Genomic DNA, 112237 nt, shown 5'->3' with positions numbered 1-112237 from the left:
GGCCTTGGCGCGCAACCGCATCCAGCCCAGGCCCTTCTCCGCGGTCTCCACCAGATACAGCCGCCGCTCGGTGCCGTCGCGGCGCGGCACGGTCAGCGAGAAGCCGCCGACCTCACCGACCGCCTCGGTGACACCCTCGAACAGATCCGGCCGGTTGTCGGCCAGCCACTGCGAGCCCCACTTGCCGCCGTTCTCCTCGTCGGCGAGGAAGGCGAACACCAGATCGCGCGGCGGCACCGTGCCCTCGATCTTGAACTGGCGGGCGACCGCCAGCATCATGCCGACCATATCCTTCATGTCGATCGCGCCGCGGCCCCACACATAGCCGTCGCGGATCGCACCCGAGAACGGATGCACACTCCAGTCCGCGGCTTCGGCCGGCACCACGTCCAGATGCCCGTGGATCATCAGCGCACCGCGGCTGGGGTCGGCTCCGGGCAAGCGCGCGAAGACATTTCCGCGCCCCGGCGCACCCGACTCCACGTACTCGGTGGTGTACCCGGCCTGCTGCAACTGATCGGCCACCCATTGCGCACACTCGCGCTCGCCCTTGGTGGTTTCGAGCACCCCGGTGTTGGAGGTGTCGAAACGGATCAGCGTGCTGACCAACTCGACCACTTCGGCTTCCGCCCGGGAGCGGGACTCGCGCTGTACACCTGTCACGCCCCTTTCCTACCACGCGCCACGCAGGGGCGAATGCCGCCCGACCCGGCCGTGCCCGCGAATCGGCGCACCGACCTGGGCCGGGGCACGCTCACGTCGCAGCGGCGCTCGCGATGCCCGCTCCGCGGACACCGATCGCCTTGCGATCTCGCTGATCGAATTATCCGGGTGGGCGTCGCCGGAATCGCGGCGGTGACCGTGCGGCGCCTGCGCGAATCGGGCGCGCGGATTCCGGCAGCGACGCTTACCATTCCGGCATGCGCCGTCGTAGGTGGCTTCGGGCCGCGGTGTGCTCGATCGTGTTGATCGCCTGTGGCTGCGTCGGCGCGGTGGAACGCGACGCCTTCGAGCAGCAGATCCGGGCTCGCGGCGGCGGCTTCGTGGACGGGCTGCCCGCCGCGGCGTTCGAGGCGTTGCGAAACCGGCTGGGCACCGGCGACATTCAGGCCGGTGTGGTGATGTTCGTCGCTCCCGAGTCGACGCAGTTCCGGCTCGTCCTGGCCGATCAGCCCGAACAGGTGACCCGATTCCTGGCCGACCACGACGATCTGAGCACCCGCGAACCGGCCGTCCACCTGCGCGTCCGAACCGCGCGGCGCCCACGTGAACTCGACGACTACTCCTATCGCCTCGGCGCCGTGAGCGCACCGCGGCCGGTGCGCGTCTCGGCCTTCGACGACCTGGACGGCGAATGCTTCACCCTCGGCGAAGTACCCGGCCTCACCCGGCTCGAGTCGATCGTCGATACCGCCCTCGCCCGCAGCGCCCTCGCCGACGGTGTCGTTCCGGTGATCGTCGTGAGCCGATTCGGACGCGACATCCGCATCGTCGCCGACGTGACGTCCGCGCGGACGGACATGATCGCCGAATTCGATTCCGCCGGTACGTTTCTCCGCATCCGGCAGGTGTGAACAGTGCCCAGACCGCTCATTTCCGCACTCGGCACCGGCGTCGCCGCCGGAAGTATCGTCAGCTTCGTCCTGCCGCTGGCGATCTGGCCCGGGGAAGCCCGGCTCACCGCGCCGCTGTTCTGCCGGGCCCCCTACCTGGATCCGATCGTGGTGTCGGACACCTTCCACGATTCGGAGGGCACGTCGGTGAACTACACCCTCTACTGCGTGAGCGAGCGCGGCGCCCTGACCGACGAAGGGTTCGTGTTGCCGTTCCTGACGCTGTTCGCGGCGCATATCGTCCTGGTCACCGCCGTGGTCCTCGTGGCGACGCTGTGGGCGCGCAAGCCGTCGGTCGCCGCGGCGGAGACCGGCGCCGTGGAACTGTGACGTCCGAGTAGCGCACGCGGGAGCGCTAGCCGCTCGTGGCGACGGCGTTCAGTTCGGGCGGCTGTGCGGCCGGCGTCACCGTCGCGTTCTCCTGCCAGCCGGGCGGGCCGAAGACGTAACCCAGTCGCCCGCGCCAGGTGTGGGCGGCGCGCACGTCGCGCAGCAGAGCCGCGAATTCGTGATAGTTGACCTTCAACGGATTTCCGGTGCCGATGTCGTGGGTGAGCCCGTAGCGGATGGGTTCGGATTCGGCGGCGAAACTGCCGAACACGCGATCCCAGACGATGAACACGCCGCCGTAGTTGGTGTCGAGGTAGGGCTGGTTGGAGCCGTGGTGCACGCGGTGATGGGCAGGGGTGTTGAACACGAATTCGACCGGGCGCCACAGGGTTCGGACGCGCTGGGTGTGAATCGGGAACTGATACAGCAGGCCGAGGGTGTTCAGCAGGAAGATCATCCACGCGGGGAAGCCCAGCAGCGCGGCCGGCACCCACGCCAGGCTCCGCGCCATCGACGCGATCGGGTTGAGCCACGGCAACCGGATCGCGGTCGTCAGATTGAAGTGAGTGCTCGAGTGGTGCACCGAATGCGCCGTCCACAGCAACCGGATGCGGTGGTCGGCCCGGTGGGCCCAGTAATAGCAGAAATCGGTGACCACCAGTCCCAGCAGCCAGACCCACCAGTCGCGCGGCGACAGGTGCAGCGGTGTCCACGAGGCGGCCAGCACGATGGTGGAGAACGGCAGCACGTACTGGAGCAGGGGCTTGGTGAGCTGCCCGATCGCATAGGTGGCCCAGTTGGTGGCCGCCTCGCGCCCGTACCGGCCGCTGGGTGCGCGGTCGGGATCGCGGCGCGCGTCCCACCACTCCACGCCCATCATCGCGATGAAGGCCGGCACCGCGTACAGCGCCAGGTCCGCATTGTTCATCCGAACTCCTGTCCCGATCCGATCCGCCCGCGGGCACCGAGGCGTCCTCGCGAGCGGCGTGCCACAGCGACGGTAATGCCGCCGACCAGCCCGAACATCGGGCCCGAGAGGGACCTCCGATCCCCCGCCCGAGGGACTCGCCGTCACCGTCCGCGCCGGTATCGTCGCGGTGTGTTGTGGGAGCGAGCGGTGTCGCCGAGCCCGTGGGCGCTGCTGCGGCGTACTCCACGGCAGCCGGGGGGCAAGAGCGCGGCGGGGCCGCCGGGCGGTGAACTGCGGGCGGTTCGCCGGTCGCTGACCAGGCAATCGGTGGCGGTCGCGGTGGTCGCGGCGCTGGTGGACGCGGTCGTGTTCGCGCTCTCCGGCATCTTCTCGGTGGCGCCCGGGCCGGCGAGCGCGGTCCTGGTGGCGATCGTGGCGGCCGATCTGGCTTTCGCCGCGCCACCGGCAACGGCCGCGGTCGTCGCCGTGGTCCAGGTCGCGATCAGGCTGGCGGTCACGGTGCTGCTGCATCGGCACGGGCTGCCCGTCCGGGTGGCAGACGTCGGTTTCCTCGTCGCCGGCTATCGGGCGGGTGCTTGGTTGTCGGGCCGGGCGTCGCTGGTCACGGTGCCCGTGCTGGTGCTGGGTGCGTGCGGTGCGCCGCTGATCGCGGGCGGCGCGCCGGCGGCGGACTGGCGCCTGCTGCTCACCTCGGCGATCTCCGGCGGCGTGGTGCCATGGCTGGTCGGCCGTTACACCGCGGGTCGCGGCGCCTACATCGCAGAACTGGAGCAGCGCGAACGGCTCGCCCGCCAGCAGCAACGGACCGCGCTGGAACGAGCACTGACCGACGAACGTGAGGCGATCGCCCGCGACCTCCACGACGTCATCTCCCATCACGTCAGCGCGATCGGTATCCATGCGGGCGCCGCGCGTTTGGCCCTGCACGGAAGTGGCGCCGCCACCGTCGCGGCGACACGCTCCCTGTCGGCCGTGGAATCGGAGAGCCGCGCGGCGATGGTGGATCTGCGCCGTCAGCTCGATCTGCTGCACGGCCGCGAGGACGCCGCTCGCCAGCCCGGTATGGCCGATATCGACGATCTGGTCGACCGCGTGCGCGTCGCCGGCCTCGATCTGACCGTCACCACCAGCGGCGCCGAACTACCCCGCTCGCTCGACATCACCGTCTACCGGATCGTGCAGGAACTGCTCACCAACGCCCTGCGCCACGGCGCCGGCAGTGCGCGGCTGACGGTCCGCAACGACGGCACCGGGGTCGAGATCGAACAGTCCAATCCACTTGCCGACGAAGAGGATTCGAACGTCCCCGCACCTTGCGTACCGCCGATCCGGGCCACGGGTCCGCTCGATTCGGCAGCGACTCCGCACGGACCCGATGCGGTCCCCGCCGGCGAGCGCGTGTCCGTCCGCGCCACCACGCCGGCCACGGTCAGGTTCCGGTCCGGCCGGCGAGCTCCGTTGCGAGAACGCGGCCCCGCCGCCCGCCCGGGCGGTGCCGCGCCGGAGGCGGCCACGGGCGTGCATCGGGGACTCGATGGCATCCGCCGGCGCGCGGAACTCTTCGACGGCAGCGTGGACCACGGCGTCGCCGACGGCCGCTGGCGCGTCCTCGTCCGGCTCCCGGGTGGGCGGTCGTGATCGGCCCGGTCCGGGTCCTGATCGCCGACGACCACGCGATGTTCCGATCCGGACTGCGAGCCGTCCTCGATGCGGTACCGGACCTCGAATGCGTCGGCGAGGCGGGCGACGGCCGCACCGCCGTCGCCGAGACCGCGCGGCTACGGCCCGACGTGGCGATCCTCGACATCCGGATGCCGAAACTCGACGGTCTGGCGGCCACCGAGGCCATCGTGGCCGCCGGCGGCACCCGCGTGCTGGTGCTGACCACCTACGACAGCGAGGCGAGCCTGGCGCGCGCCCTGCAGGCCGGTGCCAGCGGATTCCTGCTCAAGACGCTGCCGCCGGAGGAGTTGATCGCGGCGATCCGGGTGGCGGTGCGCGGTGACGCGATCATCGACCCATCGATGACGCGCCGCCTGGCCGCCCGGCTCGCCGACACCTTGGCCCCGGCGCCGCCGCCCGATCATGCCCTGACCGCCCGGGAACAGCAGGTTCTCCTCCTGCTCGCCGATGCCCGCAGCAACAGCGAAATCGCCGCCGCTCTGGGTGTCGGCGAGGAGACCGTGAAAACCCACGTATCCCGGATTCTGTCGAAACTGCAAGTGCGCGACCGCATTCAGGCTGTCGTGTACGCGTACCGGCACGGCCTGGTGCGATCGCCGGGCCGCTAGCCGTCCGCCGAGCACCTCGGCGACGTGGGCGAATCGTGGCAAATTTCCCGCATCTCGGGTATCCGAACCCCCGCCACCACCGCCGAACCGGGATTATCCTCGCGGTGTGTCGACCCATCACCGGGCTGCCGGTGATGTTCAATCGGTGCCGTTGAGGTTCCAGCGAACGAGTGAAAGGTTAGAGACATGGCACTTCCCACCATGACCGCCGAGCAACGCTCCGAAGCGCTGGCCAAGGCGGCCGCGGTCCGTAAGGCGCGGTCGGAACTGATCGAGCAGATTCGCAAGGGCTCGGTCTCGTTGGCCCAGGTGCTCGAGCGTGCCGACAAGGAGGACTTGGTCAAGAAGACGAAGGTTGCCGCGGTCATCAAGGCTCTGCCCGGTATCGGGCCGGTCAAGGCGGCAAAGCTGATGGACGAAGCCGATATTCCGGTCGACCGCCGTATCGGCGGCCTGGGGTCCCGTCAGCGTGCCGCACTGCTCGAGGCGTTGACGAACTAGCCCTCCCGAAGGCGGCGCTCAGCAGTCACCCGCGAGTCCGGGACCTGCACGGACACCCGTGATTTGGACCTCGCGGAGAGATCCGTTAACCTTGCTGAGCACCACCGGTCCGGGTGGCGGAATGGCAGACGCGCTAGCTTGAGGTGCTAGTGCCCTATTAACGGGCGTGGGGGTTCAAGTCCCCCTCCGGACACTGTGTATAACTCGGAGTTACAGATAACCCCCGGCTTCGGCCGGGGGTTATCTGTTTCCCGTGATTCTATCGAGTCGGACCGACTTCGTGGGGAGGATCCGCTCATCTCGTCGCGGCGTTGTTCCGGATCGCAACTGGCCGGATCACACCGTGCTCCTGGTGTGAGGTGTCGTAGGCTCGAGCCGACGATCACCATGAGGAGCTGACTGTGACGGTATCCAATCCCGACGCGCATACGCGAATCACCGCCGAAGAGTTTCTGGCCACCGAGCCCGATGCATTCAGCGGCACATTCGGCGACGTCGAGATCGTGGACGGTGCCGTGGTGCGACTGATGGCCCAGAGCGAGGCGCACAGCCGAGTCGTGCGTCGGCTCGCCACAGCCTTGGACGACGCGCGCGATCCCGCGGGTCCGTGCTTGCGAGTCGGGTCCGATGTCGCTGTCCGGTTCGCCGACACGGACGATCGCCGAACCGACCACCGGCTCAACGTCCGCTACCCCGATATCTTCGTTCGCGATTGCGAACCGTATGACATCAACACCGTCCGCGACCACATCGCCCTCATCGTCGAAGTCGTCTCGAAAAGCACGGTAGACACAGACACCAGTGAGAAACACACGCTCTACGCACGCACCGGAATACCCGCCTACCTGATCGTTCACTTCGACAAGAGCTGGGAAACAATCGACCGCATCGAGGAGTACCGCCTCGACTGGTCCGGATTGCGATACATGCCCCACAAGGTCCACCGCACCGCCTTGGTCCTGGACTCACCGGTCACACTCGCCATCACCTTCGACGCACTCCACCGTCCCTGACCACCATGGTCTCGCCCGGCGCCGTCGGGGTCGCGTGCTCTTAACGCATCGGCTCGGCGCCGTCGGAGTGTTCGTCCACATCGGGCAGGTCCGCGACCGCCTCCGTCACGGTCGGATACAGCCCGACCGGTGTCGCCTGCGCTTGCGCGGTGCCGAGCGCGTCACCGAACTGGCCGATCGAGCGGGCGATCCGGAAGTCGATATGGCGCCGGCCCAGATCGTCGCGCAGGTCCGCCAGCATCGCCGCGGCCGTGACGTCGATGCTCGGTGAGGTCTCGGCATCGAGCACGACCAGCCGGGTCCGGTCGGTGCACAACTGCTCGATACGTCCGCGCACATAGTCGGCGTTGGCGAAGAACAGACCCGACTCGACCCGCACCACTACGAGGTCGGGCCGCTGGGTCAACTCCGGATGCCGGTCCGCGTCCAGCCACAGCGTGCCCGACCGCACCACGGGCGCCACATGCGGGCGGGACGTGCGATACACCAGCAGCAGCATGGAGATGCCGATGCCGATCAGCAGGCCGGGCAGCGTATCGAACAGCAGGACGCCGACCATCGCCGCGACGGCGGCGGCGAAGTCGGCGCGGGCGGCCTTGCCGTAGATTCCGCCGAGTCGCTGCGTCCACACCTGATACAGCCGCCGCAGCGCCGCGAAGTCGACCAGCTCGATCACCGCGGCGATCACCACACCCGCCAGCGTCGCCTCGGGCAGGTTCTCGAACAGACCGGTGAGGAACAGCAGGGTCAGCACGGTCAGCGCCGCCACCACCAGCCCACTGCCCTGTGATCTGGCACCTGCCGAGCCGTTGACGGCGGTCTTGGACAGGCTGCCGTTCACGACCATGCCCGACGACAGCCCGGCGCCCAGATTCGCCGCACCCAGTCCGAGCAGTTCGCGGTTGGCGTCGATCTGGTAACCCGCTTTGGCCGCATAGGTTTTCGCCGCGCCCAGGCCCTCGGCGAAGCCGATCAGCAGCACCCCGACCGCGGGGCCCAGCAGATCGATGTAGTTGCCGACATCGAGCCCGTCCGGAAGCCCCAGCGCCGGCAGGCCCGAATCGATGTGACCGACGATGGCGACGCCCCGCTCGTCCAGATCGAACACGGCCACCGCGCCGATTCCGACCAGCACGGCGAGCAGCGAACCGGGTACCAGCGGCAGCCAGCGCTTCACCACCAGCACGATCGCCAGGCTCACGGCACCGACCACCACGGTCCGCCACTGCGCATCGCCGAGATGGCGCAGCACACCCCAGGCTTGTTCGAAGAAATTGCCCTCGTGTTTGTGGATGCCGAGCAGTTTCGGCACCTGGCCGATGATGATGGTCAACGCCAGCCCGATGATGAACCCCTTCAGCACCGGTTCGGAAATGAACGCCGCGACGAAGCCGAGCCGGATCGCGCCCGCGATCAGGCCCACGATTCCGGTCGCGATGGCGAGCCCCGCCGACAACGCGATGTAGCGGCCGCCGTCGGCGCCCGCCATCGGCGTCACGATCGCCGCCGACAACGCCGCGGTCGCCGACATGGGCCCCACCACCAGATGCCGGGAACTGCCCGCCAGCGCGTACAACACGAGCGACGGCACGGCGGCGTAGAGACCCACCACCGGAGGCACACCCGCGATCGATGCGTAGGCCAGTGCTTCCGGCACCAGAACCGCCCACACGGTGAGGCCGGCGACGACGTCGGCACGCAACCATTGCGGGCGATATCCCGCCAAGGACTCGAATATCACCCAGCGTGCCGCCACCTGTCCTCCACCCGTCCGCAGGACCGGTCTTCCGATCACACACCGTCGTTGCCGCTCGGCAGCGACGCTAACGACGGTGGCGGCGGGCGCGCGTCACACGTTGCGGGTGAATTCGCGGTCGGTGCTCACACCTTCCGGCCGACCGCGCCGTACAGCGACACCTTCTTGTCGTGGTCGGCGGGATGTTCGATGCCCTTCTGCCGCCACCGGTGAATCACCTCGACACCCGGTTCGACGAGTTCGAGGCCGTCGAAGAAGCGGGCGACCTCCTCGCGGCTGCGCGGGCGCACCGGAATGCCCTGATCCGAATACACCCGCAGCAGCCGGCCCATCCCGTCGGGATCGTTGGCGCCGCTGTCGAAATCCGTCGTGACATGGCTCATCGCGAGATACGAGCCGGGAGCCAGCGCGTCCATCAGCGTGTTCACCATGGCGTAGACGTCGCCGGGGACGAAATGGACCACCGCCATCAGCGAAATCGCCACCGGTTGCGACAGATCCAGAGTGTCGCGCAGTTCGCGGGAGCCGAGGATCGCCTCGGGATTCGCGGCGTCGGCCTGCACATAGGTGGTGCGGCCTTCGGGCGCGCTCACCAGCAGGGCCCGCGCGTGCGCGAGCACGATCGGATCGTTGTCGACGTACACCACCCGCGATTCACACGCCTGTTCCTGCGCGACCTGGTGCAGATTGGGTTCGGTCGGGATGCCGGTGCCGATGTCGAGGAACTGGCGCACGCCCTGCTCGGCGAGATAACGCGTCGCGGTGCGCATGAATTCGCGGTTGGTGCGTGCGGTCAGGCGGACCGCCGGGAAGTTCGCGAGAGCGGTCTCGGCGGCGCGGCGGTCGGCCTCGTAGTGGTCCTTGCCGCCGAGAAAGTAGTCGTACATACGGGCGGGGTGTGCCACATCGGTGCGGAGGTCGACCGGATGATCGGACACGGGAAGGCTCCTCGCGGGTTGGGAACGTATCGCCGATGTATAGCGCATACGGGCCAATTCGGCAGCGGGACCGCGTAATTCGTGCGCGATCAGGCCGGGGCGGAGTCGTCGGGCGGAAGCCGGGGCGACCGCGTGTCCGGCCCGGCGTCGTGCGCCGGGCCGATGCGCGGATCGGCGAAGATCTCGGCGGTATCCGAGACCGCCGCCGCCCGCGTCGCGGCCGCATCGCTCACTCGCAGCGCGTACAGGTGCTGGTCCGGGTCCACTGCGACGAGGCCGTAGTCGAGGTCGACCTCGGCCTCCGTGAGATGCAGTTCGCGCAGCGCCGCCGCCAATGTGGGGTCGGTGGCGAGCCGGACGGTGAGCAGCGGCATGGTTCCACGCTACGCGCGGATCTCGGTGTTCTTCAGCTCCGCCAGCAGGGCGGCGGCGTCGACCACACCGAATCCGTAGTCGTAGTCGAATCCGCCGGGCTGCGCGGTCGCGGTGCGCCGCAACAGATCTCGCAGCTGCGCCGGGGCCAGTTTGCTCGCCGGGTAGACGGTCCGGATCGCCGCGACCAGTCCGGCGGCGACCGGGCAGGCGGCCGACGTGCCGGTGTCGGGTTCCTTCGCGCCGAACACCGTGGACCCGAGGAAGTGGGTGTAGCTGCAGATGTCGGGTTTGCGATCGGACAGCCGGCCCGGCCCCTGCGAGGAGTAGCCGACGCGTTGCCCCTTGGTGTCCGCGCCGCCGATGCTCAGCACGCTCGGATGTGAGTTCGCGCCGCCGATCGGCCGATCCCGGTACGCGCACCGCGAATCGGGGCAGTCGCGGCCGCAGTTGCCGGCGGCGAACAGGATGTCGGCGCCGGCCGATTCGAGCGAGCCGACGATCACGTTGAACGGATGGGACGGATTGTCGGAGTAGTTGCCGGGCTGCCCCACCGGGAAGTCCCAGTCCGGTGAGAACGCGCCCCAGCTGTTGCTGATCACCAGCGTGCGGGTGGCCTCCGGCTGATCGGTGAGCACGGTGCGCAGATGGGCGTAGGCGGCCAGCGCGTCCGAGAGCAGCCCGTCCATGGTGGAGCCGCCGCGAGTCTTGCTCTGCAGCACCGGTATATCGAGCAGGGTGGCGTTCGGCGCGCCGATCAGGGTGTCGAACGCGCACATCGATCCGTGGTCGACCGGGAACTGTCCGGCCGTGCCGCTCACCCCCGGCGGATTCCAGCTGCGCGCGGTATCGACGGTCACCGGCCCGCCGCGCGCCTGCTGGACCCGGGCGGCGTTGATCCCGGTGTCGACGATCGCCACCGCGACGGATTTTCCGTCCATTCCCGCGGCGGCCAGATCGCCGGTGTGCAAGAGGGTTTGGACGTCGTGCCAGGTGCCGACCGCCGGATCGCCGCCGCAGGTGAGGTTCGTCTCGATCCGCGGGTCGGCGAAAACGCCTGCCACGCCGCGGGTTCCGGTCAGTCGCGCCACCGTCGCGTCGAGGTCGGCGTCGGGGATCTGTCCGCGCACCACCACCGAACCCGCGCCCGCCTGTTCGGCGGCCACCGTATCCGGGACGGACAGCGGGGCGAAGTCGTGGTCGAGGTCGAACCCGGGCAAATCCCCGGCGACATCGGCGGGGGTCACCGCGACGGCCGGATCGGCAACTGCGGCAATCAGATCGGCGGAGGGACGGAGTTGGATGAGTGCGCGCATACCTGCCATCCTGCCGCCAATTGCCGCGGATTTCCCGCCTATCGCCGGAACGGACTGTGCACCGGGTCAGCGCGCGGCCGACACCACGTCCACGAGTGCTCGCACGGCACGAGCACAGTCGTCGCGGGTGTAGCCGAGCAGACGCACCTCGCCGGCATCCGGTTCGTAGGCCAGAGTGTTGCCGCGGCCCTGGATGATCGAGGCGTCCGGCTGCAATCGATGCTGCTCGTCGCGCTCGGCGATGATTCGACCGCCGCCGGCGGCATCGACGAGCATCTGGAAGAACTCACGATAGGACAGGTTCTGATCGCCGACGAGATAGGCCGCACCCGGCTCACCGCGCACCAGCGCGCCCCGAATCGCTTGTGCGAGTGAGGCGGCGGACATGTAGTTGGTGCCGCCGGGCGGTGCGAAGTCGGGGATGTCGGGTTCGTTCCCGGTCGCCCAGGACACCATTCGCCGATACCGGCGAGCCGACGGTCCGGGCACGGCACCGATGATCGACGGCGGATTGAGGGTGCACGCGGCGAACGAGTCGTCGGCGAGCGCGCGAACGCCTTCATCGGCGGCTTTGCGGGCCGCGATGTACGGATTGTGCTCGGCGAGGTCGGGGCGCAGCTGGTGGTAGTAGCTGCCGACCTGCACGAAGCGCGGCACGCCGGCCCGCTTGGCCAGTGCCGCGAAACGGGGTACGCCGACGCTCTGGGCGGTCTCCCAGAACTGCCGGGTGTCGTCTTCGGAAGTCTTGTGCCGCACGTCCTGCCCCGCGGCGAACACGATGCCGTCGAAGTGTTCCAGTTGTGCCGGGGTGAAGGTGGGCACCGTGTAATCGCCCAGCAGCAGCGGAAATTCGGCGACCGGTGATTCGGCCGATATCGGGCCGCGACCCGCGACGGTGACGTCGTCACCGTGTTCGCGCAGGTGCAGCGCGGCATGCACGCCGATCATGCCGGTCCCGCCGACGATCAGGATCTTCATGGACAGACATCTCTCGCTCGGGGACAGGGACGATCGTTTCCGGTCGCTCGTCAGCGTGGCCGGGGAACCCGCTTGTCGATGAACAAACCCTCCACCGAGACGCAGAGCGTGCCGTCGGCGGTGTGGATCGCGCCGGCCGAATTGATCTTGCGGCCGTCCTCCGACACCATCCGGCCGCTGACCGTGAGCGGCGCGAACAGAGGAGTCGGTCGGTGATACCGCACATTCAGTTGCGCCGTCGCGCCGCTGCGTCCCGACCAGGCGTTCGCCACCCCGAGCGTGTGGTCGAGCAACAGTGCCGCCACTCCCCCGTGCACATGTCCCGGCGGTCCCTGATACGGAAGCGTCAGGGTCACGACACCCTCCACCGATCCGTCTGCGCGGCCGATGAGCGCGAGAGGCGGTGCGATCGCATTCTCCGGTCCGGTGACCGGGTCGTGGCGGGTCACACCCTCACCGCGCCACATATCGATCAGCCGTTCCGCGACCACCGGGGCGTGCTGCTCGAGGTGGTCGGCGATGCTGTCGAGTTCCTCGGCGACCCGGTCGAGATTCGCATTCGCCCGATCGGTGCGCAGCAGCGCGTCGATCACCCGCCGCGCCGCGGCTGTCGCGCGGTCGACCGGGACGTCCTGCTGCTTTGACGTGAGGACGATGTCGGCAGGCGAATCGCGCACTGTGGGAACGCTTTCCGGTTCCGGTTCGGCCGACGTCATCGAATCCATCGTGGTTCTCCTCTGCCGTTCGCGGGTGTCGCGATACGTCGTTCGCACGTTAGCGGTGTCGACCGATCGGATGACCGGCGAGGTCCCACCCACCGGAAAGCTCTGGTCCCGCGCCGGGTCGAGCGGCGAGGATGGGAGCGTGGAATCCCCGGACCGACTTGCCGTCACCGCACTCGCGGCGGGATATGCGCGCGCCGTCGACCGCCGCGACAGTGCGGCGCTCACCGCGCTGTTCGCTCCCGACGCGGTCCTCGTGTTGCCCCCTGTGCTGAACGGGACGGAGCAGGCCGTCGAGCTGGTGGGCAGGCAGAGCGTGGTTTCGTCGGTGGTGAACTCGGTGTCTCGTTTCGTGCTGACCCGGCACGTCGTGGAACAGCTCGTGCTCGAGCCGATTTCGGGCGACCGCATGCGGGGTGAGGTTTATGGCACGGCACACCACATCTCGCGGCGGGCAGACGGCTACCGGGACCGGCGGGTCGCCATCCGTTATCAGGACACCTTCGCCCGCTCGGGGGAAAACTGGTTGTTCTCGCGGCGGGAACTGGTGGTCGACTTCATCGAGGATGTCGCGGTTCGCGTGCCGGAGGCGTCCGGCGCCGAGAACGCGGGTCCGGCCTAACCGCGGCCCGCGTTGCGAGCGGTCCCGCGGTGGGCGGGCACCGTGGTGGGGTCTTCGGGCCAGGCGTGTTTGGGGTAGCGGCCGCGTAGCTCCGCGCGGACGCGAGGCCAGCCGGTGCGCCAGAACGAGGCGAGATCCGCGGTCACCGCGACCGGACGCTGAGCGGGTGAGAGCAGATGCAGCACGATCGGGACGCGACCGTCGGCCAGGCGCGGTGCGTCCGTCCAGCCGAAGATCTCCTGCACCTTGATCGCCAGTACCGGCGGATCGGCGGAGTAGTCGATGGGGGGGTGGCTGCCGGACGGGACCGGCACACGTTCCGGTGCCAGTTCGTCCATGCGCGCCGCATCCGGCCAGGGCAGCAGGCGACGCATGGCTTGCGCGGTGTCGATGCGTTCGAGGTCGGTGCGGCGGCGCGCACCGGCGAGTTCGGGGCCGAGCCAGGTGTCGGCGCCGGCGAGCAGTGCCTCGTCGTCGACCGCCGGCCACGGGTCGCCGAGGGTGCGGTGCAGGAAGTCGAGGCGCTGACGCAGGGCGGTGGCCTCCGCGGGCCAGGACAGCAGGCCGAGTCCGGACGAGGTCAGCCCGCGGCGCACGGCGGCGGCGAGCAAACTCGGGTCCGGGTCGCGAAGTGCCTTCTCCGACAAGGTGATCGCACCCAGCCGTTCGATGCGCCGCGCCACCACATCGCCGTCGGCCCACTCGACCTCGTCGACGGTCGTCAGCAGATCCGCCGCGGCGCGGCGAGCGAGGCGTTCGTCCGCGACCGCGGCCAGCCGGATGTAGCCCTCGGAACGACCGGGGTCGCGAGTGGCGACGCCGACCGCCAGCCATTCCGGATCGCCGGTCCCGGAGCCGGGCGGCAGCGTGACCGCGGTACCGCCGGCCATGAGATAGCTCGCCGAGCCCGCGGCGCGCCGCCGCGCGAGTCGCTCCGGATATGCCAGCGCCACCACATAAGCGGGATCGTCGGTGCCCTCCGGCCCGTCGACCGTTCGGGCCAGCCGCTCGGCCTCGCGTCGCCAGCGCGCCGGCTGCTCGCGGCGGAGCCGACGCAGGCCGGCCGTGAGATCGACGCCCGAGACCAGGGTGTCGTCGTCGAGGACGGCGACGACTTCCGCCGCCGTTCGTGCTCCCACTTCGGCCGCTCCGTCGAGCAACGCGCGTGCCAGTCGCGGGTGCAGCCCGATGCGGGCCATCCGTCGCCCGCGCTCGGTCACCGCGCCGTCGGCGTTCACGGCTCCCAACGCCTGCAGCACATTCCGGCCCGCGGTCAGCCCACCGGCCGGCGGTGGATCCCACCAACTGAGCCCCTGCCCGTCCGCCGTGCCCCAGCAGGCCAGTTCCAAGGCCAGCCGGGTCAGATCCGCGGTGCGGATCTCCGGCTCGGGATAGGCGGGCAGGGTGGCGTGCTCGTGCTCCGGCCAGCATCGCCACACCCGGCCCGGTGCCTCGCGCCCGGCCCGCCCGGCCCGTTGGTCGGCGACGGCCGCCGAGACACGGACCGTGGCCAACCCGGACAGTCCGCGTGCCCGATCGATGCGTGGCACTCGTGCCAGGCCCGAATCGACCACGGCACGCACGCCGGGCACCGTCAGGCTCGACTCCGCCACCGCCGTGGCGAGCACCACGCGCCGCCGCGGTCCGGCACGCAACGCCGTGTCCTGGCTCGCCGCGCTCAGTCTGCCGTGCAGCGCGACGATATCCACGTCGTCCTGGTCGTTCAGAAGTGCTGCGACTCTTCGAATTTCGGCCGCACCGGGCAGGAATACCAGGATGTCGCCCGCGGTTTCGGCCAGCGCGGTTCGGGTGGCGCGTGCGACCTGCGCGTCGATGCGCTCCCGGGGCAAGGGCGAGAGGTATGTCGTGTCCACGGGAAAGGTCTGCGCTTCGACCCGCACCACCGGCGCCGCGTCTTCGGTACTCAGCAGGGCCGAAAGCCGTTCGGCGGCAACCGTGGCCGAGGTGGCGAGGACACGCAGGTCGGGCCGCAATCCGGCCCGGGCGTCCAGCAGCAGCGCCAACAGCAGATCCGCGTCGAGATGGCGTTCGTGACATTCGTCGAGCACGACCACGTCCACCCCCGCCAACTCCGGATCGTCCTGCAGGCGGCGCACCAGCAAGCCGGAGGTCACGACCTCGACGCGGGTCCGCCGTCCGACTCGTCGATCGCCACGGACCGAGTAACCCACGGTTTCGCCCACCTGCTCGCCGAGCAGCGCGGCCATCCGCGCGGCCGCGGCCCGGGCTGCCAGCCGCCGTGGCTCGGCTACCAGCACCCGACCAGGGTTGTTCTGCGCCAGCGCCAACGGCACCAGCGTCGTCTTCCCGGTGCCCGGCGGCGCGACCAGGACCGCGGTCTGCCGGTCGGCCAACGTCGCGACCAGATGGCCGAGGACGGCCCGGACCGGCAGATCGGGAAGTTCGAGTCCGGTCACCGCAGCCCCAGCGTGCGCATCGCGGTGTCTCGCGCGGCGCCGCGGTCGGTCTTGCCGCCCGGGCCGAGCCGGAGCCGAGCCACCGCCACGACATATTCGGGCGTGTATTCCTTGGTGACCCCGCGAGATTCGAGCCGGGCCGACAGGTCCGCCGCGTCCAGGGTCGCGCCGTCGGCGAGAACGACCACGGCACAGACGCGTTCGCCGTAGACGTCGTCGGGAACACCGACGACGGCGACGTCGGTGACCGACTCGTGCTCGCGCACGAGTTCCTCGATTTCGGTGATCGATACGTTCTTGCCGCCCCGGATGACGAAATCCGATGTCCGCCCGACCACCCGGACCCGGTCGGTCTCGTCGATCTCCACGATGTCGCCGAGCAGTGTCCACCCGTCGGGCGTGTACAACTCGGCATCGGCGGCCGGATCGTCCCAGTAGCCCGCCGAGACCAGCGGCCCGCGCACCGCAGGCCGGCCTCGCCGCACCTCACCGTCCACATCGGCGCCGACCTCGTCGAGCACGCGGACGTTCATCATGGGGAGTGTGCGGCCGCAGGTGCGCAGCCTGGTGTCGGTATCGTCGTCGAGGGTGGTCCGGCTCACCGCGCCGCTCTCGTTGGAGCCGTAGAACTGCAGGACCTTGGCGCCGGTTCGTTCCTCGAACGCGCGGGCATCGCGATACGGCACGGGCTCCCCGCCGGTGTACAGCACCCGCAGGCTGGACATGTCATGGCGTTCGAGCGTTCCGGAACGCAACAGCATCTTGAATTGTGTACTGACACAGCACAATACGGTGACGTGCTCACGCTCGATGAGCATCGCGGTCTCCTCGGCGTCGAAGCGGGCGGTGACGACGACCGGGATGCCCAGCAGTGCGGGCAGGAAATGCGCCGACCAGAGGCCGAATCCGTACGGCGCCGGAACCACCGAGCAGATGACGTCCCGGGGACCGATCCGGGCACCCAGCATCGCTTCGCGTGCGAAGGCCGTCCATCGTCGTTCGGTGTGCGCGACGATCTTCGGTGTCCCGGTCGTTCCCGAGGTCGAGTTGAGAACGGAAACCTGCGACGGCGTGAAAGGCATACCGGCAGAAAGGTTCTCGTGCATCTGCTGTGCGCCGATGCGATGATGTTCGAGGGCGCCCGACTGCTCGTCGACCACCAGGACGTCACCCGGCATCACACCCTCGGCCTCCAGTTCCCGGACCAGCGTCTGCCAGGTTCTGCCGCGAATCTCGGGCACGGTGATCAGTGTCGACGCGTCGGTCCGGCGCATCACGTGCGCGATCTCGCGCACGCCCGACCGCACTCCGACAGCCGCGGCGATACGGCCCGCGCGCGAGCATCCGCACAGCGCCGCGTGGCCGGCGGCGGTATCCGGCAACAGCAGCGCGATCCGCGAACGCGGGCCGCCGGGAGTAGTACGCACCTCGTCGCGGATCGTGTCCGCCGACCGGTCGTATTCGCTCCAGCTGGTCGACCCGCCCACGGTGACGAAAGCCGCGTGATCCGGGATGTGCTGCGCCCAGAGGCGAACGATGTCGCCGATCGAGTGATCCGCGTAGGACTCCGGAGCGGTCGCGAAGCTGCCCGGGACGATCGAATCCGCCGCGCGATTCCCCATGACCACCTCACTCACCTACCGCCACCGATGCCGCGTCCCCAACCGTAACCGCCGCGCCCCGGCGCGCCGCGCAGCGGTCAGAAGATCGCGACCGGGGCGACCGGACTCCCGGTGGCGCCGACGAACGGTTCCGGCATCGCCGACAGCAGGAATTCGTAGCGGCCGTCCTCGGCGCACACCCGCGACAGGTCCTCGAGGTTCCAGTTCTGCCCCTGCAGCATGCCCATTTCGACCAGGTGCAGGGCATGTACCGCCAGCCACGGCCCGTCCGCCTCGGGCGGGCAGATCTCGAAGGTGAGCGTATCGGTGGCGACGGCGGCGACGTCGCGGGCGTGGAACCATTCCGGGCAACGCACCGACAACCCCGGCGACGGCGTCGCGTAGCCCTCGCGGTCACCGGCGAGGTAGAGCCGCATCTGTCCGGTGCGCACGAGCACCACATCTCCGGGCCGTACCTGCACCCGCGCCAGCGCGGCGGCGGCGTCGAGATCCTCCGGTGAGACGGCGTGATCGGCGGCCAGTCGATCGACTCCGCGGGCGTGCGCGACGTCGAGCAGCACTCCGCGCGATACCAGGTGGGGCACCTTCTCGATACCGCTGAACCGCGCACCGCGGTGGGCGGTGATCGAGTCGGCGGGACGGCCGTTGTAGAGGCGCCCGGCATAGGAGACATGTCCCAGGCCGTCCCAGTGCGTGCCCGCCTGCAACCCCATGGTGATCGAATCATCGCTGGTCGCAATCGTGCCGGGGCCGAACATCTCCCAGTTCAGGGCGACCATGGTGTGCAGCGGATTCACGCGCCCGGGCACGAGCCCGGTCTGCACGCCGCGCTGATGCAGCGGCAGCGCCAGCCCGACCCGCCGGCCCGTGCGCACGGTCGCCGCGGCGGCCCGTACCACCTCGTCGGTGACGAAGTTCAGGGTGCCGATTTCGTCGTCGGCGCCCCAGCGCCCCCAGTTGTTCACGCGCGCCGCGATCTCACGGAAGACAGACATGTCCGGCATGTGCGCACGGTACCGGCGGTTCCGTGGGGTGCCAATCCTCAACTCCCACTGAGCGAAACGACGACCAGGATCGCACCGCGGTCACTCGGCGGGCGGCCACACCGGAGTCGTGCGCCATGGACGCGCCTGCTCGAGTTGCGCCGCGACCTGCAGCAACAGATCTTCGCGACCGAACGCGGCGACCAGCTGGACACCGACCGGCATTCCGGCGCTGTCGATGCCCAGCGGAAGCGAGATCGCCGGTTGCCCGGTCACGTTGAACGGGCTCGTCATACCGCTGAACGACATCGCGTGCTCCCACAACGACGCCGGGTCGGTGGTGTCGAGCAGGCCCAGCGGCGCGACGACCGTCCCCAGCGTCGGTGTGAGCAGCAGATCGTGGTCCGCGAAGTAGCCGCCCAGCATGGTCGCGGCCGTTTCGAGGTCGCGCAGCGCACGGACATAATCCGCCGCGCTGTCCTGATTCGCGGCGTCATAGATCATCCGGGTCATCGGTTCGAGGTCGTCGTCGCGCAGGTCGCGGCCGAGCGCCGCCAGGCGCGCCTTCACCTCCACCGCGACCGGCACCGCCATCAGATACTGCAGCCCGCTCATGATTTCCTCGAAGGGAAAGTCCGGCGCCTCGTCCACGACGTCGTGGCCGAGGTCCGCGAGGACGCCGGCGATATCGCGTGTCGCCGCAACACAATCGGGATGTACCGCAGCGCCCGAAGGCAGCGTCGTCGCGATCCCGATGCGCAGGTGACCCGGATCGATACGCAGGGCGTCGACATAGCGCATCGACGGCGCGGCGATCACGTACGGATCGCCGGGGACGGCGCCGGCGCCGATATCCAGCAATATCGCCGTATCGCGCACACTGCGGGTGAGGGCGTGGTTGACGGTCATCGGCACGGCCAGCAAATTCCGTGCCGGATATGCCGGCACCCGGCCGCGGCTGGGTTTGAGGCCCACCAGACCGCACGACGAGGCGGGGATGCGGATGGATCCACCGCCGTCGCTGGCCTGACCGGCGGGCACGATTCCCGCGGCCACCGCCGCCGCCGAACCACCCGAGGAACCGCCGGCGGAATGGTCGAGGCGATGCGGATTGCGCGTCGGCCCGAACAGCACCGGTTCCGTGCTCGCGTTCAACCCGAACTCCGGCGCGTTGGTTTTGCCGATGATCACCATGCCGGCGCGCCGATACCGTTGCACCAGTTCGGAATCCGCGGTGGCGACGGCATCGGCGAACAGGCGGGAACCGTTGGTCGTCGGCAGCCCCGCGACATCCATGTGCAGATCCTTGATCACGAACGGAATCCCGCGCAGCGGCCCATCGGGTAACCCCGCGGCCACCTCCCGGCGCGCCTGGTCACCGCGTTCGCTCACCACCGCGTTGATCGCCGGATTGCGCTCCGCGAGCCGGCTCAGACTGACGTCGAGGACCTCCTCGGCCGACACGTCGCCGGCCTCGATCGCCGCGGCCAGTCCCGTCATGTCGGTGTTGTCGAACAGATCCCGCATCGAAGCCCCTATCAGTCGTGCCGTCACGAGAATCGCGAGATTCGTCCTACCAACCGACGGGTGCGGGGCGGACCGGCATTCCGCCTACCGGGATGTGCCGCGCCGGGTCGACAGGTGCCGACGGTTCCACCGGCGCGGCGCGGCGGGCTATGGTGTGAGGCGATGTCTACCGGGACGGCTTCGCGCCACACACGGATGGGTTACCCGGTGCTCTTCTGAGCGCCGTGCGGGCCGGTACGGGCTCGCGTATCGACCGGGCTCGCCGTGGTGTCGCCCGGGCTCCGCCTTCGTCGTATCGATCACGAAAACTCGACTACGACAGAAGGATTCGACAATGACTGCAACGCACGGTATATCGGTCGACGTGCGGACACCCGACGGTGTCGCCGACGCCTACCTCACCTCCCCTGCCGACGGCGCCGCCCATCCCGGAGTACTGGTGATCCAGGACGGGTTCGGGCTGCGGCCCAGCCTGCGGGCGCTGGCCGACCGGATCGCCGCCGGCGGCTACACCGTCCTGCTTCCCAACGCCTACTACCGCCACGGGCGCGCACCCGTCATCGAGTTGCCGGACTTCATCGACCCGGCGCAGCGACCCGAGATCTTCCAGCAGGTCTTCCCCATGATCCGTGACCTGACACCGGAGCTCTGGCGCTCCGATGCCGGCGCCTACCTCGACTGGCTCGCGGTCTCGCCGCAGGTCACCGCGGGCAAGGCTGGAGTCACCGGCTATTGCATGGGTGCCCGCCTGGCCGTGCTGACCGCCGCCATGTTCCCCGATCGGATCGCGGCGGCGGCCGGATTCCACGGCGGACCGCTCGTCACCGACACCGCCGACAGCCCGCACCGCAGCATCGGAAACATCACGGGCGAACTGTATTTCGCCCACGCCGGCGAGGACGACCACATGACCGCCGAACATATCGGCGCGTTCGACAAGGCGCTCGCCGACGCCGGCATTCGCCACCGCACCGAGGTCTACGCGGGCGCCCACCACGGGTTCACCCAGGCCGACACCTCCGTCTACGACCCCGAAGCCGCCGAACGGCACTACCGCGAACTCCTGGCCCTGTTCGACCGCACCCTGAGTCGGTAGGTCGGGGCGGCGGGCACGGCCCCATGACCGGGCACGACGCCGGATCGATGGGGCCGAGCGCCCGGGCTCGGCCGCGCGGCGGAGACGCCGACTACCCCGAGCCCGGCTGTCGCCTCCGTACACCCATCTGGCGGCTACTTGGGTGCGACCAGCTCCAAGGCGATATTGTCCGGATCCCGGAACTCCAGTATGTAACTGACACCGATGTCCTTGATGTCCTCATGCGCGACCCCGCACCCGTCCAGATGCGCTGCGGCGGCTTCCAATTCGTCGAGTGAGGCAACAGGGAAAGCGAGGTGGTCGAGACCGACGCGATTCTCGTCGAACCGGTCGTTGCCCACGGGCCGCAGGCCGAGCAACCCGTGTTCCAACCGGTAGATCACCCCGCCGTAGAGAAAACCGAGGCGCTCGCGCGTCTCCTGATCCGCATCGGCCGGAACCTCCAGCGCCACAGGCCAGCCGAAAACCTTGTCGTAGAAGTCTCGCGAGCGGCCGATATCGCACACCGTGAGACGGACGTGAGCAATGGATCCCGTAGCAATCGCCATGTCGAACATGCTTGCACGCCGTTTCCGTTTCCATACCCGCAGGTTCCCGGCAAACGACCGGCCTGCGACGCCTTGGCCCTCGACGTCACGGATCGACAACTGGCACTGCAGCACTAATCCGGGGGCAGATTCCTCGCTCGCGGCAGATCCTCGCCAAAGTGATCTCGGACCTGCACCCGTGCCCGGCATGCAACCGAAGGTTGAACAGCAGTGGAGGAACATTCTCCGGCCTCCGGGCGTCCACGTCCACCACATACGGGCACACCGTCGATCGGGCGTTGTCCGCCGCCGTGACCTGCTCCGGGCAATCGGTGCCGGAGCCGACGGGGCCACCCCACCGCCGCGCGAACGCCTCCACCGCCACGAACTCGCCTTCATCCCGAAGGGCCCGGCCCGCAACGAGTTCCGCCTCGAACCGCGCCGGGTCGAGCCGTGCCACGGCCGAAACCATCGCCCTGGCACTCCGTGCGATGCTCCGCTTGTCGCCGACCACCGTCCACGCACACAACCGCGGTGCATGAACAACCCACCGCGGGCCACAGCAATGCACCCTGATCAGAAAGTGCCGCACCGCTCCTCCTGAGGCGAACCCATCAGTCGAACCCATTGGTAAGCAACCCGGAGCCGGGACGAGACACCTGCTCCGGGCGGCTGAAGACGACGGTAGGAACGGCAAGCGCTCCGATCCAGGGCCATGCACGAGTATGCTCGAAATGCATCGAAACTGGTCAATGCCTTCATTTTTCGGCCACGATGATCCCTGACGGAGCATGAATCCGCATAATTCGATCGGAGGCTCAGACATGCGGTTGACATTTCTCGGCAAGGGCGGCTCGGAGGGTGGCGGCTGCCCGGCCCTGTTCGCGACCGACAGAGGAAGCTACGTCGTACAGGGCTGGAAGACGGGCATACCCGGAATGGTCGAAATACCGCATCTACTCGCCGGCTTCGCCGAGCCCGATACATACATCGGCGCCAAGCTCCACGACACAGGCAGGGGAACATTCACCCTGAGCGGTGAGGCGGTGACCGATGCCGAAGCCCTCGCTCAGATGGACATCCGCACCGACGAAACCTGCATCGAAGTACCGAAGCCAGGAAGGACGTTCTACGGCAATGGAATTAGTGCAGGGTGAGGCGTTCGACGACCTCTTCCGCCGGGCGCAGCGTGAAGCGTTCCACCTCGAGGTTCGCGACAATTACTATCCGGACGACTACCCCCCTTTGCGCCGGTTCCTCACCGGAGCCACTGATGATTTTCAGTGGTTCGAGCCGTGGCTCGATCATGTTCGGAACACCAAACGCAGAGGTGTAGCGGTCAACCGGGCGCGTGTGGTGACCGTTCCGCACAGCGACTACACCAGATACGCCAAATACGTTGCGCGCCTGAATGTCGAGGCGGGCGAGGATATCCGCTACCTGAGCAGGCACCGGATCGACCCGGAACTGCTGACGACGGACGATTGGTGGATGTTCGATGATTCGGTCGTGGCCTTCACGATCTTCGAACCGGGTATCGACGGCCGGTGGCTCGGCGGCGCCGTGACTACCGATCCGCAACTGGTCGCCTACATCCGGTCGGTCAAGGAACGTGTCTGGTCACTGGCAGTGCCGCTGGCGGATTACGACGAGTCGTGACCGATTCACTGGACCAGGCCAGCGAAGCTCTCGGGGCACGGCTCCGGGAGCTTCGCTCGGATGCGGGCCTTACCGGTACGGAACTGGCACGCCTCGCGGGCTGGCATCAAACCAAGGTCTCCAAGATCGAGTACGGCAAGACGAAACCGACCGAGACGGACATCCGTACCTGGTGCGTTCTCACCGCCTCGCAGGATCAGATACCGGAACTGACAGCCACACTTCGGAATCTCGAAGCCGCGTGGCTCGAATGGCGGCGTGTGCTCGGCACAGGAACGAAACTGCGTCAGCAAGCTTCGATCAAGTGGGAAGCGGAGACCGCCGTCTTGCGGGTCTACCACCCGTTTCTCGTCCCGGGCCTGCTCCAAACCGCCGAATACGCCGAGAACGTGCTGCGCAGCGTCGTCGAGTTCCAGCGAGTGCCGAACGATATCGAAGCGGGCGTTTCGAAACGTATGGAACGACAGCAGATTCTGTACCGGCGAAACCATCGGTTCCATTTCGTCATCGCGGAACAAGCACTGCGAACCACGGTCGGCGACAATCGGATCATGGTCGGTCAGCTGGACCGCCTGCTGGCCGTGATAGGTATGCCCCGCGTACTCGTCGGCATCGTTCCGGCGGAGGCATCATATGCCGTATCCATGACGAATTTCGCCCTGTTCGACGACAAACGCGTGATGGTGGAAACCGTCACAGCCGAATTGACCATCACGCAACCGAGGGAAATCGCCCAGTACGGCCGCGCGTTCGACATTCTCGCGGGTCAGTCCGTAACCAGCAGTGCGGCACGGGCACTCATTCGCAAAGCACTGGAGTCGCGGCGCACATAGAGAAGGGGGCGGACTATCCGTCGTTCGCTTCGAGTTCGGTTGCCAGCGTCTGTTGGGTGGCCGCCCACGACGCCAGGAGCGCCAGATTGTCAGCGGTCGGCGTGCCCGCGGGTGCGGTGTAGACGGTGAGATGCAGGCCGGGTTCGGCGGGCAGTTCCAGGGACTCGACGTCCAAGTCGAGCCGGCCCACGATCGGATGGCGCACCCGCTTGCGTCCGGACCGGTGCAGCCGAACGTCGCGAGATGCCCACCGCTGCCGGAATATCTCACTGCACGTCGACAGTTCACCGACCAGAGCGATCAGCTCCTCGTCGTGCGGATTGCGGCCGGCTTCCATGCGTAGCTTCGCGGCCACGTCACCGGCGATTCGGTCGTAGTCGACAAAGAAATCTCTGGCCGCCTCGGCAGCCAGATAGACGAACCGCGCTGTGTTCGCTGGCCGTCGCGTGTCGGCCAGTACCGGTGAAAACAGCGCGCGGGCAAGTTGATTCATGGCGAGCACGTCATAACGTCCGTTACAGATCCAGGCCGGCGCCTCGGAGATGGCGTCGAGCATCTGCTGCAGCGTCGAGCGCACCGTCACGGCAGACCTGCGCCGCCGTGGCCCGCTGGGTGCCCCGGAAGATCGGCGCGCGAGGTGGAACAGGTGGTCGCGCTCGGCCTCGTCGAGTTGCAACGCAGAGGCCAACGCGTCCAGCACGCCATCGGAGACACCGGCGAGGCTGCCGCGCTCCATACGCACGTAGTACTCGACCGATACCCCCGCCAGTAGCGCTACCTCCTCGCGACGCAGACCTTCGACCCGACGATTGCCACCGTAAGCGGGCAGGCCCGCCTGCTCGGGTGTGATGCGGGCGCGACGCGAGCTGAGAAACTCCCGGATATCGGTGCGCAGATCCATCGTGGCCATCCCCTCACCGTAAGTCCGACCCGTAATCCGAGGGAGGCACTGCGGGTCCCCCGATGACCGCGCCGGCACAGCGTCGCCTAGGTACGCGATGCGGTCGTCGCAGTGTCGCCGTCTACCGGGAGGATGGTGCCCGTGAGGTAGGACCGAGCCCTGCTAGCGAGGAACACGGCAGAGGGAGCACCGAGAACGCCACATGCGCAGAGTGCCGGTCCATCAGACAAGGGTGGTTCTCTCCGTACCTGCATCACGAGGGGCTCCCTGCCGGACACAAGGCCTGCTTAACCTGTGGTCGGTTCCCGGCTGAACGCAGGGAAAGCAAAGGGCCGGAAGGTCTTTCCCGAAGGAGCATCTCCAGTGCACAAGCGCAGACTCGGACAGCAACTCGAAGTTTCGGCCCTGGGGCTCGGCTGCATGGGCATGAGCTTCTTCTACGGTGCGACCCCGGACCCAGCCGAGATGACGCGGCTGCTGCGGGCGGCAGTAGACCGCGGCGTGACTTTCTTCGACACCGCCGAAGTCTATGGCCCTTTCACCAATGAAGAGCTGGTCGGTCAGGCGCTGGCGCCGGTGCGCGACCAGGTGGTGATCGCCACCAAGTTCGGTATCAAGCATGGAGAGAACGGACCGACCCCGGCGTCGGGGGTCGATAGCCGACCCGAGCAGATCCGCCGAGTGACCGAGGCCTCACTTCGGCGTTTGCGAACAGATTATATCGACCTCTTCTACCAGCACCGCGTCGATCCCGACGTGCCCATCGAAGAGGTAGCGGGGACGGTCAAGGAGCTGATTTCCGAAGGTAAGGTCAAGCACTTCGGTTTGTCGGAGGCCGGCGCGACGACGATCAGCCGCGCCCACAGCGTGCAGCCTGTGACGGCGCTGCAGAGTGAATACTCGCTCTGGACGCGAGACCTCGAAGCCGAGGTCATTCCGACCTTGGAGAATCTGGGCATCGGCCTCGTGCCCTACAGCCCGCTGGGCAAGGGCTATCTGACCGGCGCCATCGACTCCACGACAACGCTGGCCGACGACGACCTCCGCCGCATGCTACCGCGCTTCACTCCTCGAGCACGCCAGGCCAATCAAGCACTGATCGACTTGCTGCAGCAGATAGCCGAGGACAAGGAAGCCACACCGGCCCAGATCGCTCTCGCCTGGGTGCTGACGCAGAAACCGTGGTTCGTGCCGATCCCCGGCACAACCAAACCGCATCGCCTGGAAGAGAACCTGGGAGCGCTCGACGTCGAATTGACGATCGACGATGTGGCACGCATCGAAGCGGCCGCGGCGCAAGTCGAGGGTGGGCGCGTCCCCGAACAGTTCACGTCGATGCTCGGCCGCTAACCCGCTCGAATTCCGCACCGGCCTCCGGAACCGACACCGTCGACGCGCCTATTCGTGCGATGCGCCCGGTGCGGCATGGTCGGGCGGAGATTCCGGTGTGCCGTGGACGATGTCGTGGAAGGCGTGTCGGAGCATGGCCGTGATCCGTTCGGGTTCGGCGTCGCGTAGTCCGTCGAGTTGGAGCAGGTGGCGCCCGATGACGGCGCCGATGGTGATTGCGCCGATGAGCCCCGCGCGCAGGTCGGCGTCGGTGGTGGCCATGTGGTCTGCGGCCTGTCGCTGCCGGGTCGTCATGGCCGTTCGGATGTCGTCGGCCGCTCCAGGGTGGGTGAACATGGATCGGATCGCTGCCAGCGCGTCTATCGGCTGCTCGGCGAGCTTGTGTTCCAGAGCGGCCAGTAATTGTTCAGCCGCCTGCTCGGGCGTGCCCGTCACCTCGGCGTCCGGTTCGATCCCCGCGACCCGCGCGAACAAGTCGGCCTTCGAACCGAAATAGCGCATGACGAGTCCGGGATCGGTGGCCGCTTCGGCTGCGATCGCGCGGATAGTGGTCGCTTCGTATCCGGCCTCGGCGAACAGGTTGCGCGCCGCCTGCAGGATGCGTGCTTCGGTATCGCGGCGCTGCTGAGCACGAGTGACTGGTCGGGAACTCACCTGATCAGTCTATGGCGTTGACCGAACGAGGACCGGCTGCTATCTTCGGTCAACATTGTTGACTGAAGATAGGTGATTCCTCATGTGGCTTACAGTCCTCCTTGCGTCGGCGGCCGGGATGATGGGCGCGAACGCCGTACCGCATTTCGTCAAAGGCATGGCCGGTGAACAATTCCCGAACGTGTGGGGCAACTCCGCGTTGCGCAACGCCGTGGCCGGAACCCTCGGTCTCACGTTGGCGGCCACGATCGGATACTGGGCCGATCTCGGCGCACACACCATTGCGGGCATCGCCGGCGCATCGGTCGGCGCGCTGGCCATGGCGGTGTTCCACGGACTCCGCGGGGCCTATCGCCTGAACACCGCCCTCGGTCTCCCCAATCCCGTGTAGAGCAGGAATTCGTTGCAGCGCAGTATCGTTCGTTGATTGCGGGAGCTGTCGAGGCGAGTCGCAGGGTATACCGACGATACGGCTGCGGGCCGGCATCGGCCCATCGACCTCAGATATCGGGGTACTGCGTATGGAGGTCACCGTCGAACAGTCGCCAGTAGAAGGCGTTCATCTTCGCGGCGGCGGGGGCGTGCCGAGCCAAGATCGCGGCGACCGGCGGTGGCACGTCATCCGGGATGTGCCCAGCGGCGCACTGGAGTACGTACTTGTTGCGAGCGACCGGACCGCACGTGGGCGGTGTCGGCACCCCGCAGACATCGGTCACCAGCCAGTTGACCAGTCGCATGGCGGCATAGGCGGCATCGTGAGTGGTGTGCTGTTCGGCGAAGTCGCGCTCGGCGGGTGACAGATCGAATTTCGGCGATGTTCCCAGCCCGAAGTCGGTCAGGTAGATCCGCTCCGTGTCGGTGCGCATGTTGCCGAAGTGTCCGTCCATGTGCAGCAGCTCCCGATCCCGCAACAGCGTCACGATCTCCGAGAGTTGCCGCTCGACGGTGGCAGCCTTACCCGCCGGGTCCGCTCGCAGCCAGTCGGCTAAGGGGTGGTGGATGTATTCGCAGAACAGCACCAGGCTGCACGGTGCGGCGGCCAGCGCTTCGAGGCGAGCTCGCACCGCTGGGCTGCCACCCTGGGCGGTGACCACGGTGTCGATGTCGGCGTGTTCGGCGGCGACCGGCGACCGGCCGGGGAGCACACGCCAGTGGTAGAGGATCGGAAACGATGGTGTCTCTCCGGCCAGAACGGCGTCGGTCACGATGACGTTGGCGGACAGTTCTCGCCATGCGTTGAAACTCGGGCCGCCGGTGCCGTACTGGCAATACATCGGCAGGTCGAACAGATTCGCTGTGGAGCCCGGATCGGCAAGCTCCCTTTCGGTCAGCGGGATCCGTTTGGTGAACACCGGCACGCTGTCGACGTCGACGAGCGCCGCACCACCACCCACGCCCACGCCGATGACACGGCCGGCGCCTACCAACTCCGCCAGCTCTGTATCGCTGCAAGACGTCAGGAACGCCGAGATCCTTTGGTGGCGTGCAATTCTGGCGGCCGTCATCGCACGATTGTCCCACCGCTCAGGCTCCGGGCGGCATTCGATGTCGCCGCCGGTCAGGCCGTGGCTTCGGTGGTTCGACCGTGCAGCAAGGCCAGCAGTTGCTCGGTGTGGCCTGGTAGCTCCACGTCGGCCAGGCCGATGATCAGATCCCGTAGGGGCAGTGGCTGATCGACCAGCACGGCGTCGTTGGAGAGCAGGCGGGTGGGAACCAGGGTGTCGAGTTCGGTGTCGCTGAGGGCGGGGCCGGAGAGGCTGCAGAGGACCCCGGCTTGGCGGTGCAGGCGGTCGCGCAGGCCGGTGCTGCCGCCGGCCAACTCGATGACACGGTCGATGGTCCAGATGTCGAGGGCGATGCGATTGTCGTAGGTGGTGTGCTCGCCCGCGGCGACGGCTGACGCGGCGGCGATGGTGGCGGCGGTGATCAGGCAGACGTGTCCGAGTATCTGATCAGCGTTCCATTCGCCTGGTGCGAGGGCGATCGTCTGATTCGAATCGGCCACGGCGTCAGCGGCTTCCAGAAGCGTGCGGTACGCGTCGCCCAGGGCGGTGGTGTCAAGCATCGTGTAATTATGCAGGTATATGCCTGCATAATTCAACCGGGAATATGCAGGCCCACGCGGAGTTCAGCCGGCCGGTTCCGACTCGTGCAGTGTCACGGTGCGGTCGGCGGTCTTCAACGTCAATGTCGCGCCGTCGAGACTCCATGCCGGGCTTGCCTGCAGGAGCGAGGTCGCCCATTCGTCGGCGCCGGCGCGGTCGCCCACGCAGGCCATGCGGGTGCTCGCGAGGGGGCCGGTGTGGAGGGTGTTACCGGTCAGGTCGGCGGAGCCCATGAGGGTGTTGCAGCCGGCGGTGGCGCTGAGGCGGCCCTCGGTGAAGGTCAGGCGCAGGGGGCCGTCGCCAGGGATTCGCGGGCCCTGGACATCGGTGGAGACGTAGGTGTGGCCGACGGGGGTGGCGGGCGTGGAATCCGTTGGGGTGGAATCGTTTCCGGAGGAGCAGGCGACGCCGGCCGCCAGCACGGCTAGCGCGGGAACTATGCGCAGGAAATTCGCCGACATGATCCGATGGTAGCGGCCGGGCGGGCCGGATCAGCTGCTCGCGTTACCGGCCTGCCATACATTCCACGGGACCTCCCAGTCGCCGTAGGTGTCCCATACGGGCAGCGGCTGGCCGCCCGAGTTGGTGATCTCCACGACGTCGCCGACGCCGAAGTGGTCGAAGAACCACTGGGCGTTGTCGGGTGAGAGGTTCACGCAGCCGTGCGACACGTTGCTGGCCCCCTGCTGTCCGACCGACCAGGGCGCCGAGTGGACGAATTCGCCGTCGTTGGAGATGCGTTCGTCCAGGTCCACCTTCTCGCGGTAGTACCCGGGCTGGCCGGCGCAGACCCCGTAACTGCAGGAGTCCATGATGATCGACGGCGATTTCTCCGAAATGACGTGCGGCCCTTCGTGGGACGGGAATCCGGGCGAGCCGAGACTCATCGGCATCTGGTTCACCTGCGCGCCGTTGTGCAGGATCGTCAGCTGTTCGGTGTTGCCGTCGGCCTGGGCGATCCAGGCGTCGTGGACCGTGTAGTCGGCGCTGTTGTTCTCCGCGCCGAATACCCCGTCGCCGAGGTCGAGACCGAAGACGTCGGCTTCGATGTGGATCTTGGTGCCCGGTTGCCAATACTGCGCGGCGCGGTAGTGCACATCCTTGTCGTCGACCCAGTACCAGGCGCCCGGCTGCGGCGGGGTGACGGTGACCTTCAGATGCTTCTGCACCTCCGCCTTGTTCGCCACCGGCTGGGTGAACTGGAAAACCATCGGCTGCCCGACCCCGATTCCGGTCTGAGCGACCAGATCGGGGGCCGGTACGACATTCGCGTAGGCCTTGTGGCCGGCGTCGATCGTGGTGACGGTGACCGTCTTGTCGGTCGCGACCTGAGCGAGGTTCACCGCTTGGGCGTCGACGCGGTAGGTGGTCCCGTAGTTCAGCGGGTCCTTCGAGGTCCAGCTGTGATGGTCGGCGCCGAAATCGCCGGCGACCGCTTTGCCGTCGCCGTCGGTGACGGTGACCTTGGTGAGCATGCCGTCGGCGGAGTTCACCACGAGGGGCGTCGCCGGATTGAGTGGTCCGTGATCGGCGGCGGGCACATCGATCGCCGCGGGCGCGGTGATATCGGGCCCCTTGGATGCCGGCGCCGAGGAGTTGCCGCCACCCGAGCCGCCACAGCCGCCGAGGAGCACAACGATCGCCGTCAATACCGCCGACACCACCAGTAGAGATCGACGCCTGCGCACGTCCTCACCGCCTCTGTCTCGCACCCTCGCATGCACAGCGCCCATCCGGGACACAGCACCCTCCAGTCCACACCATGAATCCGGTGTCGCACCGCAGCAGAGAGTACGTGTCGTCGCCGCTCGGCGCGCGCCCGGCACAGCCGGACCAGGCGTTTTGCCGTTTTCGCGGTATTCGGCGGGGTGTGGCGCCGGCTCACCCGCCGCGGGTGAGTGCAGCGCCGGCGTGAGGGCTCATAGTGAAGCGATCTTCGATGTCCGTCGAGGAAGGTGACCGATGCCCAGGCGAGATGGCTCCCGGTGGCGGACCGCCGCGGCCGCGATCGGCGACTACATCCGGCACGCGCCCGGCACCTACATCTGGCTGGCCATCCTGCTCGTGTCCACCCTCGTGGTCCGGCACCTGTCCCCCGATCAGGCCGAGATCCTGCTGGGCAACCGCTCGACCAATCTGCACCACCTGCGCGAGGACCCGGTGCACGTGCTGATCTCCAGCGCCTTCTGGCTCGCCGGTGGCGGCTGGTTCGGCTACGCGGTCAGCTACAGCATCTTCCACGCCCAGGCCGAACGCTGGCTGGGGACGCTGCGTTGGCTGGCGGTGGTCGTCATCGCGCACGTCGGCGCGACCTACCTCAGCGAAGGTGTGCTGTATTGGGCTATTCATCACGGTTACGCGCCCGAATCCGCGGTGAACACCCTCGACTACGGCGTGAGCTACGCCTTGGCGGGTGTGATCGCCGTGCTGGTGTATCGGATCGCGACGCCGTGGCGGTATCTGTATCTGCTCGGGGTGGTCGTCTTCTACGCGATTCCGGTGTTCGCGAACCGAACCTTCACCGACATCGGGCATTTCAGTGCGATGGTGCTCGGTCTGGCCTGCTATCCGCTGACCCTCGGGCGGCCGGGTGTGTGGGATCCGGAGGTGGCGGTTCGTGGGCTCGCCGGGTCGGTGCGACACCGGTAATCACACCGCCGGAAGGGCGTCGCGGCAAGGATTGGATTCAGTGCGATCCAGAGTGCTGACCCCGCACCGGAATTCCCCTAGCGTGACGTTTCGCCCATCCAGAGCGATCGAGAGACCCGGCTCCACGACGTCGCAGCAACCCCCCGACTGGGTGTGGGTGCTACCGCCGGGACCGATGGAGGAACTAATGGTACGCAGCGTTTTTCACGTCGGCCAGGACGATCCGATGGCCGCGCCGCTGCTGGCGGAGTTGGCCATCGAATACAGCAGCCGCTACGGCGGGAGCGTCGGTGAGGTGCACGCCGATCTGGTGAACTACCCCGCCGCCGATTTCGCGGCCCCGCACGGCGATCTGCTGGTGGTGGTCGAGGACGGCGAACCCGTCGCCGGCGGGGCGTTCCGCCGCTACGACGAGCGGACCGCCGAATTCAAACGAATCTGGACCGCACGCGAGCACCGCCGCCGCGGCCTGGCGACCTTCGTACTCGCCGAACTCGAGGCCGAAGCGCTACGCCGCGGCTATCGGCGGATATTCCTGACCACCGGTCCGCGGCAACCCGAAGCGGTCGCCCTGTATCTGTCGGCGGGCTACACCCCGCTCGAACGCACTCCGTCCGGGCAGCCCGGTCTGCTCGCGCATCCGTTCGAGAAGTATCCGACGCGTGTGGCAAAAACGCAGCGGCGCAATCGTTTCGGGCGCGAGCGCGACGGTGTGTACACGCCGGTGCGGTCCGGATTCCGCTATCCGCCGGTGCGCGGCGAGGCCGGTGCCGTCCACGTATGAAATTCTTGTTGTTGACGCTGATCACCCACCAGCCCGACCCGGTGACCGGCGTACTCGAATCTCCCGCGCGCCGTCTGGGCCGCGTAGTGGACAGTGCCCGGCTCGCCGAGACGCTCGGCTACGACGGGTTCGCGGTCGGCGAACGCCACGAGGACCCGTTCCTGTCGTCCGCGCCGCCGGTGGTGCTGAGCCACATCGCGGCGCTGACCTCCCGGATCGCGTTGTTCACCGGCGTCACCACGCTGAGCCTGCTCGATCCGGTGCGCGCCGCCGAAGACTATGCGACGCTGGACAATCTGTCCGGTGGCCGTCTCGAGCTCATCGTCGGCAAGGGTAACGGCGCGGCGCAGGCGAAACTGTTCCACGTCACCACCGCCGACCAATGGGACCGCAACCGCGAGGGCTACGAACTGTTCCGGCAGCTGTGGCGCAGCGACGACGTCACCTGGACGGGCCGGTTCCGGCCGTCGCTGTCCGGTGCCAAGACCCTGCCCCGGCCCTTGCAGCCGGAACTGCGGATCTGGCACGGCAGCGCCACCAGCCGGGAATCGGTGGAAGTGGCCGCGCGCCATGGCGATCCACTGTTCTCCGCGAATGTGACGTACCCGATCGAACCGTACGCCGAACTGGTCGACCATTACCGGGAACGCTGGGCGGCTCACGGCCACGACCCCGCCGACGCGCTGGTCGGCGCCGGGACGGCCGGGTTCTACGTCGCCCGCGATTCCCGCACCGCGCTCGACACCTATCGCCCGATCTTCGAAGCACGCCGCGCCGTCGCCCGGAAATTCGGTGCGCCGGAGGTCTTCACGTCGGTGGAGGACTTCATCGAGCGCAGTTCGGCCGTCGTCGGCAGCCCACAGCAGGTGCTCGACAAGTTGGGGCGTTATCACGCGCGGCTGGGCCACGAGGTGATCCATCTCGGCGCCGACGGCGACGGGCTCACCGACAAGCAGCACCGCGAAAGTCTCGAACTGTTCCAGGCCGAGGTGGCGCCCCCATTGCGCCAGGCCATTCCCAGCCGTCCGCTCGGCGGCGACCGCTATCGTATCGATCCACCCGGAGTCACCGAATGAAACGAATCCTCTCGCCGGCGCTCGCGCTCACCGCGACGCTGGCGATCGCCGCCTGCGCGAACACCTCCGGTGGTGGCGGCGACGCCGGTCCCCCGCAGCCGGGCGGCACCCTGCGCTACGGCCTGTCGCAGGCGCCGACCTGCTCGGATCCGGCCCAGGCCGGTACCAACCAAACCCTGTACGTGGCACGCCAGATCGTGGATTCGCTCACCGACCAGGATCCCGCGAGCGGGGAGATCAAGCCGTGGCTGGCCACCTCCTGGCAGGTGAGCCCGGACGCGAAGACCTTCACCTTCCATCTGCGGCCCGATGTGACGTTCAGTGACGGCACCCCGCTGACGGCCACGTCGGTGCAGAAGAACTTCGACGCCATCGTGCACACGCTCACCGCGGCGAAAGCGCCGCTGGGAGCGAGCTATCTGGCCGGCTACGCGGGCACCACGGCGGTCGATCCGCTCACCGCCGAGGTTCGATTCGACGCGCCGAACGCCCAGTTCCTGCAGGCCTCCTCGACACCGCAGCTGGGGATTCTCGCGGACGCGACCACCGCGAAACCGGCCGAACAGCGCTGCCTCGGCGACAATATCGGCAGCGGTCCGTTCGTCTACGCCGGCTATCGCCAGGACGCGTCGGCCACGCTGGTGAAGCGCCCCGGATATCGGTGGGGTTCGGCGGTATTCGCGCATTCCGGCGAGGCGTATCTGGATCGCATCGAATTCACGGTCGTCCCCGAGGCCGGGGTGCGCACCGGTAGCCTGTCGTCGAATCAGCTCGACGCCGTCAGTGACGCGCTGCCCCAGGACGTTCCGCAACTCGAGGCCGCCGGCGCCAAGGTGCAGTTCGACTCGAACCCCGGCGTTCCCTTCGGGCTGCAACCGAATGTGAGCCGCGCGCCGCTGTCGGATTCCGCCGTGCGCCAAGCCCTGTTGCACGGAATCGACCGCAAGCAGCTGGTGGATACGGTGCTGGGGCCGCAGTTCCTGCCCGCCACCGGGCCGCTGGCGTCGAAAACACCTGGCTACGTCGATCTTTCGAAGTCGATAGCCTACGACCCCGACCAGGCGCGCCGCATTCTGGATCAGGCCGGGTGGGTCCCCGGCGGCGACGGGATCCGGGTGAAGGACGGGCGGCGACTGTCGTTCGGTGTCCTGTTCGGTGCGCAGTTCGCCGCGAATCAGGCGACCTTGGAATTGGTGCAGCAGCAATTGCGCAAGATCGGAGTGGACATCCGGCTGGAGTTGACGCCCGTCGCCGACTACACCGCGCGGCAGAACTCCGGAGATTTCGACGCCACCTACTTCAACACCACCCGCGCCGACGGCGACATCCTGCGCACCACGTTCGGCCGCGGGCAGCGAAACCTCAACCAGCGCGGTCCGATTCCGGCGCTGGACCAGGCGCTCGCCGACCAGCTCTCGACCACCGACCCGGCGGCACGGGCGGGGATCATCGGGCAGGCGCAGCGATCGGTGATCGAGAACGGACTGTGGTTGCCGACGATCGAACTGTCGCAGGCGATCGGGGTGTCCGGCGCGGTGCACGATCTGAAGTTCGAGGCCTCGGCGCGCCTGCAGTTCTACGACACCTGGTTGAGCAAGCGATGACTCCGATGACCCGGTATGTGATCGTGCGGGTGCTGCAGGCGATCGGGGTGCTGTGGGCGGCGTTCACCATCTCCTTCGCCGTGTTGTTCCTGCTGCCGTCGGATCCGGTGCAGATGGCCGTCGACGCGGATCCGGGCGTGCCTCCGGATCCGGCCGCCATCGCGGAACTGAGGGCCAGATACGGGCTGGATCGCTCGGTGCCGGAACAGTATTGGACCGCGCTCACCCACGCCGTCCGCGGTGACCTCGGACGCTCGCTGAACACCGGGCAGTCCGTCACCGGCGCGCTGGCGCAGTCGATTCCCTCGACGCTGGCGCTGGCCGGTCTCGCGCTGCTGCTGGCGATCGTCTTCGGCACCGCGCTGGCCGTGGCCGCGTCCTACACCCGGCGCCCGTGGTTGCGGAATCTGCTGACGGCGTTGCCGCCGATCGGTGCCGCGATGCCCACGTTCTGGGTGGGATTGCTTCTGCTGCAACTGTTCTCGTTCCGGCTGCGCCTCGTGCCCGCATTCGGCGGGACCGGCTTCAGCGGCACGATCCTGCCCGCGATCACGCTGGCCGTGCCGGTCGGCGCGGTGATCGCGCAGGTGTTCTACAGCGGTCTGGCCACCACGTGGCGGCAGCCGTTCGTCGATGTGGCCTTCGCCAAGGGCGCCTCGCGGCTGTGGGTGCAGTGGCGGCATGTGCTGCGCGCGGCGGCCGGGCCGGCGCTCACCGTCGCGGGACTGTGGGTCGGCACGGTGCTGGCGGGTTCCGTGGTGGTCGAAACCGTGTTCTCGCGCGGCGGCCTGGGCCGGCTCACCCAGAACGCGGTGCTGCATCAAGACATTCCGGTGGTGCAGGGCATCGTATTGATCGCCGCGCTGGCCTTCGTGGTGGTGAACCTGGCGGTGGATCTGATCTATCCGCTCCTCGATCCCCGCGTCGCCGTCGCCCGAGAGAAGGTGGGCGCTCATGTCTGACACTCTGCTCATCGCCGAACCCACGGCCGCACGGATCACCGAGGTGCGGCGGGCGCTGGCGCCGAAACGTCTGCGTGCCTCCGCCGGACTGGCGGTGTCGGTTCTCGTGCTGATCGTGGTGCTCGGCTGGGCGGTCGCGCCCTCGCTTCTCGCCGGCGACGATCCACGCGCGGGAGTGCCGGAGGAGAAATTCCGCGGCCCCAGCTTGCAGCACTGGTTCGGCACCGACAACCTCGGCCGCGACCTGTACACCAGGGTGGCGCACGGGGCGGCGCTGACACTGTCGGCGACCGTCTGTGCCGTGCTGCTGGGACTGGTGATCGGTTCGGCGATCGGTCTCGTCTCGGGCACCTTGGGCGGGACCGTCGATGCCGTCGTCATGCGCGGAGTCGATGTGCTGCTGGCGATTCCGGAGCTGTTGTCGGCACTGGTCCTGATCACCGTGCTCGGTCTGGGCACCCGGAATGTGGCCATCGCGGTGGGAGTGGCGCTGATCGCCCGGTTCGCGCGGGTGATGCGCGCGGAAGTGCTGCGGGTGCGTCGCGCGCCCTACGTGGAGGCGGCGTTCGCGTCCGGAGTGCGCTGGCACACCGTGCTGCTGCGCCATATCCTGCGCACCGCGTACGCGCCGGTCGCCGCGCTGGCCGCGGTCGAATTCGGCGTTGCCGTGCTGGCGATTTCGTCGCTCAGCTTTCTCGGCTACGGTGCCGCGCCACCCACCCCGGAATGGGGTTCGCTGATCTCCGAGGGCCGCAACTACCTCGTGCTCGCCTGGTGGATGACCACGCTGCCCGGCCTGGTGATCGTCGCGGTGGTGCTCGCCGCCCAGCGCATCGGCCGCGCGATCGGGACCCCGGAGGAGCGATGAGATATACCGGAAGTTCGACCATGAGCGACGAGACCTTGTTGCGGGTCGACGACCTGCACGTCCGCTACAGCGGCACGTCGGCGGACGCGGTGTCCGGTGCGACGCTGGAGATCGCGCGCGGGGAGACCGTCGCGCTGGTCGGCGAATCGGGTTCGGGAAAATCCACACTCGCGCATGCCGTCATCGGCCTGCTGCCCCAGTCGGCGGAGGTGTCCGGCGGCGGAATCGTTTTCGACGGGCACCGGCTCGACACCGCGTCCGAACGCACCCTGCGCGGCCTGCGGGGTGCGCGCATCGGACTCGTCCCGCAGGACCCCGGAACGTCGCTGAACCCGGTGCAGCGCATCGGCGATCAGGTGGCGGAGGTGTTGCGCATCCATCGGCGGGCCGACCGTCGCACGGCGCGACTGGAGGCGGTGCGGTTGCTCACCGAGTCGGGCCTGGACCGGCCGGACGTGCGGGCACGGCAGTATCCGCAGGATCTGTCCGGCGGGCAGCGTCAGCGGGTGCTGATCGCGATCGCGCTGGCCTGCGAACCGGAACTGGTGATCGCCGACGAGCCGACCAGCGCCCTGGACGTCACCGTGCAGCGCCGCATCCTCGACCACCTCGCCGATCGCACCGCACAACTCGGCACCGCGGTGCTGCTGATCACCCACGACCTGGCGGTGGCCGCCGACCGGGCCGATCGGATCGTGGTGATGCGGCACGGCCGGATCGTCGAAACCGGAACCACCGCGGCCGTTCTGACCGATCCGCAGCACGAATACACCGCCGAGCTGCTCGCCGCCGCGCCGAGCGCCGAGACACCGGTGCGCCGGGCGCGCCCGCGTGCCGAACAACCGCTGCTGGTGGCGACCGGTCTGCGCAAGAGTTTCCGGATCGCGCGGGGTGTGCGCACGGATGCGGTCGACGACGTGTCATTGGATCTCGATCGCGGCGAAACACTCGCGCTGGTCGGCGAATCCGGCTCCGGCAAGACCACCACCGCTCGAATCCTCGCGAGGCTGTCGGCACCCGATGCGGGCAGCATCCGCTTCGACGGGCGCGATGTCTCCGGGTTGCGTGGCGCCGGACTGCGGGAGTTTCGCCGCCGCGTCCAGGTGGTGTACCAGAACCCGTACACGTCGCTGAATCCCACCCTCAGCGTCGCGAAGATCGTCGGAGAACCGTTGCAGGCCTTCGGGATCGGCGATCGCGGTGAACGCCGCGCCCGGGTCGCCGAACTGCTCGAGCAGGTCGCGCTTCCCGGCGAGGTCGCGGACCGGCGCCCGGAGCGGCTGTCGGGTGGGCAGCGGCAGCGTGTCGCGATCGCGCGGGCGCTGGCGCTGCGCCCGGACGTGCTGGTGCTGGACGAGCCGGTGTCGGCACTCGACGTCGGGGTGCAGGCGCAGATCCTGGCGCTGCTGGAGCGACTGCAGTCCGAGCTGGAGCTGAGCTATCTGTTCATCTCCCACGATCTGGCCGTGGTGCGCCGCATCAGTGACCGCGTCGCGGTGATGCGGCAGGGTCGGATCGTCGAAACAGCGACCACCGCAGAGCTTTTCGACAATCCCAGGCACGAATACACGCGCGAGTTGCTCGCCGCGGTGCCGGGCGGGTTCGCGCGGCCGGTGATCGAAAGGTCCGCCTGAGGTCGCGGACTATTGGTCGGAATCGGCCGGGTCGGGGTCACCCGCGCCGGCCTGCCGGTCCCGCCACACCCAGAACACCGTGGAGGCGACCAGTGCCCACCCGGCGAGCACCAGATACGGGAAGACGTGCTGGTGGCCCGAGAAATACACCGCGGTGTGCTGGGCGTTGACCGAGGCGCCCGGCGGTAGCCAGCGGCCGATCGCGCCGAGGACCGACGGCAGCAGCGGCCACGACACCGCGCCGCCGGAGGACGGATTGCCCAGCAGCACCATCACACCCCAGGTCGGGATCATCGCCCAGCGTCCGAACAGCGCGCTGAACATCGAGAAGATCATGCCCGAGGTGAACATCGTGAACGCCAGAATTCCCCACGACTGCACGAACGGCAGCGTCAGCGCGCCCAGCCACCAATCCACCACGGCGGCGATCGCGAACCCGCCCAGCAGGGCGTAGGCGACGGTGAACGCGATCCGCTGCACCGCGCTCAACGCACCGGCGTGTACACCGAGCTGGATGGCGCCGACGAAGCCGATGATCACCGCCGCCAGCGTGATGTAGAAGATCGCCAATCCGCGCGGATCGCCGGGCTGCAGCGGATTGATATCGGTCACCGCGATCGGTATCCGGGTCTGACGGCTCGCCTCGGCGGCCGCGGTGACCACCACCTGGGCCACCGACGACCCGGACGCACCGGAAATATCGACCGGGATCCGCTCCGCGCTGCGCACATCGAGGATGGCGAACACCCGCTGCGATTCGACGGCCTCGCGCGCCGCTGCCGGAGTGTCGTAGTGCAGCGGATGCAGGGAGCCGTTCAGAGCCTGATCCATGGTGTCGAGGAAGCGCCGGCCGGGCGCCGGCACCGCGGTGCCCGCATCGACGACCGCGACGGGGATCCGGTGCGGTGTCGGATTGGCGAGGATATAGGTGTAGGAGCCGGCGAACAGTCCGGCCGCGATCGCCAGAATGAACACCAGCACCGTCGCCGGCAGATACGGCGAGTGCCGGAATCGGTGCAGGCGGCCGCGCCATCCGGTCGGGGCCACCGGCACTGCGGCCGGGGTGTTCCGCTCGCTGTCGGACATGCCGCCACCTTAGGAGCCCGCGGCTCCGGATTTCCGGAAGTGGGCACGAACGGCGGGCCCGACAGCATCGAGTCGTCCTCGCCCTCTCGGCTCCCCGCTGATGCCGTCCGCCGCAAGAATAGAATTCACCGCGATCGAGAGTGCTGACGCCGCAGGCGATTTCTCATAGTTTGAGCTTCTGCCCATCCGGCGATCGCGGGACATCTCCGCTTCCCGCGAACCGCGATTCGGCGGTGTCTCTCCTGTCGATCGAAAGGACGCCTTCGCATGTCGTCGTTCCCGCCTCTGCTCGGGGTGGAATTGTCCGGCACGGGTATCCACCCGGCGTCGTGGCGGCGGGCCGACTCCCGCGCCGAGGAGCTGTTCACGCCCGGCTACTGGCTCGACGCGATCACCGCCGCCGACCGGGCCGGACTCGACTTCGTCTTCCTCCCGGACTCCTTCGGTGTGGACGCGCATGGTTACGGCCCGCTCGACGCGATCGCGCTCGCCGCCCGCGCCGCCGCCGCGACCCGCGGCATCGGGCTGATCCCGCAGGCGACGGTCACCCACACCGAACCGTTCCACGTGTCCAAGGCGATCGCCGCCCTCGACTACGCCACCTACGGCCGGGCCGGTTGGGAGGTCGCGGTCTCCGCGGAGCCCGAGCAGACGGCACTGTTCGGCCGCAAACAGCCGCAGGACGACGCCTCGCTGTGGCGCGAGGCCGACGAGGCGATCGAGGTGGTGACCCGGCTGTGGGACAGCTGGGAGGACGACGCCGAGATCCGCGATCTCGCGACCGGCCGCTTCATCGACCGCGACCGATTGCACTACATCGATTTCGAGGGCGAGAACTTCTCGGTCAAGGGTCCTTCGATCACGCCTCGGCCGCCGCAGGGGCAGCCGCCGATCGCGGTGCGCGCCGAGTCGGCCGCGAGCACCCGACTCGCGGTCCATCGCGCGGATCTGATCCGGGTCGGCGCCGCCGACCTCGACGAAGCGGCCGCCGTACGCACCCGGCTGCGCTCCGCGGTCGCCGCGGCCGGGCGGTCCCCCGACGAGGTGCGGATCCTGCTCGACGTCGAGGTGCATCTGGCCGCGACCGAGGACCGGGCGCACGCCGAACTCGACCAGTTGGACGCCTGGGGTCCGGCGGCCCCGCCCGCGACCGTGCGCCACCTCGGCACCGCCGACGGACTGCGCGCGCTGCTCGACCGGACCCAGCGCGAGTGCGCCGCCGACGGTCTGGTGTTGCGGCCACTGGCGGTGCCCGCGTTCACCGCGGCGTTCGACCGCCCGGCACGCAGCCTGCGCGGCCGCATCGGCTTGACGCGCCCCGCCAACCGCTACGCACTCGCCCGAGGATGAGGATGCCGAAACAACAGGTACGCAAGCAGATTCATCTGGCCGCGCACTTCCCGGGGGTGAACAACACCACGGTGTGGAGCGTGCCGGAATCGGGCAGCCAGATCGAGTTCGACTCCTTCGTCCACCTGGCGCGCACCGCCGAGCGCGGATTGTTCGACTTCTTCTTCCTCGCCGAGGGGCTGCGCCTGCGCGAACACCGCGGCCGGATCTTCGACCTCGACGTGGTCGGTCGTCCCGACACCTTCACCGTGCTCGACGCGCTCGCCGGGGTCACGACCCATCTCGGCCTGGCCGGCACGATCAACACCACATTCAACGAACCCTTCGAACTCGCACGGCAATTCGCCAGCCTGGACCACCTGTCGGGTGGGCGGGCCGCCTGGAACGCCGTCACCTCGTCCGACGCGTTCACCGGTGAGAATTTCCGGCGTGGTGGCTATCTCGACCACTCGCAGCGCTACGTGCGCGCGGCGGAAGTGGTCGACGCGACCCGCGCGATCTGGGACAGTCGCGCCGGCGGGGCGCCGGTCGTCGACCGCGAACGCGGGATATTCGGCGGCCCGGCGCCCCGATTCAGGTATCGCGGAACGCAATTCGATATCGAGGGCGTCTACGGATTGCCGGCGAGCCCGCAGGGATATCCGGTGCAGATCCAGGCCGGTGATTCCGAGGAGGGCCGGGAATTCGCCGCCGCGAAAGCCGATGCGATCTTCAGCCGCCACGGCGAACTCGAGGCCGGGCGCCAGTTCTACACCGACATCAAAACCCGGCTCGCGAAGTACGGCCGCCGGCGCGACGATCTGAAGATCCTGCCCGCCGCGACATTCGTGCTCGGTGACAGCGACGCCGACGCGCAGGAGCGGGCGCGGGAAATCCGGCTGCAGCAGGTCGGACCGCAGACCGCGATCGCCTTCCTCGAACAGGTCTGGGGCCGTGACCTTTCCGGCTACGACCCCGACGGCCCGCTACCGGAGATCGATCCGGTCGACAACGCGAACATCACCCGTGGACGCGTCCGGCACGCCAAGGACCCGCGCGCGATCGCCGAGGCCTGGCGCGCCAAGGCGGAGGCCGAGAAGCTGAGCATCCGGGAACTGATCATCGAGGTGACCGCGCGCCAGCAGTTCGTCGGCACGCCCGCTCAGGTCGCCGCGGAGATCGATCGGTACGTCCAGTCCGACGCCGCCGACGGGTTCGTGCTCGTCCCCCATCTCACGCCCGCCGGACTCGACGAATTCGTGGACAAGGTCGTTCCCGAGCTCCAGGACCTGGGCAGTTTCCGAACCGAATACACCGGTGTGACCCTGCGCGAACATCTGGGGGTGCGCCATCCGCATCGCGGCAGCGAAGGAGTGCGAGCGTCATGACCGTGCCGTTGTCGATTCTGGATCTCTCCCCCATCAGTGCCGGGTCCACACCGCGGCAGGCGCTGCGCAACACCGTCGATTTGGCCCGCCACGCCGAGTCGTGGGGTTACCGCCGATTCTGGGTCGCCGAACACCATTTCGTCGCGGTGGCCTCCTCCGCACCGACCACGCTCATCGCCCTGATCGCGGCCGCCACCGACACCATCCGGGTCGGCTCGGCCGCCGTGCAGGTCGGCCACCACACCTCCGCGGCGGTGGTCGAGGCGTTCGGCACCATCGACGCGCTGTATCCGGGACGGCTGGATCTGGGCCTGGGGCGCTCGGCGCATCGGATCGCCGAGGTGCGCTCGGCGGGGGTGAAACCGGTGCCCGCGCCCGACCGTCCGACCCGGGTACGCGACGGTGTGGTGATCCCGCCGCCGTTCAGTTCCGGACGGCTGCTCGATACCGCCCGGCTGGCGGCGAGTTTCGAGGCGCTGCAACTGCCCGGGACCCAGCCGCTGGACTACGGCCGTCAGGTCCGCGAGATCCGCGACCTGCTGACCGGGAACTACCGCAGCTCGGAAGGTATTGCCCTGCATGCTGTTCCGGGCGAGGGTGCCGAGGTTCAACTGTGGCTGTTCGGTAGTTCCGGCGGTGAGAGCGCTCAGCTCGCGGGCCGGCTCGGACTGCCGTTCGCGGCCAACTATCACGTCTCCCCCGGCACGATCGTGGAGACGGTGGAGGCGTACCGCGCCGCCTTCCGGCCGTCGGCGGTTCTCGACCGGCCGTATCTGGTGGTGTCGGCGGATGTGGTCGTAGCCGACGACGACGCGACCGCCGCCCACCTGGCCTCGACCTACGGCCATTGGGTCTACAGCATCCGCAGCGGCGCCGGCGCCGCCGAATACCTCGACCCCGACACCGCGCCCGCGCTGACCGAACAGCAGCAGCGCCTGGTGCACGATCGCGTCACCACCCAGTTCGTCGGCGCCCCGGGTTCGGTGGCCGAACGGCTCTCCGCGCTGCAGCAATTGACCGGCGCCGACGAACTCGTCGTCACCAGCGTCACCCACCGGCACGAGGACCGGCTGCGCTCACACGAACTGCTCGCCGCCGAATGGGGATTACCGCAGGTCCGCGCCGCCTAGGATCTACTCGTGGCGAGAACCTGACGCCGCGAACAGACCCAACGCGGCGACGAACATCAGACCCACCGCTGCTTCGGCGCCCGCGATGAAGACCGTTCCCCAAAGCATGATGAACGGCCCGTATGTCGCCACTCGGGGCCAGTAGCCGCAGGGACCCACATCCTCCGGTATGGATGCGCATTCGGGGTGGCCGATGGGAAAGGGATGCCACGGCGTCAGACTCTACTGCGCGACCGATGAGTTTCGGCCGTGGAAGGGGTCTCCTCAGCAAACGCAAACGCGGAGGAGTCGCCGTGCCGCTTCATGGTCAACGCTCGCCCGAACACCTCGTCACCGTCGGGGGCGCCGACCTGTGTGTGACCACCTTCGGAGACCGGCGACAGCCTCCGGTGGTGCTGCCGTCCACGTCGGGACTCTTCTGGGAAGACGAGTTCTGTGATCGGTTGGCCGGGGCCGGCCGGTTCGTGCTTCGCTACGACATTCGCGACACCGGCCGGTCGACTGCCTATCCGACCGGCTCGCCGGGATACAACCTCCGGGACCTGGTCTCCGACATCGTCGGACTGATGGACGTCTTCGGACTGCCGCGCGCCCACCTGGTGGGCTTCTCGGTGGCCGGATGGATCTGTCAGCTCGCCGCGCTCGATCACGGCGACCGTGTGTCGGCCCTGACTCTGATCAACACCCGGCCGACCGCGCCCGGCCCGGCGGATCCGGATCTGCCGGAACACTCCGATCGGATCATGGGCTTCTTCGCCGCGACACCCGCTCCGGACTGGTCCGACCGAGCCGCGGTGATCGACTATCGCGTCGAACAAGCCCGGACACTCTCCGGCGCACACGGATTCGACGAACAGCGGGCACGGCGCCAGGCGAAGCGCACGGTCGAACGCACCACCGATATGGGCTCCAGCGTGCTCAATCTGGCGTTCGTCGAGGCGGGCGGGCGCTGGCGGGAGCGTCTGGTCGAGATCACCGTGCCGACCCTCGTGGTGCACGGCACCGACGACCCGTTCTTCCCGTACGGGAACGGGCAGGCCATGGCTCGTGCGATCCCGGGCGCCGAACTGCTCCCGCTGCCGGGCATCGGGCATGAACTTCCGGCCTCGACCTGGGACCCGCTGCTGGCCGGCATGCTGGCACTCCAGCACGCATGAAATGTACTCGTGAGTCCGCGCCCGCATCGAGCGGCTGTTGCCGGCGGCAGGCGCTTCCTGGTTGCCATGGTCGTGCTGACGCGGTGGCCGCGGCGGATCGCCGCTGAGCCCATGCCACACGCGACGGCCTAGAGGCCGGAGGTGCCCTGCCTGCCCGCTGCCTACTCCCCACAGCCGCCCGACGGGCCGATCCCGGCCGCGGGCACCGATGGTATTCCGCGCGGCTCGCCGGCGATCGCCCGCCGAATGCTCCGGTAACGAATGTCGCCCCGCCATGGATATCCGACGGTGCGGCGCCTGCACGGTCGAATCGGTAGGTCGACCACCGGCAGGCGCGATATCGATCCGAATCCGTTGTGGCACTTCGTCTTGTCGCCACGCCGGTTCGACCCGATATGGCAAACCGAATGCCCGGATTGCCGCCTCCACGTTAAACTGCTTGCGAGATAGGCGGTTTCGATGCATGTAACTGAGTTCTTCATGCCGTTCGATTCGGAGGGGGCCAATCCCGCCGAATCGGAGGCCGAGCAGGTCATGTGGGCCTGGCTCGAACGTTGTGATCTGGTTCCCTCGGAGCCGACTCGCCGGCGCATGCGCCGGACCCGGCCGGCTCGTATGTACGCGCTGTGGTGCCCGTACGCCGGGGTGGACGCGCTGGGATTGCTGAGCCGTTTCACCGCGTGGGCTTTCATCGTCGACGATCAGTTCGACATCGAAATTCCCGACCCGGCACGGACCTTGGCGACCATCACCGAACTGGAGGAGGTGTTCGAAGACGGTGCGCAACCGCGCGGGGTGCTCGCGGTGGCCTTCGCCGAACTCTGGCGCGAACTGCGCGCCGGACGTTCCAGCCAGTGGCGCCATGCCGTGCGCACCGAACTCTCGGCGTGGCTGTGGACCTACTACACCGAGAGCATCGGGCGTCTCACCGATCGCTATCCCGATCTGGACGACTATCGGGCCCACCGGCGCGATTCCGTGGCCCTGTACGTATTTCTCGATATCAGCGAGATCGCGGAGGGTGTCGACCTGTGCGCGGCTGCGCGCGCCCTGCCGGCGTTGCGTGCGATACGGGAGGCGTCGGTCGAACATATGGGACTGTTCAACGACATCCTGTCCATCGACTCCGACGAGGCCTCGGAGTACCTGTACAACTCGGTGCTGCTGGCCGAACGGCAGCAGGGCCTCGACCGGAAACAGGCGGTGGAGGTGGTCGACCGGATGCTCACCGGATGTGTGCGCCGGATGCTGACGGGCATCGATGCGCTGCCCGCCGAACTCGACGCGGCGGGGCTGTCCGGCCGCGAGCGCGCCGATATCCTCAGTACCGCAACCTGTTACACCCGTTACGTGCGAGCCAACTTCGACTACCACTATCAGGCCGCGCGCTACACCAGTGCGCCGCGCGAGGCACTCGAGCACGGCGCACCCCTGACCTGACGGCGAACCCGCGGGCGTTGCGCAAACGCAACCCGGGCCACCGCCCGGCCCGCGGATTCCGGTGCGACGATGAATACTTCACGCACCGCCGACCGCGACGCGGAGCGGGCGCGGCGGCTGTGCCCTAGCGAGCGGGGCCGGTAATGCGATCATCCAAACCCACCACCTACCCTCCGGAACAACGTCTTCCCGCAGCGGACCGCAAGGACTGCGCGCTCCCTCGCGAACCCGGGCGCCGCCCACGCACCACCAGCGATGCCACACCCGGTACGCGCACTGCGGGAGCCTTGCTCACTGATGCCCACGCGGCGATCGCACCGGTCCTGCGGGCCGCTGTCGCGACACTCGGTCATCCCCTGGACCGGATGGCCGGTTACCACTTCGGCTGGTGCGACGCCGAGGGCAATCCGCGCACCGGCGCGCACGGCAAGGGTCTGCGCCCGGCATTGACCCTGGCCGCCGCGGCCGCCTGCGGCGCACCGGCCGCCGATGCCGTCCACGCCGGTGCCGCGGTCGAACTGCTGCACAACTTCTCCCTCGTGCACGACGACGTGATGGACGCCGACCCGTTGCGCCACGGCCGGCCCACGGTCTGGCGGCTGTGGGGCACGACCAATGCCACGCTGCTCGGAGACGCGTTGCAGGCGTTGGCGTTCGCCGTGCTCTCCGACGGCGGAGTGCCGGAGGAGACCGGCGCCGCCGCGGTGATCCGGCTGGCCCGCACCGCCGCGACGCTGTGCCACGGCCAATATCAGGACTGTGATTTCGAGACCCGGCCGGATGTGAGCATCGCGGACTATCTGTCCATGGCGGCGGGCAAAACCGCTGTGCTGCTGGGCTGTTCGTGCGCGCTGGGCGCGTTGTGCGCGGGTGCGGATTCGCGGACGGTGGCCGCGTTCAACACCTTCGGCCGCAATCTGGGGCTCGCGTTCCAACTGGTCGACGACGCCATCGACATCTGGGGCGATCCGGCGGTGACCGGTAAACCCGCGCTCAGCGACCTGGCCGCACGGAAGCGGTCGTTTCCGGTGGTGTGCGCATTGGCCTCCGATACCGACGCGGGCCGCGAATTGGCCCGGCTGTACCGCGAGCCACGGCCGATGACGACGGCCGATGTAGCGCGCGCGGCGGAGCTGGTCGCTGCCGCCGGTGGCCGTGAACTCACCCGCGATTACGCCGACCGGGCGTTGCGTTCCGCACTGGCCGGGCTGCCGTCAGGTGTCGCCCGGGGTGATCTCGAAACCCTGGCACACGTGGTGGTCCGGCGAAACAGGTGAGCCGGTCCGTGATCACCGGCAAGCGATCACGGACCGGCCCTCGATTTCCGGCGGTTCCTCGGCAGCGGCGCCCTAGGGGCGCGAGTTCTTGCGGCGGCTCCGTATCACCACCAGCGCGCCGAGAAGCAGTCCGAGCAGGACGACACCGGCGATGATGGCGACGAGGACCGTCGGCGAAACCCCGTCGCCGGATTCCGGGGCGGCCGATACCGGCGACCGGCCGTCGCTGTTCGCCGAGGACGACGCGTCCGGTGACTGCGTCGCGTGCTCACCGAATATGCCCTTCGCCGTGGCGGATTCGTAATGCGGTCCGGGTTCGGGGGCCCCGCCGACCGTCACATCCAGGCGAATCGGGACCGGCGCACCGAGCCCTTCGACATTCGAGGCGCTGACGGAGACGGCGATGTAGTACCAACCCGCCAGGCTCTGTTCGGTGCCCTTACCGGCCCCGGCCGTGCGATTGCTGTAGCGCACCGGCAGCGTGGCCAGCGGATCGCCGGCCGGCATCGTCGCGGATTCTCCGTTGTAGCCGGCGAAGTCGTGATCGATCTCGGTGCGAATCGGCGAGTACAGCGTGGTCGTGACCCGTGACAGCCCGTCGAGTCCGTGCTTGTCGGAATCCAGGAAGTTCACCCGGTAAGCGAGACCCTGCCCCCATCCGAGCGGCACCCGATAGAACACCGACTCGCCACGCTGCAGGGTGTCGGAATAGCCGCCGGAACCTTCCAATGTGGTTGCGGCATTGAATGATCCACCTCCCGTCACCGCGACGGTACTGCCGGCCGGTGGCGTGAATGCCGTCGGTGTGGTCGACGCGGGCGGGCCGGGGTCGCCGGCCGCGGGCTCGATTCCGAACAGCAACTCCATCGGCATCTGCTGCGGCATGTTGTCGGCGACGCCGTGCCATTCGGGTGCGAAGTAGTAGCGACCGCCGCCGCGGCACGCGTTCGCGGCGCTGTCGGACCCGGAATCGGTCTTCGTCGCGCCGTCCCACGCCTTGGTGACGGTCAGGGCCACACCGTCACTGGTGTTCACGACCTGCTCGAACCCGAAGACGTTGCAGTCCTTGCCGTCCTCGCCGTAGACCCGCAGGTACAACACGCTGTTGTCGTTGCCGGACTGTTTCTGCCGCACATGCGGGAAGGCAACCGTCGCACTGAAGTACGCCATCGCCCCCTGCGGCACGTCCAGGGCGTAGTACTTCGTCTCGTGCTGGGCGATCGTGTCCAGATATTGACCCGGCGCCGCGATCGGCGCGTCTCGATAGGCCGCGGCGCCGGAAATCGGTGCGCCGATCGGCGTATAGGTGCGCAACGCCGCCTGGCTCACCCTGGGCAGAACGCGTTCGAGCGAGGTGCCGTCGGCGGCGTCGGTGTACGTGCCGCCGGTCTGCTGCGCGATGCACGTGAGCTGTTTGCGCGCGGGCCCGTCGACACCGAATCCGATGGCGTGCACCACGATCCTGGCGCCCTGGCGCTCGAGTTCCCGGGCGACCTCACAGGGATCCGGTGGCGCGCAGGTGTCTTCGCCGTCGGAGACGAGGACGATCGAGCGCGGGCCCTCCTTCGGAAGCGCCTCGGCCGCGGCCCGCAGCGCGGCGCCGATCGGCGTGTATCCGCTGGCCTCGATACCGTCGACGGCGGTGTTCACGGCGGCTCTGTCGATGATGTCGGCGCCGCGTAGCGTGCGCACATCCGCGCATCCGGCGGCCTTCTCCGCGTCCGAGGATCCGGTTCCGGTCCCGTACACCGTCAGTCCCACTCTCGACCGCGGCGGGGCCGCGGCGACGAAACTGTGTACAGCGGCCTTGGCCGCATCCAGTTTCGTGCCGCCGCCGGGATCCGGGGCCCGCATGGATCCCGAAGCGTCCAGCACCAGCATGGTGGGCGCGTACTCGGGTTGCTGCTGCGCGTGCACCGGCACCGCGGTGAGCACAACCGCCGCCGCTGCCGCCCCGAGCGTCAGCAGCTTCCTCAATCTCGACATACTCTCCACTCCGATGACTTCCAAGATCAACAGACCCTAATACGACAAATCCGGCTGCCTGCTACCGAATCGGCCGCGTCGGCTATAACTGCTGCATGGGAAAGTTCGGCGAGGATGGTCGCAGTACGGACACGGCGCCGTCGATGGCCAGAACTTCCCTGCTGCGGGAATTGCCCACCACCGAACGCGGGCTGCGCACTCGCTCGGCGCTGATCGCCGCCGCCCGCCGGGTCTTCGAGACCAGTGGCTATCTCGACACCCGGCTGGTCGACATCACGACCGCGGCCCATTGCTCCTCCGGCACGTTCTATACCTATTTCTCCAGCAAGGAGGAGATCTTCGCTGCGGTCCTGGAGATCGCCCAGGAGGACATGTTGCATCCGGGGATGCCGCATGTGCCCGAGGCCGACGATCCGGCCGCGGTCGTCGCCGCGAGCAACCGGGCCTATTTCGAGGCCTATCAGCGCAATGCCAAACTCATGGGCCTGCTGGAACAGGTCGCCAATATCGACCCCGAATTCCGGGTGCTGCGCCAGCGCCGCGCCGAGGCGTTCATCGACCGCAACGCGCGCAGTATCGAATCGCTGCAACGCCGGGGACTGGCCGATCCGGAGCTGGATCCCCTCCTCGCCTCGCGTGCCCTCTCCGGGATGGTGAGCCGTCTGGCCTTCGGGCATTTCGTGGGCGGCGACGACACCGACCGTCCGGTGGACCTGGACGAGCTGACCTACACCGCGACCCGGTTGTGGGTCAACGCGCTGCGCATCCCGGCCAAGTCCTGACTCGCCGTTTCGCCCTTCGGCACGGCGCAGACCTGCTACAACAGCGGAGTGCGGCGTCCGCGCGCACCCGCAATTGAACTTGACGTCGACCTCAACTACGGTGAGGTGACATCACGGACAGGGACAGGGGTACGGCAGTGCAGGTTGCGCAGAAGGTGGCCATCGTGACCGGCGGCGGAGGCGGTATCGGTGGTGCGCTCGCCGCCCGCCTCGCCGCCGCGGGAGCGCGAGTGGTCGTCGCCGATCTCGACGAGGCCGCCGCGAAGAGCGTCGCCGACGCGGTGGCGGCCGAGCATCCCGGCGCCTGCGTGAGCGCGGGTGCCGATGTCAGCGATCCGGAGGCGATCGCGAGCCTGATCGCGCTGGCGGAGAAGACGTTCGGCCCGGTCGACCTGTATTTCGCGAACGCCGGCATCGCCGGTGCGGTCGGGCTCGAGGTCGCCGAGGCCGACTGGGACCGCTCCTTCGACGTCAACGTGCGCGCGCACATCCGCGCCGCCACTCAACTCGTGCCCCAGTGGCTCGAGCGCGGCGAGGGATATTTCGTCAGCACCGCCTCGGCGGCCGGACTGCTCACCCAGATCGGGTCGGCTACCTACTCGGTGACCAAGCACGCCGCCGTCGGTTTCGCCGAATGGTTGTCGGTCACCTACGGCGACAAGGGAATTCGAGTCAGCTGCCTGTGCCCCATGGGGGTCGACACGCCCCTGCTGTACGCCGGGCGCGACTCCGGCGACCGGCTCGGCGCGGCCTCGACCCGGGCGGTGACCACCGCGGGCGAGGTCCTCGAACCCACACAGGTCGCCGACGCGGTGCTGGCCGCGATCGACACCGAGCAGTTCCTGGTCCTGCCGCATCCGAGCGTGCTCGAGATGTACCGGCGCAAGGGATCCGACTACGACCGCTGGCTGGCCGGCATGCGCCGCTACCAGCACAGTCTGCTCGACGAGAACTGAAGCTGCCCACCAGATTTCACAACGATCAGGAGATCACATGTCGATGTTCGACATCTCCGAGCGGGCCGAGAAGTATCGCGCCCAGCTGCTGGAGTTCATGGATTCGCACGTCTACCCCGCCGAGGCCGTCTACGACGAGCAGATGCGCGCCGCCGGTGATCCGCACTTCCAGCCGCCGATCCTCGAAGAACTGAAGGCCGAGGCGCAGCGGCGCGGTCTGTGGAATCTGTTCCACCCCTACGCGGAATGGGGTCCGGGCCTGACCAACCTCGAGTACGCACCGCTGGCCGAGATCATGGGCCGCAGCCACCTGGCGCCGGAGGCGTGCAACTGCAATGCGCCGGATACCGGAAATATGGAGGTCTTCACGCTCTTCGGCACCGACGAGCACAAGGAGAAGTACCTGAAGCCGTTGCTGGCCGGCACGATCCGCTCGGCGTTCGCGATGACCGAACCCGCGGTCGCCAGCTCCGACGCCACCAATGTGGAACTGTCGATGGTGCGCGACGGCGACGAGTACGTCCTCAACGGCCGCAAGTGGTTCGCCTCCAACGCGCTGCATCCGAACTGCACCGTGCTGATCGTGATGGGCAAGACCGATCCCGAGGCCGCGCCGCACCGGCAGCAGTCGATGATGGTGGTCCCCATCGACGCCCCGGGTGTGACCGTGCTGCGCGGCCTGCCGGTCTTCGGCTATCAGGACCGCGAGGGTCATGCCGAAATCGATTTCGAGAATGTCCGGGTACCGCGGAAAGACGTGCTGAAGGGCGAGGGCGAGGGCTTCGCGATCAGCCAGGCCCGGCTCGGACCCGGCCGCATCCACCACTGCATGCGGGCCATCGGGATGGCCGAGCGCGCACTGGAACTGATGTGCCGGCGCGCGAGTACCCGCATCACCTTCGGCAAGCCGATCGCCGCCAACGCCAATATCCAGGACTGGATCGCCGAGGCGCGCATCGATATCGAGATGATCCGGCTGCTGACCCTGAAGGCGGCGTATCTGATGGACACCGTCGGCAACAAGGAGGCGCGCACCGAGATCGCCGCGATCAAGGTGGCCGCGCCCAATATCGCGCTGAAGATCGTCGACCGGGCCATCCAGGTCCACGGCGGCGCCGGTGTCACCGACGACTTCCCGCTCGCCATGGCCTGGGCGCATCTGCGCACGCTGCGGCTGGCCGACGGGCCCGACGAGGTGCACAAGCGCACGCTGGCCCGGCAGGAACTGCGCAAGTATCGAGATGTGAAGGCGGACAACTGATATGGCGAATGCGGATCTGACCGGCCGCACCGCGATCGTCACCGGCGCCTCGCGCGGTATCGGCCTCGCGACCGCGCAGGCTCTCGCCGCGGCGGGGGCCAACGTGGTCTTGACCTCGCGGGATCAGGAATCGGCCGACGCCGCGGCCGCACAGGTACAGGGCAGCGCGCTCGGTATCGCCGCGCACGCCGTCGACGAGGGCGCCGCGCGCGCCTGCATCGACCGCACCCTCGAGCGGTTCGGCAGCGTCGATATCCTGGTCAACAACGCCGGCACCAATCCGGCGTTCGGCCCGGTGATCGATCAGGACCACGGCCGGTTCGCCAAGATCTTCGACGTCAACCTGTGGGCCCCGATCCTGTGGACCTCGCTGGCGACCAAGGCGTGGATGGGTGAACACGGCGGCGCGGTCGTGAACACCGCCTCGATCGGTGGTATGGGTTTCGAGGCGAATCTCGGCCTCTACAACGCCTCCAAGGCGGCGCTCATCCACCTCACCAAACAGATGGCGCTGGAGCTGTCCCCGCGGGTTCGGGTCAACGCCGTCGCGCCCGGCGTGGTGCGGACCAAGCTCGCCGAGGCGCTGTGGCGGGAACACGAGAATCTGGTGGCGGAGGCGACCGCCCTGGACCGCATCGGCGAACCCGACGATATCGGGTCGGCCATCGCATTCCTGGTATCCGACGCGGCGCACTGGATCACCGGCGAGGTGATGGTCATCGACGGCGGGCAGCGACTCGGCCACCCGGCGGCATTCCGGACGGCACCATGACGCCGGAGCAGCCCCGTGGAATCGACACCGCGGCGATCACCCGGTGGATCGACGGGCTGGGAGTCGGGCTGACCGGCGCCCCGACCTTCACCCGGATCGGTCTCGGCCAGTCCAATCTCACCTATCTGGTGCGCGACGACGCCGGGCACCGCTGGGTGCTGCGGCGTCCGCCGCTCGGCCGGCTGCTGGCCTCCGCCCATGATGTGGTGCGCGAGTCGCGGATCATGTCCGCGCTGGCCGGTACCGATGTCCCGGTGCCCGAAATCGTCTCTGTCACCACCGATTCCGAGGTCTGTGACGCACCGGTGGTGCTGATGGAATACGTCGACGGACAGGTCGTGGACACCATGGAGGTCGCGGAGTCGCTGACCCCGCGGCGACGCCTGTCCATCGCCGAATCCCTGACCCACACCCTGGCGCGCATCCACGCGGTCGATCTCGAGGCGGTGGGGCTGGCGGATCTGGCCAGTCACAAACCGTATGCGCAGCGGCAGCTGAATCGGTGGTCGCGACAGTGGGAGCAGTCGCGCACCCGCGAGGTGCCCGAACTCGACGACCTCACCCGCCGGCTCGCCGAATCGGTTCCGCCGCAACGGGAAACCACGCTGGTGCACGGTGATTTCCACCTGCGCAACGTGATCACCTCGCGAGACAGCGGCGCGGTGGTGGCCGCACTGGACTGGGAACTGTCCACCCTCGGCGATCCGCTCGCGGATATGGGGAGTCTGCTCGCCTATTGGGTCGAGCCCGGCGAGGACATCGGCGGCGACTTCCCGGCCTCGGCACTGCCGGGTTTCCCGAATCGAGCCGAGATGGCGCGCGCCTACCTCGACGAGACCGGACGCGACCGCGACGCTCTCACGTTCTGGCATGTGCTCGGATTGTGGAAACTCGCGATCATCGCCGAGGGTGTCATGCGGCGCGCTGCCGATACGCCGGGCAACAAGGCCGCCGCGGGCACACCGACCGTCGAACGCATCGACGCGATCATCGCCCACGCCCGCGAGATCGCCGCCGAGGCCGGCCTCTGACGGGCGTCGATCAGTACGCGACGGCGGCCGCGATCACCTCGGTGACCGGCCGCCGTGGCGTATGCGGCAGCGGTGCGGCGCCGGAGGACAGCCAGCCCAGCCGCACCATCGTCTGCGGATACGCGCATTCGGCGAGCACGTGGCGGCGTATCTCGGCGCGCAGATCCGGCATGGCCAGCGGTTCGGACTGCAGACTCGACGACAGGCCCAGCGTGGTCGCCGACAACAGCAACGCGCTCACGGCCTCCCCCGCGCGCAGCCGCGCGAGGCGGTCGTCGCCGGTCGTGCACACCACCAGCCATTCGGCGGCCTCGGGCTCGGTGGCCGGATCTGCCAGCTCCGGCGACTCGAACCGGCGTTTGGCGATCTCGTCGTCGGAACGTGGTGCGGGGGTGTTCGCGGCCGGGACACCGTCGGTCGTTCCGTGCCGCCCGCTCCAGACCGCCAGCTCGTGCAGATAGGCGGGGTCGGCGGCGTGCCGCACGGACGCGACCCGGGCGGCGTCGGCCAATTCCGGGCGCAACTCCGGCGGTACCTGCCGCGCGGCGGCGCCGTAGGCGCGGGCATCGGCGGACACCTCGCGCACGAGAGCCTGCGGCACCGGGCGGCCGCTGTAGCGGCGGCGATCGGACTGCCGGTGGGCGATCGCCGCGGCCAGGTCGATATCGCGCGCCGACGGGGTCCGCGGGCTCATGGTGATCGCCGCGAGGTGGTCGGGATCGGTGTCGTCGGGAAGGTAGGTGACCTGCGCGGACCAGCCGAGCATCGCCAGCGCCACCCGCATGTGGTGCAGCGCCGTGCCGCAGCTCAGCAGCAGTGCGCGCTGGGCCGGATCGGTCACGGTCAGCTGCCGGGACTCGTCGGCGTACAGGTGGATGGTCTCCTCGCGCAGCGACCACCGCCACGGCTGGGTGTTGTGCACCGAGGGTGCACGCACGGCCATCTCCACAGCGTCGGCGAAGACCGCGGTGAACGGATCGGCGAATGTCATGATGCCGGTTCTGCCTTTCGAGCGTCGCACGGACATGCCGGGACGGTGACCGGCGGATATCGGCCGCCATATCGAGTCCCTGTATCGATCAACCGCCGGCACGGCCGGTTGGTTTCGTAATAGTTCACAAAATCGCGGGGCGTGCACTTGTGACCTTGTGCTCACGATTCCGCGGCGCCGGAATTCAGCTCCCGATAGCGCAGCGCCCACCACACCTGCTGCGCCACGTGCGGATCCTTCAGCGAGGCCCCGGTCAACTCCTCGAATCGGGACAACCGATAGCGAACCGTGTTGTGGTGCAGATACAGCCGATGCCCGGTTTCGCTCGCATTGAGGCCCGCCGCGAGATACGCGTCGACGGTGTCGAGTATCGAGCCGGCTTCGGCGTCGTCGAGCGGAGTGATGTAGCGAAGCAGCAGGGCGCTGCCCACATCGCTGTCGCCGACCACGGCCGGTAGGACGCCCAGCTCGGTGAGGGTGTGGCGGCCCGCTCGGCCGAACAGCCGCGCGGTTTCGGCGACCCGGCCGGCGATACGCAGGGAATGGGGAACCCCTTCGAGCGGACAGGCGGGGCCGACGCCGAGGAATACTCCGGCCGAGGGCCCCGAATCGTCGTGCGGGTCGCAGATGCCGACCACATCGCGGTCCAGGATCGCCACCACGCCGCGCGGCGGACGGAACCCCGGCCGCTGCCGCAACTCCCATTCGGTGTGCTCCGGTTCATCGGTGATCGCGCGGAAGGCCGCGTACGCGCCGTCGAGGCGCAGCCCGATGTATTGCGCGCGGCGGCGCAGTTCCCCGGCGGGCAGGGCGCCCTCGGCCAGTGCGCGCACCATATCGTCGCGCCGGGTGTCGAGACGGCGGGTGATCTGTGCCTCGGCCTCGCGATGGCCGGAGCTGTAGGCGACCGTGGCCGCGTCCGAGGCGCGCAACAGAGCTGCCAGCACCGACATCAGTGCCGCGCCCGGCCGGGTCGCCCAGTGTTCGGAGGTGCCGATACGTTCGATCACCTCCCCCACCACGATCTGCCATCCGCGCAGCATCGCATCGAGCGGCACACCCAGTTCGGCACGCAGTGCGCCGTACTCACGGAAGTCGGCCAATTCTTGTTCGTCGAGTGGCCGATCGGCTGAAGTGGCGCTGATCAGACGATCCACCGCGTCCGCGATCGAGGGCACCAGGGTCGATGCGGCAATCCCCCGGTACGCCGGAATCTCGCGCTGGAGCCGGGCGCAGACGTGTTCGGCGAAGGCGCCGGGATCGCCGATCACGGAGAGCCGCAATCGCGGGCGCGTCGCACCGTCGTCATCGCTCACATCGGTCGACGATACGGGTAGCGGAGGCGGATACGGTGGTGGTCGCGGTCCGGCCGCCGAGTCGGAAGGCCACCATCGGCGCAGTTCCGAGGCCTTCTCGTCGACGCCCCGAGTGATGACGAGCCGGTCCGGCACGTGCGGGCGCAGTCGGTCGAATCGATGGCGAAGGCGGTGGCGATCGGCGGTCGGGAATATCGCAGTATCCGGCCGGCAATCGGACCCTTCGCCGTCGCCGCCCGAAACCAGCCCCGACAGCGTGCTCTTCTCGGCGAATGGCAGGCAAACCCGTTGCGCGGGAGCATGTTTCGGCGCTCACGAATCGGAAACCGAACACCGGAGCGGTATCTGGGTAAGAATGGGAGCGGCCGAGATCCGGCCACAGGGGACATGTCGGCCCGGCCGGGCCGACGGATTGTGGGGAAAGATCATGAGAGCCAAGAAATTCGCCGCCACCGCGCTTCTGGCCGTCGGCGCCACCACCGCGGCCGCGGGCGTCGTGCAGGCCGCACCGGCCACGGCCTCCGAGATCGCGGTGCGCGGTGTCGAACAGGGCGTCGGCTTCGTCACCGCGCCGACCGCCGATCACACCGGTCTGACCACCACCGTGGAGGCCGGATCCTTCACCGTCACCGGTGATTCGGTCACGCTCACCGATGCCGCCGGTCGTGCCGTCGCCTCGGTTCCGCTCGGCCTGCGCACGGCCTCGGGAACCGTCGGCCTCACCCCGCGCATCGAGAACGCCGGCCGCACGCTGACGCTGACACCGCAGTCGGCGACCGAGCGCACCGCGCAGGCCATCGACGAAGCCTCCGACACCCTCGCCCGCAAGCAGTACAACGCGGGTGTCGGTGCGCTGGTCGGCGCCGGAATCGGTGCGGTCCTGGGCTTCTTCCTCGGTGGCGTCGGCGCCCTGATCACCATCCCGATCGGCGCCGGGATCGGAGCCCTGATCGGCTACTCCACCCCGTAGCCGGTACCTCGCGCGGCCGTGCGGCCCATCGCCCGGCGAACCCGCACGGCCCGCGGTGGGCCGCATGAACTCGATGTGCGGCCGCACTGGGAAAAGTCATCATCGTCGCGTTCGTCGCACCCGGACACCCGCCGCCGTTCACGAATGCTGTTGGGAGCCACCACATTCGCGCATCTGCTCGCCGTGCCGGGCAGTAGCCTCGTCGCATGGTGAGACCATCGGCCCTGTCGCGGCGCCGGGCGCTGACGCTCGCGGCCGCCGGCGCGGGTGCGTTCGCCGCGGCCCGATCGCCACTGGCTCGCGCCGACGGGCCCGACAACGCACGCTACGGCGGATATTCCGCGCAGGACCGCGCCGCGCCGTATGCCCATTTCATGACCGAACACACCGCCCCGCCGCAGTCGGCGGTCGCGGCGGCGTACGCGGGGCCGCCCACCCCGGCCGATCGCATTCCTCCCTTTTCCGCCCTCCCCGCGGAGCTGGGGCCGTCCGGCTACGCGCCGATCGAAACCGGCTACGGGCAGACCGATTCCGGAATCGTCTGGGTCGCGGTGCGGACCGAGATGGCGCGGGTGACGGCCGCCATGTGGGACTGGTGGTTCGGGTGGCATCTGGTCGAATCGGCCCGGTACAAGCTGTGGCATCCGGACGCACACCGGTACGCGGAGGTGGCGGCCGATCGGACCGATGGGGCGATGCCGGACCGGCAGCGGTATATCGGCAACATCTCCTACGTCGACGAATACATCGGCCCGAAGTTGCAGCAACTCGCCATCGCCTTCCACGATCCGGTCGTCTACGGATTCACCGTGCCCGACGCTCACACCGTGGTGTTCGGGCGGGTCGGCAGCAGCATCGCGCCGGTCGATCTGGGCTGGCTGGCCCACCAGGTCCGCCCCATTCCCGGTGGATGCGAGATGCGCAGTCGCTTCTACCTGCGCATCTACGGAGTCCACACCTTGGATCCGGTGCACGCCGCGCGTGCGGTGCAGCGCGGTGCCGCCGCCGACGTCGGCGACCTCCTCCCCGGACTCGACCTCGCGCGGGATCTGCTGTTGCACTGCGGGCAGGAGATGAACCACCTCGCGCGCTTCCTGCCCGAGCTGTACCACGAATTCGCCTGACCGGTTTCGGCCGTCACAATGGTGAGGTGCCCGATTCGACGACCTCGCCCGCCGTCGCCGCGCTGATCCGCTGGCAGGACAGCGGTGGCGTCTGGCGAGTGCTGGGCCGGCGCGGCGCCCACGTGACCATCGGACTGTTCGAATGCACCGGCGGCGACGAGATCGACCGCATCGTCTCCGCGGATCCCGCCTTGCGGGCGTTCGTGGGGCAGCGGGCGGGCAGCGAGGACTGAAACCGACAGTTCGCCACCATTTTCCGGTCGCAGGGACTACGGTGTGCGCGGCAACGCATCGATTCCCTTACAGCTACGGCGAAAGGCGGCGCGATGGCCGATACCGGTGAGGCGAATCGTCCCCTGGCCGAGCGATATCCGGGCACCGAGCCGGTCGGCTGGCGCGGTGTCACGGTCCACCCGATGTACTCGCAGCGCCTGGGTGGCGAAACGACGGTGGTGCGGTTGGTGCTGCACGCCGCGGCATCGCCGCCGGGACTGCTCGGACTGGGCATCGGGGTATCGGTGATCGACGGATACGTGACATTGCGCGGGCAGCGGTTGCCGGGCGTCGACGTATGGAGCGATGCCCTCGCCGAGGGAGCCGATCTCCACCTGTCGGGAACCGGACCGGCCGCCGCGTACACCCTCACCCCGGTCTGGATGACGGCCGCGGGCGCGGTCGAATCCTGGACGGGCAACTACGGACTCGTCATCGAACGCGGCGCGGCCGGTTCGATGCTGCTGCGCTGCAGCACAGGAGTCGGGGAACCCGATTTCGATGAATTGGTGGTCGCGATGACCGTCACCGTCGACGCCGGCGGCGAGCAGGACCGCATCCGCTCCACCCTCTACCACCTCGGAGTGGAGGCGCACACTCGCGGCGACCTCGACCAGGCCCGGCGGATGTGGCGGCAGGCGGCCGATCTCGGACATACCGCGGCGGCCTATGATCTGGGCGTACTCGGTTATCGGACACGCGAATTCGACGAGGCGCAACGCTGGTGGCGCCTGGCGGCCGAACAGGGCGATGCACGCGCGATGGCCGGTCTCGCGGAAGTGCTGGAGCGCCGGGGTGATCCGGATGCGGCCCGGCGATGGCGTGCGCAGGCTCAGGAGCATTGAGCCGTCGAACGCCGCGCCGCCGCCGACACCTGGTCGGTACCCCGCACGCTCGCCGGGCGGCTGGGCGGTTCAGAGAAGGCCCAAGAGCTGTCCCAGGTTTCCTCCGAGCACCAAGTCACGCACCGCACCGGGAGGGGTGACCCGTTCCACGGTCGTGCGGGCGAGCACCGGATCGCCGTAGGGAGCATCCGAGCCGAACAACGTTCGCTCCGGAATTTCGCGGATGGCCAGCCGCACCGCGAAAATGATGTTGGCTGTGGACAATTCCACATACATACTCGGTGTGTCCTTCACCATTTCGATCGCCGCCATCCAGTTCGTCCCGCCGAGTTGGCTGACCACCAGCGGAACCGCCGGGTATCGCGCCGCGAGACGGGACAACGTGCGCAGGTCTTCGCCAGTGGTGGGGGCAGATCCGTGGACCACGACCGGCAGCCCGCCGTGGTCGTGCGCCGCGGCGAGCACGGGCTCGATCCGGGCTGCCTCACCCGCGGGAGGTGTAAGTTCCCCGATGCCGCGCAGTCCGCGTCCCACCACCTCCCGGTCGATCAGAACCGCGATGTCGTCCTCGGGCAGGTCCACCGGTATGGAGCCGAACCCGATGAACCGGCTCGGGTGCGCGGCCAGGGCCTCGTGAAGCTCTGCCCAGGCGGTGCGATAGCTGTCGAGGCTGTTCTCGCCGCCTGCCAGAGCGCTGTCGAGGACGCCCATCTCACGACGTAGTGACACAAGATCGACGGCCCGCTCCGGATGCGGTCTGGTCCCGAAGAGCACGGCGCGATCCACTCCCGCATCGTCCAGAGCGGCGAGGTGGCTTTCGACCGGGTCGTGGACATGACTGTGGGCATCGATGATCAAGGGTTCCTCCAGGAGTGAGCGGGGCCGCTGGAATGCGGCAGGGCAGGCCCACTGTTGCTCCTTGACACTGTTGGAAGGTCAAGCGCGAGAGGAAAGACGGTGCTCATCGGAGAACTGGCCAAGCGGACCGGAACCAGCGAACGGCTCCTGCGCTATTACGAACGGGCGGGGCTGCTCCGGTCCGAGCGCCGGTCCAACGGGTACCGGACCTATGACGAGACCGCCACCACGACGGTCCTGCGGATTCGGGCTCTGCTCGCGGCCGGCCTCCCGACCCGCATCATCCGCCACATCCTTCCCTGCACCGACGCTGCGGCCGCGGTACTGCCCTGCCCCGGCGTCTTGGACGCGCTCCGCGCCCAGCTGCGCGTCCTCGACCAGCGATCGGCCGAGATCAACACAGCCAGAGACGTTCTGCGGCAGACCATCACCACCGCAGAAACCGCCGCCGCACGTGCGGCGCTACCCCGAACCTTTCAGGCGGCTGTGCCGCCGAGCTGAATTCCGAGCAGCTCACCGGCCCCCACGACCAGTGCCGCGAGGGTGAGCAGGCCGAACACGAGGACCCACAGCCGCGCCGGAATGCGCGTGAGCCAGGCCAGCTGGTCGGCATCGGACCCGTCGCCGCGCACCGACACCTGCCACAGTTCGATCACGGCGCGTACCCCGCCGAACAGCAGGAACCACGTCACCACATAGCCGAAGACGCCCTGCCACACCGCCGTTCCGTACCAGGACACGGCGAAGGCGGCCCCGCCCGCGCAGATCACGGCGAGGAAGCCGAACAGGTTGCGGATCACCACGATCAGCACCACCAGTGCCGCGATGAGTATCCACAGCATCAACGTCTGGCGTCCGGTGCCGAGCAGGATCGCGAACCCGAGCCCGACCGCCGAGGGAGCCGGATAACCCGCCAGGGTGGTCAGCACCATCCCGAAACCGCGTGGCTTGCCGCGGGATACGGTCACGCCCGAGGTGTCCGAATGCAGGCGGATACCGCTCAGGGTGCGGCCCGTGCAGATCGCGACCACCGCGTGGCCGATCTCGTGGGCGATCGTCACACATGTCCGCAGCACGCGCCACACCGGCCGGTAGAGCACCACCGCCACCGCCACGGCAGCCGTCGCCAGCACCACCCACACCGGCGGTTGCGGAGATATCGTCGTCAATCTATCGGTTACCGACGACACCGCATCGGCCGTTCGAGACAGCTGCACCGCCGTAGGGTAGCGGTCCGCCCGATTCGGCCGGATACGACGGGGTATTCGGCCGGTGAACGCTTAGGCTTGCGGTCGAATTGCCGGGATCGGCCCGGCACGCGGCCTCGACGAGGAGAACAGATGACATCCAGGGCCCATCGCAGCATCGCCGCGCTGTTCGGCACCATCGCAGCGGCCACGGTGACCGCGGGCCTGCTGAGTGGATGCTCGGACGTGCAGCGCGCGATCAACAAGGGTGGCGACACCCCGTGCAGCGAGTATGTCAAACAGGACGCCGACACCAAGCGGGTCACGATCACCAAATTCGTGAAACAGCAGACGAACAACGATCACGAACCCGCCGGCACCCAGGTCGACGCCACCATGGCGGCGGTCGATTTCCTGTGCGCCAACCAGCGCAACGCCGATACTCCGATCAAGAACGCGAATCTGACCGGAATCTTCTTCAATCAGTGAGCGCGCGGGTCGGTCACCGTTGCCCGGTGACCGACCCGTCCGGCTCAGCGTCCGGGCAGGAAGCGGAAGCTGCGTGCCAGCGCCATCAGCAACGCCTGCCACTTCGACTGCGGAATGCCCAGCGGCGCATCCAGATTCATTCCGCGGGTGACGACCACCGTCTGCGGTTCGGTGAACTTCAGCAGTCCGTCGGGACCGTGGCGGCGACCGACCCCGGAGATCCCCATACCGCCCATCGGGGCGCCGGTGCTCCCCCACGCCGGTGCGTAACCCTCGTCGACACAGACGGTTCCGGTCCGCAGCCGGGCCGCGATGGCCTGCCCCTCGGACGCGCTGCTCGCCCACACGCCGGCGTTGAGCCCGTATTCGGTGTCGTTGGCGCGGGCGATCGCCTCCTCGACGTCGGCGACCGGATAGATCGACACCAGCGGGCCGAAGGTTTCGTTGCGGCCGCATTCCATCTCGTCGGTGACCTTGCTCAGCACGGTCGGCTCGAAGAACAGTGGCCCCAGATCGGGCCGGGCGTTGCCACCGGCGAGAATTTCGGCGCCCTTGGACGTGGCGTCGGCGACGTGCTTGGTGACCGTCTCGAGCTGCGCCGGTGAGATCAGGCTGCCGATGTCGGTCGAGAAGTCGTAGGCCGCACCGAGTTTCGCGGCACCGACCGCCTTCACGAACTTCTCGCTGAACTCCGCCGCGATCGACTGCTCGACGTAGATCCGCTCGATCGAGATACACAGCTGGCCGGCGTTGGAGAAGCAGGCGCGCACGGCGGCCTTGGCGACCTTGTCCAGATTCGCGCCGCGAGTCACGATCATCGGATTCTTGCCGCCGAGTTCGGCCGAGAATCCGATCAGCCGCTTACCGCACTGCTGGGCCAGCTCGCGCCCGGTGGCCGAGGAGCCGGTGAACATCAGGTAGTCGCACTGGTCGACGATCGCGGTGCCGACCACGCCGCCCGGTCCCGGGATCACCTGCAGTACATCGCGGGGCAGACCCGCGCGCAGCAGCAATTCCACGCTCGCCAGCGACGAGAACGGGGTCTGGCTGTCGGGTTTGACGACGACCGCATTGCCGGCCAGCAGCGCCGGGATCGCATCGCCGATCGACAGCACCATCGGATAGTTCCACGGCGCGATGACGCCGACCACGCCCTTGGGCTGGGTGCGCACCTGCGCGCGATTCAGCACCGGGAACGCGCCGGGTACCGAATGCGGTGCCAGCAGCTTCGGCGCCACGCGCGAGAAGTAGCGGGCCGCGAACATCATGCCCAGGATCTCTTCCTGCGCCGCCCACCGGGCCTTGCCGGTTTCCGCCTGGATGACGTCCATCAGGTAATCGCGCTCGCTGATGATCAGTTCGCGGAAGCGTTCCAGCACCGCCGCCCGCTCCTTCGGCGTGCGTTTCGCCCACTCTGCCTGGGCGGCGCGGGCGCGGATGAACGCGGCGCTCACATCGTCGGCGGTTCCCACCGGCACCTCGCCCAGCGGCCGCCCGGTGAACGTCTCGGCGATGGTCTTGTTCGCGCGCTCACGGGAACCGTCGACGGACGCGAACGCCCGCAGACGCTCGAACACCGCAGCTTCCGGCACGGGCATCGTCGCCTCCTACTTGTGAGTAATGTAACCGTCCGATACACATAATCTACCGCGCGCCGCGCGGGCATATCTCCGCCCTGGGACGGATATTGTGCGACGCCCTCGAGCCCGACGGCTCACAGGGTCAGCAAGCGCCGCACCGGGGCGGGTCCGCCGGGCAGGTGCTTCCTCGCCGCTCGAGGCCAGGATCATCGCGCAGCCATCATCACCAGGTCGCGGTATGGCAGCGTGACAACCGGCAATGTATCGATACTCAACTCGAGCTCGACCTGCTCGAGGTGCGTGGCTGCCTCGTGCGGGTCGCTCGCGCAGACTTCGGTTTCGACGAATTCGCCGGCACCGGCGACACTGTCGAGAGCGACCACTGTGTCCTCGCGATCGGGATGGCGGAATACGCACCGGTTCTTCTCCACGACCGCGAGTTCTCGCATCCCGACAGCCTCGAGCAGCGCGCGTGCCGCGTCGCTGTCCGCGACTCCCGCGAGAGCGACATTGATTTCCCGTTTGGCGATGATGTGGTTCGCGCCGTGAGTGCCGGAATTCGACGGCGGTTTGTAGGTGATCTCGCAGAAGTCGCCACGGCGGCGTACTCGAAGGCATTCGACGGTCTGCATGTAATCCACATCGGGCCTGCTGTAGTAGACGTCGGTCTCGGTGACTCGGGCGTTCTCGCAGTAACCCAGCGCGATGAGCCGGTCGCGCAGGGCGGGAGCGTCGGTGAGGACGCGTTTGCGCTCGACCTCGATCAAATGCATTGGGGTTCAGCCTTTCCAATGGATGGCAGTATGCAGCCGGGCGACGTTGGGCTTGGAGCACAGCTGTTGCAGCGTGGCCAGCGCTCGTTGCATGGTGTGGTCGTGGGTCGGGATGTTTTGAAACAAGATCAGCTGTTTCGCGTCGACCAGAGGGTTCGCAAGCCGCTTGGCGAGAAAACGATTGTAGTAGAGGCGATCTCGCGTGATCACGTCCTCGACGGAGACCGGCATCAACACCGTGTCTTGATCCGGCCGACCTTCCAGCGAGTTCACGGCGAACGCGGTGAGTAGGTCGTCTGCGGTCAGGTACGCGTAGGTCTCGTGGCCTTCGCGTGCCAGCCATGCACGCCATGTCGGTTCACACCGGGAGTCGGCGAGTTCGGCACCAGAGAGGAATGCCATGAGAGCAGCGTCGGTGACCGCATCGAAGATGTCGCCGTCGATCACGTAATGGTCGCTGTACCGCTCACTGACCGCGAGCAGCGCGTCCGGATGCGGTGAGACCATTTCCGAGTCCGTGAGGGTGTAGTGAACGCGCTTGTGACCGGAACGGAAATCAACCCAGTCCACCGACAACTCGCCGTCCAGTATCGGCGTGAACCCGAGTATCCCGGACCTCCAGACATGGTCGCGCAGGGTGATGTAGTGGCGCTGCACCTCCCGGAACACCCCAACCGGTGCCTCGATGACGGCGCAGACGTGGGTGTCGAGTTCTGCGACGGGCACTATCCGCGAGTTCTGTCGCGCGACGACCTCGTCGTCGTGGTGATGGTAGGGATGCGCACCTTCGACGAGGTAATGAGGTACGAACATCCGCAGGAACTGCAGCCAGGATTGCGAGCTGTAGCAATGCACGACACGTTCGTGCAGAGTCGGCGCGTCGACGGCATAAACGTCGCGGTAGACGAAGAATCCGTGATGCCGGATCACGGTCGGCAGCACCCGCATCATCGTGTGAAGCCCCGTGTACGCACCCCCATAGGAGTACACCTCGTGCATGAGCGCCGAGGCGCTGATCACATCTACAGGGTCGGCGATCAGTGTAGAAAGGTCCTTCGCCCAGCCTTGGACAAGATGACAGGTGCCCACAGCCGCGAATGCTTCCATGGCTTCTCCCAGCGAATGTGATGTCACCCCAGGGGCCTCGATCAACGTGAGCCGTGCCCGACTGTCGGCGGTGAGTCTCGAGGCAAGGTATCGCACGGCTGCGCCCCCACCAGGTCCGATTTCGACCAGGTCAGGTTCGGCCGTCTGCAGACGTGTGATGGCATGGTGGACGAGTGCGCCTTTCTCGTCGCCGTGATCGTTCGCGGCGATGTCGAGGTAACCAGCATCCGATTTCTGTTGATGGGCAAACATATTCACTGTAGGCATCGGTTCTTCCTGAACGGAGAATTGTGCAGGGGAATCTCTCGGCGGAGCTACGGCTCCTGCGGCCTGGATTCGTGGCGGTCGCGTTCGCTCCATTCATCGAGCCCTTGCGCGACGCGGATCAGCAGCGCTGCGGACGCCAGCGTGGTTGGGTAGCGCAGGAACCCGGATTCACCGGGCTCGCGCCGTGGAAGCTGCTCGGTCATCGCGACGGCCCCTCGGCTTCCAACCGTGCCAACCTGTCAGCGGTTTCGGAGCCGGCACCAGGGGCACGACGCTGCGGCATGTCGATCACGGAGGACGAGTCCGAACGATTGCGGTATTCGCCGAGACACGTTGGGGTGCAGAAGACACGACCGTCCGCGCGAAGGGGTTCGCCGGGGATCTCGAGGGCGCACCAGTCGCACCACTCGTCGTCGGTTGTGGCGTTCACGCCGTCACCTCCGATGCCCACGACAGGGCTGCCAGGTACTGGGGGCATCGCGCCCCGTGATCGGCATGAACTGTCAGAACGCGACGAGCCTCTTCCAGACTGTTGATCGGAGCAAGGCAGTCTTCGCAGAACCGGTGGATGATGTCCGACTGCGGGAGCTGATGCGCGACACTCGGGCTCACCGGATGCCTCCGATGAGGGGCACACGCGGATGAATGCGACCCGCGTCGACCAGGACCATCCAGGCCGCGTCTTTGCGCGCACAATCACCACGGCGGCACTCGCGATGGAGTTGCATCTCCAGGTGCGCTTGGGCCTCGGTGAACAGCATCAGCGGTGCGTGGTGTGGACACTCCGGATCCTGCGGGTTGTCGCAGGCAAATGTGGTGGGACGCGGTCGTGCCGGCATGAGGTAGGCAGCGGCGGCCAGCCCTACCCGTACGGCGGCGAGACCGCCGATCAAGAGCGATGTCGTCAGCACCGGAACCTTCGGTTTGTGTGTCGGCCGGATGGACTCTCCCGATGCCTGGCCCGCCGACCAATTCGAAGTTATGGACTCGATCGGTGCCGGAAACCCCTGTGGGGCTGAGGCATTGGGCATCGGAAGCTGGAACCAAGCGTGGCTCGGGGAATTCCGCGACAGAAGGTGCACGCGGTACATGGCGGTATACGCTGGGTTCACGGTGGTATACGCACCCAGCGCCGAGGGGCCAGGATTGGGTATGCATGTCACGTGGACAGGTGCCGACGCAACCGCGTTGCGGAAAGCCCTGGGACTCCCCCAGAAGCGATTCGCCGACCGGCTCGGGATTCATGTGCAGACAGTGAAAAAATGGGCCAGCCGAGGGACAACAATCCGACTGGACGAGTTTTACGCGGGTCTGATGACGACACTGCTCGACGGCGCTACCCAGGAACAACGCGGGCACTTCTATGCGAGACGCCAACAGGTCGCAACGCCTGAACCTGGCGTTGCCGAAAAGAGTCTGGATGTCCCCGAGTGGGATCCGACATCGTGGAGTACCGATTGCGCCACCGTGACGGCAGAACTGACCAGGAGAGATTTGATGTTGGACCGACGCCAGGCAACCCGCGCCCTGATCGGCGTGGTGGTCGGTGCGAAGCTGATCGAACCGCTGGAACAGTGGCTACAGCGCGTAAGCGACGAGCCGGTGGCCGCTATCGGCCGCGGCAATATCGGCCGTCAAGAGGTCGAGCAGCTGGAGAACGCGGCGCAGATGTTTCGCGAGTGGGACGACCAATTCGGCGGCGGGTTGCGCCGCAAGGCCGTGATCGGTCAATTGAGCGAGGTCAATGAACTGCTGCAAGACAGCCATCCAACAGAGATCCGGCGCCGACTGCGGCGTGTATTGGCCTTGCTTGCCGAAACGGCAGCGACGATGTCCTGGGATTCAGGGCTGCAGACGGCGGCCCAGGAGTACTACATGCTGGCCGTGGGGGCGGCGAAAGCTGCGGGCGATCCAGCTCTGTGCGCGAACGCGATGGCAGGCATGGCCAGACAGCTTCTGTCTCTGGACCATTACGGCACAGTGTCCAGGCGCAGGAACCTCGTACATCAGCGCGCGATGGATGCGCTGGAGATAATCCGGCTGGCGCAGGACGAATTCGGTGATGTGGTGACGCCAAGGGTGCAGGCGATGCTTTACGCCCGCGAGGCGTGGGCGTACGGGAAACTCGAACGACCGTCGGCGTTCCGCCGGACATGCGATAAGGCCTACCGGGCATTTGCCCGCGCCGACACCGCCAGTGATCCGTACTGGATTCGGTACTTCGATGCGGCCGAGCTTTCTGGGACGTTGGGCGGAAGGCTGCTCGAGATGGCTCGCCACGACTCGTGTTTCGCTGCGGAGGCCGCGTGTGAAATCGAGCGTGCGATCGAGTTGAGGGTGCCAGGACGGTTGCGCAGCTCGGCTCTGGACAAACTGGGGATCGTGGAGGCGCGCCTACTCCAGGGCGAGTTGGACGAGGCGGCACGGCTCGGGCACGAGGCTTTGAACATGGTTGAGCAGACCGCGTCCGATCGCGTTCGAAAGAAGCTGTGGAACGTGTACGGCCGCACCGACCAACTCGCAGGGGTGCGGTGCGTCGCCGAGCTGAGGGATCGAGTGCGTCCACTGATCATCGACACGGTGTAGAAATCTTGCATGGTTCGAATCGGTGTCACCGGACATATGGACATCACTGACGACACACGGCGTCTGGTGTACGGGGAGATCACCAGCCTGCTGGCTCGCTACGATGACGTGACGGGCATCAGTTGTATTGCGAGGGGCGCTGATTCCGTATTTGCCGAGGCGGTTTTGGACGCGGGCGGCCAGCTCGAGGTGGTGATACCGTCGCGAAACTATCGCGAGAAGAAGGTCAAACCCGACCATGCGCCGGTGTTCGATGAGCTGTCCAAGCGCGCCGAAGTGGTGAGCGTGATGCCGTTCGATGACACAGGACCGGAAGCGTATGAGGCCGCCAATGAGGCCGTGGTGGGGACATGCGATCGTCTCGTGGCGGTGTGGGACGGTCAGCCTGGCGAGCGCAGCGGAACTGGTTCTGTGGTGAAGTTCGCGCGGGAGAGAGGTGTGCCGGTGGACGTGGTGTGGCCCGAAGGCGCACGGCGCGTACGCCGGTAGCCGAGCCGGGCGGCCCGGCCGCCGATGCGCTGAGCCTGCTAGCCAGCTGGACGGCCACCCATCTGGGTGCCGCGCCGAGTTCTTCGCTGCCCTCCGACCCGCGCTGACGTCCTTCCGGTCGTTCGCCTGCTGCGGTCGCGTTCCGATGCGATCATGGAGCCGTTCGGGGCGGCGGCAGATCGGCGACGACCGGAGGCGGTTCATGGCGACTCGGCGGGCGGCACGAGAGGCGGCTGCGCCGCTGAGTGCCTGGGGTTTCGTCGTCCGGTTCGGCATCGTCAGCTTGCTGGCCGATTTCGTGTACGAAGGGGCGCGGTCGATCACCGGACCGCTCCTCGGGTCGCTGGGGGCTTCCGGGTTCGTCGTGGGCGTGGTGACCGGGGTGGGTGAGGCGGCGGCGCTGGTGCTGCGTCTGGTGTCCGGCCCGCTCGCCGACCGGACCAGGCGGTTCTGGGCGTGGACCATCTCGGGGTATGTGCTCACCGTGGTCAGCGTCCCGCTGCTGGGTGTGGCGGGGGTGTTGTGGGTGGCGGCCGCCTTGGTGATCGCCGAACGTGTCGGCAAGGCGGTGCGCAGCCCGGCCAAGGACACGTTGCTCTCGCATGCGACGGCGGTCACCGGGCGCGGTCGGGGCTTCGCCGTCCACGAGGCACTCGATCAGGTCGGCGCGGTCGCCGGGCCGCTGACCGTCGCGGCGGTTCTCGCCGCGACCGGCGACGATTTCACTCCCGCCCTCACGATGCTCGCGATACCGGGTGCGGCGACGCTGCTGTTGTTGTGGCGCATCCGCATTCGCGTCCCCGATCCGGTGCGATACGAACCGGCCGCGGCGCCTCGGCCCGGAATCGCGAGAGTTCCCCTGCCCCGCAGGTTCTGGCTGTATTGCCTGTTCACCGCGGTCTCGATGGTCGGCGCGACCACCTACGGCGTGCTGTCGCTGCACATGGTGGCGGCCGGGGTGTTCACGATGGCGACGGTGCCGGTGGTCTATGCCGCGGCCATGGCCGCCGACGCCTTGGCCGCGCTCGCATCCGGGTGGCTGTACGACCGCGTAGGCGCGAAAACGCTCCTCGTTCTACCGGTTTCGACGGCACTGGTGCCGGTCTTCGGTTTCGCCGGTGGCATGGGCGCGGTACTGGCGGGGGCGCTGCTGTGGGGCGCGACGGTCGGTGTGCAGGAATCCACGCTGCGTGCCGTGGTGGCCGACCTGGTGCCGGGCGATCGCCGCGCCACCGCCTACGGCATCTACGCCGCCGTTCTCGGCACCGCGACCGCCGCCGGCGGAGCGATCACCGGATTTCTGTCCGACACATCGTATTCGGCACTGGTCGCCACGGTGGTAGCGGTCGAATGTGCCGCCGTGGTCGTCCTGTTCGTCCTCGCCGCGCGCGGGCGCACACCGGCCGGCCGGTGACCGAACGCGCTGCCTCACAGCGATATTCGAGCCCGGCTATACCTAACACTGTTCAAACGTGTGACTTGCCACAATCGTTCGGTGACCGTCACCTTCACCACATCCATAATTCACGTCCTGACCTGCAAACTCATATCGGGCAATGAAAGTCAATACGGGTCTCGCTCAGTGGTATCAGACCTGAAGTTTGAAACATCGCCCGTTATGTTGTGCCGATGTTGAGAGCGAGGCTCGGTATCCGGACCCGCATCCTGGCCATCGCAGTGATTCCAAGTCTGACGTTGCTCGGAATCGGTGTGGGCACAGCGGGTTATCTGGTACGGGAGGGGCAACACGCCAAGGACTGGGCATCGATCCTGGGCAACGCCAATGTGCACACTCGCGAGATGATCGCCGCGGTGGAACAGGAGCGGATGCTGTCGCTGTGGCATCTGGCCGGTGAGCACGGCAACCCGGCCGCTCTCGGCGCGGCCCGCACGCGAGTGGACAATGCCCTGCAGGCCCTGGCCGCCACCGAGAACAAACTGATGACCAGCGGTTCGAATCCGATGGGTGACGACACCGGCGGATTCGAAACCCTCAAGAAGCAACTTCCGGCCATCCGCGGCGGCATCGATGCGGGCGCGCTGCCGATTCCCGAAACCTACGCCATCTACAACCGCATTCTGGATGCGGTCGTCGTCGGCACCAATCTCACCATTCCGACCGCGCCCGACGCGGCGGTCGCCCAGCAGCTGGCCGGCGGTCTGCGCACTCTGCACGCGATGGAGGGCATGTCGCGCAGCGCCGCCCTGACCGCCGCCGAACTCAACGGCCAGATCCTCGCCGGGCAGATGCGCGACGACTACCGCAACCTGGTCGGCTACTACCGCACCGAACTCCCCCAGCTCGCCGCCGATCTCACCGGTCCCCCGGCGGACAAGATCAAGACCGTTCTCGCCTCCCCGGCCTGGCAGCAGCTGGCCGCGATGGAGGACTACCTCATCCATCCACCCGCGCCGGGCAAGAACGGCGAATTGCCGCCGCCCCCCATGAGTTTCACCGACTGGCGCACCTCGGCCGAACAGCTCGGCGACCAGTTGCTCGCCGCCTGGCAGTACCAGAACGACCACGCCAACCAGACCGCCGTCGACGACGGCGACCGCACCGCGACCAATTCGCTGTGGGCCGGCGCCGGCGTGCTGGCGATCGCGATCATCGCCTTCCTGCTGTCGCTGTGGCTGGCCAACCGGTTGATCGGGCGGCTCAAGCGGCTGCGCACCGAAACCCTCGCACTGGCCGAGGTCCGCCTGCCCGAGACGATGCGCCGCCTGAGCGAGGGCGAGAACATCGACGCCGAGACCGAGGCGGCCCGGCTGGACTTCGGTCACGACGAGATCGGTTCGGTGGCCAACGCGTTCAACCGCGCTCACACCGCGGCCGTCTCCGCCGCGGTCACCGAGGCACGCACCCGCGAGGGCGTGCGCGCGGTATTCCTCAACATCGCGCACCGCAGCCAGATCGTGGTGCACCGCCAGCTCGAGATTCTCGACGAAGCCGAACAGCGCCAGGAGGATCCGGCCCTGCTCGAGACCTTCTTCCGGCTCGACCACCTGGCCACCCGCGAACGCCGCAACGCCGAGAACCTGATCATCCTCGGCGGCGGCGAACCGGGCCGGCAGTGGCGGCGCCCGGTGCCGTTGGTCGAGCTGGTGCGCAGCGCGATCGGTGAAACCCTCGACTACGCGCGGGTTCGCGCGCATCGCATGCCGCAGGTGTTCATCGTCGGCAACGTCGTCGCCGACCTCATCCACCTGCTCGCCGAACTGGTCGACAACGCCACCTCCTTCTCTCCGCCGCAGTCGCGGGTCGAGGTGACCAGCAACGTGGTCGGCAAGGGTGTGGCGATCGAGATCAGCGATCAGGGCATGGGCATGCCCGCCGACGAACTCGAACGCGCCAACGAGATGCTGCGCAACCCACCGGATTTCGGTGTCGCCACCCTGTCGGCCAATTCGCGTCTGGGCCTGTTCGTGGTCGCCCAGCTGGGCGCCCGCCACGGCATCTCGGTGCGGCTGTCGGAATCCGACTACGGCGGCATCCGCGCCATCGTGCTGGTGCCGACCGCCGTCGTCGCCGCCGATGCGCCGCTGGCCGACCACCTGCCCGAACGGTTCGGCGGCCGCCGCCCCGAACCCGCGATGACCGGTGAGATGCCGGCCATCCCGGCGGCCGAGACGACCTCGGCGGCAACGTCGCTGGCGACCCTGACCTCGCCGCAACCGCAGGCTTGGTCAAATTACCCGCGCACCGACAGCGTGCCGCGCACCGACGAGCGGAGCTGGGCCGACTCCCCGGCCCGGCGCGAAGCGCCGCCGCGCCACGAGCTGCCCGCGACACCCACCGACCAACCGGCGCGTCGCAGCCCGCAGCGTCCGTCCTACACTGGCAGCGATGCTCGCCCACCGTTGCCCCGCCGTCGCCGACAGGCCAGTCTGGCACCGGAATTGGCGCACGACCCCCAACCCGACGCTGCGTCCCCGCAGCGGCCGCGCTCGGCGGAACAGGCACGAGACCTGATGTCCGCCATCGAGAACGGAACCAGGCAGGGGCGGCGATCGCAGCCCGGCCACACCCCGGACGAACAGGAAGGCGAAGGTGACTTCTTCCAACGCAGGTGATCTGAACTGGCTGCTCGACGATCTGGTCGATCGCCTGGCCGGGGTGCGCTACGCGGTGGTGCATTCCACCGACGGGCTGCTGCTGGGCCGCTCCACATCGATGAGCCGCGAGGACGCCGAACACTTCGGCGCCATGTCGGCCACCCTCTACGGGCTGGCGCGCAGCGCCGGGAACCGATTCGACGGTGGTGGCGTGCGCCAGGCGGTCATCGAACTCGACCGTGCGGTATTGTTCGTCACCGCGGCCGGTGACAACGCATGTATCGCATTGCAGGCCAACGAGAACGCGAATCTGGGTATGGTGGCCTACGAAATGAACCTGACCGTGCAGCGAGTCGGCGGTTACCTGTCCACCGATCCGCGTAACGGTCTGGCCGAGCACGTGGAGCATAGATTGTCATGACGCGCTTCGGTCAACCGTGGTTCGACGATGCGGCCGGTCCCCTGGTCCGTCCGTACGCCGTAACTCGGGGCCGCACGATGGGGGCGGGACACGATCTGGACATGCTCACCCTGGTGGTGACCGTGTCACCGGGTCCGCCGCTGCGGCGCGTCGAACCCGAATACGCGGAAATCGTCCGGCTGTGCCGGACCCCGCAATCGGTAGCCGAGGTCTCGGCGAGACTCAAGCTACCGTTGGCGGTGACCAAGATCCTCGTCGGTGATCTGATCGGCGAGGGTCTGCTGAACTTCCGGGCTCCCGCCCGGACCGACACCGATACCGGCGGGACCGGCGAACTGAACATCTTGCGAGCAGTACTCGATGGAATCCGAAAGCTGTAGAACACCGTGCCTGATATTTCGTCCTCGGCCGACCTGGCTGCCTCGGTCAAAATCCTCGTAGCCGGCGGTTTCGGCGTCGGGAAGACCACGATGGTGTCCTCGATCAGCGAGATCACGCCGCTGCGCACCGAGGAACTGATCACCGAATTGTCCACCGGCATCGACGATCTGTCGGGCGTGGAGGGCAAGACCACCACCACCGTGGCGCTGGACTTCGGTCGCATCACCATCGACCAGAACCTGGTGCTGTACCTGTTCGGCACGCCCGGCCAGGACAGATTCTGGTTCCTGTGGGACGAATTGGCGCGCGGCGCCCTCGGAGCGGTGGTCATCGCCGACACCCGCCGGCTGGAGAACTCCTTCGCCGCCATCGACTTCTTCGAACGGCGCGGACTCTCGTTCGCGGTGGCGGTGAACTGCTTCGACAACGCCCCGGTCTACACCACCGAGGAAGTACGCGAGGCGCTCGATCTCGACGCCCACATCCCGGTGGTGCTCTGCGATGCGCGCGACCGCAGCTCCTGCAAGACGGTGCTGATGACGCTGGTCGAACATCTCATCGCCCGCGCCACCAGCTCGGTGGCCTGACCGCCGATGTCGTGAGCGGAGTATCCGGCGCGGCCGCTCAGCGGGCGACCGCGACCGGATCCAGCTCGGCGAAGCTGCCGATCCACCGGTGCGGCGGCCGCGGCGAATTCGGCTCACCGGCGCGGGTGACGCCGACGGCCTGCCAACCAGCGGCCACCGCGGCGTCCAGTTCGTCGGGATGATCGGACAGGAACAGGATCTCTCCCCCCGGCACGCCGATCTCGGCCGCGATGCGGCGATACGACCGCTCCTCGCGCTTGGGCCCGGCATTGACCAGGTCGAACCACCCCCCGATCAGCGATGCCAGCTCGCCTCCACGCGCGTGGGCGAACCAATCCTGTTGATTGCGAATCGAACCCGACGAATACACCCACAGGGTGAGTCCGGCGGCATGCCAGGCACGCAGAGCCGCGGGCGCGTCGGGAAAGAATTCGCCGAACAGGGCGCCCTCGCGAAAGCCCTGAGCGCAGATCACGCCCTGCGCGGTCTTCAGCGGTGCCGCCTTGATGTCGGAATCCAGCCAGCCACGCAAGATCTCGGCGATCTCGTCGAGATCGGCCTCGGGCCGCCCGGCCAGTTCGCGCGTCTGCTCGATCACGGTCTTCGCGGCGTCGTCGGAAGCGTCCGCCAACCACTGCGGCAGCCGTCGGCGGGTGTAGCCGTAGAGATCTTCGCGGACCGAACTGGTGGGGCTGGTGGTGCCTTCGATATCCACGACGATCGCGCGGACCGTCAGGGCTTCGCCATCTCGTCGGTCGCTCATGCGGCGACGAGCTCGTCCAGGGTCGGAAAGCCCTGCGCGATGGGGTCGCCGGTGAAATCGCCGATCCAGCCGTCAGCCTCTTCGAAGAACCGGATGGCCACGAAGTCCGGGCGGGTGCCCATATCGAACCAGTGCCGCGTCCCCGCGGGCACCGACACCAGATCGCCGCCCTCGCAGACCACCGCGACGACCTCCGGTTCCAGGTGCAGGTAGAAACAGCCGCGGCCGGAGACGAAGAAGCGCACCTCGTCCTCGGCGTGGCGGTGTTCGGACAGGAACTTCTGCCGCGCCGCACTCGCCTGCTCAGGCCAGAGCGGATCGCTGTCGTCGGGATGCAGCCGGGCCAGATCGATATGACGGTAGCGGCCGTCGGCGTTGAGGTCGGCGATCCGATCCCGGTATCGGCCGAGGATCTCCTCGGACGCGATGTCGGCGGTCACGGCCTCGGCGGGCCAGCGGTCGAATTCGATGCCGCGCGTGGCCAGTTCGGCCGCGATACGCTCCGGATCGGTGGTGTGCAGACGCACGTCGGCCGGATCGGTATCGGCCGCGATATGCAACAGGGTCACTGCGGTTGCTCCTCGAGAATGTGGTCGGTGGAGATGTCGCGGCGTCCGGTGAGCGACACCAGTTCACACAGGGCCTCCAGGCATTCCGCACGGTCGCGGGCCTGCGCCAGGTCGGCGCCCCAGGCGGTGATGCCGTGGCCGGCGATGAACAGCGCCGGCGGGGCCGCCGGATGCGCGCGTAGATACTGTTCGATCTCCGCGCCGATCAGCGACACATCGGCGTGATTGGGAAAGACCGGAACGTCGATGGTATCGCCGGAGCGCAGACCCTTGATCAATTCGAAACCGGTGAACCGCAGCGGATTCGGGGCGCCGACGGAGGCCGCGGTAGCCCGCGGCGAATGCACGTGCACCACCGCCGCGGCCTCGGTGGTGCGGTAGATCGCGGTGTGGATCGCGGTCTCCGCGGAGGGCCGCCGGTCTCCGGCAACGGGTTCGGAGTTCTCGATCCGCACCCGGACCATATCGGCGGCGGTCAGCTCCCCCTTGGACAGACCGCTGCCGGTGACCACTGCGGTGGGCCCCTCGGTGTCCGCGCCGTTGTCCGATGCCGCCCGGAAGGCGCCGTCACGCACGGAGATGTTGCCGGCGGTCCCCGGCATCCAGCCGCGACCGTAGAGGTCGCGAGCCAGGCCGGCGATCGCGGCGGCGTTCGGGGAGTCGGCGGGGTCCTGTGCGCCGGAATCGGCGGTGCGCGGATCGGCGACGGCGATCGCCTGCGCCGCAAGCGGATTCGCCTCGTCGACCAACCCGTTCTCGGTCACCACGGCCGTCACCAGTTCCGGCGGTGTGACATCGAAGGCCGGGTTGAAGACCGCGGTGCCCTCGGGTGCGGCCGCATAGTCGCCGAAGTGCGTGATCTCGGCCGACCCGCGCTGTTCGACGACGATATCGGCGCCGGTCGCGGTCGCCGCATCGCGCGTGGATTCGGGCGCCACCACGATGAACGGGATGCCGTGGTGGCGGGCGGCCAGTGCCAGTCCGTACGTGCCGATCTTGTTGGCCACCGAACCATCGGCGGTGATGCGGTCCGCGCCGACGATCACGCAATCCACCTGCCCGGTCGCCATCGCCCAGGCGGCGGCGGAATCGACGGTGAGCCGATGCGGAATGCCGGCCTCGGCCAGTTCCCACGCCGTCAGGCGCGCGCCCTGCAGCAGCGGGCGGGTTTCGTCGACCAGAACGCTGTCGATCACGCCGCGGGCGTGCAGAACGCGCAGTGCCCCGATCGCCGTGCCGAAGGCGGTGGTGGCCAAGCGGCCGGTATTGCAGTGGGTGAGCATCCGCAACGGCCGCCCCGGACACAGCCGCTGAACCAGGTCGGCCGCGTGTTCGGCGGCGGCCCGGTTGACCCGGCCGTCCTCGGCGAGCAGTGCCTGTGCCTCGGCCAGCACCCCCGGCGCACCGCCGTCGGCCAATTTCGCCAGGGCTCGCCGCACGCCCCAGGACAGATTCACCGCGGTGGGCCGGGCGGACTCGATGCGGGCGGCCTCGGCCTCGACCCGCGCGGGTTCGCCGGGATGGGCGAGCGCGGCCAGCGCGACCCCGAAGGCCCCGGTCACCCCGATCGCGGGGGCACCGCGCACGGCCAGGGTGGCGATCGCGTCGATCACCTGATCGACCGTCGTCAGCCGCAGCGTGCGCACCTCGTGCGGCAGCGCGCGCTGATCGATCGTCACCACGGCGCCGTCGACCCACGTGATCGAACTTTCACCCATTGCGCGCACAACCCTCACCACTCGACCCGGCTGACCCCTCATCTCAAACGGTAGCGAATCAGAGGTCACCGGCTCGCACCAGGTTTACCCTCGCCGGGATCCGATCCCGCACCTGCGGGTAACGGTCGTGGACACCCCCTGAATGGCAGTGTGTGCACACGTGCACCGCGTGCAGCCCGGCGCTGCGCGTGAGGGTGTAGATCACAGCCCAACGGCAGACCGCGGTACGACTCGGATTACCAGGCCTGGGGTGCCGCCGAGCCGTTGTCTGGGAATGAGGCTGCTCGCTGTCCGCTGACGCGCCCCTCGTTGTGAGCGGGCAGCCGTGTAGGACGGACTCGCGGTGCGCGGTCTCGGCCGCCAATCGACCGGCGCGGCCACCGCGACGGGCTGAATGAAACAAGCGCAGGCGGCGCGACACGTCGGCGCGCCTTCTCGCCGGGCAGTGGTGGCAGAAGCGACAGCGCCGCTGCTCGAACAGCTCCGGCTATTCGTTCCCTCGACACTCGCTCGAAGGGCACTGCCGGTCAGAGTTTTCCGCGGCCGCATGGGTGAAATGTCCTGTCATTACCGCAGTTCCACGATGTTTTCCACAGTCGGCGTGTCATCCACAGCGACCGGTGGACAAGCGTGAACAGCGGTTGTTCCACATCCCCGGAGACAGTTGGGGAAGAAGACCTCAGGCTCGCCCGAATGCGAGTGTGACGTTGTGTCCTCCGAAGCCGAAGGAATTGCTGAGCGCCTGTGAGATTCGCTGTGGACGTGCGATGCCGTGCACGATGTCGAGGTCGACACCCGGGTCCGGATTGTCGAAATTCAGTGTGGGAGGCACGGTCTGATCGCGCAGTGTGCACAGGGTGAGGATGGCCTCGAGCGCGCCCACCGCACCGATGGAATGGCCGAGCGCGGATTTCGGCGCGTACACCGAGGCGTGCTTCGCCACGGCCGCAATGGCATTGGCTTCCGAGGCGTCACCGATCGGGGTCGAGGTGGCGTGCGCGTCGATGTGGTCGATATCGGCGGCGGTCAGATCCGCGGCGTCGATGGCCTTGCGCATCGCCCGGGCGGCGCCCGCGCCGTCGGGATCGGTACCGGTGATGTGGTAGCCGTCGGAAGTGATTCCCGCGCCGAGGATCCGGCCGTGCACGGCGGCCCCGCGGGCCCTGGCGAACTCCTCCGATTCCAGCACCAGCAGCGCACCCGCCTCGCCGAAGACGAACCCGTCGCGGTCGCGGTCGAAAGGCCGTGAGGCCAGCCCCGGTTCGTCGTTGCGGGTGCTCATCGCCCGCATCATGGCGAAACTGGCGATCGGGATGGCTTCGATATATCCCTCCACGCCACCGGCGATCACCACGTCGGCCTCCCCCGTGCGGATCAGCCGCCACGCGTGCGCGATCGCTTCGGCACCCGAGGAACACGCCGAGGTCGGCGCGTAAACACCTGCCTTCGCGCCGAATTCGAGTCCCACCCGGGCGGCCGGCCCGTTCGGCATCACCATCGGCACCGTCAGCGGCGGCACCTTGCGATAACCCCCCTCGCGCATCGCGTCGACCGCGGTGAGGAAGGCGTCGCCGCCGCCGAGTCCGGTGCCGATCGCCACCGCGAGCCGTTCGGCGTCGACCTCCGGCGCCCCCGCCTGCGACCACACCTGGCGGCCCAGCACCAGCGCCAACTGCTGCACATAGGAGTGCCGACGCTGTTCGATGCGGGTCAGGTGAGCGCCCGGGTGTTCGGTCAGCCGCCCGCCGATCCGCACGGGCAGGTCGTAGCGGGTCACGAACTCGTCGGTGAGCGGCCCGATCCCGCTCTTGCCCGCCAGCAGCGCCGACCAGGTGCTGTCGAGGTCGGGGCCGAGGCAGGTGGTGGCCGCCATGGCGGTGACGACGACATTTCGCGACGTTTGTGTAGCAGTCGTTACACTCATGCGGATATGGATACCCGTAGCGACCGCTACAGTCAACACGTGCCTCGACCACTCGACCAGGCCCGGCGCGCGGAACTACTCGCCGGGGTGATCGCCTACATCGGCGAATACGGATTGACCGAACTCTCGCTGCGTCCACTGGCGGAGTATCTCGGAACCAGCTCGCGCATGTTGATCCACTATTTCGGAACCAAGGAGCAGATGCTGATCGCGGCGCTCGAGACCCAGCGCCCCGACATTCCGGGCATGTTCGCCGGCGTTCCCGACCTCCCGGCTCTTCGCCGCCGTCTCATCGAATCGTTCAGCGTCAACATCACCACGGAGTGGGTATCGAGCACGCGCGTGCTGTTGCAGGTGATGGGGGTGGCCGCGGTGCCCGGAAGTCCGTTCCGTTCCTACGGCGAGGACGCCGTGCACGTCCTGGTCACCGCCCTCACCGATGTGCTGAAGAGCTTCGATCCCACCGTCGCCGATCCGGAATCGACCGCCACCCTGCTCGTTTCGGGTGTGCGCGGGTTGCTGCAGGATCGGTTCGTCACCGGCGATACCGCCCGCGTCTCGCGCGCGGCGCGGTTGCTGATCACCCAATCGCTCACGCTGCCCGAGCCCGGCGCCGGCCGATGAGCGGGCCCGCGGTATCGCTGATGGAACAAGTTTCAGTATTGTTGCCGCCATGGCTTTCGTGATCGATGACACCGTAGAGATCGACGCACCCGCCGAGGTGGTGTGGAAGGTGCTGACCGACCTGGGCAGCTACGGTGAGTGGAATCCGTTCGTCGCCGAATGCCGCAGCACGCTCGAACCCGGCGATCCGATCGAGATGCAGGTGCGGCTCGGCTCGCCGAAGCCGCGCAAGCAGGTCGAATACATTCGGACCCACACACCCGGAACCGAATTCAGCTACAGCATGAAGCCGGTGCCGCTGGGGATCCTGCACAGCCTGCGCTCGCACACCGTGACGCCCCTCGACAACGGCCGCACCCGGTACCGGTCGCATTTCGAACTGGGCGGCCTGCTGCGGCCGGTCGTGACGCTGGCGCTCGGCAAGGCACTGCATTCCGGCTTCGGCGGCATGACCGCGGCGGTCAAGGAGCGCGCGGAATCGCTGCGCTGAGCAACGCGGCGCCGCATGCCGGCGCCGGGGCCCTCAGGCCTCGAACGGGATCACGTTTCCCGCGGCGTCGCGGTTGCCGCGACCGGCCTCGATCGCGCTGACGAGTTCGGCGACGTCGGTCCAGGTGCGGGCGGGCTCGCCATCGAGATTGCCGATGTGATACCAGGTTTCGGTATCCCGATAGCGAACCAGTCCCCTGCCCTGCTCGTCGACGGTGACATCGAGTTCGCCGGACACCGTCCCTTCCTCGTCGGTCATGACGGCGGCCTTACCGGTGATTTCGATGATGTCGCCTATGTGAACTCTCCTCGGTGGAGGCAGTCGTCGACCGCGGTACGCAATGCGGTCTGTTCCGCCGTGTCGATGGTCAAACCGTATTTTACCTTGATGCGAATGTAGCGCTGAACGTACTCGCAGCGGAACACGCCGGGCGGCAGATAATTCGCCGCATCCTGATCGCCCTTGGACCGGTTGGCCGACGGATCGGAGGCGACCAGATTGATCGCGTCGTTGGCGATATTGCGGCGCGTATCGGTGTCGGTGGATTGCGCGCCGGAACGCCAGGCCTCGGCCAGCGGGACGATATGTTCGGCGTCGACTCCGGCGGGATCGGTGATCCATTTGTAGGGCTTGAGTTTTCCGGTCTTGGCGTCGAGTACGCCGTAGCGGTCGCGCCAGCCGCCGTCCTTGCCGAGACTCAGTTTGCAGGTCGCGGCATCGAGTGTCACCGAGCCGGTGGCGTCGCGCAGCATCATCACATCGCGGGTGGTGCATTTCGCGTACTGGGCGTATTTGTCGCCGAATCCGTGGTCGGAAGTGTTCTGATCCCAGTGCGGGAATTGTTCGCGGCTGTATCCGGTCATCGGCGCTTCCGGTGCGACCACGAGTTTCCCCAGCAGCGCGTTGACTTCTTTGCCGGAAAAGGTCGCGGCGGCAGCGGAATCGGGTTTCGGATCGTTCTTCTTGCCCCCTTCGTCGATGAAGCTGTACACCACCGCGAGCACGACGGCGAGGAGGACGGGCGCCACTATCGCGACCAACCGGCGCATGCCGGGAGAGGATATCTTCACCGCCGCGCCCCGATCGTGTCGTCGGGCGCGCACCGGGGACCGCGGAGTGCCCGAGACCGGAATCCGGTGCCTTCGAGCGCAATCCGGGCAAACATCCGGACGGTGGGGTACTGATCAACTTGCCGGCCGCATTCGGGCCGTTCATCATATGTACTTCTCATCGCGAATACAGAGTGTCAACCGGCACCGGCAAACCGCAAGTGCACCAGCCGCTTCCGTATCCGCTTCGATACCCGGACAGAACTGTCCGGCAGGGCGCGGCGGCCCTGCCGGACAGGCGTTGTCAGCTGTTGAGCTTGTTCAGCCGCTCGCAGGCCTCGAGGTACTCCTCCATCAGGCGCTGCATGACGTCGGAGGTCCGCTCGACCTTGTTCATCATGCCGACGACCTGGCCGACCGGGTTGAAGTTGACGTCCTTGGCCGCCTCGGGATAGCGGTGGCCGCGCTTGACGCCGTCGAGGGCGACCATCATCTGCAACGGCATACCCAGCGGATCCGGGGTGTCCGGACGCTCCCACGCCTCGGTCCAGTCGTTGCGCAGCATGCGGGCGGGCTTACCCGTCCACGCCCGCGAACGCACGGTGTCATGACTGGTGGCGTCGATGTAGGTCTGCATCTGCGCGGGCGGCACATTGGCCTCCTCGACGGTCAGCCAGATCGAGCCGGTCCACGCACCCGCCGCGCCCATCGACATAGCGGCGGCGACCTGGCGGCCGTTGCCGATACCACCGGCGGCGAGCACCGGCAGATCGCCCACCGCGTCGATCACCTGCGGCCACAGCACCAGCGAGGAGATCTCACCGCAGTGGCCGCCACCCTCGGTACCCTGGCAGACCACGAAATCCAGGCCGGCGCGCTTGTGGTTGAGCGCATGCTTCACCGAACCGCACAGTGCGCCGATCAGACGACCGGAGTCCTGGACCTTCTTGATGATGTCGTCGGGCGGGGTGCCGAGCGCGTTGGCGACCAGCTTCGCCTTGGGGTGCTTCAGGATGACGTCCACCTGCGGACCGGCCGTGGTGGCCGTCCAGCCCAGCAGCTGCTCGTGATGTTCGTCCTCGGGCAGTTTCGGGACGCCGTGGTCGGCGAGGATCTTCTCGGCGAAATCGCGGTGGCCCTGCGGAACCAGTTTGGCCAGTTCGGCTTCCAGCTGCGCCGGGCTCAGGCCGTCGATGCCCTTGCCCTCGTACTTGGACGGGATGACGAGGTCGACACCGTACACGCCGTGCACATGGTCATCGAGCCAGGCCAGTTCGACCTCCAGCTCCTCGGCGGTGAAACCGACCGCACCCAGGACGCCGAGCCCGCCGGCGTTGCTCACCGCGGCGGCCACGTCGCGGCAATGGGTGAAAGCGAAGATGGGGACATCGATGCCCAGTCGTTCGCAGATCTCGGTATGCATGGCGGGGTGACTCCTCTGGTCTTCCGGCGCTGGAACTTCGCCACAACACTAGAACACGTTTCATATTCAGACTAGTGACTCAACGGTCAGGAAGCGAGAGAAGCGCCGAAATTGCCGGTCGATGGGGGTAACACACCATCACCGCCGACGGCGGCATCGACCCTTTTTCAGCAATCAGCGTGGACAACATGTTCTAGTTGGCACGGGCGATCCGGTGGCAGATCCTGCGCGCGACGAGTCAGCGTTCACCGGCGCGGGCGAGAAACGATGCGCGGTCGACGATCGTGCGCCGGATGGTGCCGTCGGCCACGAGCACATCACCGTCGTGCACGACGACGCGGAATGCCAGCCGCGGACCGTCGACCTCGGCCAGCCGCGCCGCGACGGTCAGCACGGTTCCCGGCGGGCTCGGCCGCCGGTGCCGCACCGAAACCTCGATCCCCACCGATGTCTGCCCCGACGACAGCTTGCCCCGCAATGCCAGCACGGTCGCGTGTTCGGCCAGTGCCACCACCCGCGGCGTGGCGAGCACCTCCACGTCACCGCTACCCACGGCGACCGCGGTATCGGCGGCTCCGACCTCCACACTGAATTCCGCCGACAGACCCGGCTGCAGCTTCACGATCGCTACGGTAACGCCGCGCGCATCACCGCGACGCGAAAGCGGACACACGGCGCTCGTGTCGTCGATGGTCGCCTCGAACTCCAGCGGCGGGATGGGGCGCCGCCCCGCCGCTCACCGTGCGGCCTTCGGGCTGAAGGCTGGGAGGCCGGTTCCGCCTCCGCCGCCCGGCGACGTGGAATGCTCGTCGGCATGGATGTGTTCGGGCCGGGGGTGTGCCGGTGACCTACGAATCGGAATTGGATCCGGCCGCGGTGGAGATCGGCGGATTCTTCCCGCACCTGCCGGCGCTGCTGTGGCGGGCACTGACCGAACCGGATCTGGTCGAACGCTGGCTGATGCGGTCGATCGGGCTCGAACCCGTGGTGGGCACGCATTTCATCTTCGCCGTCCCGACCGAGCCGAGCGCGGAGATCGCGTGTGAGGTGCTCGCGGCCCGCGCGGGTGAACAACTGACGTATACGTGGATCGACCTGCGGGCGAAGTTCCCGGCCCGGTGGGTGGTCGACTGGGTGCTCGAGGCGCAGGGACGCGGGACGCGAGTGTTGTTGACCCAGACCGGTTTCGACATCGGCGATCGGCGGCAGAAGATGGCCCGCAATGCGATGGAGCGGGGATGGCGGGGCACCTTGAACCGCTTGCGTGAGGTGCTCGACGAGGCCGAATCCTGACCCCGCGGGTGCCGGGAACGATCAGCGCCGCGGCGGCGCGGGCTCCATGTGCACCACCTTGGTGGTGGTCATCTCGTCGAGAAGTTCGGGGCCGTAACCGAATCCGGTGCCCGATGTGCCGCGCGGCTGGGCCGCACCGCCGGGCGCGCCGCCGAAGACGGAGTTGATCTTCACCGTGCCCACCGGAAGTGTGCGCCACGCCTGCTGCATATGGTCCATCGAGCCGGTGAGTACCGTCGCCGCCAAGCCGTAGTCGTCACGGCACGCGGCATCGAGCCTCGTCGCGAAATCCGAGACCACCTGGACGGGGGCGATCGGCCCGAAGGTCTCCTCGCGGATGACGCGCATTCCGGGCCGGCAGTCGGTGAGGACCGTGGCCGGATACGTCGTGCCGGGGCCCGCCGGAATCCGGCCGCCCACCAGCGCTTTCGCGCCGGCCGAGATCGCCTCCCGCACCTGGGCGTGCACCTGCGTGCGCAGCCGCTCGTCCACCAGCGGCTGCGGATCGAGATTCCAGCGCTGCGCCTGTTCACACAGTGCCGACACGAACGTGTCCGCGACCTCGCGATGGACGTAGATCCGTTCCACGGACACACAGATCTGCCCGGCATTGGCGAAGGCGCCCAGCGCGGCCTGCTCGGCGGCCCATACCGGGTCCACGTCGGCGTCGACGATCAGCGCATCGTTCCCGCCGTTCTCCAACAGCACCTTGGCCCCGGTGCGCGCGCCGGCCACGGCGATGGTGCCCCCGGTGGCGGTGCCGCCGACGTGCGCCACCACGTCCACGCCGGGCAGCCCGACCAGTGCCGCACCCACCCGGCCGTCGCCGCGCACGGTCTGCAGCACACCGTCGGGGCAGTGCTGTTCGAGGAGCTGCCCGAACAGCGCACCGGTGCGCGGGCACCGCTCACTGGGCTTGTGCACCACCGCATTTCCGGTCGCCAGTGCGGCGCCGACCAGTCCCGCCGCGACGGCGACCGGATCGTTCCACGGCGTCACGGCGACGACTACGCCGCGCGGCTGGGCGATCATGAAATCCGTTGCGTCCCAGCTGCCCTGGAGTGTGTGCCCGCGATGGACCGGCCCCAGCTCGGCGTACTGGTCGAGGGTGCCGGCGCCGGCGAGCACCCCTTCTCGCCCCGAGTCGGCGGGGCGGCCGGTCTCCGCTTCGAGCGTGGCGGCGAGTTCGCCGGCGTGCTCGCGCAATGCGGCCGCCCCGGCACGCAGCGCCTCGGCTCGGCTCGCCGCGGGCGTGCGCGCCCAGCTCGACTGCGCGGTGTGCGCCGTGCCCACGATGGTCATGAGGTCCAGGTTTCCCGTCACCGAGTCGGCCTCGATACGGGTCGCGTTGTCGATCTCGGCCATGGGCTCCGAGTACCCCGGCGTTCTCGGGCAAACTTGTCCGGCCGACATTGTTCTCGGTCCGGGATTGCGGTGCGACGATCACTTTCCGTTCGCGGTCGAGCGCAGCAGGCGCAGCACGGCTCGCTCGACGATGGCTCGACGCTCGTCCTCGCTGGGCGCGCGCCGCGCCCGCTGCGAAGCCGCCGCGATGGTCCGGTCCCGCTCCCACGCCTCGATCACGCGCGGATCGACGTAGGAGTTGCGGGCCACGGTCGGGGTATTGCCCAGTGCCTCGGCCACCTCGGTCATCACCTCCCGCACGGCGCTGTTGCGGCGGCGCTGCGAGTTCGGGCATTCGGTGGCCGCCAACCCCGCGGCGGCCAGCACCGTCGCCTGCCAGGTGCGAAAGTCCTTCGCGCTGTGGTCGTCTCCGACCAGCTCTTTGAACCGGGCGTTGATGTCGCCGGAGTGCAGTTCGCTCGAGTGCCGGCGTTCGCGGTAGACCAGCAGCCGCCCGCTGGGGCTGCGATTGCGCCGCGGGGACCGCACGGCCCGCGCGAGGTCGGCGTCGACGATGCGCACCTGCCGGCGGATTCCGCCCTTTGCCAGGTAGTCGAACCGCATCTCCTCCCCCGAGACCCGGACCTGTTCGCGCAGCAGGGTGGCGACACCACGGGTGCCGTTCTCCTCGGCGTATTCCTCACCGCCGATACGGAAGACGCCGCGGTCGAGCAGTCCGATCGCCACCGCCTCCACGCGTCGCCGGTCCAAGCCGGAACGCCCCAGGTCGGCGCGCACCTGCTCGCGCAGGTTCGGCAGTTGCGCCGCCGCCTCGAGCATGCGGTCGAACTTCTCTTCGTCGCGTTCTCGCCGCCACTGTTCGTGATACAGATATTGCCGCCGCCCCGCCGCATCCACCCCGACCGCTTGTATGTGGCCCTGGGCATGCGGGCAGATCCACACCTTCCGCCAGGCCGGCGGGATCACCAGTGCGTCGATGCGTTGTGTCACTTCGGGATCCGTGACCGGGACGCCGTTCTCGTCGGCATAGGAAAAGCCTCTGCCTCGTCGCACCCGGCGTATTCCGGCACCGTAGGGCGTGCTGCGCCGCAACCGCATCACGTCACTCCTCTCGTCCCGCGCATCGGGTGATACCCGCGCGGGACGCGATCATGCGGGTTCGGTGGACCCGGGATCCGCCGGTGGCCCGGGTTCGAGCGTGCGGACGAGTGCCGCGGCGAGCAGCGCGACGGCCCGATCGTCGTCATCTACCAAGGGCCGCAACGTATTCAGCGCGAGGGAGCCGGGCAGCTCCGCCAACGCCTGGGTCAGCCGGAGCCGCACCGGTGAACCGGGCGGGTGGGCGGCCAGCTCGCCGGCGAGTGCACCCAGGATGTGATCCGCCCACTGCGTGTCCCGGGCCAGCGATCCCAGCAGTTCGGCCGCCTCGACATCGTTCGGGCCCTCGATCACGGTGGCGACGAGTTCCGGCACCGCGCGGGTCTGCCCGCGGGCGCCGAGGGCGAGCGCGGAGATTCTGCGAACAGTCGCGTCCGTGTCGCCGAGGGCGTCCAGCAGCACCGCACTCGACTCCGTCCCGGCAATCTCGGCGAGCGCCGACGCCGCCCGCCGCCGGACCTCGACATCGGCGGAGTCCAGGCCGGAGGCCACGTTCAGCACTCCGTCCGCACCGGCTCGGGCCAGCGCCCAGCGCAGCGCCCCCGCCACATACGGATCGGATTCGGCGAGCACCGCCTCGGCGAGCAGTTCGGCCGGCATCTCCTCCGCCGGAGCCAGTACGGCCTGCTGCCGCCGGGCGGCATTGGACGAACCGAGTCCGCGCAAGAGTTCCACGATACGCAGCGCGTCCTGCCAGCCGGAGGGTTCGGCCGCCTCGACCGCACGCAGCCGTTCGAGCAGCTCACGGTCCCGGCTCAGCCGTTCCTCGGTTGCGCGCACCAGGTCGCCCACCAGCGCGGACGGCGTGAAGCCCGGATCGTCGAGAGCCCGCCCGATCTGGGTCAGCGACAGTCCCAGCGATCGCAGACCCTCGACGTGGAAGATCCGCCGGATGTCCTGGACGGAATACTCCCGATAGCCGCCGTTGGTGCGGCCGGTCGGCCGCACCAACCCCAGGGAGTCGTAGTGCCGGAGCATCCGGGCGCTCACTCCCGAGTAGCGGGCCACCTCGCCGATCAGCACGCGGTCGACTCCTCTCGATCCGGTCCGAGGGCGCGAACCCGCCTGGCTTCGCCGATCGCGAGGTCGAAACCGGCATCGGGGTCGCGCAGCAGCACGCCGGTGGCACGCGCATGGGCGCGCACCACCGGGTCCGGGTTCGTCATCGCCGTCTGCAGGACCGGCTCGACGATCTCACCCAGGGCTACCAGAGCGCGGCTCAAACTCAACCGCACCTCGCGGTCGCCGCGGCCGAATTGGGTAGCCAGCGCGTCGGCGAGGGCCTGCTTCTCGCCGTCGGGCACCAGGACGACGGCGGCGCGCCACGCGCTGCGCGCGACGTCGTCGTCGGCATCGTGCAGCAACGATCGGGTGATCGCGGGCCACGCGCTGCGGTCTCCGATCTTGGACAGGGTGTGCAGCGCCTGGCTGCGCGCCTGGGGACGGTCCGAACCCAGTCGCGCACGCAGTTTCGGCACCGTGACCTGCGCCGGAAGCCGGGTGAGCGCCCAGGTCAGCATGTCGCGCACGAAGAAATCGGGCTCGATCCCGCACCGCTCGATCAGCGCATCGGCGAAGCCGGGCGAGGGACGGGTGCCGAGCGCCAACGCCGCCTCGAGCCGTGTCGACGAGTTGTTCGCCGCCAGCGCGTCGAGTAGTCGCATGTCCTGTGGGTTCCTGTGTGTCGAGTTCATCGGGACCACCTCCGGCAGTCAGTGAAGACCTTGTCACGATGGCAAGGTCAAGTACACGCACCGGACCGAGAGAAGAGGAACAGGCCATGAGCGGACGCACGCCCAGCCAGTGGGAAGAGATCACCGCCGCCGATCCGGCGCATTCGACGTGGTACGTCGAGCGCTTCCGGACGATGGCGGCCGAAGGCGCGGACATCGTCGGCGAGGCACGCCTGATCGATGCGATGGTCGGGCGCGGCAGCCGAATCCTGGACGCCGGATGCGGTCCGGGGCGGCTGGGTGGCTACCTGTACCGGGCCGGTCATGTCGTCGTCGGCGTCGACGTCGATCCGGTGTTGATCGCCGCGGCGGAACAGGACCATCCCGGCCCGACCTGGCTGGTCGGCGACCTGGCCGAACTGGATCTGCCGAGCCGCGGGGTCGCCGGCGACTTCGATGTGCTCGTGTGCGCGGGCAACGTGATGACATTCCTGGCGCCGGCCACCCGCGGCGCGGTGCTGTCCGGTTTCGCCCGCCATCTGGCTCCGGCCGGCCGGGTGGTGGTCGGGTTCGGCGCCGACCGGGGATACGAGTTCCCGCAGTTCCTCGCCGACGCCGAACACGCCGGTCTCAGGGTCGATCTGCGGCTTTCGACGTGGGATCTGCGCCCGTTCACCGACGAGTCGGACTTTCTGGTGGCGGTGTTCTCGCGCGCGGAGTGAGGCCGAGTCTGCCCGATTCGCGACGCACGACGTTGTACAGTTCGACCGACCCAGTCGCAGAGGAGTTCGCCATGACCTACGCCGTGGACTTCACTACGGTATCGACCGAAGGCCTCGAATCGTCGCCCGTCGCGCAGGCTTTGGCCGGTCTGCGGGCCAACGAGGCCCGGTACTTCAAGAACAAGTACGACCACGTCTTCACCGTGGAGCCCGCGAAGGAGGCGCAGTCGACGGTCGACTGGGTCAGCCGGATCCTCGAGGACGAGCGTGGCATCGTCATCTCCTCCCGCCCGCTCGAGGCCACGGCCTTCGAAGCGGACGGAATTCGCTTCGCCTACGTCTTCTACGAGAGCGGCCTGTCGATCAACGTGATGTATTCGATCGACGATTCCGGTAAGCGGGCCGTGGGTTTCAAACTGTCCGACGGGATGGAAATCCCCACCGAACTCTCGTCGTTCAAGTTCGCGCGGCAGAAGTCGAAGCTGGCGGGAACAATCCGCGGCTCCTACTTCGTCATCAAGAACCAGTACTGATTCGCCCGGTGGTCGTGGCGCAGGTCAGGCCAGGCGGACATCCGCCGTGGCGAGACCGAAAACCTTGCGGCCGGCCGACTTCGCGACGATGACGACGACGGCGGTCCTGGTATCGGGGTCGACCGACTTGATGCGCCCGGTGAACTCCACCGTTCCCGCGGAGGCGGCTTCGATGACCGTGTAGTTCGACAGCCGCACGCCGTACCTGATCATCGCGCCCGGGTCCCCGAGCCATCCGGTGACGAAGCCGGCTCCCAAGCCCATCGTGAGCATGCCGTGGGCGATCACGTCGGGAAGTCCTGCGAGCGCGGCGATCTCGGCATGCCAATGGATGGGATTCACGTCCCCGGAGACCCCGGCATAGTTGACCAGATCGCCGCGCGTCAGGTTCACCGCCCGTGCGGGAAGTTCGGCACCTCACTCGGTGAATGTCGTCGGTCGGTCGGTTCGCCGGCGCAGCAGCCCCCTCACCCGCGCGGCCTCGCGGGTGAGGTGGTCGCGCTCCGGGACGCTGGTGGCGGTGCGGGATGCCGCGGCATACAGGTCGGCGGCCTGTTCGAGGTCGCCGGCGCGTTCGAGCAGGTAGGCGCGGACCGCGGCGTACCGAGGCAGGCCGGGGTCCACCTTGCTCAATTCCGCCAGCCCGGCCTGGGGTCCGTCGGATTCGCCGACCGCGACCGCGCGATTGAGCCGCACCACCGGGCTGCCCGTGAGATTCAGCAGTTCGTCGTACCACTCCACGATCTGTACCCAGTCCGTTTCCGCGGCGGTCGGGGCATCGGCGTGCAGGGCGGCGATCGCCGCCTGCGCCTGGTATTCGCCCAGGTGGTCACGAGCCAATGCGGCTTGCAGGATCGTGACACCTTCGGAGATAAGCGTTGTGTCCCAACGGGTTCGGTCCTGTTCGGCCAGTGGCACGAGGCGCCCGTCCGGACCCGTGCGGGACCTGCGGCGGGCATGGTGCAGCAGCATGAGGGCCAACAGTCCCGCGACCTCCGGCTCGTCGCTCGCCGCGGCCAGCTGGCGGGTGAGGCGGATCGCCTCGGCCGCCAGATCGATGTCGCCGCCGTAGCCCTCGTTGAATACCAGGTAGAGAACCCGCAACACGGTCGCCGGATCGCCGGGCCGGTCCAGCGGCAGTCCGGCGAGACGCCGCTTGGCCCGGCTGATCCGTTGCGCCATGGTCGCTTCCGGGACGAGGTAGGCCGTCGCGATCTGCCGCGTCGTCAGGCCGCCGACCGCGCGCAGCGTCAGCGCGACGGCAGAACCGGGTGACAGCGACGGATGCGCGCACAGGAAGTACAGCCACAGCGAGTCGTCGGCTCCCGGGACCGTCCCGGTCGGCGGCTCGTGCTCGACCGCGAGTTCTCGCTCCCGCCTCGATGTCTCGGCTCGGGTGGCATCGAGGAACTTTCGCCACGCGGCCGCGACGAGCCAGCCTTTCGGATCGCGCGGTGGGTCGTCAGGCCAGGTTTGCAGGGCCCGAATCACAGCCTCCTGCACGGCGTCCTCGGCCGACGCGAAGTCCGCGCCGCGCCGGACGAGGACGCCGATCACCGCCGGCACCAACTCCCGCAGCAGCGATTCGTTCACTCGGTCACCGTGGGCATCGCCGTGAGCAGCGGGCGCAGCTCGAGCCACTCCCGGATCGGTTTCCCGTCCGCGCCGGGCGCCTCGGACAGCTCAGCGGCCAGTTCGAGCGCCCGCTCGTAGGTCTCGACATCGATGAGCATCCAGCCCGCGATCAGATCCTTGGTCTCCGCGAACGGACCGTCGGTGATCGGCGGGCGGCCCTCCCCGTCGGACCGGACGAACGTCCCCTGCGGCGAGAGCGCCCGATGGTCGACGTACTCGCCGCTGGTCTGCAGCCGCGCGGCGAAGTCCTCCATGTACCGCACATGGGCGGTGATCTCCTCCGGTGTCCACTGATCCATCGGCACGTCGTTGACCGCCGCGGGCGCACCCCGATAGTGCTTGAGCAACAGATATTTCGGCATCATCGTCTCCTCGGTGTCGGCGGCACGGTGCCGGCCGTGGTGATCAGGCCTGCTGACGTTCGGCCCGCTGCCGGACCAGCTCCTCGACCGCGGTGGGCAGAGTGGTGTCGAAGTCGATGAGCTTCGCCCAGGTCGGGGTGATGACGATCCGGACCATGCCGTCGTAGAGCGAGCGGACTTCCGCCTCCCACTCCACGCGCTGTTCGGGCGTCATTTCGTAGCTGCCGTTCATCTGCAGGTATTCCTCCGGGATGCCGTCGACGACGTCCAGCTCGGCACGTCCGCGCAGGAGCAGGATCTTCGGCGGATGGACCTCGGTGTCGATCGTCAGCGCGACCTGAGGATTGTGCCGCAGGGAGTGCAGTTTCGGTGCGTTCTTCGTGGTGCAGAGCACGATCTGCGAGCCGTTCCAGGTGAACGCGATCGGGATGTTGCGCGGCGTGCCGTCCTTGGCGACGTAGGCCAGCCGCAGCAGATCGCGCGCCAGCAATTCCTGGCTGATCGGACGGTTGAGGATTTCGCTGATCGTGTGCTGTTCCATTGCTGACGCTCCTGTGTCGATGTCCGCGAGCGGGCCGTTCTCGGTTGCTCGTACCCCTGGGACGGAGCCGGTTCGCCGTTCTCGACATCGGCGGAGATCTTTTTTCGAAACTTTCCACCGCAGCTCAATCCGCCGAGTCTTCCTTGAATTTTGCTTCCATTTCTGCCGCGAGCTGCGGCTGCTCGGCCTCCATCTTCTGGACGTAGACGACCGCATCACCGACGGTGCGCAGGCTCGCCAGGTCTTCGTCGGGAATCTTCACCTCGTACTTGTCCTCGAGCTGGACGGCGATCTCGACCAGCGACAGCGAGTCGATCTCCAGCTCGTCGACGAACGACTTCTCGAGGGTCACGTCCGCGGGATCGATGCCGGTCACCTCCTCGATGATCTCCGCGATGCCGGCGACGATTTCTTCCTGCGTAAGTCCGGCACCGCGGCAGCGAACTCGATCGATTCGTCATCGTTTTCCTCGGCAGCCGTGTCACGGTCGGACAAGCCCACAACTGGCTCTACGCCGCGCTGGCCGGATCCGGCGATCACGCCGACTGACCGGCATCACCGCGATCGGCCGACGCGGTAAGATCGCACATGTGTTCGAATCGGATGAGGGGGCGGCAGCGGAAAGGCGGGGGCGGGCGGCGATTCTGCATGCGGATCTGGATTCGTTCTATGCGTCGGTCGAGCAGCGGGACGCGCCGGAGTTGCGGGGCAAACCGGTGATCGTCGGGGGTGGGGTGGTGCTGGCGGCGAGTTACGAGGCCAAGGCGTACGGGGTGCGGACGCCGATGAACGCGCGGCAAGCGTTGCGGTTGTGTCCGCACGCGGTCGTGGTGGCGCCGCGAATGTCGGCCTATACGCAGGCGAGCCGGGACGTATTCGCGATCTTCCACGACACCACTCCGGAGGTGGAGGGAATCTCCATCGACGAGGCCTTTCTCGATGTCGGTGGGCTGCACCGTATTTCGGGCGCGCCGATCGACATCGCGGCCGGATTGCGGGCTCGGGTGCGCGCCGAGGTCGGCCTGCCCATCTCGGTCGGCGTGGCGCGGAGCAAATTCCTCGCCAAGGTAGCGAGTGCGGTCTGTAAACCCGACGGCCTGCTGCTGGTGCAGCCCGACGCCGAACTCGACTTCCTGCATCCACTGCCGGTCGAACGGCTCTGGGGCGTGGGCGAGGTGACGGCGCGGACATTGCACGAACACGGCATCACCCGGATCGGGCAATTGGCCGACACCGATCCGATGGAGTTGTGCGGCCTGCTCGGTCGCGCCGCCGGACGGCATCTGCACGCCCTGGCCTGGGCACGCGATCCGCGCCGGGTCGACACCGGTCGCCGCCGCCGCTCGATCGGTGCGCAACGCGCGTTGGGTAACAGGCCCCGCACCGATGCCGAGATCGAGGCCTACCTGCACGGCCTGGCGGATCGGCTCGGGCACCGCTTGCGGGCCGCGGGACGGATCTGCCGAACGGTGGTACTGCGCTTACGCTTCGCCGATTTCGGGCGCGCGACCCGGTCGCACACTCTGCCCACCGCCACCGACGACGGTGCGACGATCCTGCAGGCCGCCCGCACCCTGCTCGCCGCCGCCCGCCCACTGATCGAGGAACGCGGCATCACCCTCATCGGCCTCGCCCTGACGAACCTGCAGAATACGGACCCGAGACAGCTGATGCTGCCGTTGGACGCCGGCCCGGACACCACACTGGACGCGGCGCTGGATGCGGTGCGCGACCGCTTCGGCGCCGGAACCGTCACCCGCGCCGCACTGCTCGGGCGCGGTGAAGGTCTGTCGGTGCCGCTGCTCCCCGACTGATTCGCCCGAGCCCGGAGGTCAGTGCGCCGGCAGCAGTCCGCGCGCCACCAGATCATCGAAGAGCACCTGGTCGACGGGCGGCACCGCGGCCCGGTCGGCATAGCTGAACCAGGCGATCTCGGCGATTTCGCTACTGGGTTCGATCGTTCCGGCGTAGTCGGCGGTGTAGCAGCTCATGCGCACCGAAACCTCGGTGGCGCCGGGCAATTCGGCCTCGTAGGTGCCGACGTGGGCGATCGATTCCGGAATCAGCACCACGGTGAGCTCTTCGGAGATCTCCCGAATCAGCGTCTGCCGATCGGTCTCCTCGCCCTCGCGCTTGCCGCCGGGAATATAGAACTCGTCCTTGCCGTCCGGTCGGGCGCACAGGATCCGTCCGTCCTCGATCAGCACCCAGGCCACGGTGTCGATGAGGCGCCGCGACGATTCGATCCGCATCCGCGCAGCCTACCCGGGCGCTGCCCGACCGCCTGAGTCTCGGCGAGGCGTCCGGCGAGGCGTGATAGACAGAGCTGAACGCAGTGATCGGAAGGTGTGGTGCGATGCCGGACAGTACGCGGCCGATGAGCCCGGTGGAGCTGATCGCGCAACGCTTCCACGGCGGCAGCATCGCCGGTGAGCATGGCGACGGTTTCCGGCTGGCGCTGGTCATCGAGGGCGGCTCGGCACGCGGGGTCTATTCGCACGGCATGGTCACCGGCCTGGAAGAACTCGGCGTGCTGCGCTGTTTCGACGCCGTCTACGGCGCCTCGGCCGGCGCGCTGAACGGCGCGTGGCTGCTGTGCGGGCGGGCGGCGCGGGCACGGCGGGCCTGGCATTCGGATGTGGTGCGCCGGGTGATCTCACCGGCCCGGGCGCTGCGCGGTGGTCTGGTCGTGGACACCCGATATCTTGTGCACACCGTCTACGAGCGGATCGTGCCGATGGATTTCGCCGCGATCCTCGGCAATTCGGTCACCTTCCACCCGATCGGCACCGATATCGCCGACGGCAGCGCTGTCGATCTGCGCCCGCACATCAGCGATATCCCGTCCCTGCAGCGTGCGCTGCGCGCCAGCACCTGCATGCCGGTGCTGGCCGGACGTCCGGTGGCGGTGGGCGCCGGGCGCTATGTCGATGCCGGGCTGTCCGAATCGGTACCGGTCACCACCGCCCGCGCCCAGGGCGCCACCCACATCGTGGTGTTGCGCACCCGGCGGGTCGATGAAAAGCCCAGCATTCCTTCGGATTTCGAACGGCGGGTGGTGGCACGGGTACTCGGCGCCTCGGGCCCGACGGTGGCCGAGAGCTGGTTCGCCCGTGCGGCGCAGTTCGCCGCCGACGAACACCGCATGGCGAGCGACCCGTCGATTCTGCAGATCCGCCCGCCGCTGGGCGCACCCACGATCGGCCGGGTGGCCCGGGATTCCACGGTGCTGTTGCGCGCTCTGGACCTGGGCCGCGCCGCAACCCTGGCGGCGCTCGGTGAATCCGTTCGATCAACGGGAGACATCGCGAGCTGAATCGGCTGTGCGGCAAGGGCAACCGAGTCTTATGCAGCGACCCGGCCTCGGCGCGCACTCGCGGCGGTGTCAGCCGACGTCGAGATGGTCTCGCCCGGTGGCGCGGGCGAGGTGGACGGCTTCGGCTCGGAGCCGCTCCGGGTCGACGCGCTCGCCGTCGAACATGCTGACCGTGAGGGTGTCGTCGACGGTTTCCCACGTCCCGGCGATCCGGCCGCCGACGAGGACCAGGGGCGAGATCCAGCCGGCGGTCCGGCTGACCTCGGTGCGATGGGCCGGGGGCAGCAGGATCGGATCGGTGGTGCCGGGGCCGAGAACGTATTGATCGAAGGGACCGAGCAGGCGGACGGTGTCGGTGGGATCGGTGGCGGCCAGCTCGTCGGCGTCCTCGGTGCGGATCCAGGTGCGGCGGCCCTCGACATCGACTTCGGTGAGTTCGGCCCCCAGCTCGGAGAACCATTGGCGGACAGTGGTTTTGCGCAAGGCTCCGCGCAGGAGCCAGGCATTGAACGCCTCCGGTGTGCCCGGGCCGCAGACGCCGAGATAGGCGCGGATCAGGTGTGCGGCCGCCACATCGGCCGGCGGCAGGCCGGTCCATCCGGTCACCGCACGCGCGGGAGCGGTGAAGGTCACCGATGATCCGCGGGCGGGTCCGTGGCACAGCACTCCCTGCCAGGCCAGCGGTTTCAACAGCGCACCCCAGCCCGAGCGCAATTGCTCGCCCATGGTGGCGAAGCGGCGGTCACGCAGTAGCTCGTCCACCAGTTCCGCCCGGCTCAGCACGGCACCGCCGTCGAGCAGTTCGGCCACCGCGTCGGTCAGCGCCTTCACTTCGCCGGGATCGGCGCCGAAATTGCGTTGCCACGCCGGCTTCTCCCACGTCCGCGCCGACGCGATCAGGGCCAGTGCGGCGGCCGCGGCATCGGGCGTCATCGCATGCAATGTTCCGCGCATCGCCCACGTCTTCATCAGTTCACCGGCGTCGAGCGCGCGGACCAGCTCACCCGGCGCTCCCCCGCGCCGCACCGCCACCGCGGTCTCCGCCGCGGATGTCACCTGCGCCTGCACGCCGGCCAGTCGCCGCGTCACCGCCACCGCGCTGCCGCCGTCCCGCCCTTCGACGAATCCCCTGCGCAGGCGCCACGCGAACACCTGACCCCATGTGACCTCCACCGCACCTCCCGTATCCGGACACCCGCCGATCCGCGCGCTCACCTTACGGCTCGTCACCGACAACCCCCGTCCCCGGCGGTGACCGCTCGCACACCACATGGCCAATACATGCATACCCATGCATGTATTGCTAGTCTGTTGCGGTGACTCCGAAATCCGAAGACTCCCTCGAGCCGTTCTGGACGCTGGAGACCCGCCTGGCCTCGGCCCTGCTCATCCTGGCCGGGTTCGTGGGCGCCGCCGCCTACACGCACTCCGAGGGCTACTTCGTCACCTTCATGACCGGCAATACCGAGCGCGCCGTGATCGGCGGATTTCTCGGCGACTACACCCTCGCGGCCGGCGCCTTCGCCCTGATCGTGTTCTTTCTCGCCGGCGTGCTGGTGGCCTCGCTCTGTCGCCGGCACTGGTGGCGCAATCACCCGCACGGCGCGACCATGCTCGCCACCGCCGCTCTCACCGTCGCCGCCGTCCTCGACACGATTCTCTATCGGCACGACGCCGATCTGGGCCTGGTGCCGATCCTGCTCGTCTCGTTCGCGATGGGTTCGCTCAACACCTCCTTCGTCAAGAAGGGGGAGGTATCCATTCCGGTCACTTACGTCACCGGAACCCTGGTGAAATTCGCGCAGGGCGTGGAACGGCATATGGCCGGCGGCACCCATCGCGAATGGCTGGGATACGCGGTGCAATGGCTGTCGTTCGCCGCCGGCGCCCTGATCGGCGGCCTGGTCTCCTTGGTCGTCGAGGGCGGCGACATGCTCTACACCGCCGTCATCGCCTCCGCCATCGTGGCCGCCTACACCTGGCGCGCCGACCTCAGCTGGGTGCAGCGCCATTCCTCCTCGGAGTAGCGGGTTAGGGCTGCGCGATCGGCGAACGATGCGGTAGTCCGGCGGCCGCGAACAGTCCGATCACACCGGCCACGCCGAGCGCGAGCATCGCGACCGCGTAGGCATGGCTGCTGAGTCCGGCGACGAGGATGGTGCCGGCGATAGCGGTGCCCAGCGACGATCCGAGATTGGACACACACCGCGACAGTCCCGAGATCTCGCCTTGGCGCTCCTCGCTGAACGCCGACTGCACGACGTTCACCGACGGAGTCAGCATGGAGCCGAGTCCCAGTCCGATCAGCAGGAGTCCGGGCGCGAACGCCCACGGGTTCAGCGTGCGCCCGGCCAGGGCGATGAGTACCACGATGCCGGCGACCACGACGACGAAGCCGGCCATGATGAGGGTTCGCTGGGTGAACAGCCGGGCCAGCCGGGCGGCCGTCAGCGACGACACCAGCAGTCCGGCGGTGGCGGCCGTGAAGATCACGCCGGTGCGGATCGGATCGTAGCCGCGCACCACCTGCAGATACGCCGAGACCACGAACGAGGTCCCCATCAGGATCAGCCATTGCAACAATTGCGTGGCCAAGCCGAAATTCGAGATGCGGCTGCGGAACAGACTCAGCGACACCAGAGGTTCGCCGCCGGCTCGTTCGGTGGCGCGCACGTGCCGGAAGAACCCGGCGAGCACCACCACCGCCAGCACGATCAGCACCACACACCACCGTATATCGTTGTCGGCGGCCAGAATTCCGAGCACGAGCAGCACGAGACCGGTCGCCGAGAGCACGCTTCCGGTCAGATCCAGGGTGCGGTGCGGATCGGGCGGAAGCGGGTCACGGACCCGGCGCGTGGAGAGCAGGATGGCCGCCACCACCAACGCCTGAAAGGCGAACGCCGCCCGCCAGCCCAGCCCGGAGGCGATCAGCCCGCCCAGCAGTGGTCCGGCGGCCGCGCCGATCCCGCCCATCGCCATCACGACGCCGAAAGCCCGTGCGCGCGAGGTAGTGTCGGTGAACAGCAGCGTGGTCAGGATGTAGACCGGCGGAATCAGCAGCGCGGTACCCACGCCCTCCAGCACGGAGTTGCCCAGGGCCAGCACGCCCAGTCCCGGTGCCAGCGCGCTGAGTATCGCGCCGAGCCCGTAGACCGAAAGCCCCACGACGAAACAGCGTTTGCGGCCGTAGCGGTCGGTGAGCTTGCCGCCCGGAATCATCAACGCCGCCATGATCAGCAGGAACAGGGTGATGACCAGTTGCACCCCGGCCACGTCGGCGTCCAGATCGGTGCTGATGTCGGTGATCATCACCGCCATATTCGTACCGGCGAAACTGCAGATGAACTGCGCCAGCGCCAGCGGCACCAGCACGCCGCGCGGGCGGGCCGGAGCACGAGACTCGCTCATCACGAGGGCTTTCCGGACTCGAGGCGATCGAGCTCGTCGTCGAGTGCCATCGCCGCCGCCACCAGGGCCAGATGCGTGAACGCCTGCGGGAAGTTGCCCAGCTGCTCACCCGAAGGACCGATCTCCTCGGCGAACAGCCCCACGTGGTTGGCATAGGTCAGCATCTTGTCGAACGCGTAGCGGGCGTGGTGAACTCGCCCCGCCCGTGCCAGCGCCTCGACGTAGAGGAAGCTGCACAGATTGAAGGTGCCCTCGGAGCCACGCAATCCGTCCGGCGATGCGGCGGGATCGTATCGATAGACCAGGCTGTCGCTGACCAGTTCCTCGTCCATCGCGTCGAGTGTGCTCAGCCAGTCCGGGTCGCGGGGGGACAGAAAGCCCATGCGCGGCATCAGCAGCAAAGCGGCATCCAAGACGTCGGTGCGGAAGTGCTGGACGAATGCGCGGCGGTCCTCACTCCAGCCACGTTCCAGGATCTGGGCGAACACCGCGTCGCGCGCATCGGTCCAACGCTGTAGGTCGGCCGGCCGGGCATGGTCGGTCGCGAGGCGAATGCCGCGATCGAACGCGACCCATGTCATCAACCTGCTGTAGGTGAAATCCTGTTGGCCACCGCGGGTTTCCCACACGCCTTCGTCGGGCCGATCCCACTTGTCGACCAGCCAGTCCAGCAACTCGGCGAACACCCGCCACCCCGAGATACCGCCGATATCGGAGGTCTGTGCCAGCGCATCGGCGACCTCGCCGTAGATGTCGAGTTGCAACTGATCCGCGGCGGCGTTGCCGACCCGCACCGGCGCCGATCCGCGATATCCCTCCCAGTGGTCGAGGATCTCCTCGTCCAGTCGCGGGTCACCGTCGATGCGATACATGATCTGCAACGGCTCACCCGCGGGGGTGCTGCCCGGCAGCCGCTCACGCAGCCAGCGGCGAAACGCGTAGGCCTCGGCGGTGAACCCCAGATCCAGCAGCGCCCGGACCGACAACGAACCGTCGCGCAACCACGTGTAGCGATAGTCCCAATTACGTTCCCCGCCGACTTGTTCGGGAAGGCCCATGGTGGCCGCCGCGATGGGAGCGCCCGTCGGTAGGTAGGTGAGCAGTTTCAACGTGATCGCGGAGCGGTTGACCATATCGCGCCAGCGGCCGCGATAGGTCGAGTTCCGCAGCCACCCCTGCCACCATTCCCGGCAGTCCGCGAATTCGGCCGCGACCTCGCCGCGCTGCGGTGGCGCCGGGAATTCCCCGCCCGCCGCGGTCGTGGTCAGCACGATGACGGCCGTCTCCCCCTCGTCCAGAGTGAAGTGACCGATCGCGTCGCCGTCGGCTACGCTCAATACGACCGGATCGGACGCCTGCAGATGCAGGGTGGTTTTCGGACCCTCGAACATAATCCATTCGTTGTCGTGCGCCACCGTCGTGTGCTCGGCGCGGCCGTAGTCGAAACGTGGCCGGCAGGCGAGCGTGAACGGCAGACTGCCGCGCACCACACGCACGATGCGAACCAGGCGATGCCGATCGGTAGGCGCGTCGTCGTCGATCGGCGGCATGAAGTCGGCGACCTCCCCGACTCCGTCCGGTGCCATGAAACGAGTGACCAGCACCGCGGTATCCGGCAGATACAACTGGCGGATGGTCACCGAACCCTCCGGCAAATCGGCCGCGACACGGCAGTACCCGCCCCGTTCGTGGTCCAGCAGCGACCCGAAAACGCTCGGGGAATCGAATCGCGGTGTGCACCACCAATCCACCGTTCCGGCCGACGACACCAACGCCGCGGTTTGCAGATCACCGACAATGCCGTGCTCGGCGATGGGCGGGTAGGGGTTCATCGGCACTCCCGGAGGTGGCGGACCCATCTGGCGACGCATCCGGCCGGATCCTGGAGGCCGGTGTACATGAGGCGCGGTCGTTTCTCATTGTGCGCTGCGCCGAGAATCTTGCGGACCGCTCTGGCGAAAATTCAGCAATCATCTTGTGTGGATAGCGGTGGCGAGACCGGTCGGCTCGATCCGGAGCGCCGGGCGATTCACTCCGGTACGGCGGCGGTGATATCTGCGGGACCGGCGGCACCGAATCATAAGGTGTCAGGTCGTCTCGTCGGCCGCGTTCGCGCTGTCGCCGACCCGCCCGGGCCTGGGTTGCGGTGGATGTTCGTGTCGATGGGTTCCTGTCGTTGGGTCAGGCGTCGGAGAAAAGGGGTGTCCGGTGAACAGTGCTGCCGATATCGACGAGATGGGACCGATCGACTATCTCGTGATCGAATTCCCCGCCGACCGCCAACCGGACGGCTCGGCGTTGCCGATGCTGCGGGATCTGGTGGACCGCGGCATCATCCGGGTCCTGGATCTGGCCTTCGTGCACAAGGATGCGGACGGATCGCTGACCGGGATCGACATCGCCGATGTCGGGTTGACCGGCGACCTGGATGTGACACTGTTCGCCGAGGCGGCGACCGGGCTGCTCGACGAGGGGGATCTGCGCGAGGCCGGGGGCGCCTTGGAGCCCGGCCATTCCGCCGCCGTCCTCCTCTACGAGAACACGTGGGCGGCCCCGCTGGCGGTCGCGCTGCGGCGCAACGGCGCCGAACTCGTCGCATCGGGTCGCATTCCGGTTCAAGCCATCCTCTCGACCCTCGACAGCCTCGAGGCCGACACCTAAGGAGAAGCACCATGCCCGGGTTACTACGGGGCGTTGCCCGTACCGCGGTGGTCGCCGGAACGGCCACGGCCGTATCCAATCGCGTCTCACGACGCCAGGGCCAGCGCTGGGCCGCGCAGGAGGAATACCAGTACGAGCAGCAACCGCCGCCGCCCGCCCCGGCCGGCGGGGGAACCGACCGCATCGCGGCACTGAAACAGTTGGGCGAGTTGAAAGCTCAGGGGGTGCTCACCGAGCAGGAGTTCGAATCGGAGAAGGCGCGCATTCTCGCGTCGTGACCACCGGGCCCATCCGGACGGAGATCAGGAGAAGCAGCATGAAACTCGTCAAGGCGGTAGCGGTGCTGGCGACCGGTGCGGCAGCGCTGATTCCGATCGCGGCATGTTCCTCGGACAACAACAGTGGTCCGGCCGTGGTCACGACGACCACGGCGCACGGTGGCGAGCACACCGATATGCGAAGCAGTCTCGCCACCACGGCGTCGTCGGTGGTGGGTTCGGCCCTCAACTCCGCGCAGCAGGCCGTGCAGAACGCGATCAACAGTGTGCTGTCGGCGGCGCCGATCACCTTCGACAAGAACAGCTCCGATCTGAGCCCGGCCGATGTCGCCACCATCAAGGCGGTGGCGCTCCCGCTCAAGGGCAACGACACAGCGGTCAAGATCGAAACCTACGCCGTCGACTCGAATTCCGGGGCGGCCGACTCGCTCGCCGAGGCACGGGGCAACAACGTCGCAACGGCGCTGCAGGACGAGGGGATCGACAAGGCGCGCATCACCGTCCACGCGGAGGGCAATCCGATCGAGTCCAACGTGCAGATCGACCAGGCGACGATCTCGGTCACCGTGAAGTAGCGCAGTGGCGGGCGGGGATCACCCGTCACCGCTCGGCGCCCTCCGCCGCGGTGGGCGCCGGGCCGGGAACCAGCACCTTGGCGATCGTCGCCGCCCCGACCACCACGACCGACAGCACGAAAAGCCAACTGATCGCGGTGAACACCGGGCCGAGCAGCCCGAACTTCGCCTGCGCGGAGGCGGTGATCTTCGGCAGCACCAGGCGTCCTCCGGCCCGGACCGAGGTCAATCCGACAGCCGTCAGCGCTCCGGTCACCCATAGTGCCCGCCCGCGCAGCGTGCCCATCGTGAGCAGGTACGCGCACAGGGTCCATACGATCATCCACACCAGCAACTCGCCGGCCAGGGTGAGCGGCAGTCCGAAATAGCGGAGCCCGGCCAGTTCGCGCACGGCCCCGATCGTCGCGGCCGAGAATGCGACGACGAGCAGAACCACCGGCCAGCGCCATGCGTCGCGCAGGCCGATCGCCGGCACGTCCCAGAGCTTGCCGTAGATCCGCGCGAGTGTTTTGGCGAACGAGGCGCCACTAATCACGACCATCAGCAGTCCGACGACCCCGAACGCCGCGAATGTCGGATCGGTCGACGCGACGACTCCGAAGGCGGACCGGAACGTCGTCCGGTTCAGCCCGAGCTGATCGTCGATGGCGCGGGTCGCGAGATCGAGCTGGGAGAACACGGACCCGGCGATGATCACGGGCAGTACGCAGGTGAAGATCTTGGCCGCCAGCGTCATCGATCGGTCCACGATTTCGATATCGGCGAATTCCTCGAGCACCTGCCGGAGCGGCCCGGATCCGGCATCAGGTGCATTCCGGCGCGCCGCGGCCCACGTGGCGCTCACATTCATCGACCACATAGCGTCGATTCAACTCCGCGACATCGCCGTGCGCGAGCGTCGAAACACCCGTTCTCGGGGCGGGTTATGCGCGCGGGCCGGGCCGTTTGTCCATCAACCGCAGGATGAGCGGTGTGAAGATCAGCTGCATCGCCAGATCCATCTTGCCGCCCGGCACCACGATGCAGTTCGGACGCGACATGAACGAATCGTGCAGCATCGACAGCAGATACGGGAAATCGATCACCTTCGGATCGGCGAAGCGGATCACGACGAAACTTTCGTCGGCGGTCGGGATGCTGCGGGCGGTGAACGGATTAGAGGTATCCACCGTCGGCACCCGCTGGAAATTGACGTAGGTGCGCGAGAACTGCGGGCAGATGTACTTCACGTAGTCGGGCATGCGCCGCAGGATCGTATCGATCACCGCTTCGCTGGAATAGCCGCGCTCGGTCTTGTCGCGGATGACCTTCTGAATCCATTCCAGATTCACGATCGGCACCACGCCCACCAGCAGATCCGCATAGCGCGCCACATCGACCGTGCCGGTGACCGCGGCGCCGTGCAGCCCCTCGTAGAACAGCAGGTCGCTGCCGGGGGCGAGTTCTTCCCACGGCGTGAAGGTGCCCGGTTCCAGTCCGTAGGGTTTGGCCTCGGTCTCGTCGTGCAGATATTTGCGCACCAGCCCGACCCCGGATTGCCCGTAATCGCGGAACAGGCTCTCCAGTTCGGTGAGCAGATTGGCCTCCGGGCCGAAGTGTGAGAAATGCAGATTCAGATCGGCTTCGGCTTCGGCCATCGCCACCTGCATGCCGCCGCGATCGTAGCGGTGGAACGAATCCCCCTCCACGATCGCGGCGTTGATGCCCTCCCGCCGGAAGATTTCCTGGAAAGTACGGGTGACGCTGGTCGTTCCGGCGCCGGAGGAACCGGTGATGGCGACCACGGGATGTTTGCGCGACATGACATCTCGATTCGATCAGCCGGCGTTCAATGGCGCGCCGGTCGGAACAGGGTGCGGGTACCGAACAACGACGCGTCGAACGGCGGCCCGGCATCGGGTTCACGGTGATAGCGCTCGATCCGGCGCACCTCGTTGCGCGATCCGAAAACCAGCGGGATCTGCTGATGCGGATGCTCGGGAACCACCTCGAGCACCCGTTCGTGGCCGGTGGTCGCGGCGCCGCCGGCCTGTTCGATCACGAAGGCGATGGGATTGGCGCCGTACAGCAGCGACACCCGGCCCGGCCGGCCGGGATCACGGGTGTCGTAGGGATACAGATAGACCCCGCCGCGGGTGAGGATGTGAAAGGCGTCGGCGACCAGTGACGCCACCCAGCGCATATTGAAATCGCGCGAGCGCGGCCCGTCCACCCCGTCGAGACATTCGTGCACATACCGCCGCACCGGGCGCTGCCAGAACCGCTCGTTGGCGGCATTGATCGCGAATCCCGAGGTGTCCTCGGGAATGCGCATGCGGGGGTGGGTGAGGACGAACGCGCCGATCTCCCGGTCGAGGGTGAATCCGTCGACCCCGCTGCCGGTGGTGAGGACCAGCATCGTCGCCGGGCCGTAGAGCGTGAATCCCGCACAGACCTGCCGTACTCCCGGCTGCAGGAAATCCGCCGCCTGCGGCGCCCGCCCGTCCTCCGGTGCGCGCAACACACTGAATATCGTGCCGACGGGCAGATTCACATCGATATTCGAGGAGCCGTCCAGCGGATCGAAGGCCAGCATGTATTTGCCACGCCGCACCTCCCCCGCCACCGGATGAAATCCGTTCATCTGCTCCGACAGCAGTGCCGACAGCGGCCCGCTGGATTCGGATTGCTCCACCATGATGTCGTTGGCGATGGCGTCCATGCGCCGATGCAGGCTCAGCGGTGGATCCGCGCCGTCCGATTCACCCAGCGCCCCCACGATGCGGCCGCGAGTCACCTGATTGGCGATGATCTTCGCCGCGGTCGACACCACATTGAGCAGTGCGGAGAACTCTCCCGAGGAACCGGGATGCCGATGTTCCTGTTCGATGGTGTAGCGGGTGAGGGTTTTCATTCCGTCGGGCATGCCGGCGCCTCCTCCGCGGCGCCGACGCGGTCGCCGAAAACGCTGCTGCCGTAGATGTCCTCGGTCGTCAGCGTCATCAGATCGGCCTTGCCGAGCGGGCGATGCTCCTGCACCAGGCGATTCGCCTGGCGCAGCCGGCACCGGTCCACGGCATTGCGGACACTGCGCGCATTCGCGAAACGCGGCCGCGCCATCCGCACCGCCAGATATTCGTCGAAGGCCGCCGTCGCCGAGTCGCCGAAACGGAAATTCTGCTGTGCCACCATGACTTCCGCGATGGCCAGCAGTTCCTCGCGCGTGTAGTCCGGGAATTCGATGTGGTGGGCCACTCGCGAGGACAACCCGGGATTGGCGGAGAAGAACGTCTCCATCCGGTCCGGATATCCGGCGAAGATCACCACCAGACTGGAACGTTCGGTCTCCATCTCCTGCAGCAGGATCTCGATCACCTCCTGTCCGTAGTCCCGCTCGTTCTCGGGCCGGAACAGGTAGTACGCCTCGTCGATGAACAACACTCCGCCCGCGGCCTTGGCCAGCGCCTCCTTGGTCTTGGGCGCGGTATGGCCGATGAACTGGCCGACCAGGTCGTCGCGGGTCACCGTGTGCACCTTCGGTTTCCGGATGTAGCCGAGGGCGTGCAACATCTCCGCCATCCGCAGCGCGACCGTCGTCTTTCCGGTGCCGGGGCCGCCGGTGAAACTCATATGCATGGTGGGACGGTCGGCCTGTAATCCGAACCGCTGCCGGGCCCGGTCGATCAGCAGCAGCGCCGCGATCTCGCGCACCCGCTTCTTGACCGTGGCCAGTCCGATCAGCTCCGCATCGAGCCGGGCCAGGGTGTCCTCGACGTTCTTGCCGGCCAGATCCGTCGACAGATCGACCGTCGCGTCGTCGGGCAGCGCGATCTCCGACGGATCGGAATCCGCGTGCGCTTCGGTGTGATTCGCACCCGGACCCGCGGCGCCGCCCGCTCCCGGCCGGTACATCCGGAACCCCGATCCGCTGCCCTGTGTGCCGCCGGACATCGCCTGCCTCCCGTCCACCATCGCGTCAGTCCCGGTAGCGCGCGCCCGCGCGCACATCGGTGGCGTAGGACCGCAGGCCGTAGTGCTGCCGTCGATCCTCGGTCTCGGTGCGCACCACCAGGAAGCCCGGTTCGTCGGCCGGCCGCTGCACCAGGAAACTCAGCGCGGTCGTCTGCCGGCCGTAGCTCGCGTCGTAGGCGTTGACGCGGATGTAGTGGTGCGGGAACGTCGAACGGCAGGCGTTCACCTCGGCGAGCACGCCGTCGGGTTCGTCGAGGTCGAACAGCGGCAGCCCCCACATCTCCCAGTAGACGTTGCGTGGATGCGGATCGTCGGTGTATTCGATCGAGACCGGCCAGTTGTTGAGCAGCGCGTAGCGGATCTGAGCGCCGATTTCGGTATCGGACAGGTCGGGCAGATGGGAGAACGTCCCTTGCCGCAGATGCATTGCGTCTCCTTGTAGGTCGTCGGGGCGGGCGGTCAGGCGGTGACCGTCGGTACGGCGTCGGGGGCGTCGGTGGAGGTGTAGTCGAAGGTGACATCACCCCAGGTCGCGAGCGCCACATCGAGCGCCGGGCAGATCCGGGCCGCGGCACGCAGCGCGTCGGGCCCCTCCTTCAGCAGATCGCGGCCTTCGTTGCGCGCCTTGACCATCGCCTCCAGCGCGACCCGATTGGCCTCGGCGCCCGCGGCGATACCCATCGGATGTCCGATGGTGCCGCCGCCGAACTGCAGGATCGCGTCGTCACCGAAGAGATCCAGCAGTTGATGCATCTGGCCCGCGTGGATTCCGCCGGATGCCACCGGCATCACTCCGGGCAGGCTCGCCCAATCCTGGTCGAAGAAGATCCCGTTGCGCGGATTGGCGGGAATGTGGTTGTCGCGCAACGTATCGTAGAAACCCTTGACGGTGTGCGGGTCACCTTCGAGCTTGCCGATGACGGTGCCCGCGTGCAGGTGGTCGACACCGATGAGCCGGCACCACTTGGCCAGCACCCGGAAGCTGACGCCGTGGGTCTTCTGGCGGGTGAAGGTCGAATGACCGGCCCGGTGCAGATGCAACAGCATGCCGTTGCGCCGCGCCCACTTCGACATCGACTGCATCGCCGTGTAGCCGACGGTGAGGTCCATCATCACGATCACGCTGCCGAGCGATTTCGCGAACTCCGCGCGCTCGTACATATCCTCCATCGTGGCGGCCGTGATATTGAGATAATGACCCTTCAATTCTCCCGTTTCGGCGGTCGCGCGATTCACGCCCTCCATGGCGAACAGATAGCGATCGCGCCATCGCATGAACGGTTGCGAGTTGATGTTCTCGTCGTCCTTGGTGAAATCCAGGCCGCCTTTACACGCCTCGTACACCACCCGCCCGTAGTTGCGCGCCGAGAGACCGAGTTTCGGCTTCACGGTCGCACCCAGCAACGGCCGGCCGTACTTGTTCAGATACTCGCGTTCCATAACGATTCCGTGCGGCGGGCCCTGAAAGGTCTTGACATAGGCCACCGGAATACGCATGTCCTCGAGCCGCAACGCCTGCAGCGGTTTGAAACCGAAGACATTGCCGATCACCGAGGAGGTGAGATTGGTGATCGAGCCCTCTTCGAAAAGGTCCAGGTCGTAGGCGATATAGGCGAAATACTCCCCCGGCCGCCCCGGCACCTCCTCGACCCGGTAGCACTTGGCGCGGTAGCGGTCGTGCGCGGTCAGCCGGTCGGTCCACACGACAGTCCATGTGGCAGTGGAGGATTCACCGGCCACTGCGGCGGCGGCCTCGATCGGGTCCACCCCCGGTTGCGGCGTCACCCGGAACACCGCCAGCACATCGGTATCGGACGGTTGGTAATCCGCGTCGTAATAACCCATCGACGCATACGAGTGCACGCCCGGATCCCAGCGGTCACGAGTCGATTCGTCGGTCATCGGTCCTCCTGTATCTTGCGGGACACCCGCAACCGGTCGGCGTCGCGAGCCGCTGCGCGATTCTCGTTCACGACACCTCCCGGGTCGGTGCGGCGAGTGCGCAGATTCAGGATGCGGGCACCGCCCGGCGGGGACAATTCGATTGTTTCCGGTCTCGCTCAACCGAATCGTTGAGTTTGCTACCGTCTGTAGATGGGAACGGTGAGTGCGGTCCGAATGGAAACGTTTCTGGTTGTGGCCCGGCACAACAGCATTCGGCGCGCGGCTGCGCAACTGCACATCACCGAGGCGGCCGCGTCGGCGGCGGTGGCGCATATCGAAAAGCAGCTCGGCGCGAAATTGATCGCGAAATCCGGACGCGGTATCGCACTCACCGAGGCAGGGCGGGTCTATGCCGAATACTGCCGCAGCATCCTGGGTTTGATGAAAGAGGCGCATGCCGCGGTCCGCCGCGCCGAAACGGGCCGGTTGCGGATCGGCGTGGTGGCGACCGCCGGGGAATACGTACTGCTGCGGCTGCTGGTCTCGTTTCGCGACCGGTATCCCGAGATCGAGTTGGGGCTCTCGATCCATCCGCGCGATCTGCTGTTCGTCGAATTACAGCACCACGAAACCGATCTCGTGATCGCCGGCCGTCCCCCGCGCGACACCGGGCTGGTGGTGCGGGCGCGCCGGCCCAGTCGCCTGGTCGTCGTGGGGGCGCCGGGACGGTCCCACGATCCGCGCACCACCACCTGGTTGTTGCGCGGCCCCGGCTCGGGCACCCGCGACACCACGCTGGCACTGCTCGACCGGCTGCAGATCCGCCCGCCCGCCCTCACCCTCGGCACCCACGGCGCCGTCCTCGCCGCCGCCCGAGAGGGGCTGGGGATCACGCTGATCCACAGCGACGCGGTGGAAGCCGATGTGGCACAGGGCAATCTGGTCGTCGTCCCGGTCGAGGGCACGCCACTGGACCGGCCGTGGCATGCGGTGACGACCGGCACACCGACGCCGGCCGCGCGCCTGTTCGTGGCGCATATGGTCGACCCGGCTCGGGTGGGCGATCGAGCCTTCCGCCCGGTGACCGATCATCCCACCGGGCCGGTGCCGACAATCTCCGCAGCGGACACCGACGCGGCGCCGATGAGCAGGCCGAACGCTTCCCGATAGACGGGCAGGGCATACTTACTGAATCGGATATCGCCGACGGTGCGGCTGCCGACGGTCCCAGCACACGCGTAGGAGCGACAACGCCCATGATCCAGCAGGAGCGCGCACGCAGCGCGGAGGAGCTTGCCGAGGCGGCGGATCTGTACTTCGCGCTCGGCCGGATCACTCGCCTGCTGCGGCGTTCCGGTGACCTGGGTTCGTTGAGTCCCGGTTCGGCGGCGGCGCTGGGCACCCTGGTCCGCAGCGGCCCGATGCGCCTGGGTGATCTGGCCGCCGCCGAACACGTCACCGCCCCCACGATGTCGCGCATCGTATCGGGCTTGGAGAAGTACGGTTATCTCGAACGCACCGCCGACCCGGCCGACGGCAGAGCTCAGTTGCTGACCGTCACCGAACAGGCGAAATCTCTGGTCAACGGCCTCACGTCGGCCCGCATCCAGCGCTTCGCCGCCGCCCTCGACGATATCGATGCGCAGCAGCGGCGCACCCTGGGCGACGCACTGGCCGTGCTGGTCGCGCGGCTCGACGACGACGGTTCCCGCTGACGGGTTGACTTGGAGCGCACTCCAAGTCGTAGCGTCGGCGCCGTGAGTTCGCAGGGACTCACCATTCGAACCGATGGCACCTCAGGAGGACCGCTCGCATGATCGCGACCAGGAAACTCGGCGAATTGACCGTCGGCGCACAGGGACTCGGCTGCATGGGAATGAGCCAAGCCTACGGTGTGCGCGACAACGACGCGGAGTCGATCGCCACCATCCACCGCGCGCTCGAGCTCGGGGTGACCCTGCTCGATACCGCGAACGTCTACGGCGCCGGCGACAACGAGGAGCTGGTGGGCCGGGCCATCGCCGATCGGCGCGACCAGGTGATCCTCGCGACCAAATTCGGCATCGTATGGGGCGAGGGCGGCAGTATGGGCGCCCGGGGCGACGCGGCCTACGTCGCGCAGTCCTGCGACGAATCGCTGAAGCGGCTCGGCGTCGACCACATCGACCTGTACTACCAGCACCGTGTCGACCCCAACGTTCCGGTCGAGGAGACCTGGGGCGCGCTGTCGGAGCTGGTCACCGCGGGTAAGGTCCGCTATCTCGGCATCTCCGAGGCCTCGCCGGAGACCATCCGGCGCGCGCATGCCGTGCATCCGGTGACCGCGCTGCAGAGCGAATGGTCGCTGTGGACGCGCGGTATCGAAGAGGAGGTCCTGCCCACCTGCCGTGAACTCGGCATCGGGATCGTGCCGTTCTCCCCGCTCGGCCGCGGCTTCCTCACCGGCTCGATCACCTCGACCGCCGATCTGCCCGCCGACGACCTGCGCCGCGCGCTGCCCCGTTTCGCCGAGGACAACATCGACCGCAACCTCGCCGTCGTCGCCGAGTTGCGCGCGATGGCGGAGGAAAAGGGCGTGACCGCAGGACAGTTGGCGCTGGCCTGGGTCCAGTCGCGCGGCGACGACGTGGTCCCGATCCCGGGCACCAAGCGCCGTACGTACCTCGAGCAGAATGTGGCGGCCACCGAGATCGAGCTCAGCGCCGAGGATCTGGCGCGGATCGAGGCCGCCGCCCCGGCCGAGGCCTTCGCGGGGGCGCGCTACCCGGAGCACCTGGCCCGCGCCGCCGGCAAGTAGCGATCAGTGCGGGACGTCGACCGTCAGCGTGACCGCAGTGTCCGCGGCGACCGGCGTCCCCGCCGCCGGCTGCTGGGCGGTGACCGTCCAGGGCGTCGTCGCGGCGCCCGGATCGTGCATCACGTCGCGGCCGTCCGCGGTGGTGATATCGGTGATGGCGAAGCACAGCGCCGCACCGACGACGGTCTGTCCCAGTGGCTTCCCGCGGAAGTCGGGTAGCGGGCGGGGCCAGGGCTGCGCGCCACAGTCCTGAGCGCCCGCCGCGGCAACCGAACTCGATTGCGCCGCAGCCGATGTCGTGGTCGTGCTCGCCGCGTGGTCGTCGGAGGATCCGCCGCAGGCTCCGACGGTGCAGGCGACGGCGAGCAGGGACGCGGCGAATGCGATGCGGCGCATGAATGTCCTTCGGATCGAGCGGCGTTTCCGGCGCCGCCGACCAGCGATCCGGCGCGCGTGCCACGCACCCTAATACGCGATCGGTCGCCGATCGAATCGGCTGGATCCAGAACTCGGAATGCGACGTGGTCGGCGGCCGTTCGGAACGCTCCACAGCGCGGACGCCGGGCAGTGAGTTCCGAGGGACAGCGCACGTCTCGAACCCCACCCGATACACCCGATTCCGGCATCGGCGACCTCGTGGTTCCGAACGAACCGCCCGTGGGAATTCTGCTCCGAAAATGCCGCGTACCTACCACTTTCACGGTTACGAACCGGTGAATATCCAATCACCGTGCGGCAATGGCGGATTCGGCACGACAGCCGAATCGGCATGATTCACCGGCACCGCTCGTGCCCGGGTCCCGCCGGACCCGGGCACGGACATGTCACGGCTCGTCCCGGAGGCTCAGCCCTGCAGATAGTGCTCGAGGTGTTCGCGCTCGTCCTGCAATTCCGAGATCGCGCTCTTGACCACATCGCCGATACTCACGATTCCGACCATTCGCCCGTGATCGACGACCGGCAGATGCCGGA

General features: G+C 68.0%; 115 protein-coding genes, 1 tRNA gene, 2 pseudogenes and 1 riboswitch (2 of these 119 only partly in view). Of the genes and pseudogenes, 59 read left to right on the top strand and 59 right to left on the bottom strand.

Features of this window, described 5'->3' with window-relative positions; translation table 11 throughout:
- Window positions 1-663, bottom strand: the 5' portion of a protein-coding gene (locus AC5592_RS03300; protein ID WP_051024608.1) for a M20/M25/M40 family metallo-hydrolase. Its footprint begins 687 nt before the window's first position; the window shows 663 of its 1350 coding nt (coding positions 1-663); the start codon lies at window positions 661-663; the stop codon falls past the left edge of the window.
- A 257-nt stretch (window positions 664-920) separates the two neighbouring features.
- Here AC5592_RS03300 and AC5592_RS03295 point away from each other — a divergent pair, with 257 nt between their 5' ends.
- The gene (locus AC5592_RS03295; RefSeq protein ID WP_157121535.1) at window positions 921-1574 is read left to right on the top strand and encodes a hypothetical protein; all 654 of its coding nucleotides are present in this window, start codon (window positions 921-923) and stop codon (window positions 1572-1574) included.
- 3 nt (window positions 1575-1577) lie between these two features.
- Window positions 1578-1943, top strand: coding sequence for a hypothetical protein (locus AC5592_RS03290; protein WP_051024607.1), 366 nt, complete (start codon window positions 1578-1580; stop codon window positions 1941-1943).
- A gap of 25 nt (window positions 1944-1968) precedes the next feature.
- Here the strand turns inward: AC5592_RS03290 and AC5592_RS03285 are convergent, their stop codons facing one another.
- Window positions 1969-2871 (bottom strand): sterol desaturase family protein, encoded by a 903-nt coding sequence (locus AC5592_RS03285; RefSeq protein WP_063063331.1) that lies wholly within the window; start codon window positions 2869-2871, stop codon window positions 1969-1971.
- Window positions 2872-3042: 171 nt separating this feature from the next.
- Between AC5592_RS03285 and AC5592_RS03280 the strand changes: the two genes are divergently transcribed.
- From AC5592_RS03280 to AC5592_RS03260, 5 genes are all read left to right on the top strand, one after another.
- Complete coding sequence (locus AC5592_RS03280) at window positions 3043-4512, top strand: sensor histidine kinase (RefSeq protein ID WP_232329171.1); 1470 nt, start codon at window positions 3043-3045, stop codon at window positions 4510-4512.
- Entirely contained in the window at window positions 4512-5165 is a 654-nt protein-coding gene (locus AC5592_RS03275) for a response regulator (RefSeq protein ID WP_371507092.1), read from the top strand. The genes AC5592_RS03280 and AC5592_RS03275 overlap by 1 nt, the downstream gene beginning before the upstream one ends.
- Before the next feature lie 186 nt (window positions 5166-5351).
- Window positions 5352-5666 (top strand): integration host factor, actinobacterial type, encoded by a 315-nt coding sequence (gene mihF, locus AC5592_RS03270; RefSeq protein ID WP_030516894.1) that lies wholly within the window; start codon window positions 5352-5354, stop codon window positions 5664-5666.
- Window positions 5667-5773: 107 nt separating this feature from the next.
- Window positions 5774-5859, top strand: a tRNA-Leu gene (locus AC5592_RS03265).
- Window positions 5860-6067: 208 nt separating this feature from the next.
- A complete protein-coding gene (locus AC5592_RS03260; protein WP_036501382.1) occupies window positions 6068-6679 on the top strand; it encodes a Uma2 family endonuclease in 612 nt (203 codons plus the stop codon).
- A gap of 40 nt (window positions 6680-6719) precedes the next feature.
- Here AC5592_RS03260 and AC5592_RS03255 read toward each other — a convergent pair whose 3' ends face one another.
- The 6 genes from AC5592_RS03255 to AC5592_RS03230 form a co-directional block, all read right to left on the bottom strand.
- Entirely contained in the window at window positions 6720-8435 is a 1716-nt protein-coding gene (locus AC5592_RS03255; protein WP_232329170.1) for a SulP family inorganic anion transporter, read from the bottom strand.
- Window positions 8436-8560: 125 nt separating this feature from the next.
- Window positions 8561-9373: an SAM-dependent methyltransferase gene (locus AC5592_RS03250; RefSeq protein WP_232329169.1), complete on the bottom strand. Its 813-nt coding sequence runs from the start codon at window positions 9371-9373 to the stop codon at window positions 8561-8563.
- A gap of 89 nt (window positions 9374-9462) precedes the next feature.
- Window positions 9463-9747 (bottom strand): hypothetical protein, encoded by a 285-nt coding sequence (locus tag AC5592_RS03245; protein ID WP_063820370.1) that lies wholly within the window; start codon window positions 9745-9747, stop codon window positions 9463-9465.
- A 9-nt stretch (window positions 9748-9756) separates the two neighbouring features.
- Window positions 9757-11061 carry a S8 family serine peptidase gene (locus tag AC5592_RS03240; protein WP_036501380.1) on the bottom strand — a complete coding sequence of 435 codons (1305 nt, stop codon included), beginning with the start codon at window positions 11059-11061 and terminating at the stop codon, window positions 9757-9759.
- A gap of 66 nt (window positions 11062-11127) precedes the next feature.
- A complete protein-coding gene (locus AC5592_RS03235) occupies window positions 11128-12039 on the bottom strand; it encodes an NAD-dependent epimerase/dehydratase family protein (protein ID WP_063063328.1) in 912 nt (303 codons plus the stop codon).
- A 50-nt stretch (window positions 12040-12089) separates the two neighbouring features.
- Window positions 12090-12755 carry a PaaI family thioesterase gene (locus AC5592_RS03230; protein WP_063063327.1) on the bottom strand — a complete coding sequence of 222 codons (666 nt, stop codon included), beginning with the start codon at window positions 12753-12755 and terminating at the stop codon, window positions 12090-12092.
- A gap of 148 nt (window positions 12756-12903) precedes the next feature.
- On the opposite strand from AC5592_RS03230, the gene AC5592_RS03225 reads away from it, so the two are divergent.
- On the top strand, window positions 12904-13383 hold the full coding sequence (locus AC5592_RS03225; protein WP_063063523.1) for a nuclear transport factor 2 family protein: 480 nt from the start codon (window positions 12904-12906) through the stop codon (window positions 13381-13383).
- Here the strand turns inward: AC5592_RS03225 and hrpB are convergent.
- The 4 genes from hrpB to AC5592_RS03205 form a co-directional block, all read right to left on the bottom strand.
- On the bottom strand, window positions 13380-15821 hold the full coding sequence (gene hrpB, locus AC5592_RS03220; protein WP_063063326.1) for an ATP-dependent helicase HrpB: 2442 nt from the start codon (window positions 15819-15821) through the stop codon (window positions 13380-13382). The two genes, AC5592_RS03225 and hrpB, sit on opposite strands and share 4 nt — an antisense overlap.
- Window positions 15818-17458 (bottom strand): class I adenylate-forming enzyme family protein, encoded by a 1641-nt coding sequence (locus AC5592_RS03215; protein WP_232329168.1) that lies wholly within the window; start codon window positions 17456-17458, stop codon window positions 15818-15820. The genes hrpB and AC5592_RS03215 overlap by 4 nt, the downstream gene beginning before the upstream one ends.
- A gap of 62 nt (window positions 17459-17520) precedes the next feature.
- Complete coding sequence (locus AC5592_RS03210; protein ID WP_036501372.1) at window positions 17521-18447, bottom strand: cyclase family protein; 927 nt, start codon at window positions 18445-18447, stop codon at window positions 17521-17523.
- A gap of 81 nt (window positions 18448-18528) precedes the next feature.
- Window positions 18529-19953 (bottom strand): amidase, encoded by a 1425-nt coding sequence (locus AC5592_RS03205; protein ID WP_036501371.1) that lies wholly within the window; start codon window positions 19951-19953, stop codon window positions 18529-18531.
- A 334-nt stretch (window positions 19954-20287) separates the two neighbouring features.
- Between AC5592_RS03205 and AC5592_RS03200 the strand changes: the two genes are divergently transcribed.
- Window positions 20288-21049, top strand: coding sequence for a dienelactone hydrolase family protein (locus AC5592_RS03200; RefSeq protein WP_063063324.1), 762 nt, complete (start codon window positions 20288-20290; stop codon window positions 21047-21049).
- 134 nt (window positions 21050-21183) lie between these two features.
- Here AC5592_RS03200 and AC5592_RS03195 read toward each other — a convergent pair whose 3' ends face one another.
- Window positions 21184-21597: a VOC family protein gene (locus AC5592_RS03195; RefSeq protein ID WP_063063522.1), complete on the bottom strand. Its 414-nt coding sequence runs from the start codon at window positions 21595-21597 to the stop codon at window positions 21184-21186.
- A gap of 803 nt (window positions 21598-22400) precedes the next feature.
- Here AC5592_RS03195 and AC5592_RS03190 point away from each other — a divergent pair.
- The 3 genes from AC5592_RS03190 to AC5592_RS03180 are packed head-to-tail and all read left to right on the top strand — an operon-like array spanning window position 22401 to window position 24068.
- Window positions 22401-22733: a hypothetical protein gene (locus tag AC5592_RS03190; RefSeq protein ID WP_063063322.1), complete on the top strand. Its 333-nt coding sequence runs from the start codon at window positions 22401-22403 to the stop codon at window positions 22731-22733.
- Complete coding sequence (locus AC5592_RS03185; protein WP_036501363.1) at window positions 22714-23235, top strand: DUF6879 family protein; 522 nt, start codon at window positions 22714-22716, stop codon at window positions 23233-23235. Before AC5592_RS03190 ends, AC5592_RS03185 begins: the two co-directional genes overlap by 20 nt.
- Window positions 23124-24068 carry a helix-turn-helix domain-containing protein gene (locus AC5592_RS03180; protein ID WP_232329167.1) on the top strand — a complete coding sequence of 315 codons (945 nt, stop codon included), beginning with the start codon at window positions 23124-23126 and terminating at the stop codon, window positions 24066-24068. The genes AC5592_RS03185 and AC5592_RS03180 overlap by 112 nt, the downstream gene beginning before the upstream one ends.
- Window positions 24069-24081: 13 nt before the next feature.
- Here AC5592_RS03180 and AC5592_RS03175 read toward each other — a convergent pair whose 3' ends face one another.
- The gene (locus AC5592_RS03175) at window positions 24082-24978 is read right to left on the bottom strand and encodes a helix-turn-helix transcriptional regulator (RefSeq protein ID WP_063063320.1); all 897 of its coding nucleotides are present in this window, start codon (window positions 24976-24978) and stop codon (window positions 24082-24084) included.
- A 354-nt stretch (window positions 24979-25332) separates the two neighbouring features.
- Here AC5592_RS03175 and AC5592_RS03170 point away from each other — a divergent pair, with 354 nt between their 5' ends.
- The gene (locus AC5592_RS03170; RefSeq protein WP_036501357.1) at window positions 25333-26319 is read left to right on the top strand and encodes an aldo/keto reductase; all 987 of its coding nucleotides are present in this window, start codon (window positions 25333-25335) and stop codon (window positions 26317-26319) included.
- Window positions 26320-26367: 48 nt separating this feature from the next.
- Here the strand turns inward: AC5592_RS03170 and AC5592_RS03165 are convergent, their stop codons facing one another.
- Window positions 26368-26973, bottom strand: a complete 606-nt coding sequence (locus tag AC5592_RS03165; RefSeq protein ID WP_063063319.1) for a TetR/AcrR family transcriptional regulator — start codon at window positions 26971-26973, stop codon at window positions 26368-26370.
- Window positions 26974-27055: 82 nt separating this feature from the next.
- Between AC5592_RS03165 and AC5592_RS03160 the strand changes: the two genes are divergently transcribed.
- Entirely contained in the window at window positions 27056-27364 is a 309-nt protein-coding gene (locus AC5592_RS03160) for a hypothetical protein (RefSeq protein ID WP_063063318.1), read from the top strand.
- Between the two features lie 109 nt (window positions 27365-27473).
- Here AC5592_RS03160 and AC5592_RS03155 read toward each other — a convergent pair whose 3' ends face one another.
- The 4 genes from AC5592_RS03155 to AC5592_RS03140 all read right to left on the bottom strand — a co-directional run bounded on the left by AC5592_RS03155 (window position 27474) and on the right by AC5592_RS03140 (window position 30766).
- On the bottom strand, window positions 27474-28400 hold the full coding sequence (locus tag AC5592_RS03155) for a BUD32 family EKC/KEOPS complex subunit (RefSeq protein ID WP_232329166.1): 927 nt from the start codon (window positions 28398-28400) through the stop codon (window positions 27474-27476).
- Window positions 28401-28531: 131 nt separating this feature from the next.
- On the bottom strand, window positions 28532-29038 hold the full coding sequence (locus AC5592_RS03150) for a hypothetical protein (protein ID WP_063063316.1): 507 nt from the start codon (window positions 29036-29038) through the stop codon (window positions 28532-28534).
- A 63-nt stretch (window positions 29039-29101) separates the two neighbouring features.
- A complete protein-coding gene (locus AC5592_RS03145; RefSeq protein WP_084506284.1) occupies window positions 29102-29539 on the bottom strand; it encodes an META domain-containing protein in 438 nt (145 codons plus the stop codon).
- 30 nt (window positions 29540-29569) lie between these two features.
- Window positions 29570-30766: a L,D-transpeptidase gene (locus AC5592_RS03140; protein WP_063063315.1), complete on the bottom strand. Its 1197-nt coding sequence runs from the start codon at window positions 30764-30766 to the stop codon at window positions 29570-29572.
- Window positions 30767-31040: 274 nt separating this feature from the next.
- Here AC5592_RS03140 and AC5592_RS03135 point away from each other — a divergent pair, with 274 nt between their 5' ends.
- The 7 genes and pseudogenes from AC5592_RS03135 (at window position 31041) to AC5592_RS03105 (ending at window position 38655) form a co-directional block, all read left to right on the top strand.
- A complete protein-coding gene (locus tag AC5592_RS03135) occupies window positions 31041-31727 on the top strand; it encodes a rhomboid-like protein (protein ID WP_063063314.1) in 687 nt (228 codons plus the stop codon).
- Window positions 31728-31818: 91 nt separating this feature from the next.
- Window positions 31819-31909, top strand: a riboswitch (SAM riboswitch).
- A pseudogene (locus tag AC5592_RS03130) lies at window positions 31903-32379 on the top strand (GNAT family N-acetyltransferase); the annotation flags it as partial. Its footprint overlaps the riboswitch before it by 7 nt.
- Window positions 32380-32507: 128 nt before the next feature.
- Window positions 32508-33587, top strand: a complete 1080-nt coding sequence (locus tag AC5592_RS03125; RefSeq protein WP_063063313.1) for an LLM class flavin-dependent oxidoreductase — start codon at window positions 32508-32510, stop codon at window positions 33585-33587.
- Window positions 33584-35191: an ABC transporter substrate-binding protein gene (locus tag AC5592_RS03120; RefSeq protein WP_036501343.1), complete on the top strand. Its 1608-nt coding sequence runs from the start codon at window positions 33584-33586 to the stop codon at window positions 35189-35191. The genes AC5592_RS03125 and AC5592_RS03120 overlap by 4 nt, the downstream gene beginning before the upstream one ends.
- 5 nt (window positions 35192-35196) lie before the next feature.
- Window positions 35197-36153, top strand: coding sequence for an ABC transporter permease (locus AC5592_RS03115; protein WP_036501451.1), 957 nt, complete (start codon window positions 35197-35199; stop codon window positions 36151-36153).
- Entirely contained in the window at window positions 36146-37021 is an 876-nt protein-coding gene (locus AC5592_RS03110) for an ABC transporter permease (protein WP_063063312.1), read from the top strand. Before AC5592_RS03115 ends, AC5592_RS03110 begins: the two co-directional genes overlap by 8 nt.
- Window positions 37018-38655 carry a dipeptide ABC transporter ATP-binding protein gene (locus AC5592_RS03105; RefSeq protein ID WP_063063311.1) on the top strand — a complete coding sequence of 546 codons (1638 nt, stop codon included), beginning with the start codon at window positions 37018-37020 and terminating at the stop codon, window positions 38653-38655. Before AC5592_RS03110 ends, AC5592_RS03105 begins: the two co-directional genes overlap by 4 nt.
- 9 nt (window positions 38656-38664) lie before the next feature.
- Here the strand turns inward: AC5592_RS03105 and AC5592_RS03100 are convergent, their stop codons facing one another.
- Window positions 38665-39741 carry an ABC-2 transporter permease gene (locus tag AC5592_RS03100; RefSeq protein WP_063063310.1) on the bottom strand — a complete coding sequence of 359 codons (1077 nt, stop codon included), beginning with the start codon at window positions 39739-39741 and terminating at the stop codon, window positions 38665-38667.
- Window positions 39742-40008: 267 nt separating this feature from the next.
- Here AC5592_RS03100 and AC5592_RS03095 point away from each other — a divergent pair, with 267 nt between their 5' ends.
- The 6 genes from AC5592_RS03095 to AC5592_RS03070 all read left to right on the top strand — a co-directional run bounded on the left by AC5592_RS03095 (window position 40009) and on the right by AC5592_RS03070 (window position 47462).
- Window positions 40009-41091, top strand: coding sequence for an LLM class flavin-dependent oxidoreductase (locus AC5592_RS03095; protein ID WP_063063309.1), 1083 nt, complete (start codon window positions 40009-40011; stop codon window positions 41089-41091).
- Between the two features lie 2 nt (window positions 41092-41093).
- Window positions 41094-42458 carry an NtaA/DmoA family FMN-dependent monooxygenase gene (locus AC5592_RS03090; RefSeq protein WP_063063308.1) on the top strand — a complete coding sequence of 455 codons (1365 nt, stop codon included), beginning with the start codon at window positions 41094-41096 and terminating at the stop codon, window positions 42456-42458.
- Window positions 42455-43588 carry an LLM class flavin-dependent oxidoreductase gene (locus AC5592_RS03085; protein ID WP_063063307.1) on the top strand — a complete coding sequence of 378 codons (1134 nt, stop codon included), beginning with the start codon at window positions 42455-42457 and terminating at the stop codon, window positions 43586-43588. Before AC5592_RS03090 ends, AC5592_RS03085 begins: the two co-directional genes overlap by 4 nt.
- 293 nt (window positions 43589-43881) lie before the next feature.
- Window positions 43882-44745 (top strand): alpha/beta fold hydrolase, encoded by an 864-nt coding sequence (locus AC5592_RS03080; protein ID WP_063063306.1) that lies wholly within the window; start codon window positions 43882-43884, stop codon window positions 44743-44745.
- Between the two features lie 459 nt (window positions 44746-45204).
- Window positions 45205-46185: a terpene synthase family protein gene (locus tag AC5592_RS03075; protein ID WP_063820368.1), complete on the top strand. Its 981-nt coding sequence runs from the start codon at window positions 45205-45207 to the stop codon at window positions 46183-46185.
- A 287-nt stretch (window positions 46186-46472) separates the two neighbouring features.
- Window positions 46473-47462, top strand: a complete 990-nt coding sequence (locus AC5592_RS03070) for a polyprenyl synthetase family protein (protein WP_063063305.1) — start codon at window positions 46473-46475, stop codon at window positions 47460-47462.
- 72 nt (window positions 47463-47534) lie between these two features.
- On the opposite strand, the gene AC5592_RS03065 is transcribed toward AC5592_RS03070, so the two are convergent.
- A complete protein-coding gene (locus AC5592_RS03065) occupies window positions 47535-49448 on the bottom strand; it encodes a vWA domain-containing protein (protein ID WP_063063520.1) in 1914 nt (637 codons plus the stop codon).
- Between the two features lie 143 nt (window positions 49449-49591).
- Here AC5592_RS03065 and AC5592_RS03060 point away from each other — a divergent pair, with 143 nt between their 5' ends.
- The 5 genes from AC5592_RS03060 (at window position 49592) to AC5592_RS03040 (ending at window position 54250) form a co-directional block, all read left to right on the top strand.
- Complete coding sequence (locus AC5592_RS03060) at window positions 49592-50230, top strand: TetR/AcrR family transcriptional regulator (protein ID WP_036501446.1); 639 nt, start codon at window positions 49592-49594, stop codon at window positions 50228-50230.
- 137 nt (window positions 50231-50367) lie between these two features.
- Window positions 50368-51186 (top strand): SDR family oxidoreductase, encoded by an 819-nt coding sequence (locus tag AC5592_RS03055; protein ID WP_063063304.1) that lies wholly within the window; start codon window positions 50368-50370, stop codon window positions 51184-51186.
- 37 nt (window positions 51187-51223) lie between these two features.
- Complete coding sequence (locus AC5592_RS03050) at window positions 51224-52447, top strand: acyl-CoA dehydrogenase family protein (protein WP_036501327.1); 1224 nt, start codon at window positions 51224-51226, stop codon at window positions 52445-52447.
- Window position 52448: 1 nt separating this feature from the next.
- Entirely contained in the window at window positions 52449-53219 is a 771-nt protein-coding gene (locus AC5592_RS03045; protein ID WP_036501326.1) for an SDR family oxidoreductase, read from the top strand.
- Entirely contained in the window at window positions 53216-54250 is a 1035-nt protein-coding gene (locus AC5592_RS03040; protein ID WP_063063303.1) for a phosphotransferase family protein, read from the top strand. The genes AC5592_RS03045 and AC5592_RS03040 overlap by 4 nt, the downstream gene beginning before the upstream one ends.
- Window positions 54251-54260: 10 nt before the next feature.
- Here the strand turns inward: AC5592_RS03040 and AC5592_RS03035 are convergent, their stop codons facing one another.
- Window positions 54261-55277: an Acg family FMN-binding oxidoreductase gene (locus AC5592_RS03035; protein ID WP_232329165.1), complete on the bottom strand. Its 1017-nt coding sequence runs from the start codon at window positions 55275-55277 to the stop codon at window positions 54261-54263.
- 125 nt (window positions 55278-55402) lie between these two features.
- Window positions 55403-56557 carry a PucR family transcriptional regulator gene (locus AC5592_RS03030; protein ID WP_269750143.1) on the bottom strand — a complete coding sequence of 385 codons (1155 nt, stop codon included), beginning with the start codon at window positions 56555-56557 and terminating at the stop codon, window positions 55403-55405.
- A gap of 427 nt (window positions 56558-56984) precedes the next feature.
- Between AC5592_RS03030 and AC5592_RS03025 the strand changes: the two genes are divergently transcribed.
- The 4 genes from AC5592_RS03025 to AC5592_RS03010 all read left to right on the top strand — a co-directional run bounded on the left by AC5592_RS03025 (window position 56985) and on the right by AC5592_RS03010 (window position 59769).
- Window positions 56985-57527 carry a DUF8020 domain-containing protein gene (locus AC5592_RS03025; RefSeq protein ID WP_036501320.1) on the top strand — a complete coding sequence of 181 codons (543 nt, stop codon included), beginning with the start codon at window positions 56985-56987 and terminating at the stop codon, window positions 57525-57527.
- Between the two features lie 206 nt (window positions 57528-57733).
- A complete protein-coding gene (locus tag AC5592_RS03020; protein ID WP_063063301.1) occupies window positions 57734-58651 on the top strand; it encodes a DAPG hydrolase family protein in 918 nt (305 codons plus the stop codon).
- A 26-nt stretch (window positions 58652-58677) separates the two neighbouring features.
- Complete coding sequence (locus AC5592_RS03015; protein WP_063063300.1) at window positions 58678-58884, top strand: hypothetical protein; 207 nt, start codon at window positions 58678-58680, stop codon at window positions 58882-58884.
- 93 nt (window positions 58885-58977) lie between these two features.
- Window positions 58978-59769 (top strand): tetratricopeptide repeat protein, encoded by a 792-nt coding sequence (locus AC5592_RS03010; RefSeq protein WP_063063299.1) that lies wholly within the window; start codon window positions 58978-58980, stop codon window positions 59767-59769.
- Between the two features lie 69 nt (window positions 59770-59838).
- Here the strand turns inward: AC5592_RS03010 and AC5592_RS03005 are convergent, their stop codons facing one another.
- Window positions 59839-60627 carry an amidohydrolase family protein gene (locus AC5592_RS03005; protein WP_036501316.1) on the bottom strand — a complete coding sequence of 263 codons (789 nt, stop codon included), beginning with the start codon at window positions 60625-60627 and terminating at the stop codon, window positions 59839-59841.
- A 99-nt stretch (window positions 60628-60726) separates the two neighbouring features.
- Between AC5592_RS03005 and AC5592_RS03000 the strand changes: the two genes are divergently transcribed.
- On the top strand, window positions 60727-61128 hold the full coding sequence (locus tag AC5592_RS03000; protein ID WP_063063298.1) for a MerR family transcriptional regulator: 402 nt from the start codon (window positions 60727-60729) through the stop codon (window positions 61126-61128).
- Here the strand turns inward: AC5592_RS03000 and AC5592_RS02995 are convergent.
- Window positions 61104-61844: a M50 family metallopeptidase gene (locus tag AC5592_RS02995; RefSeq protein WP_157121530.1), complete on the bottom strand. Its 741-nt coding sequence runs from the start codon at window positions 61842-61844 to the stop codon at window positions 61104-61106. The two genes, AC5592_RS03000 and AC5592_RS02995, sit on opposite strands and share 25 nt — an antisense overlap.
- A gap of 123 nt (window positions 61845-61967) precedes the next feature.
- Between AC5592_RS02995 and AC5592_RS02990 the strand changes: the two genes are divergently transcribed.
- A complete protein-coding gene (locus AC5592_RS02990) occupies window positions 61968-62303 on the top strand; it encodes a hypothetical protein (protein WP_036501314.1) in 336 nt (111 codons plus the stop codon).
- A gap of 44 nt (window positions 62304-62347) precedes the next feature.
- Here the strand turns inward: AC5592_RS02990 and AC5592_RS02985 are convergent, their stop codons facing one another.
- The 5 genes from AC5592_RS02985 to AC5592_RS02965 form a co-directional block, all read right to left on the bottom strand.
- The gene (locus tag AC5592_RS02985; RefSeq protein ID WP_063063297.1) at window positions 62348-63901 is read right to left on the bottom strand and encodes a succinic semialdehyde dehydrogenase; all 1554 of its coding nucleotides are present in this window, start codon (window positions 63899-63901) and stop codon (window positions 62348-62350) included.
- A 188-nt stretch (window positions 63902-64089) separates the two neighbouring features.
- Window positions 64090-64656 (bottom strand): class IV adenylate cyclase, encoded by a 567-nt coding sequence (gene cyaB / locus AC5592_RS02980; RefSeq protein WP_036501311.1) that lies wholly within the window; start codon window positions 64654-64656, stop codon window positions 64090-64092.
- Window positions 64657-64662: 6 nt separating this feature from the next.
- On the bottom strand, window positions 64663-66030 hold the full coding sequence (locus AC5592_RS02975; RefSeq protein ID WP_063063296.1) for a hypothetical protein: 1368 nt from the start codon (window positions 66028-66030) through the stop codon (window positions 64663-64665).
- 47 nt (window positions 66031-66077) lie between these two features.
- Window positions 66078-66233 (bottom strand): hypothetical protein, encoded by a 156-nt coding sequence (locus tag AC5592_RS02970; RefSeq protein WP_157110970.1) that lies wholly within the window; start codon window positions 66231-66233, stop codon window positions 66078-66080.
- Window positions 66234-66638: 405 nt separating this feature from the next.
- Window positions 66639-66941 carry a hypothetical protein gene (locus AC5592_RS02965; RefSeq protein WP_063063295.1) on the bottom strand — a complete coding sequence of 101 codons (303 nt, stop codon included), beginning with the start codon at window positions 66939-66941 and terminating at the stop codon, window positions 66639-66641.
- Between the two features lie 241 nt (window positions 66942-67182).
- Between AC5592_RS02965 and AC5592_RS02960 the strand changes: the two genes are divergently transcribed.
- The 7 genes from AC5592_RS02960 to AC5592_RS02930 all read left to right on the top strand — a co-directional run bounded on the left by AC5592_RS02960 (window position 67183) and on the right by AC5592_RS02930 (window position 74550).
- Window positions 67183-68616 carry a helix-turn-helix domain-containing protein gene (locus AC5592_RS02960; RefSeq protein WP_198163743.1) on the top strand — a complete coding sequence of 478 codons (1434 nt, stop codon included), beginning with the start codon at window positions 67183-67185 and terminating at the stop codon, window positions 68614-68616.
- 9 nt (window positions 68617-68625) lie between these two features.
- Complete coding sequence (locus AC5592_RS02955; RefSeq protein WP_036501306.1) at window positions 68626-69105, top strand: hypothetical protein; 480 nt, start codon at window positions 68626-68628, stop codon at window positions 69103-69105.
- 202 nt (window positions 69106-69307) lie between these two features.
- Window positions 69308-70519 carry an MFS transporter gene (locus tag AC5592_RS02950; RefSeq protein WP_063063294.1) on the top strand — a complete coding sequence of 404 codons (1212 nt, stop codon included), beginning with the start codon at window positions 69308-69310 and terminating at the stop codon, window positions 70517-70519.
- A 215-nt stretch (window positions 70520-70734) separates the two neighbouring features.
- On the top strand, window positions 70735-73179 hold the full coding sequence (locus tag AC5592_RS02945; protein WP_063063293.1) for a sensor histidine kinase: 2445 nt from the start codon (window positions 70735-70737) through the stop codon (window positions 73177-73179).
- Window positions 73157-73582: a roadblock/LC7 domain-containing protein gene (locus AC5592_RS02940; RefSeq protein ID WP_030514365.1), complete on the top strand. Its 426-nt coding sequence runs from the start codon at window positions 73157-73159 to the stop codon at window positions 73580-73582. The genes AC5592_RS02945 and AC5592_RS02940 overlap by 23 nt, the downstream gene beginning before the upstream one ends.
- On the top strand, window positions 73579-73962 hold the full coding sequence (locus AC5592_RS02935; protein WP_030514366.1) for a DUF742 domain-containing protein: 384 nt from the start codon (window positions 73579-73581) through the stop codon (window positions 73960-73962). The genes AC5592_RS02940 and AC5592_RS02935 overlap by 4 nt, the downstream gene beginning before the upstream one ends.
- A 6-nt stretch (window positions 73963-73968) precedes the next feature.
- A complete protein-coding gene (locus tag AC5592_RS02930; protein WP_036501302.1) occupies window positions 73969-74550 on the top strand; it encodes a GTP-binding protein in 582 nt (193 codons plus the stop codon).
- 37 nt (window positions 74551-74587) lie between these two features.
- On the opposite strand, the gene mtnC is transcribed toward AC5592_RS02930, so the two are convergent.
- The 4 genes from mtnC to AC5592_RS02910 all read right to left on the bottom strand — a co-directional run bounded on the left by mtnC (window position 74588) and on the right by AC5592_RS02910 (window position 79524).
- Window positions 74588-75313, bottom strand: coding sequence for an acireductone synthase (gene mtnC / locus AC5592_RS02925; protein ID WP_051024598.1), 726 nt, complete (start codon window positions 75311-75313; stop codon window positions 74588-74590).
- Window positions 75310-75882: a 1,2-dihydroxy-3-keto-5-methylthiopentene dioxygenase gene (locus tag AC5592_RS02920; protein ID WP_036501300.1), complete on the bottom strand. Its 573-nt coding sequence runs from the start codon at window positions 75880-75882 to the stop codon at window positions 75310-75312. Before AC5592_RS02920 ends, mtnC begins: the two co-directional genes overlap by 4 nt.
- On the bottom strand, window positions 75879-77600 hold the full coding sequence (locus tag AC5592_RS02915) for a bifunctional S-methyl-5-thioribose-1-phosphate isomerase/methylthioribulose 1-phosphate dehydratase (RefSeq protein ID WP_036501298.1): 1722 nt from the start codon (window positions 77598-77600) through the stop codon (window positions 75879-75881). The genes AC5592_RS02920 and AC5592_RS02915 overlap by 4 nt, the downstream gene beginning before the upstream one ends.
- A 679-nt stretch (window positions 77601-78279) precedes the next feature.
- Window positions 78280-79524: a KasA/KasB family beta-ketoacyl-ACP synthase gene (locus AC5592_RS02910; RefSeq protein ID WP_063063292.1), complete on the bottom strand. Its 1245-nt coding sequence runs from the start codon at window positions 79522-79524 to the stop codon at window positions 78280-78282.
- A gap of 39 nt (window positions 79525-79563) precedes the next feature.
- Here AC5592_RS02910 and AC5592_RS02905 point away from each other — a divergent pair, with 39 nt between their 5' ends.
- Window positions 79564-80148, top strand: a complete 585-nt coding sequence (locus AC5592_RS02905) for a TetR/AcrR family transcriptional regulator (protein ID WP_036501439.1) — start codon at window positions 79564-79566, stop codon at window positions 80146-80148.
- Window positions 80149-80197: 49 nt separating this feature from the next.
- Entirely contained in the window at window positions 80198-80638 is a 441-nt protein-coding gene (locus tag AC5592_RS02900; protein WP_062996509.1) for an SRPBCC domain-containing protein, read from the top strand.
- Window positions 80639-80671: 33 nt separating this feature from the next.
- On the opposite strand, the gene AC5592_RS02895 is transcribed toward AC5592_RS02900, so the two are convergent.
- The 4 genes from AC5592_RS02895 to AC5592_RS02880 form a co-directional block, all read right to left on the bottom strand.
- Window positions 80672-80896 carry a hypothetical protein gene (locus tag AC5592_RS02895; RefSeq protein ID WP_083870769.1) on the bottom strand — a complete coding sequence of 75 codons (225 nt, stop codon included), beginning with the start codon at window positions 80894-80896 and terminating at the stop codon, window positions 80672-80674.
- 35 nt (window positions 80897-80931) lie between these two features.
- Complete coding sequence (locus AC5592_RS02890; RefSeq protein WP_063063291.1) at window positions 80932-81687, bottom strand: HNH endonuclease family protein; 756 nt, start codon at window positions 81685-81687, stop codon at window positions 80932-80934.
- A gap of 304 nt (window positions 81688-81991) precedes the next feature.
- Window positions 81992-83110 carry an NAD(P)H-dependent flavin oxidoreductase gene (locus AC5592_RS02885; protein WP_036501291.1) on the bottom strand — a complete coding sequence of 373 codons (1119 nt, stop codon included), beginning with the start codon at window positions 83108-83110 and terminating at the stop codon, window positions 81992-81994.
- A gap of 238 nt (window positions 83111-83348) precedes the next feature.
- Window positions 83349-83732: a thioesterase family protein gene (locus tag AC5592_RS02880; protein WP_036501289.1), complete on the bottom strand. Its 384-nt coding sequence runs from the start codon at window positions 83730-83732 to the stop codon at window positions 83349-83351.
- A 221-nt stretch (window positions 83733-83953) separates the two neighbouring features.
- Here AC5592_RS02880 and AC5592_RS02875 point away from each other — a divergent pair, with 221 nt between their 5' ends.
- Window positions 83954-84403 carry an SRPBCC family protein gene (locus AC5592_RS02875; RefSeq protein WP_063063517.1) on the top strand — a complete coding sequence of 150 codons (450 nt, stop codon included), beginning with the start codon at window positions 83954-83956 and terminating at the stop codon, window positions 84401-84403.
- 21 nt (window positions 84404-84424) lie between these two features.
- Here AC5592_RS02875 and AC5592_RS02870 read toward each other — a convergent pair whose 3' ends face one another.
- From AC5592_RS02870 to AC5592_RS02855, 4 genes are all read right to left on the bottom strand, one after another.
- Window positions 84425-85768: an aldehyde dehydrogenase family protein gene (locus AC5592_RS02870; protein WP_063063290.1), complete on the bottom strand. Its 1344-nt coding sequence runs from the start codon at window positions 85766-85768 to the stop codon at window positions 84425-84427.
- Between the two features lie 78 nt (window positions 85769-85846).
- Window positions 85847-86866, bottom strand: a complete 1020-nt coding sequence (locus AC5592_RS02865; protein ID WP_063063289.1) for a DNA topoisomerase IB — start codon at window positions 86864-86866, stop codon at window positions 85847-85849.
- A 51-nt stretch (window positions 86867-86917) separates the two neighbouring features.
- A complete protein-coding gene (locus tag AC5592_RS02860) occupies window positions 86918-87949 on the bottom strand; it encodes a MerR family transcriptional regulator (protein ID WP_063063288.1) in 1032 nt (343 codons plus the stop codon).
- Window positions 87943-88620, bottom strand: coding sequence for a HEAT repeat domain-containing protein (locus AC5592_RS02855; RefSeq protein ID WP_157121526.1), 678 nt, complete (start codon window positions 88618-88620; stop codon window positions 87943-87945). The genes AC5592_RS02860 and AC5592_RS02855 overlap by 7 nt, the downstream gene beginning before the upstream one ends.
- A gap of 86 nt (window positions 88621-88706) precedes the next feature.
- On the opposite strand from AC5592_RS02855, the gene AC5592_RS02850 reads away from it, so the two are divergent.
- The gene (locus tag AC5592_RS02850; RefSeq protein ID WP_063063286.1) at window positions 88707-89321 is read left to right on the top strand and encodes a class I SAM-dependent methyltransferase; all 615 of its coding nucleotides are present in this window, start codon (window positions 88707-88709) and stop codon (window positions 89319-89321) included.
- 71 nt (window positions 89322-89392) lie between these two features.
- Window positions 89393-89854 carry a DUF8821 family protein gene (locus AC5592_RS02845; RefSeq protein ID WP_036501279.1) on the top strand — a complete coding sequence of 154 codons (462 nt, stop codon included), beginning with the start codon at window positions 89393-89395 and terminating at the stop codon, window positions 89852-89854.
- Between the two features lie 24 nt (window positions 89855-89878).
- Here AC5592_RS02845 and AC5592_RS02840 read toward each other — a convergent pair.
- The 5 genes and pseudogenes from AC5592_RS02840 to acpM all read right to left on the bottom strand — a co-directional run.
- Window positions 89879-90271, bottom strand: a pseudogene (locus AC5592_RS02840) (MaoC/PaaZ C-terminal domain-containing protein); the annotation flags it as partial.
- Window positions 90272-91447 carry an RNA polymerase sigma factor gene (locus AC5592_RS02835; RefSeq protein WP_063063284.1) on the bottom strand — a complete coding sequence of 392 codons (1176 nt, stop codon included), beginning with the start codon at window positions 91445-91447 and terminating at the stop codon, window positions 90272-90274. It lies immediately after the preceding pseudogene.
- Window positions 91444-91851, bottom strand: coding sequence for a YciI family protein (locus AC5592_RS02830; RefSeq protein WP_036501431.1), 408 nt, complete (start codon window positions 91849-91851; stop codon window positions 91444-91446). The genes AC5592_RS02835 and AC5592_RS02830 overlap by 4 nt, the downstream gene beginning before the upstream one ends.
- 43 nt (window positions 91852-91894) lie before the next feature.
- Complete coding sequence (locus AC5592_RS02825) at window positions 91895-92392, bottom strand: pyridoxamine 5'-phosphate oxidase family protein (RefSeq protein ID WP_063063283.1); 498 nt, start codon at window positions 92390-92392, stop codon at window positions 91895-91897.
- A 124-nt stretch (window positions 92393-92516) separates the two neighbouring features.
- A complete protein-coding gene (acpM, locus tag AC5592_RS02820; protein ID WP_036501274.1) occupies window positions 92517-92846 on the bottom strand; it encodes a meromycolate extension acyl carrier protein AcpM in 330 nt (109 codons plus the stop codon).
- A gap of 136 nt (window positions 92847-92982) precedes the next feature.
- On the opposite strand from acpM, the gene dinB reads away from it, so the two are divergent.
- Window positions 92983-94206: a DNA polymerase IV gene (dinB, locus tag AC5592_RS02815; protein ID WP_232329163.1), complete on the top strand. Its 1224-nt coding sequence runs from the start codon at window positions 92983-92985 to the stop codon at window positions 94204-94206.
- Between the two features lie 18 nt (window positions 94207-94224).
- Here the strand turns inward: dinB and AC5592_RS02810 are convergent, their stop codons facing one another.
- Entirely contained in the window at window positions 94225-94644 is a 420-nt protein-coding gene (locus AC5592_RS02810; protein ID WP_036501273.1) for an NUDIX hydrolase, read from the bottom strand.
- Window positions 94645-94748: 104 nt separating this feature from the next.
- Between AC5592_RS02810 and AC5592_RS02805 the strand changes: the two genes are divergently transcribed.
- Window positions 94749-95708 carry a patatin-like phospholipase family protein gene (locus AC5592_RS02805; protein WP_232329162.1) on the top strand — a complete coding sequence of 320 codons (960 nt, stop codon included), beginning with the start codon at window positions 94749-94751 and terminating at the stop codon, window positions 95706-95708.
- A gap of 69 nt (window positions 95709-95777) precedes the next feature.
- On the opposite strand, the gene AC5592_RS02800 is transcribed toward AC5592_RS02805, so the two are convergent.
- Window positions 95778-96881 (bottom strand): winged helix DNA-binding domain-containing protein, encoded by a 1104-nt coding sequence (locus AC5592_RS02800; RefSeq protein ID WP_063063281.1) that lies wholly within the window; start codon window positions 96879-96881, stop codon window positions 95778-95780.
- A 143-nt stretch (window positions 96882-97024) separates the two neighbouring features.
- Here AC5592_RS02800 and AC5592_RS02795 point away from each other — a divergent pair, with 143 nt between their 5' ends.
- Window positions 97025-97735, top strand: a complete 711-nt coding sequence (locus tag AC5592_RS02795) for a YoaK family protein (RefSeq protein ID WP_083870767.1) — start codon at window positions 97025-97027, stop codon at window positions 97733-97735.
- Between the two features lie 4 nt (window positions 97736-97739).
- Here AC5592_RS02795 and AC5592_RS02790 read toward each other — a convergent pair whose 3' ends face one another.
- The gene (locus AC5592_RS02790) at window positions 97740-99119 is read right to left on the bottom strand and encodes an MFS transporter (protein ID WP_036501271.1); all 1380 of its coding nucleotides are present in this window, start codon (window positions 99117-99119) and stop codon (window positions 97740-97742) included.
- The gene (locus AC5592_RS02785; protein WP_063063515.1) at window positions 99119-100951 is read right to left on the bottom strand and encodes a glycoside hydrolase family 15 protein; all 1833 of its coding nucleotides are present in this window, start codon (window positions 100949-100951) and stop codon (window positions 99119-99121) included. The genes AC5592_RS02790 and AC5592_RS02785 overlap by 1 nt, the downstream gene beginning before the upstream one ends.
- 403 nt (window positions 100952-101354) lie before the next feature.
- Between AC5592_RS02785 and AC5592_RS02780 the strand changes: the two genes are divergently transcribed.
- From AC5592_RS02780 to AC5592_RS02770, 3 genes are read left to right on the top strand one after another with little or no spacing between them, the layout of a single operon-like run.
- On the top strand, window positions 101355-101780 hold the full coding sequence (locus tag AC5592_RS02780) for a DUF6325 family protein (protein WP_062996966.1): 426 nt from the start codon (window positions 101355-101357) through the stop codon (window positions 101778-101780).
- A gap of 11 nt (window positions 101781-101791) precedes the next feature.
- The gene (locus tag AC5592_RS02775) at window positions 101792-102058 is read left to right on the top strand and encodes an SHOCT domain-containing protein (RefSeq protein WP_036501269.1); all 267 of its coding nucleotides are present in this window, start codon (window positions 101792-101794) and stop codon (window positions 102056-102058) included.
- A 38-nt stretch (window positions 102059-102096) separates the two neighbouring features.
- Window positions 102097-102633, top strand: a complete 537-nt coding sequence (locus AC5592_RS02770; RefSeq protein WP_036501268.1) for an OmpA family protein — start codon at window positions 102097-102099, stop codon at window positions 102631-102633.
- Window positions 102634-102658: 25 nt separating this feature from the next.
- Here the strand turns inward: AC5592_RS02770 and AC5592_RS02765 are convergent, their stop codons facing one another.
- The 6 genes from AC5592_RS02765 to AC5592_RS02740 form a co-directional block, all read right to left on the bottom strand.
- Complete coding sequence (locus AC5592_RS02765; protein WP_157121524.1) at window positions 102659-103477, bottom strand: hypothetical protein; 819 nt, start codon at window positions 103475-103477, stop codon at window positions 102659-102661.
- A gap of 79 nt (window positions 103478-103556) precedes the next feature.
- Window positions 103557-104435: a phosphoribulokinase gene (locus AC5592_RS02760; RefSeq protein ID WP_036501267.1), complete on the bottom strand. Its 879-nt coding sequence runs from the start codon at window positions 104433-104435 to the stop codon at window positions 103557-103559.
- Between the two features lie 26 nt (window positions 104436-104461).
- Window positions 104462-105538 carry a class 1 fructose-bisphosphatase gene (locus AC5592_RS02755; RefSeq protein WP_063063280.1) on the bottom strand — a complete coding sequence of 359 codons (1077 nt, stop codon included), beginning with the start codon at window positions 105536-105538 and terminating at the stop codon, window positions 104462-104464.
- Window positions 105523-106563 (bottom strand): AAA family ATPase, encoded by a 1041-nt coding sequence (locus tag AC5592_RS02750; RefSeq protein WP_083870766.1) that lies wholly within the window; start codon window positions 106561-106563, stop codon window positions 105523-105525. The genes AC5592_RS02755 and AC5592_RS02750 overlap by 16 nt, the downstream gene beginning before the upstream one ends.
- A gap of 25 nt (window positions 106564-106588) precedes the next feature.
- The gene (locus AC5592_RS02745) at window positions 106589-107011 is read right to left on the bottom strand and encodes a ribulose bisphosphate carboxylase small subunit (protein WP_036501265.1); all 423 of its coding nucleotides are present in this window, start codon (window positions 107009-107011) and stop codon (window positions 106589-106591) included.
- A gap of 32 nt (window positions 107012-107043) precedes the next feature.
- The gene (locus AC5592_RS02740) at window positions 107044-108486 is read right to left on the bottom strand and encodes a form I ribulose bisphosphate carboxylase large subunit (protein WP_063063279.1); all 1443 of its coding nucleotides are present in this window, start codon (window positions 108484-108486) and stop codon (window positions 107044-107046) included.
- 192 nt (window positions 108487-108678) lie between these two features.
- On the opposite strand from AC5592_RS02740, the gene AC5592_RS02735 reads away from it, so the two are divergent.
- The 3 genes from AC5592_RS02735 (at window position 108679) to AC5592_RS02725 (ending at window position 111265) form a co-directional block, all read left to right on the top strand.
- Window positions 108679-109638 carry a LysR family transcriptional regulator gene (locus tag AC5592_RS02735; protein WP_232329161.1) on the top strand — a complete coding sequence of 320 codons (960 nt, stop codon included), beginning with the start codon at window positions 108679-108681 and terminating at the stop codon, window positions 109636-109638.
- A gap of 86 nt (window positions 109639-109724) precedes the next feature.
- Window positions 109725-110183, top strand: coding sequence for a MarR family winged helix-turn-helix transcriptional regulator (locus AC5592_RS02730; protein ID WP_036501263.1), 459 nt, complete (start codon window positions 109725-109727; stop codon window positions 110181-110183).
- A 98-nt stretch (window positions 110184-110281) separates the two neighbouring features.
- On the top strand, window positions 110282-111265 hold the full coding sequence (locus AC5592_RS02725) for an aldo/keto reductase (RefSeq protein WP_063063278.1): 984 nt from the start codon (window positions 110282-110284) through the stop codon (window positions 111263-111265).
- 3 nt (window positions 111266-111268) lie between these two features.
- Here AC5592_RS02725 and AC5592_RS02720 read toward each other — a convergent pair whose 3' ends face one another.
- Complete coding sequence (locus AC5592_RS02720) at window positions 111269-111661, bottom strand: PASTA domain-containing protein (RefSeq protein ID WP_063063277.1); 393 nt, start codon at window positions 111659-111661, stop codon at window positions 111269-111271.
- Between the two features lie 448 nt (window positions 111662-112109).
- On the bottom strand, window positions 112110-112237 hold the 3' portion of the coding sequence (locus AC5592_RS02715) for a CBS domain-containing protein (protein ID WP_036501260.1). 301 nt of this gene lie beyond the right edge of the window; 128 of the gene's 429 nt are visible here — the last part of the coding sequence; the start codon falls outside the window, past its right edge — the gene reads right to left on this strand; the stop codon is at window positions 112110-112112.

The organism is Nocardia violaceofusca NBRC 14427, from assembly GCF_963869435.1.
GTDB lineage: Bacteria > Actinomycetota > Actinomycetes > Mycobacteriales > Mycobacteriaceae > Nocardia > Nocardia aobensis.
This window is presented reverse-complemented; position numbering and strand designations above follow the sequence as displayed.

Bases quoted from the DNA above. Each gene is read 5' to 3' on its own strand.
- AC5592_RS03295 (WP_157121535.1), top strand. From the start codon at position 921: ATGCGCCGTCGTAGGTGGCTTCGGGCCGCGGTGTGCTCGATCGTGTTG.
- AC5592_RS03285 (WP_063063331.1), bottom strand. From the start codon at position 2,871: ATGAACAATGCGGACCTGGCGCTGTACGCGGTGCCGGCCTTCATCGCG.
- mihF (WP_030516894.1), top strand. From the start codon at position 5,352: ATGGCACTTCCCACCATGACCGCCGAGCAACGCTCCGAAGCGCTGGCC.
- AC5592_RS03245 (WP_063820370.1), bottom strand. From the start codon at position 9,747: ATGCCGCTGCTCACCGTCCGGCTCGCCACCGACCCCACATTGGCGGCG.
- AC5592_RS03240 (WP_036501380.1), bottom strand. From the start codon at position 11,061: ATGCGCGCACTCATCCAACTCCGTCCCTCCGCCGATCTGATTGCCGCA.
- AC5592_RS03235 (WP_063063328.1), bottom strand. From the start codon at position 12,039: ATGAAGATCCTGATCGTCGGCGGGACCGGCATGATCGGCGTGCATGCC.
- AC5592_RS03230 (WP_063063327.1), bottom strand. From the start codon at position 12,755: ATGACGTCGGCCGAACCGGAACCGGAAAGCGTTCCCACAGTGCGCGAT.
- AC5592_RS03210 (WP_036501372.1), bottom strand. From the start codon at position 18,447: ATGCCGGACATGTCTGTCTTCCGTGAGATCGCGGCGCGCGTGAACAAC.
- AC5592_RS03205 (WP_036501371.1), bottom strand. From the start codon at position 19,953: ATGCGGGATCTGTTCGACAACACCGACATGACGGGACTGGCCGCGGCG.
- AC5592_RS03200 (WP_063063324.1), top strand. From the start codon at position 20,288: ATGACTGCAACGCACGGTATATCGGTCGACGTGCGGACACCCGACGGT.
- AC5592_RS03195 (WP_063063522.1), bottom strand. From the start codon at position 21,597: ATGGCGATTGCTACGGGATCCATTGCTCACGTCCGTCTCACGGTGTGC.
- AC5592_RS03190 (WP_063063322.1), top strand. From the start codon at position 22,401: ATGCGGTTGACATTTCTCGGCAAGGGCGGCTCGGAGGGTGGCGGCTGC.
- AC5592_RS03185 (WP_036501363.1), top strand. From the start codon at position 22,714: ATGGAATTAGTGCAGGGTGAGGCGTTCGACGACCTCTTCCGCCGGGCG.
- AC5592_RS03175 (WP_063063320.1), bottom strand. From the start codon at position 24,978: ATGGCCACGATGGATCTGCGCACCGATATCCGGGAGTTTCTCAGCTCG.
- AC5592_RS03160 (WP_063063318.1), top strand. From the start codon at position 27,056: ATGTGGCTTACAGTCCTCCTTGCGTCGGCGGCCGGGATGATGGGCGCG.
- AC5592_RS03150 (WP_063063316.1), bottom strand. From the start codon at position 29,038: ATGCTTGACACCACCGCCCTGGGCGACGCGTACCGCACGCTTCTGGAA.
- AC5592_RS03145 (WP_084506284.1), bottom strand. From the start codon at position 29,539: ATGTCGGCGAATTTCCTGCGCATAGTTCCCGCGCTAGCCGTGCTGGCG.
- AC5592_RS03135 (WP_063063314.1), top strand. From the start codon at position 31,041: ATGCCCAGGCGAGATGGCTCCCGGTGGCGGACCGCCGCGGCCGCGATC.
- AC5592_RS03125 (WP_063063313.1), top strand. From the start codon at position 32,508: ATGAAATTCTTGTTGTTGACGCTGATCACCCACCAGCCCGACCCGGTG.
- AC5592_RS03120 (WP_036501343.1), top strand. From the start codon at position 33,584: ATGAAACGAATCCTCTCGCCGGCGCTCGCGCTCACCGCGACGCTGGCG.
- AC5592_RS03115 (WP_036501451.1), top strand. From the start codon at position 35,197: ATGACCCGGTATGTGATCGTGCGGGTGCTGCAGGCGATCGGGGTGCTG.
- AC5592_RS03110 (WP_063063312.1), top strand. From the start codon at position 36,146: ATGTCTGACACTCTGCTCATCGCCGAACCCACGGCCGCACGGATCACC.
- AC5592_RS03105 (WP_063063311.1), top strand. From the start codon at position 37,018: ATGAGATATACCGGAAGTTCGACCATGAGCGACGAGACCTTGTTGCGG.
- AC5592_RS03100 (WP_063063310.1), bottom strand. From the start codon at position 39,741: ATGTCCGACAGCGAGCGGAACACCCCGGCCGCAGTGCCGGTGGCCCCG.
- AC5592_RS03095 (WP_063063309.1), top strand. From the start codon at position 40,009: ATGTCGTCGTTCCCGCCTCTGCTCGGGGTGGAATTGTCCGGCACGGGT.
- AC5592_RS03090 (WP_063063308.1), top strand. From the start codon at position 41,094: ATGCCGAAACAACAGGTACGCAAGCAGATTCATCTGGCCGCGCACTTC.
- AC5592_RS03085 (WP_063063307.1), top strand. From the start codon at position 42,455: ATGACCGTGCCGTTGTCGATTCTGGATCTCTCCCCCATCAGTGCCGGG.
- AC5592_RS03075 (WP_063820368.1), top strand. From the start codon at position 45,205: ATGCATGTAACTGAGTTCTTCATGCCGTTCGATTCGGAGGGGGCCAAT.
- AC5592_RS03065 (WP_063063520.1), bottom strand. From the start codon at position 49,448: ATGTCGAGATTGAGGAAGCTGCTGACGCTCGGGGCGGCAGCGGCGGCG.
- AC5592_RS03060 (WP_036501446.1), top strand. From the start codon at position 49,592: ATGGCCAGAACTTCCCTGCTGCGGGAATTGCCCACCACCGAACGCGGG.
- AC5592_RS03050 (WP_036501327.1), top strand. From the start codon at position 51,224: ATGTCGATGTTCGACATCTCCGAGCGGGCCGAGAAGTATCGCGCCCAG.
- AC5592_RS03045 (WP_036501326.1), top strand. From the start codon at position 52,449: ATGGCGAATGCGGATCTGACCGGCCGCACCGCGATCGTCACCGGCGCC.
- AC5592_RS03040 (WP_063063303.1), top strand. From the start codon at position 53,216: ATGACGCCGGAGCAGCCCCGTGGAATCGACACCGCGGCGATCACCCGG.
- AC5592_RS03035 (WP_232329165.1), bottom strand. From the start codon at position 55,277: ATGTCCGTGCGACGCTCGAAAGGCAGAACCGGCATCATGACATTCGCC.
- AC5592_RS03025 (WP_036501320.1), top strand. From the start codon at position 56,985: ATGAGAGCCAAGAAATTCGCCGCCACCGCGCTTCTGGCCGTCGGCGCC.
- AC5592_RS03020 (WP_063063301.1), top strand. From the start codon at position 57,734: ATGGTGAGACCATCGGCCCTGTCGCGGCGCCGGGCGCTGACGCTCGCG.
- AC5592_RS03010 (WP_063063299.1), top strand. From the start codon at position 58,978: ATGGCCGATACCGGTGAGGCGAATCGTCCCCTGGCCGAGCGATATCCG.
- AC5592_RS02990 (WP_036501314.1), top strand. From the start codon at position 61,968: ATGACATCCAGGGCCCATCGCAGCATCGCCGCGCTGTTCGGCACCATC.
- AC5592_RS02985 (WP_063063297.1), bottom strand. From the start codon at position 63,901: ATGCCCGTGCCGGAAGCTGCGGTGTTCGAGCGTCTGCGGGCGTTCGCG.
- cyaB (WP_036501311.1), bottom strand. From the start codon at position 64,656: ATGCATTTGATCGAGGTCGAGCGCAAACGCGTCCTCACCGACGCTCCC.
- AC5592_RS02975 (WP_063063296.1), bottom strand. From the start codon at position 66,030: ATGCCTACAGTGAATATGTTTGCCCATCAACAGAAATCGGATGCTGGT.
- AC5592_RS02970 (WP_157110970.1), bottom strand. From the start codon at position 66,233: ATGACCGAGCAGCTTCCACGGCGCGAGCCCGGTGAATCCGGGTTCCTG.
- AC5592_RS02960 (WP_198163743.1), top strand. From the start codon at position 67,183: ATGCATGTCACGTGGACAGGTGCCGACGCAACCGCGTTGCGGAAAGCC.
- AC5592_RS02955 (WP_036501306.1), top strand. From the start codon at position 68,626: ATGGTTCGAATCGGTGTCACCGGACATATGGACATCACTGACGACACA.
- AC5592_RS02950 (WP_063063294.1), top strand. From the start codon at position 69,308: ATGGCGACTCGGCGGGCGGCACGAGAGGCGGCTGCGCCGCTGAGTGCC.
- AC5592_RS02945 (WP_063063293.1), top strand. From the start codon at position 70,735: ATGTTGAGAGCGAGGCTCGGTATCCGGACCCGCATCCTGGCCATCGCA.
- AC5592_RS02935 (WP_030514366.1), top strand. From the start codon at position 73,579: ATGACGCGCTTCGGTCAACCGTGGTTCGACGATGCGGCCGGTCCCCTG.
- mtnC (WP_051024598.1), bottom strand. From the start codon at position 75,313: ATGAGCGACCGACGAGATGGCGAAGCCCTGACGGTCCGCGCGATCGTC.
- AC5592_RS02915 (WP_036501298.1), bottom strand. From the start codon at position 77,600: ATGGGTGAAAGTTCGATCACGTGGGTCGACGGCGCCGTGGTGACGATC.
- AC5592_RS02910 (WP_063063292.1), bottom strand. From the start codon at position 79,524: ATGAGTGTAACGACTGCTACACAAACGTCGCGAAATGTCGTCGTCACC.
- AC5592_RS02900 (WP_062996509.1), top strand. From the start codon at position 80,198: ATGGCTTTCGTGATCGATGACACCGTAGAGATCGACGCACCCGCCGAG.
- AC5592_RS02895 (WP_083870769.1), bottom strand. From the start codon at position 80,896: ATGACCGACGAGGAAGGGACGGTGTCCGGCGAACTCGATGTCACCGTC.
- AC5592_RS02890 (WP_063063291.1), bottom strand. From the start codon at position 81,687: ATGCGCCGGTTGGTCGCGATAGTGGCGCCCGTCCTCCTCGCCGTCGTG.
- AC5592_RS02885 (WP_036501291.1), bottom strand. From the start codon at position 83,110: ATGCATACCGAGATCTGCGAACGACTGGGCATCGATGTCCCCATCTTC.
- AC5592_RS02870 (WP_063063290.1), bottom strand. From the start codon at position 85,768: ATGGCCGAGATCGACAACGCGACCCGTATCGAGGCCGACTCGGTGACG.
- AC5592_RS02865 (WP_063063289.1), bottom strand. From the start codon at position 86,866: ATGCGGTTGCGGCGCAGCACGCCCTACGGTGCCGGAATACGCCGGGTG.
- AC5592_RS02855 (WP_157121526.1), bottom strand. From the start codon at position 88,620: ATGAACTCGACACACAGGAACCCACAGGACATGCGACTACTCGACGCG.
- AC5592_RS02850 (WP_063063286.1), top strand. From the start codon at position 88,707: ATGAGCGGACGCACGCCCAGCCAGTGGGAAGAGATCACCGCCGCCGAT.
- AC5592_RS02845 (WP_036501279.1), top strand. From the start codon at position 89,393: ATGACCTACGCCGTGGACTTCACTACGGTATCGACCGAAGGCCTCGAA.
- AC5592_RS02830 (WP_036501431.1), bottom strand. From the start codon at position 91,851: ATGCCGAAATATCTGTTGCTCAAGCACTATCGGGGTGCGCCCGCGGCG.
- AC5592_RS02825 (WP_063063283.1), bottom strand. From the start codon at position 92,392: ATGGAACAGCACACGATCAGCGAAATCCTCAACCGTCCGATCAGCCAG.
- AC5592_RS02810 (WP_036501273.1), bottom strand. From the start codon at position 94,644: ATGCGGATCGAATCGTCGCGGCGCCTCATCGACACCGTGGCCTGGGTG.
- AC5592_RS02805 (WP_232329162.1), top strand. From the start codon at position 94,749: ATGCCGGACAGTACGCGGCCGATGAGCCCGGTGGAGCTGATCGCGCAA.
- AC5592_RS02790 (WP_036501271.1), bottom strand. From the start codon at position 99,119: ATGAGCGAGTCTCGTGCTCCGGCCCGCCCGCGCGGCGTGCTGGTGCCG.
- AC5592_RS02785 (WP_063063515.1), bottom strand. From the start codon at position 100,951: ATGAACCCCTACCCGCCCATCGCCGAGCACGGCATTGTCGGTGATCTG.
- AC5592_RS02780 (WP_062996966.1), top strand. From the start codon at position 101,355: ATGGGACCGATCGACTATCTCGTGATCGAATTCCCCGCCGACCGCCAA.
- AC5592_RS02775 (WP_036501269.1), top strand. From the start codon at position 101,792: ATGCCCGGGTTACTACGGGGCGTTGCCCGTACCGCGGTGGTCGCCGGA.
- AC5592_RS02770 (WP_036501268.1), top strand. From the start codon at position 102,097: ATGAAACTCGTCAAGGCGGTAGCGGTGCTGGCGACCGGTGCGGCAGCG.
- AC5592_RS02760 (WP_036501267.1), bottom strand. From the start codon at position 104,435: ATGTCGCGCAAACATCCCGTGGTCGCCATCACCGGTTCCTCCGGCGCC.
- AC5592_RS02755 (WP_063063280.1), bottom strand. From the start codon at position 105,538: ATGCCCGACGGAATGAAAACCCTCACCCGCTACACCATCGAACAGGAA.
- AC5592_RS02750 (WP_083870766.1), bottom strand. From the start codon at position 106,563: ATGTCCGGCGGCACACAGGGCAGCGGATCGGGGTTCCGGATGTACCGG.
- AC5592_RS02745 (WP_036501265.1), bottom strand. From the start codon at position 107,011: ATGCATCTGCGGCAAGGGACGTTCTCCCATCTGCCCGACCTGTCCGAT.
- AC5592_RS02740 (WP_063063279.1), bottom strand. From the start codon at position 108,486: ATGACCGACGAATCGACTCGTGACCGCTGGGATCCGGGCGTGCACTCG.
- AC5592_RS02735 (WP_232329161.1), top strand. From the start codon at position 108,679: ATGGGAACGGTGAGTGCGGTCCGAATGGAAACGTTTCTGGTTGTGGCC.
- AC5592_RS02730 (WP_036501263.1), top strand. From the start codon at position 109,725: ATGATCCAGCAGGAGCGCGCACGCAGCGCGGAGGAGCTTGCCGAGGCG.
- AC5592_RS02725 (WP_063063278.1), top strand. From the start codon at position 110,282: ATGATCGCGACCAGGAAACTCGGCGAATTGACCGTCGGCGCACAGGGA.
- AC5592_RS02720 (WP_063063277.1), bottom strand. From the start codon at position 111,661: ATGCGCCGCATCGCATTCGCCGCGTCCCTGCTCGCCGTCGCCTGCACC.